Source organism: Amycolatopsis sp. MEPSY49 (genome assembly GCF_051337345.1).
Classification (GTDB): Bacteria; Actinomycetota; Actinomycetes; order Mycobacteriales; family Pseudonocardiaceae; genus Amycolatopsis.
Genome location: NZ_JBDLYJ010000001.1, coordinates 666,208 through 771,409, shown reverse-complemented (window position 1 = coordinate 771,409; position 105,202 = coordinate 666,208). Strand labels below are relative to the sequence as shown.

Sequence of the window (105,202 nt, the reverse complement as noted above, 5' to 3'; positions counted from 1 at the left end):
GGCGGGGCCCCGCCCCCCCCCCCCCCCCCGCGGGGCCCGGGCCCGCGCGGCCCGGGCCCCGCGGCGTCACTTGAGGCCGGTGGCTTCCGCGGCGGCGGGGTCGGAGTCGGCGAGGAACGTGCGGCAGCGGTCGTACTCCTCGGTCTCGCCGATCTTCCCGGCGGCCTTGCCGAGGACGGCGAGGGCGCGCAGGAACCCCTGGTTGGGGCGGTGGGACCACGGCACCGGGCCGAAGCCCTTCCAGCCGGCGCGGCGCAGCTGGTCGAGACCCCGGTGGTAGCCGGTGCGGGCGTACGCGTACGCGGCGACGGTCTCGCCCGCGTCCAGGGCCTTCTCGGCCAGCGAAGCCCACGCCTCGCTGTAGTCGGGGTGTTCGGCGGCGACGGCGGCCGGGTCGGTTCCGGCGTCGAGCGCGGCCTGGGCGGCGGTGTGCTCGGGCAGCAGCGTCGGCTCGGGGCCGAGCAGGTTGTGCGTCATGCCGCCCATTCTGCACGCGGGTCAGAAGAAGAGGCCCGCGAGAACCCCACCACCGGCCAGGACCAGAGCGCCGACCAGGACGGCGGCCACAACTCGTTTCGGCATCATGGCGCGACACCATGCCAACCGACGCACGCCGAAAGCAAGTCGTCCACCCTTAGGGGTGAATCCCGGGCGCGAAGCGCCTCCGTTGAGGGTGGCGGCGGGGAAGAAGGTAGGGGGAATCCCGATTTTCGCGTCTTTCGCCACGGTCCTGACCCGCTCGTGACCATGACCGGCCATGATGTCCGACATGGCCAAGGCAGTCGACGTCCCGGTGGACGTGATCCCGCGCAGCCCCATCGGCAAGACGCGGCTGTTCTTCACGCGGCACTGGCACCGCGGCGCCCCCGGGCAGCCGACCCCGGACTGGGTGCTCCGGTTCTGCTACGGGATGTGGCTGGCGGCGTTCGCGTTCAAGCTGCTGGGCTCGTCGTGGGACATGTCGTGGCACTTCATGTGGCTGCGCGACGACCTGGCGCCGCCGCACCTGATCAACACGGTCGGCACGGTGATCATCGTCGTGCTGGTGGCGATCCACAGTTACACGGGCCTGGGTGCCGACAAGACGTCCTTGCGCCTGATGCAGATCGGCCTGCTGGTGTTCCTGGTGGCGGCGCCGCTGGACGTGATCAACCACCGCGTCAACGGCCTGGACCTGACCGCGTGGAGCCCGTCCCACATGATGTTGTACCTGGGCACGGGCATCATGCAGGCGGGCGTGCTGCTGGGCTGGCTGCGGCTTTCGCCGCCGGGCCGTTTCCGCACGGGCGTGCTGCTGGCGCTGTGGGCGTTCTTCCTGGAGAACACGTTCTTCCCGAACGGCCAGCAGGAGTACGGAATCCTGGGCCTGCGGGCGTGGGAGCGCGGGACGCCGGAGGCCGAGCCGTCGCTGCTGGACTTCGCGGCGAACCAGATCGGGCACCCGGTCGACCGGACCGCGGTCATGCACTTCACGATGCCGATCCCGGAGTGGGTGTACCCGCTGTGGGGCATCGGGGTGATGGCGTTGATCTTGGCGCTGGCGCGCAAGACCTTGGGTTTCCGCTGGGCGGCTTCCGCGGTGGCTCTCGCGTACGTCGCCTATCGGTCGGTGATGTGGCCGTTGCTGCTCGGGCTGGGGTTCCCGGTCTCGACGGTGCCGTTCTACCTGCTGTTCGTGGGGCTGGCGGTGGACCTGGCGTTCGCCATGACTTCCGGCGTTCTCCGAGCCGGCGCGGGGGCGTTGCTGGTGACGGCGTTCGGGTACGGGGCGCTGTGGGTGCAGTCGCAGTTCCGGCCGTGGGTGCTGGGTGACGCGCACACGGAGTCGGCCCCGCCGGTGGCGTACTGGACGGCGTTGGTGGTGCTGGCCGGGGTGTTCGCGCTGTGGGCGGCGGCCGGCCCGGCTTCGCGCCGGTGGTCCGCTCGACGGCAGGTTGCCGAGACAGTCTGAACACGACGAAGGGGCGGCACTTTCACGTGAAAGTGCCGCCCCTCCGGACGTGACTACTTGACCTTCGTGCCTGCCGAGCCGAGCGCCTGGCAGGCCTCGACGACCCGCTGCGCCATCCCGGCTTCAGCGGCCTTCAGGTACGAGCGCGGGTCGTAAACCTTCTTGTTCCCGACCTCGCCGTCGATCTTCAGCACGCCGTCGTAGTTCTTGAAGAAGTGGTCCACGATCGGGCGGGTGAACGCGTACTGCGTGTCCGTGTCGACGTTCATCTTCACCACGCCGTACGACACCGCCTCGCGGATCTCCTCCGGCAGCGAACCCGAGCCGCCGTGGAAGACCAGCTCGAACGGCTTCGACCCCTCGGACAGGCCCAGCTTCTTCGCCGCCGCCTCCTGGCCGCCCTTCAGGACGTCCGGGCGGAGCTTCACGTTGCCCGGCTTGTACACGCCGTGGACGTTGCCGAACGTCGCCGCCAGGAGGTAGCGGCCGCGGTCGCCCGAGCCGAGCGCGTCGATCGTCTTCAGGAAGTCGCCTTCGGCCGTGTACAGCTTCTCGTTGATCTCCGCCTCGACGCCGTCCTCTTCGCCGCCGACGACGCCGATCTCGACCTCGAGGATGATCTTCGCGGCCGCCGTCTTGGCGAGCAGCTCCGCGGCGATCTCGAGGTTCTCGTCGAGGTCGATCGCCGAACCGTCCCACATGTGGGACTGGAACAGCGGGTTCTGGCCGTTCTTGACGCGCTCCGCCGAGATCTCGATCAGCGGGCGGACGAAGCCGTCCAGCTTGTCCTTCGGGCAGTGGTCGGTGTGCAGCGCGACGTTCACGTCGTACTTGGCCGCCACGACCTGGGCGAACTCCGCGAGCGCGGTCGCGCCGGTCACCATGTCCTTGACCTTCTGGCCCGACGCGAACTCCGCGCCGCCGGTGGAGAACTGGATGATGCCGTCGCTCTCCGCCTCGGCGAACCCGCGGATGGCGGCGTTCACGGTCTCGGACGAGGTCACGTTGATGGCCGGGTAGGCGAACTCGTTCGCCTTGGCCCGGTCGAGCATCTCCGCGTAGACCTCGGGGGTGGCGATGGGCATCGTTACTCCTCCTTGGCACAGGGTGGTCCCGACCGCATCGTACGAGGTGGACCGCCGCCGCACACCGGTCCCCGGGCAGAAACTTTTCCGCACGTGGGATCGGTTCAGAAGGGGGTGCGTCCGGCCGCCGGGCGCACCGGCGGCCGGACGGAGATCACAGCAGCTCGGCGGCCAGCGCGCGGTACGCCGGCCACGGGTCCTCGTTCAGCACCTGGACGATCACCTGGTCCGCCCCCGCCTCCAGGTGCGCCGACAGGCCGCGCGCGATCGTCGCCGCGTCGCCGTGCAGGGCCAGCGCGTCGACCAGGCGGTCGCTGCCCTCGCCTTCCAGATCGGAGTCCGTGAAGCCCAGTTTGCGCAGGTTGGCGACGTAGTTCGACAGCCCCAGGTAGTACTTGACGGTGTTGCGGCCGATCGCCCGCGCCTCCGCCGCGTCGGTCGACAAGACGACCTTGTGCTCCGGCGCCAGCAGCTTGCCCGCGCCGAGGATTTCGCGCGTCGAGCGGGTGTGCTCCGGCGTCGTCAAATACGGGTGCGCGCCGGCCGTGCGCTCACCCGACAACGCCACCACCTTCGGACCCAACGCCGCCAAGGCACGCCCGGCGACCGGGACACCCGCCGCGTCCAGGCCGTCCAGGTAGTCGACCAGCGCCGCGTACGGCTTCTTGTACTCCTTCGTCGCCTCGCGGTGACCCGCGCCGATGCCCAGCAGGAAGCGGTCCGGGTACTTCGCCGCGATGCGCTCGTAGACGCGGGCGATGTCCGCCGGCTCGTCCTGCCAGATGTTCACGATGCCGGTCGCGATGACCAGCGAGTCCGTCGCTTCCAGCATGCCGTCCACCGACGCGAGGTCGTCGCCGCCGGGTGAGCCGCCCAGCCAGATCGCCCCGTAGCCGAGCTTCTCCGCCTCCGCCGCGAACTTCGCATCGACGTTCGCGTGGTACCGCCAGATCCCGAGCTTGCCCAGTTCGATAGCCATGGAACACTCCAACGCGTGGGACGGCGATTTTCCTCCCGGGTCCGGCGAATTACTGTCGAAGACATGACCAAGCTGGGAAACACCGACCTCGACGTGTATGGGCTCAACCTCGGCGGCAACGTCTTCGGCTGGACGGCGGACGAGCCCCAGTCCTTCGCCGTGCTCGACGCCTACACCGCGGCCGGTGGCGACTTCGTGGACACCGCCGACCTCTACGGCGGCGGGGGCGGCTCCGAGGAGATCCTCGGCAACTGGCTGGCCGCGCGCGGCAACCGGGACGACGTCGTCGTCGCGACCAAGGTCGGCATGTGGGACGGCCGGCCGGGCCTCTCCGCGAAGAACATCCAGGCCGCGGCCGAGGACTCGTTGCGCCGTCTCCAGACCGACCACATCGACCTCTACTACGCGCACCGGGACGACCCGGACACCCCGCTCGAGGAGACGCTGACGGCGTTCGACGCCCTGGTCCGCGCCGGGAAGGTCCGCCACCTCGGCGCGTCCAACTACAGCGCCGACCGGCTCGCCGAGGCACTGTCCATTTCGGACCGGAACGGCCTCGCTCGATTCGCCGTGCTGCAGCCGCACTACAACCTCGTCGAGCGGGACTACGAGCGCGACCTCGCCCCGCTCGTCGAGCGCGAAGGCCTGGCCGCATTGCCGTACTTCGCCCTCGCGAAGGGCTTTCTGACGGGCAAGTACCGCACGAAGGGCACCGAGAGCGACAGCCCGCGCGCCGCCCGCGCCGAGTCCTATTTGGACGGTGACGGCGAGCGCATCCTGGCCAAGCTCGACGCGGTGGCGGCGGCACACAACACGTCGGTCGCCGCGGTCTCACTGGCCTGGCTCCGCCAGCAGCCGACGGTCGCCGCCCCGATCGCCAGCGCCCGGACAACCGAGCAGCTAACTGACCTGATCGCCTCAGTGACCCTCAACCTGACTACAGAAGAAGTAGCGTCACTTTCCCTATGAAAGATGCGTCGCGGGGGCCTGACGACGCATCTTTCTCGACGAAAGTGACACCTACTTCCGGGTAGCTTACTGCGGGTAAGGTGAGGTACGGTGCCCTCAAGTGACGTCTAGGAGGGCACCGTGGCCAACCCGTTTTCGCTGCTGAGCGGCACCAAGAAGGTCGACGGCAAGGTCGTCCTGATCACCGGCGCCGCCCGCGGCATCGGCGCCGGCCTGGCCGAACGGCTCGCCGCGCGCGGCGCGAAGGTCGCGCTCGTCGGCCTCGAAGCCGACGAGCAGAAGAAGGTCGCCGACCGCATCGGACCCAACGCGCACGCCTGGGAAGCCGACGTCACCAGCTGGGACGCGCTCGAGCAGGCCACCAAGGGCGTCGTCGAGCACTTCGGCGGCATCGACATCGTCATCGCCAACGCCGGCATCGCGACCGCGGGCTTCGTCCGCTCGGTCGACCGCGCCGCGTTCGAGAAGGTCATCGAGGTCGACCTGCTCGGCGTCTGGCGCACGTTCCGCGTCACGCTCCCGCACGTCATCGAGCGCAAGGGCTACCTGCTGGCCATCTCCAGCCTCGCCGCGATCACGCACGCGCCGGGCATGGCGAACTACGCCGCCGCCAAGGCCGGCGTCGAAGCCTTCTCCAACAGCCTCCGCGCCGAGGTCGCCCACCTGGGGGTCAAGGTCGGCGTCGCGCACCCGACGTGGATCCGCACCGACCTCGTCGAAAGCGCCGACGCGCACCCCGTGTTCGGCAAGCTCCGCGCGTCGATGCCCGGCCTGATCGGCAAGACCTACCCGCTCGACGTCGCCTTGGACGACCTCGAAGCCGGCATCCTCAAGCGCGCCCGGACCATCCACGTGCCGCGCTGGGTCGGCGGGCTCAAGCTGCTCCGCGCGTTCCTCCCGCCGATCATCGAAATCGGCTCCCGCAGCCGGGTACCTTCGGCGGACAAGGCCGCGCTCGCCGACATCGAGGCCCGCGGCGCGTTCGAGTCGGCGGTCACCGGCCACGGCGGCCGGGCCGCCACCAAGGGGTGAAGATGTCCCGTCGCGACCAGATCCGGATGACCGAGGACGAAGTGCGCGCGTACTTCGCCGAGCAGAAGGTCATCAACGTCGCCAGCGTCGGACCCAACGGCCGCCCGCACCTCGCGCCGCTCTGGTACTACCCGCACGAGGACGGCGTCGCGACCTGGACGTACGGCACCTCGCAGAAGGCGAAGAACCTCCGCCGCCTGCCGGAGGCGACCGTGCTCATCGAGGACGGCGACAGCTACGAGAAGCTCCGCGGCGTTTCCCTCGAGGCCGACGTCGAGATCATCGAGGACACCGAAGAAGTCACCCGGATGGGGATCACGCTCATGCAGCGGTACGCCGGCGCCAAGCCCGGCGACCCCGTTCCGGACGAACTCAAGGGATTCATCGCAGGACAGGCCCCGAAACGCGTCGGGCTGGTCTTCCGGCCGACGAAGATCGTCAGCTGGGACCACACCAAGCTCGGCGGGACGTACTAACCAGTAGGGAGTACTTCCAAGTAACTGTTACCTGAGGTAACGTCATCTGGGCAGCATCCTCGAAGCAGCGGAGGCCGACAGATGACCGAGCGGTTCAAGGTCGTGATCGTGGGCACCGGATTTTCCGGGCTCGGCCAGGCGATCCAGCTCGAAAAGGCCGGTATCCGGGACTACGTGATCCTGGAGAAGGCCGACGAGGTGGGTGGCACCTGGCGCGACAACTCCTACCCCGGGTGCGCGTGCGACGTGCAGTCGCACATGTACTCGTTCTCGTACGAGCAGAACCCGGACTGGTCGCGGTCGTTCTCGCCGCAGCCGGAGATCTTCGGCTACCTCAAGGGCGTCGCGGACAAGTACCGGCTGCGCGAGAAGATCCGGTTCGGCGTCGAGCTCACCGGCGCCCACTGGGACGAGGGCGAGCGCCGCTGGACGGCGACGACGAAGGACGGCCGCGAGTTCGTCGCGCAGTTCCTCGTCTCCGGCGTCGGCGGCCTGCACATCCCGCAGATCCCCGAGCTGCCCGGGATCGCGAAGTTCAAGGGCCAGACCTGGCACTCCGCGCGGTGGAACCACGAATACGACCTGCGCGGCAAGCGCGTCGCCGTGGTCGGGACCGGCGCCAGCGCCGTCCAGTTCGTCCCGAAGATCGCCCCCGACGTCGCCGAGCTGACGCTCTTCCAGCGCACGCCGCCGTGGATCATGCCGAAGCCCGACCACGCGATGCCGGGCTGGGCGCGGACGCTGTTCAAGCGCGTCCCCGGCACTCAGCGCCTCTACCGCAACGCGCTGTACTGGCTGCTCGAAGCGCGGGCCATCGGCTTCAACGGCCACCCGGCGATCATGAAGGCCGGCGAGCTGATCGCCAAGCGCAACATCGCGAAGGGCATCGAGGACCGCGCACTGCGCAAGAAGGTCACGCCGGACTACACGATGGGCTGCAAGCGCGTCCTGATCTCCAACGACTACTACCCGGCGCTGAACCGGCCGAACGTCGAGGTGAACACGGCCGGGATCAAGGAGGTCAAGGCGCACTCGATCGTCGACTCCGCCGGCGTCGAGCACGAGGTCGACGCGATCATCTACGGCACCGGGTTCAAGGTCACCGACGCGCTGGAGTACCTCGACATCACCGGCGTCGACGGCCGCAACCTCGCCAAGGAGTGGGCCACCGAAGGGATGCGGACGCACAAGGGCATCACCGTCTCCGGCTTCCCGAACCTGTTCTTCCTGCTCGGGCCGAACACCGCGCTGGGCCACAACTCCGTCGTGTTCATGATCGAGTCGCAGTCGCGGTACGTCGTCGACGCGATCAAGCTCGCCGACTCCCGCGACGCCGCCGCGCTCGACGTCCGGCCGGGCGTGCAGGACGAGTTCCAGCGGGAGATCCAGGACAAGCTGGTCAAGGGCGTCTGGACGCAGGGCGGCTGCAAGAGCTGGTACCTCGATGCCAAGGGCGTCAACCGGACGATCTGGCCCGGCTTCACCTGGCGCTACTGGCTCGAGACGCGGAAGGTCGACCCGGCGGACTACGAACTGTCCGGCCGTTCGTCATGACGTCCCCGGACGAGCAGCTCGTGCTGCACGCCCGCGACGTGAAGTTCGACTGGGCGGCGCTGCCGATGCACTGGATCCCCGGCGAACCGCAGGCCACGCACACCATCAACGTCCTGCACCTGGCCTTGCCCGAAGGCGAGCGCTGGTTCATCGAGGTGTTCAAGCAGGCGGTGCCGCTGATCCGCGACGAGCGGCTCAAGGCGGACGTCCTCGGGTTCATCGGCCAGGAGGCGGTGCACGCCGAGGCCCACGACGGCGCGGCGGCGCACCTCGAAGCCGCCGGCGTCCCGGTGCGGCCGTTCGTCGCGCAGATGGAGTGGCTGTTCCGGAAGCTGCTCGGCGACCGCGGCCTGACCGGGCGCGCAGCCGAGGAGTGGCTGGTCGAACGGCTCGGGATCGTCGCCGCGATCGAGCACTACACGGCGTTCCTCGGCCAGTGGGTGCTCGACGCACCCCTGGAGGACGCGGGCGCCGACCCGGTAATGCTCGACCTGCTGCGCTGGCACGGCGCCGAGGAGGTCGAGCACCGGTCGGTCGCGTTCGACTTGTTCATGCACCTCGACGGCCGGTACCCGCGCCGCGTGCGCAGCATGGCGGCGGTGACGCCGGTGCTGGCGTGGGTGTTCGCGCGCGGCACGCGATATCTGATGCATAACGATCCGACGCGCCCGGGACGCGCGTCGCTGCGGGGTTACCGCCGGGCCGCGAAGCGGGGGCTGCTGCCGAGCGGGCGTCAGCTGCTGCGGGAAATCCGGCCGTACTTCCGGAAGACGTACCACCCGACGGAGACGGGGAGCACCGAGCAGGCGGTGGCATACCTGGCGAGTTCCCCGGCCGCCCGGGCGGCCGGGTGACCAAGCCGGACCCCGCACTTTCACGTGAAAGTGCCCACCTGGGCCCCGCACTTTCACGTGAAAGTGCGGGGCTTGGCCGGCCCGCCCGGCTGGACGGCAGCGGCCGGACCGACCACCTGATGTCCACTTTGGTCGGTGTCGTGGGCGTTTACCGCCGGATGTCGCAGTTCAGCGGCCGCCGCCGGCCGCCCGTGCGCGAAGTCGACCGGAATCTGCCGCTGGTCGTCGAAGCCGTACGCCCCGAAGCCGAAGACGTCGTCAGCCTGCGGCTGGCGAACGGCGCGCCGCTGCCCACCTGGCGGCCGGGGGCGCACCTCGACCTGGTGCTGCCGTCCGGCCTGGTGCGGCAGTACTCGCTCTGCGGCGATCCGTCCGAAAAGGATCATTACCGCATCGCCGTGCGGAAGATCGGCACCGCGTCGGCCGAGGTCCACGCGCTCGAGCCGGGCACGCGGGTGACCGTCCGGGGCCCGCGGACCGCGTTCCCCTTCGTCGGCGAGGGACCGTTCCTGTTCATCGCCGGCGGCATCGGGATCACGCCGATCCTGCCGATGGTTCGCGCGGCCGCCGCGAGCGGCGCCGACTGGCGGCTGGTCTACACCGGTCGCAGCCGCGAATCGATGCCGTTCCTCGACGAGCTGCCGGACGACGACCGCGTCCGGATCCGGCCGGACACCGAGTACGGCGTCCCGGCGTCGGGCGCGGAACTGCTGGAAGACCTGTCCGAAGGGGCGGCGGTGTACTGCTGCGGCCCGGTGCCGATGATCACCGGCGTCCGTGTCGACCTGGCGCTGACCGGCGCGAAAAGCGTCCACTTCGAACGGTTCGCGCCGCCGCCGATCGTCGACGGCGAGCCGTTCGAGCTGACTTTGCGCAGGTCAGGGCAGGTACTGCGGGTCCCGCGCGACCGGACCGCCCTGGACGTCCTCCTCGAAGCACGGCCCGCGACGCCCTACTCGTGCCGCCAGGGTTTCTGTGGGACGTGCGCGGTGCCGACGGCCGGCGGCGGGTCGATGCGGATCTGCGTCGACCGCGGCACCACCGCGCTCGACCTATGACTCCGCGGGCAGCCAGGCGCCGATCACCGGCTTGAACTCGCGGACGCTGCGCTCGGCGACGACGCCCTCCAGGAAGTACGGGTCCCGGTCGATCGTCTCCTTGAGGTGCGCCTCGTCGTCGGCCTGGTAGAGCGTGAGGCCGCCGGTGCCGTCGCCGAGCGGGCCGGCGACCGCCACGCGGCCCTCTTCGGCGAGCTTCGAGAGGAACTCGCGGTGCCGCGGCCGGACCTCCGGCATCTTCTCCTGGACGTAGGTGATTTCGACGAGGAACCAGGCCATGGGGGCTCTCCGGGGTCGGGCGGGCGGTACCGGCCCGACGCTACCCGTGTCGCGGCGGGCGATCTGTGGCGACGGCAGGCCAACCCGATAGGCTGGGCGTGCGTCAGTACCTGTGTGAGCGCTGTGAATACCGCCGTGAACCTGCTGACGCGACACACCGTGCAAACCGGGGTCGAGGACAGGCAGGGGTTCATGCTCGAGGGCAATGCGGAACGCAGCGTCGAGGCGACCCTCGGCCACCTGCGGGTCATGGACGGTCCGGCCCCGGCGCAGACGGCCGCGCCGCTGACCCTCGAAGACCTCTACCGCCAGCACCGCATGCGGCTGGTCCGGCTGGCGATTCTGCTGGTCGACGAGCCCGCGACGGCGGAAGACGTCGTCCAGGAGGCCTTCACCGGCCTGCATCGCAACTGGGGGCGCCTCCGGGACGCCGCGGCCGCGGTCGGCTACCTGCGCACCGCCGTGGTCAACGGGTCGCGCAGCGTGCTGCGCCGCCGCAAGACCGCCCGCGAGTACGTGCCGCCGCACGCGGTCAACGCGCGGTCCGCCGAAAGCCTCGCGATGCTGTCCAGCGAGCACCAGGCGGTGGTCAGCGCGCTGTCCAAGCTGCCGCCCCGCCAGCGCGAAGTGCTGGTGCTGCGTTACTACGGTGGGCTGAGCGAAGCCGAAATCTCTGAGGCCGCAGGCATTTCCAAGGGTACCGTTAAGTCGACCGCCAGCCGGGCGCTCGAGGCACTCCAGAAGGCCATGCAGGCCCCACAGTGACCCGGGTGGACCATTCCGATCACTGAGTCGTATCACCATGCTTGGTCCAGACCAATATATGCTGGGGTGCGTGAGAGGCGCCGGAGATTTCGTGATCATGGGCGGCCGGGTCGCCGCCCCGGACCGTGTACTCGACGACGGCTGGGTAGCCGTCTCCGACGGGCGGATCGCCGGCGTGGGTTCCGGGACCCCGCCGTCGGGCGAGCACGTCGACGTCGGTGGGGCACTGGTCGTGCCCGGGTTCATCGACACCCACTGCCACGGCGGGGGAGGTGCCTCGTTCACCTCCCTCGATCCCGAAGAACTCCTGACGGCGGTGCGAGCGCACCGCCGTCACGGCACCACGACCATGCTCGCCAGCCTGGTGTCCGACCCGGTGGACATCCTGCGTGACCAGGTCGCGGCGCTGCGTGAGCTCGTCCAGGACGGCGAGGTCGCGGGCATCCACCTGGAGGGGCCGTTCATCTCGAAGGCCCGCTGCGGGGCGCACGACCCGGAGACGCTCCTGGAGCCGGACACCGGCACGGTCGACAAGCTCCTGCGCGCCGGCCAGGGCGCGATCCGGATGGTCACCATCGCCCCGGAGCTGCACGGCGGGATCAAGGCCGTCCGGCAGCTGGCCGAGTCGGGCGTCATCGCCGCCATCGGGCACACCGACGGCGTCGAGGAGCAGCTGCTGCCGGCCATCGACGCGGGCGCGACGGTCGCGACCCACCTGTTCAACGGCATGCGGCCGCTGCACCACCGCGAACCGGGCCCGGTCGGGGCACTGCTCGATGACGAGCGCATCACGATCGAGCTCATCTGCGACCTGGTCCACCTGCACCCGACTGTCGTGCGGCTGGCCGCGAAGCACGCGGGCCGCAACCGGACGGTGCTGATCACCGACGCGATGTCGGCCACCGACGCCGCCGACGGCCGCTACACGCTGGGCCGGCTCGAGGTCGACGTCCACGACGGCGTCGCCACCCTCGCCGACAACGGCTCGCTGGCCGGCAGCACCCTGACGATGGACACCGCCTTCCGCAATCTGGTCCGGGGTGCGAAACTCGGCATCCTCGACGCGGTGCACGCGACGTCGCAACGGCCCGCCGAGCTGCTCGGCATCGCCGACCGCACGGGGATGCTGTGCCCCGGGTACGTGGCCGACATCGTCGTCCTCGACCAGGACCTGCGGCCCGCGAAGGTGCTGCGCCGGGGTGAGTGGGTCGCCGAGGTGGGTACGGCTACCTTGAGTACGTAGGAACTTCGAGGAGACGGGCGGAGATGAGCGAGCCGAAGGACCCCGAGCAGTTGCTGGCGGACGCCCTTCGCGCGCAAGCCGTCTTCGCCCCTTCGGCGTCGCCGCCGCCGTCGCGGGAGAAGGAGACGGACGTCGTCCCGCCCAACGAGCTGCCGTCCGCGTACGGGCTCCTCTCGGGCGCCGGCGCGGACTCGCTGGAGCGCGAGCGGGCGGCGCTGGACCCGATCGCCGAGGCCCCGACGGCGTACTCGCCGCCACCGCCGCCTCCCCCGCCGCGCCAGTCGGCGCAGCTGCCTGCGTACTGGATCCTGCTGCTGGCGGTGCTGCTGGGTCTCGCCGCGGGGTCCGTGGTGGGGCTGCTGACGCTGGTCTGACCGGGTCTCAGTAACGACTCAGGGTGACCCTGTACCGTTTTTGGGGTGATTCTCGCCCAGAGCACGGTCAACACGATGTCGCTGCTGCCGTCATGGCTGGACCCGCAGCACCTGCTGAGCGGCCTGACGACGCCGGTCATCGCGGTGCTGTGCCTGATCATCTTCGTCGAGAGCAGCATCTTCCCGGTGCTGCCCGGTGACTCCCTGCTGTTCACAGCGGGCCTGTTCATCGCGAACGGCACCCTCGACGCGCCGTTGTGGCTGGTCTGCGTGCTGGTGACGGTCGCGGCGCTGCTCGGCAACGTGGTCGGCTACTACATCGGCTACTTCGTCGGGCCGAAGCTGTTCAGCCGCCCGGACTCGAAGTTCTTCAAGAAGGAGTACGTCGACAAGACGCACGAGTTCCTGGAGAAGCACGGCCCCAAGGCGGTGGTGCTGGCCCGGTTCGTGCCGTTCGTCCGGACGTTCATCACGTGGATCGCGGGCATCGGCCGCATGGACCCGAAGCGCTACTTCACGTACACGGTGATCGGCGGCATCCTGTGGGCCGCGGGCATCACGGTGCTCGGGTCACTGCTCGGCGGGGTGTCGTTCATCGCGAACAACGTCGACGCGATTTTCGTGCTCATCGTGCTCGTGTCGGTGGTGCCGATCGGGTTGGAGTACCTGAAGGCGCGGCGCGAGAAGAAGGCGGCTGTTCCGGCGGAGACCGATCCGGAAGTCACGCAGCGGATTCCGCGGGTGCGGGACTGAGGGTTGGTTTTGGAGGGCCCCACCGGTCGGCGGTGGGGCCCTTTTCCGTGCCCGGGGTGGCTGCTTCGGCCGGCTGCGATGACGTGAATGACTCATTCATGTCGCCTGGTGACATGAATGAGTCATTCACGTCGTTCGGCGAGGTGGAGGCACCAGAAACTGTCGGACCCCCGCGGTAACGTGAAAACAGGGGTCCCCCGGGCGGGGACCCCTGCGCGAGCGCCTCAGGTCATCGAGAACATCGACCCCGGGTTGAACAGGTTCCCCGGGTCCAGCGCCGCCTTGATCTGCCGGTGCACCCGCATCCCCACCGGGCCGATCTCCCGCTCCAGCCACTCGCGCTTGATCTTCCCGACCCCGTGCTCCCCGGTCACCGTCCCACCGAGGGACAGCCCGACCTCGAGGATCTCGTCGAACGCCCGCCGAGCCCGAGCGAACTCGTCGGCGTCATCAGGCTGGTAAACGATCGTCGGGTGCATGTTGCCGTCGCCCGCGTGCCCGACCACCGCGATCCGCAGCCCCACCTCGGCGCTGATCTTCTCGCACCCGCGGATCAGCTCGGCGATCCGCGTCCGCGGCACGCAAACGTCGTCGGTCAGCCACTGCCCATACGTCTCCAAAGCCGTCAGCACCACCCGACGCGCCTGCAGCAGCATCCGCCCCTCTTCGAGGTCCTCGGTCGTGTACGCCAGGTCCGCGCCGCAGTCCACGCAGATCTGCTCCAGTGCCGCCAGCTCCCGGCGCGCGACCTCGCCGCCCGCGTCCGACTGCCCCAGAAGCAACGCCTGGCAGTCCGAACCCGCGCCGAGGTCCGTCTTCAAGTACGTCTCGGACGCCTTGATCGACGACGCGTCCATGATCTCCAGCAGCGACGGCACCAGCCCCTCCCGCACGACCCGCGCCACGGCCTCGCCGGCGGCTTCGGTCGTCGAGAAGCCCGCGACCAGCGTCGCCGGGGCCTGGGGCAGGGGCTTCAGCTGGACCGTCGCCTGCGTGATCACGCCCAGCGTGCCCTCGCTGCCGACGAACAGCCGGGCCAGGTCGTAGCCCGCCACGCCCTTCACCGTCCGGCGGCCCGTCTTCAGCAGGGACCCGTCCGCCAGGACGACCTCCAGGCCCAGCACCGAGTCCGTCGTGACGCCGTACTTCACGCAGCACAAGCCGCCCGCGTTGGTCGACAGGTTGCCGCCGATCGTGCACCAGTCGTAGCTCGACGGGTCCGGCGGATAAAACAGTCCGTGCTTCTCCACCGCGTTGCGGAAGTCCAGGTTGACGACGCCCGGCTGCACGACCGCCAGCCGGTTGCCCGGGTCGATCTCGACGATCTCGTTCAGCTTGGTCAGCGACAGCGTCACGCAGCCGTCGATGGCGTTCGCCGCGCCGGACAGGCCGCTGCCCGCCCCGCGCGGCACGATCGGCACCCCCGCCTCGGCGCACGCCTTGACGACCGCCTGCACCTCCTCGACGTTCGCGGGCAGCACCACCGCCAGGGGCCGCCCCGAGGGCGCCAGCGGCATCATGTCGCGCGCGTAGGACGCCGTGACGTCGGTGTCGGTGAGCACCGCGCTCTTGCCGAGCAGGTCGCGCAGCCGGGTGACCAAAGCTTCGTCGCTCATGGCTTTCATGGTAAGCCCGGATACTCCGCACTGCGGAACTTCTATTTCAAAACCGCCCCTACCGGACCAGTCCCAGCAGCTTGTCCACGTGCACGCGGAGCAGGACCCGCTGGTCGCTGACCATCGCGGCGCGGTACTCGTCCCAGTCGGGGTGCTCGCCGGCCGCGCTGCGGTAGTAGTCGACGAGCGCTTCGACGGTCTCGTCGTCCGGCGACGCCGCCGGCGACGTGAGCGACGCCGTCCCCTCCGCGACGACGTAGCTCCAGCCGTCTTCGCTGCCCACGTGGTAGGTCACCCGCGGGTCGCGGCGCATGTTCTTCGTCTTCGCGCGGGTCTCGGTGATCGACGCGGTGATCGTGTTCGTCGCCGCGTCGTAGAGGTGCGTGATCGTGGACAGCTGGGGCCGTCCGTCGCGGCGGATCGTGGCCAGCACGCCGTGGCGGCGCGTGGCGAGGAAGTCCTTCAGCGCTGTGTCGTCCGTCATAGCTGTACCAACCGGGTGCCGCCGCGTTTGTTCCGAGGGTCGCCGGGAAACTGCTTGCGTGTGACAACTAAAGTGGGTTCCGACACATCGACCCGGCTCCCGCTTGCATAACCGGTGGTGAAGGCACATCCTTGCCTGAGGCAACTAGTTGCAGCCGCCAACCAACGCCGTGAAGGACTCCACCCATGGCACCGAACAACTCCGCCACCCGGCCCAAAGCCGAGCTGGACCTCGCCGACCAGCTCGGCCACGAGCTCGTGCGCCTGGTCCGCCTGATCAACAAGGCGAAGTCCCAGGTGTCCAAGCAGGGTCCCGACGGCATCGAGCGGGCGGCCTACGCGATCCTCTTCACCCTCATCCACGAGGGCCCGCAGCGCACCAGCCGGCTCGCCGAGTCGCTCCACTCCGAGATCTCCACGATCAGCAGGCAGTCGAGCTCGCTCGTCCAGCACGGCCTGGTCGAGCGCCAGGCCGATCCCGAAGACGGCCGGGCCTGCCTGCTCGCGCCCACCTCCGAGGGCATGCGGGTGTTCGAAGAGAACCGCAAGCAGCGCAACCAGTGGCTGGCCGAAGTGCTCGGGGACTGGACCGAAGGGGAGATCCAGACCCTGAACACGCTGTTCGGCCGGCTCAACACAGGTATCGAGAACCACTCTCCACAGCTGGCCGACGCGAGTGCGTCCGCCGCTGCACCGGCCAAGGGGGCCAACGCATGAGCACCACCACTGTCGAACAACCCGTGGCGAAGGAACCACCACGGCTGAGCCACCGCCAGATCGTCACGATCCTGAGCGGCCTGATGTGCGGCATGTTCCTCGCCGCGCTCGACCAGACGATCGTCGGCACGTCGATCGTCAAGATCGCCAACGACCTGCACGGCTTCGACCTGCAGGCCTGGGCGACCACGGCGTACCTGATCACCTCGACGATCGTCACGCCGATCTACGGCAAGCTCTCCGACATCTACGGCCGCAAGCCGTTCTACCTGGCCGCGATCACGATCTTCGTCGCCGGTTCGCTGGCCTCGACGTTCTCGCAGTCGATGTACGAGCTCGCCGCGTTCCGCGCGGTGCAGGGCCTCGGCGCCGGCGGTCTGATGTCGCTGGCCATGACCATCCTCGGCGACATCGTGCCGCCGCGTGAGCGGGCGAAGTACCAGGGCTACATCCTGGCCGTCTTCGGCCTCTCCACCGTGCTCGGCCCGGTGCTGGGCGGTCTGTTCGCCGGCTTCGACACCCTGGCCGGCATCTCCGGCTGGCGCTGGGTCTTCCTGATCAACGTCCCGATCGGCATCGTCGCGCTGTTCGTCGTGGCGCGGGTCCTGAACGTGCCGCACACCCCGCACAAGCACAAGATCGACTGGTGGGGCGCGCTGACGCTGGTCGTCGCGGTCGTGCCGTTCCTGGTCGTCGCCGAGCAGGGCCAGAAGTGGGGCTGGGGCGACCAGAAGGCCATCTGGTGCTACGTCATCGGCGGCGTCGGCGTGATCGCGTTCATCGTGGTCGAGAAGCTGATGAAGGACGCCGCGCTGATCCCGCTGCGGCTGTTCAAGAACTCGACGTTCACCGTGGCGATCATCGGCGGCATCATCGTCGGTGTCGCGATGTTCGGCGCGATCACGATGATCCCGCAGTTCATGCAGGTCGTGCAGGGCTACACGCCGACCGAGTCCGGGCTGCTGATGCTGCCGCTGATGGCGGGCATCATGACCAGCTCGATCGTGTCCGGCCGGCTCACCGGGAAGACCGGGCGCTACAAGATCTTCCCGATCATCGGCACCATCCTGATCGCCGGTGGCGCGTTCTTCTTCGCGCAGGTCAAGTACGACTCGCCGCTGTGGCACCCGCTGGTCGCGGCCGCCATCATCGGTCTCGGCCTCGGCCAGTGCATGCAGACGCTGATCATCGCGGTGCAGAACGCGGGCCCGCGCAGCGACATGGGCGTCTCGACCGCGTCGGCGACGTTCTTCCGCCAGATCGGTGGTACCGCCGGTGTCGCGATCTTCCTGACGGTCCTGTTCAACACCCTGCTGCCGAACATCACCAAGGCGTTCGGCGGGCAGCTCCCGGCCGGCGCCGGGGCGGGCATCGGCAACCTGTCGGAGAACACCAGCGGTATCCAGAACCTGCCCGAGGCGATCCGCACCCCGGTGCTGATCGGCTTCACCGAGTCGATCACCACGGTGTTCTACATCGCGGGCGGCGTGGCGCTGCTGGCCACCGTCGTGCTGCTGTTCATGAAGGAGATCCCGCTGACCAACGCGGCCCCGGCCGCGGCGGCCATGGAGGGCGGCGAGGCGCTGCTCGAGGAGGACAGCCTCGCGGACGCGCCGACCGAGATCGTCGAGCCGGTCAAGCCGGTCGACCGCGAGCCGGCACTGGTCGGCGGCGGGAAGCACGCGCTGAGCACCAACGGGCACGGTGACTACCAGGCCGTTTCGGGTGCGCTGCCGATGCCGATCACGAACTCCGTCGCGGACTCCGAGGTCGACACCCCGGTCGGCGCGGGTGGCGTGCCGGTGATCGGGCACGTGCGGCGGCAGGACGGCAGCCACGTCCCGGGTGCCGCGCTGACGCTGATCGACCAGCGCGGCCGCCAGGTCGCGCGGGCCACCGGCGCCGCGGACGGCAGCTACTCGGTGCCCAGCCAGGGCCCGGGCGCGTACGTCCTCATCGTGTCGGCCCACGGCCACCAGCCGCAGGCCTCCAGCGTCGTGATCAGCAACGGGCCGGCGACGGTCGACGTCACGCTCACCGGGTCCGGCGAGCTGACCGGCACCGTCCGGGCGGCCGCGACCGGCTCCCCGCTGGCGAACGTCACGGTCACGCTGACCGACGGCCGCGGCGAGGTGAACGGCGCGTTCATCACGACCACGGACGGCACCTACGCCTTCGTCGGGGTCGGCGCCGGGGCCTACACCCTGGTCGCCAGCGGCCCGGGCTACCGGCCCGTCGCGGTGACGCTGACCGTGCCCGACAGCGGCGTGCTGCGCCACGACGTCGAGCTGTCCAGCTCGGTGCAGCTGACCGGCGTCGCGCGGACCGAGGGCGACCGGGTCGTCCCGGACGCGCGGATCACCGTGCTCGACGCCGAGGGCAACGTCGCGGCCGTGGCGCGGACCGACGCCGAAGGCCGGTACCTGGTCAGCGACCTGCCCGCGGGCGCGTACACCGTGGTCGCGAGCGGCTACCCGCCGGCGACCAGCCAGGTGGAGCTGACCGGCGGCGAAGCGGGCCACGACGTCCGGCTGAGCTACGACCAGGCCCTCGACGAGCTGGTCGACCGGTCATGACCGGCCTGCGCGCGACCTTCCGCACGGCCGAGGGGTGGGCGGTGGAGCACGCGGTGCTCACCGTGACCGACCCGGCCGGGCGGCAGGTCGCCCGGCAGGCGGCCGACGTCCGCGGGGAGGTCGGCACCGACGCCCTCCCGGCGGGCACGTACACCGCCGTCGTCACGGCGGCCGGGTACACCCCGGTCGCCCGGATGGTCCAGATCGCCTCGGACGGCTCCGGCTCGCTCGGCGACGTCGTGCTGGCCCCGGTCGCCGAGGCGATCGACCTGCCGCCCGCCGGGCCGTGGGTGATCGACCCGATGCACTCGTCGGTGGTCGCGACCGCCCGGCACCTGGGCATCGCGAGCATCAAGGCGCGGTTCCCGGACGTGTCCGGCCGGATCGAGATCGGCCGCCCGGCCGAGCGGTCGTCGGTGCACGCCGAGATCAAGGCGGCGAGCATCGACACGAACATCCGGATGCGCGACGACCACCTGCGCTCGCCGGACTTCCTCGACGTCGACGTCCACCCGGTCATCACGTTCACGAGCACCGGGCTGCGCCAGCGCGGCGTCGACTCGTGGACGCTGGTGGGCGACCTGACGCTGCACGGCGAGCGCCGCGAGATCGAGCTGGAGCTGACGTACGGCGGCTGGGGCCCGGACCCGTGGGGCGGCGTGCGCGTGGCGTTCCACGCCGAGACGACGCTGCACCGGAACGACTTCGCGATCAACTACAGCGCGATGGTCCGCGCCGGTGTCGCGGCGGTCGGCACGACCGTGAAGGTCGAGCTGGACATCGAAGCGGTGCAGGGCGAGTCGCTGCCGCAGTTCTGAGGTTCGTTTCCGGGGAAGGCCCTCTCACCGCTGGTGAGGGGGCCTTCACCGTTCGTAGAACCTGAATATTTCGGACAGCTCGATTCGACCGTTCGCCGTGGGGTGTTCACCTCGGCCACGTAGGCTTCGGGTGTGAACGTCGTGAGCATCGAGGCCGCGGGCGTCGGCGTGAGCTGGCTGGACACCGCCGGGCCGCTGCTCGTCTGGGTGATCGTGCTGAGCTTCGTGCTGGTCGAATGCGCGCTGATCATCGGGTTGTTCCTGCCCGGTGATTCGCTGCTGTTCGGGGCCGGCGTGGTGCTGGCCCAGCACGGTTCGGACGCGAACGCGTGGTTCCTGTCGGGGGCCGCGCTGATCGTCGCCGTGCTCGGCAACCAGATCGGCTACTACATCGGCCGCACGAGCGGCACCAAACTGATCGCGAGGCGCGACGGCAAGGTGCTGAACCGGCAGGCGCTGGAGCGCGCGCAGCGGTTCCTGGACCGCAAGGGGTTCTTCGCGATCGTGGCGGCCCGGTGGATCCCGTGGATCCGCACGCTGGCCCCGCTGATCGCGGGCGCGGCCCGGATGGACCCGCGCCGCTTCATGGCGGCGACGGCGCTGGGCGGGTTGCTCTGGGTGCCGACGCTGGTGCTGCTCGGCTACTACGGCGCGGGCCTGCTGGACGCCCTGCCGTGGGTGAAAACGGCGGCGCTGTGGATCAGCATCGCGTTCTTCGTGGTCGGCACCGGGTACGGCGTGCTGCGCTACCGCCAGGAGATGCGCCGCCCGGTCGACGAACGCGACGACGCCCGCGCCTGAGTCACAGTTCCGGGTCGGCCCAGATTTCGAGCTGGATGCCGTCCGGATCGCGGAACACGACGACCTTCGACCCCTCGAACGTCCGCGACGGCGCGGCCGGCAGGTACGACACCCCGAACTCCGCGAGCCGGCACTCCCATTCGGCCAGCTCGGCGGTCGACCGCACCCGGAAGGCGACGTGGTCGAGCCCGGTTCTGCGCTCGTCGAACCCGCGTCTGCCGGTGTCCGCGTGCTGGACCAGCACCACGGAGAACTCGTCCCCGGCGGACCGGAGCACGACCTTGCGCAGCCCCGTGTCCGGCTCTTCGCGCCGGGTGACCTCCTCGAGGTCCAGGACACGCACGTACCACGGCACGCTGCGGTCCACGTCGGTCACGGTGAGCGCGAGGTGGTGCACGGACATGAGTTTTGCCATGGCTTCCGAAGCCGTCCTTTCGCGTGGCGGCTCCCCAGAGTTGCACAGCGCCCGGCGGCCGAAACCGAGGTGACCAAGTCCGCGTCCGATCGTGATCTCGCCGTCTCCGGGCGTCTCAGCAGGCGGACACCGGTGACCGAAGGTCATTCCGAATTATCAGAGCGTGCCTGATCGGTCACCGGCCGCCACCGACCTCCAGGACCGCGCCGGTCGTGAACGTCGAGGCGGGCGACAGCAGGAACAGGACCGCTTCCGCGATTTCGCCCGGCTCGCCAGGACGGCCGAGCGGGATCTGGGGCGCGAGGCGATCGAGCCGGTCCGGCAGCCCGGCGGCGTCGTGCAGGCCGGTCCGGATCATGCCCGGCCGGACCGAGTTGACCCGCACACCTTCGCCGCCGACCTCCTGGGCCAGCCCGAACGTCAGCGTGTCGACGGCGGCCTTCGACGCCGCGTAGTGCACCCACTCGCCGGCCGAGCCCGTGCGCGCGGCCGTCGAGGAGATGTTCACGATCGCGCCGCCCTCGCCGCCGTAGCGGGTCGACATGCGGCGGACCGCCTCGCGGCAGCACAGGAACACCCCGGTCACGTTGACGTCGAGCGTGCGCCGGACGACCTCGACGTCGTACGAGTCGAGCCGCCCGGGGGTGTTGCCGACGATCGCCGCGTTGTTGACCAGCGCGGTCACCGGGCCCAGCTCCGCGGCCGCGTCGAACAGCGCGCGGACGTCGTCCTCCACCGAGACGTCCGCGCGCACCGCCAGCGCCTGACGGCCGGAGGAACGCACCTCGTCGGCAACTTCCTCAGCGGGTCCGGGGTCGCCGGAGTAGTTCACGACGACGTCGTAGCCGCGCGAAGCCGCCAGCGTGCAGATGGCCGCGCCGATCCCGCGGCTGCCACCCGTGACGATGAGGGTCAAATCGCGAAGTTCGCCAGCGGCAGGTTCTCCAGCACCAGGTCCGCGCGGTCACGAGTCTGCGAGATCAGGTCCGCGTTGCGCTGGTCCGAACCCAGCGCGCGCCGGCGGGCCTCGACCAGGGACCGGCCGTAGCGGCGGTGGCGGGACACCAGCCGTTCGATCCGCTCGGGCTCGTCCGGCGCGAGGAACCACGCCTCGGTCAGCAGCGGCCGGATGCCGCTCCACGGGTCGTCCGGCAGCAGCAGGTAGTTGCCCTCCGTGATCACCAGCTGGACCTCCGGCGGCACGGCCACCGCGCCGGCGATCGGCTCCTCGATCTCGCGGCGGAACTCCGGCGCGTAGACCGTCTCGCGGCCTTCGGCGAGCCGCTTGATCATGTGGAAGTAGCCGGCCGCGTCGAACGTGTCGGGCGCGCCCTTGCGCTCGGTGCGCTCCAGCCGGCGCAGCTCGACCTGCGCGAGGTGGAAGCCGTCCATGCCGACCACCGCGGCGCGCGAGCCGAGCGCGTTGGCCAGCGCCCACGCGAGCGTGGTCTTGCCGGACGCGGGCGCGCCGATGATGCCCAGCACGTTGCGCTGCCCGCGCACGGTCAGGCCCTCGGCCCTGGCCAGCAAGTCGTCGAACGCCGTCATGTCCTGTTCCTTCCTGCGATCGCGGTCGTCCACGACCGCGGTCCCACATGCCGCACCCGTTCGGCGGCCACCTCGTTGGCGAAGCGGATCCGGTCCGTCACCGTCGGTTCGCGGGCCACGGCGACGGCGAAGGCGCCGTGCCAGACGTCGCCCGCACCTAGTGTGTCCCGCGCTTCCACGTCCGCGACAGGCACCTCACCCGAGCCGCCGTCCGCAGTGGACCACCGCACCGGCCCGGCGCCCGCGGTGGTGATGACGGTCGGGACGCCGCGCGCGTGCAGCCCCGGCTCCGGCGCGCTGAAGTGCGCGGAGCAGGCGGCGACGTCGACCAGCGGCAGCAGCTCGTCGAGCACGGGCTTCCAGCTCCCGGCGTCAAGCACGACCGGCGCTTCAGCTCCCCTCGCGACCGCCAGCGCCAGTTCCGGATAATGCCCGTCAAGCAAAATCACATCAGCCCCACTCACCTCAGGAGCCCCAAAAAACGGCACTTTCCCTATGAAAGTGCGGTCTTGGGCGTTGCGGGAGATGACGGTGCGTTCGCCGTCGTGGTCGCGGACTGCCACCGCGCTGACCGGGGGCGGGTCCGAAAGGGAGGGCGCCAGGTCGATCAGCCGGACGCCGTGCGCTTCGAGGTCGGCGTGGGCGAGCGCGGCCAGCGGGTGCGCACCGAGGACGGTCAGCAGGGTCGCCTCGGCGCCGAGGGCGGCGGCCGTCACCGCGGCGTTCGTCGCGGGCCCCCCGGCCGCGACGTCCACCCGCAGCGACTGGACCTTCTCGCCCGGCGCCGGGAGCTCGTCGACCCGCTGGACGACGTCCACGGTGCACAGTCCCGCCAGCAGCACTCTCACTGCAAGCCGGCCACGTGGGTCGCGGCGGCGGCTTCTTCCACTTCGCCGTTCTCGTTGAGCCGCAACGCGCCCGTGAGCAGGCCGACGACCTGGTTCATCGAGTGCGTCTTCGGCGAGACGACCGCGACGCGCTTGCCGAGGCGGTGCACGTGGATGCGGTCGGCGATGTCGAAGACGTGCGGCATGTTGTGGCTGATCAGCACCACCGGCAGGCCGCGGTCGCGGATCCGGCCGATGAGGTCGAGCACCTTGCCGGACTCGGCGACGCCGAGGGCGGCGGTGGGCTCGTCCATGATCACGGCCTTGGTGCCGAACGCGGCCGCGCGGGCCACGGCGACGCCTTGGCGTTGACCACCGGAAAGCGTCTCGACGGGCTGGCTGATCGACTTGATGTTGATGCCCAGCTCGTCGAGGATCCGCTGCGCCTCCGACCGCATGGTCGCGGTGTCGAGCTTGCGGAACAACCCGAGCGGCCCGCGCAGCCGTTTCTCCCGGCCCAGGAACATGTTCGACGCGATGTCGAGCGCGGGCGCGACGGCGAGGTCCTGGTAGACCGTCTCGATCCCGTAGTGGCGAGCGTCCAAAGGGGACTTGAAGTGGACAGTGCGACCGTCCACTTTGATCTCGCCCTCGTCCGGGATCACCGCGCCGGACAGGGCTTTGATGAGCGACGACTTCCCGGCGCCGTTGTCGCCGACCACGGCGAGCACTTCGCCGGGCAGGAGGTCGAAGTCGGCGCCGTCGATGGCGGTGACCCGGCCGTAGCGCTTGACCAGTCCGCGAGCCTGGAGGATGGGTTCACTCATGACTGCTGCTGCCTCCTCGCGATCCGGTCCACCACGACGGCGGCGATGAGCAGGGCGCCGGTGGCGAGGTCCTGGTAGTTGCCGTCGACGTTCATCTGCGTCAGCCCCGACCGCAGCACCGCCACGACCAGCGCGCCCATCAGCGTGCCGAGCACCGAGCCACGGCCGCCGAAGAGGCTCGTCCCGCCGAGGACGACAGCGGTGATCGAGTCGAGGTTGCCCAGCTGGAACTGGTTCGGGTCGGCGTTCGGCGTCCGGCCGAGCGCCTGCCAGGCCGCGATGCCGAACGTCAGCCCCGCAACGATGTACACCGACAGGACCGTGCGGTTGACCTTGATGCCGGACAGCCGCGCGGACTCCGGCGCGTTGCCGACGGCGTAGACGTGCTTGCCCCACGCGGTTTTCGTCAGCGCGTACCAGACGCCGAGGTACATCAGCAGCGCCAGCGTCATGCCGTAGGTGATCGGGATGCCGCCGAAGAGGTAGCGCTTGGTGCCGAGCCACTGCAGCAGCCCGTCGGTCACCGGGACGGCCTGGCCGCCGGCGATCAGCTTCGACACCGCGGTCAGCATGGTGAACGTGCCGAGCGTGATGATGAACGCCGGCAGCTTGATCCGCGTGGCGAGCCCGCCGATGAAGATGCCGACGATGATCGTCAGCACGACGCCGGCGAGCAGCGCGATGAACCCGTTCGTGCCGGCCGCGGCCAGCTTCGCCATGATCAGCGTCGCGACGACCATCGACGACGCGTTGGACAGGTCGATGCCCGCGATGAGGATGACGAGCGTCTGTCCTAACGCGAGTGTGCCGACGACCAGCGACTGCTGGACCACTGTGGACAGGTTGTCGAGGTCGAAGAACGTGTCCGTGGCCAGCGAGAACACCACGATCGCGACGACCAGCGCGAGCGCCGGGCCGACCGCCGGGGCACGGAGCAGGAAGTCGCCGAGGGATTCACGTTCCTTGGTTGCCACCGCCGTGGTCATTTCTGGCCTCCCCAGCAGTTCTGCAGGCCCCAGGCGGAGTCGTGGCTCTCGATGCCGGGCAGGGGCTTGTCGGTGATCACGGCGGACCCGGTGTTCACGAAGCCGGAGGGCTTCTTGCCGGTCTTGGCGTACTCGACGGCGGCGAGCACACCTTGCTCGGCCATCTTCTTCGGGAACTGCATGACGGTGGCGGCGAACTGGCCGTCCTTGACGTTCTGGACGCCTTCGCAGCCGCCGTCGATCGAGCCCATCACGATCTGGCCGGTCAGCCCGCGGGCCTTGAGCGCCGCGTACGCGCCGCGGCCCATCGGCTCGTTCATCGAGTAGACGGCGTTGATGTCGGTGCTGCGCTGCAGCAGGTTCTCCATGCCCTGCTGGGCGAGGCTCTGGTCGCCGTTGGCCGCGGTGTGGCCCTTGATCTCCGGCGAGGAGTCGGTGAGCCCGATGCCCTTGAGGAAACCGCCGTGGCGCTGGGTGTCGACCGAGCTGCCGGCGGTCCCGTCGACCATCAGCAGCTTGGGCGGGGTGCCGGCCAGCGCGGCCTTGACGTACGCGCCCTGCTGCTCGCCCGCCGCGAAGTTGTCGGTGGCGAAGGTGGCGTCGACGGCGTCGGCCGGTTCGGTCGCCGTGTCGAGGGCGATGACCAGGACACCGGCGTCACGCGCGTCCTTGATCGCCTTCAACACGCCGGTCGACGAGCTGGGCGTGATGAGGATGGTGTTCGCGCCCTGCTGCCGCAGGTTCTCGATGGCACGGACCTGGCCGTCGTTGTCGCCGTCGAACTGGCCGGCGAGCGCGCTGAAGTCGGCGCCGTTGGCCTGCGCGGCCGCTCTCGCGGCGTTGCGCAGTTCGACGAAGTAGGGGTTCGTGTCGGTCTTCGTGACGAGGCCGACCTTGGCCTTGCCGCTCCCGCCGGTGTTGGTGTTGCCGCCCCAGTGGCGTTCGACCGTGCACCCGGTCGTCGCGGCGAGGACGGCGGCCAGCACGACTGCGGTGAGACTTCGCTGTCTCATGGGTTCCCACCCTTTGTTCGTGTCGAAGCTTGCCGATGGTCGGGAAGGTAGACAGACTGCACCGTGGACGCAAGCGTTTGCGCAAACGCTTGCCGGAAAGGATTGGCATGCCCCAGCCGAGATCATCGCGGCCGACCCAGCGGGACATCGCCGAGCTCGCCGGCGTCTCGATCACGACCGTCTCGCACGTCGTCAACGGGACGCGGGCGGTCGCCGAGGACACCAAGGCGGCCGTCCTGCGGGCGATCGAGACGACCGGCTACACCGGCGACGCGATCGCCCGGTCGCTGGTCACCGGCGGGACGCGGTCGATCGGGATGGCGATCTCGCTGGTGGCCAACCCGTACTTCGCGAAGCTGATGCAGGCGATCGAGCGGGAGGCGTCGGCGCACGGGTACACCGTCCTGCTGGCCGACACGCACGACACCGCGGACACGGAGCGTGACACCGTGCGGGCGCTGCGCTCCCGTCGCGTCGACGGCCTGCTCATCACCCCGGCGCCCGGCGACGGCCCGGTGATCGGCGAGCTCGTGTCGCTGGACGTGCCGACGGTGCTGATCGACCGGCTGACCACCCGGACCGACGTCGACCAGGTGGGCACGGAGAACATCCAGGCGACCTCGGCGCTGACCGCGCACCTCGGGACGCTCGGGCACCGGCGGATCGGGATGATCAGCGGCGCGCCCGGGCTGTCGACGAGCGAGGAGCGCGTACTGGGCTACCGGCTGGGGCTCGGCCGGTCCGGGCTGACGTGGTCGTCCGAGCTCGTGGCCTGCGGGAACTCGTCGCACGAGGGTGGGTCGCTGGCGTTGAGCACGCTGCTGGCGCTGCCCGAGCCGCCGACGGCGCTGGTCGTCGGGAACGACAGCATGATGGTCGGGGTGCTGCACGAAGCCCGGCGGCGCGGGCTGCGCATCGGCCGCGACCTGCCGGTGGTGGTCTACGACGACGTCGAGTGGGCGGACCTGGTCGACCCGCCGCTGACGACGATGGCGCAGCCGATCGAGGAGATCGGCCGGCAGGCGGTCCGGCTGCTGCTGGCCCGCATCAACGACCCGGCGCGCAAGGCCGAGACGGTCCGGCTGCCACCCACTCTGCGTCATCGTGAGTCCTGCGGCTGCCCGTCGGTTCACTCACATCAGTGATTCTGCAGTTTTACCGGCACGGCGTGGACGTTCAGCGGATACGTTTCGGCTGAGCGTCTGCGAGGGCTTATGACCGCACTATCGCCGGAGCTCCGGTTGTGGGACCCCCCGGTCACCTACCGGATCGGCGTCGCGATGGGTACGAACGCGAACCCCTACTCGGGTGAGCTGCTGCGCTCGATCAGAGCAGCCGCGGCCCAGTCGGGCTGCGACGTCACGCTCGCCGACACCGGCGACACGGTCAGCGACGAGGCGGCGGTCGTCCGCGCCCTGCGGGCGGACCTCGTGGACGGCGTGCTGCTGGTGCCGTCGGCGGGTGCCGAAGCGGTGATCAACGGCCTGGTCCGGATGGGCGTCCCGACGGTGCTGGTCGACCGGGTGGCGGCCCGCAACGACGTCGACCAGGTCGGTACGGAGAACGTGCACGCGGTGGCGTCGCTGGTCCGCCACCTGACCGAGCGCCGGCACCGGAAGATCGGGTTCATCTCGGGCGACGAAGGCCTGGAGATCAGCCGCGAGCGCGTCCGCGGCTACCGGCTGGGGCTGGAGCAGGCGGGATTGCGGTTCAACCGCGAGCTGGTGGAGTGCGGCCTGTCGACGTCGGGCGGCGCGGCCCGCGCGACGGCGAAGCTCCTGGACGGCTGGCCCTCCCCGACGGCACTGGTCGTCGCGGACGAGTCGATGCTCGTCGGGGTCCAGTACGAAGCCCACCGGCGCGGGATCCGCATCGGCTCGGAGCTGGCGGTGGTCGGGTACGGGGACATGGAGTGGGCCCGCCGGGTGAGCCCGGCGGTGACGACGCTGGCCCAGCCGGTCGCGGACCTCGGGCGCCGGGCGGTGCAGCTGCTGCTGTCCCGCATGGCGGACCCGGACCGGCCACCGGAATCGGTGTCGCTGACCCCGCGGTTCCTGCACGGCGCCTCCTGCGGCTGCTGACCGGACACTGGCCACTTCCGGACGCCATGGAGTGACAATTGGCCTAAATACGTCACTTCGTTGCTACTCTCGGCGCGCTCGACAGCGGACGAATCGGAGAAGTGGCGAATGAGCGGTCAGTACATGAGCGGAAGCGTTTACTCGGCTTCCCTCTCGGCGGCGCTCAACGACTATTGGCAGGCGCTGGAACGCCGCTGGATCAGGGACGCCGGCCTGACCCTGCGCGGCGGCACGAGCCAGATCGACGCCGCGCCGGAGCCCGCCCGGTGGCAGGTTCCGGTCGAGTCCCGGGGCCACCTGACGACCTGCCCGATCGTCGCGTGGGCGGTCGACGACAGCACCCCGGCCAACCGGCCGTCCGCCGCGTGCGACGGGTGGAGCGTGCCCGACGCGAAGTACGTCGAATGCCGCGCGGCCGACGTCTTTTCCCAGGTCGGGGACTGGGCGTGGGCCAAGCGGGAACAGCTCGCGGCCGCGATCCCGGATCTCGCGGGCGGGCCGGAACTGTCGTCCCTCGAGGACGCGCAGAAAAGCCTCCTGAACGCCGACGGGACCCTGCGCCCGGAGGGCTCGATCGGCGCCTACACCCTGCCCGGCATGGTCGAGAAGCTGTCCGTCCGGGACGACGGCAACAACAACCGGGCGTGGCTGGCCGGGTGGACCGGGCTCGCGGCGAACAGCCTCAAAGGCGGCTTCCTTTCGACGGTCGGCCCGACGCTGAAGAACCAGAGTGTGCTCGTGCGGTGGCTGGCCAATTGCTACTCCTTGCGGGCCACGACGATCCACGCCACCCGGAACAACACCCTCCAGCTCATCGCCCAGGCCACCCGCGACCTTTTCGAGGCCGCGCAGCCGTCGGCAAACACCCCGCGGGAAAGGGTGGCGGTGAACGCCGCGAGCCAGGCGTGGGGAATCGTCTCGACGGTCGCCACGGCGTTGGGCGAAGAGGCGCCGGGCAGCATCGGCACGGCGCTGAGCCTGATCGACTTCGCGCTCAGCCTCCGCGAGGGGAAGCCGAACGAAGCGCTGAAGTTCCCGCAGCTGAGCAGCTTCTTCACCCACCTCGACGCCGCCGTCCGCGCCCTCCACGCGGACCTGACCGCGGCCGAAGCCGACTACCAGAAGGCCATCACGGGCATCCAGCAGCGGATCGCCGGGGCCGACCGCACGGTGCTGGAGCTCTACGACTTCACGAAGAGCAGTCCCGACGGCGACGACAGCGACCCGTCCGCGTCCGGCCGGTTCGCCGTCGATGTCGTCGTGGTCATGGAGATCGCCCAGCACTGCGTCGACGCCGCCGACATCTACTCCCGCGACGTGCTGACCAAGGTCGCCGCGGCTTCCTACGCCGACGGCCAGCTGGTGGGCCGCGGCGCCGTGGCCACCGCGGCGGACACGGCGTTGATCGCGTTGCGGGAAGACATCGAGTCGTTCTTCCAGAACACCACTGCGCGGTACCTCATGGCGGCCGATCGCATCAAGAAGGCCGCGGAGAAGTACGCGGCGAGCGACGCGGAGCAGAAAGCCCGGCTCAAGGCCGCTGTCGCCGATTGGCACGAAGCCGGAGAGGACGACAAACGCGCCAAGATCGACCTCGACCCGCGCAAGGAAGGCGTCCAGAACTGACGCGCCGGTAGCGGGAGAATGGCGAGGTGGTCAGACTCGCGCACACCGCCCAGCTGCCGGCCGCCGACCTGCTCGCCGTCCGGGCCCTGCTCGAAGGCGCGTTCGCGGACTTCGATCCACCGGGCTGGGAAAACACCCTCGGCGGCCTGCACGCCCTCGCCTTCGACGGCGACGAGCTGATCGGTCACGCCTCGCTCGTGCAACGCCGCCTGCTGCACGGCGACCGCGTGCTGAACACCGGCTACGTCGAGGGCGTCGCGGTGCACCCGGACCACCGGCGGCGCGGCGTCGCGAGCGCGTTGATGGCGGCGATGGAGGAGCTGCTGCCCGGGTACGAGGTGGGCGCGCTGAGCGCGACCAGGGCCGGGGCACCGCTGTACGCGGGACGCGGCTGGCAGCTGTGGCGCGGGCCCACGTTCGCGTTGACACCGTCCGGGGTCCAGCGCACCGAGGACGACGACGGCGGCGTCTACGTCTTCCCCGGCCGGGTCCCGCTCGACCTCGACGGGGAGCTAACCGCCGACTGGCGGGCCGGCGACGTCTGGTGACAGCGTCGCCGCGGCCTCCAGGAGCATCCAGCCGCCCACTTGCACCGACATGTCGCGTTCCGGGGCGTCCGCCGGCACCGGCCAGGGCACCGGGCGGTCCCAGTACGCGCTGAACACCGGCCCTTCGGCAGCTCCCGACCAGCACGCCTCCGCCGACTTCAGCACCAGCTCGCGGGCCGTGGCCGCCTCCGGGCCGGGCAACGACCGCGCCGCCAACGCCAGGTACCGCGCCAGGATCGCGCCGAACAAACCGCCGTCGCCGCCGCCCTGGCCGCGGATCACCCCGCCCGGCGCGCAGTGTTCCGCGACCGCCCGGACGGTCCGCGCCGCATTGTCCATTGAGGACAATGCGAGGCACGCGCCCAGGTAGACCCCTTGGCAGTACGTGTAAATGTGCTTCACCAGTTCGCCGGTGTCCGCGCGAATGCCGTCCCAGACGAGACCCGTCGCGGGATCGACCAGAGTGGACGTCAGCCAGTCCGCCATCTCACGAGCGCGGGAGAGATTCCCCGACCGCGCGTGGAAGATCGCCGCCGGGCCGTTGGCCGGGGCGTTCTTGAAGTCGTCGCCGCGGCGCCACCAGATGCCGCCGCCCGCCGCGGACGTCCAGCCCGACAGCAGCTGCGTGTCGATCGCCGCCACCGCCGGTCCGGTGTCGATACCCAGTGACGAAACCCGTTGCAGCGCAAGGCCGAGCCACGCGATGTCGTCGTAGTAGTCGTTGGTCCAGCGGCCGAAGTTGCGCAGCCGCACCGAACGCACGAACGACCGGATCAACGCCAAGCGCGCGGGCGTACCGGCCCGCAGCTGGGCGTCGACCAGCGTGTCCAGCAGGTGCGCCTGCCACCAGTAGTTCCAGTGCCAGTGCAGCCGCTGGCCGGGCGACGGCGGCCAGCCGCTGCGCCCGAGGACCGTGCCGGGCAGGCCCCACACCCGGCGCAGGTGCCGCGAAGTCACTGCGCGTTCGGCAGCCGAGACGTCCATGTCGCAATCGTGCCTTGCCCATCGACATACCGCTCGGTATGTTGGGCTGTCATGACGACGGCCCACGTGACCTGCCCGCTCTGCGAAGCCACCTGCGGCCTCGACGTGACGCTCGACGCGAACCAGCAGGTCACCCGCGTCACGGGCGACCAGAACGACGTCTTCTCGAAGGGCTACATCTGCCCGAAGGGCGCGTCGCTCGGGGCGCTCCACCACGACCCCGACCGGCTGACCGCGCCGCTGCTCAAGCGCGACGGCGAGTTCGTCGAGGTCAGCTGGCAGGAGGCCTACGACGAGATCGACCGCCGCCTCCCGCCGATCCTCGAGGAGCACGGCCGGGACGCCGTCGCCGTGTACGCGGGCAACCCCGGCGTGCACAACATCGCGCTGACGCTCTACGGCCGCGTGCTCTACAAAGCCTTGGGCACCAAGAACTTCTACAGCGCGACCTCGGTCGACCAGATGCCGAAGCACTTCTCGGCCGGCACCATGTTCGGCGACCCGCTCGCCATCCCCGTGCCCGACCTCGACCGCACGCGCCACCTGCTGATCCTCGGCGCCAACCCGCTCGTCTCCAACGGCAGCCTGATGACCGCGCCGGACATCCGCGGCCGGCTGCGCGGGATCCGCGAGCGCGGCGGCAAGATCGTCGTCGTCGACCCGCGGCGCACGCGCACTGCCGCGTTCGCCGACGAGCACCACGCCATCCGGCCCGGCACCGACGCGCTGCTGCTGTTCGCGCTGGTCAACGTCCTGTTCGCGGAGAACCGCGTCGCACCCGGGCGGCTGGCGGAGCACCTCCACGGCCTCGACGACGTCCGCGAGCTGGCCCGGCCGTTCACGCCCGAAGCCGTCGCCCCGCGCACCGGCATCGACGCCGCCGAGATCCGCCGGATGGCGCTCGAGCTGGCCACCGAGAACGCCGTCGTCTACGGCCGGATCGGCACCACCACGCAGACGTTCGGCACGGTCGCGAGCTGGCTCGTCGACGTCCTCAACGTGCTCACCGGCAACCTCGACGCGCCCGGCGGCGCGATGTTCCCGCTGGCCGCGTGCCAGCCGACCGGCAACCGGCGGCCGTTCGCGGTCGGGCGCTGGCGCAGCCGCGTGCGCGGCTACCCCGAGGTCGTCGGCGAACTGCCGGTCGCGACGCTCGCCGACGAGATCGAAACGCCGGGCGAGGGCCAGGTTCGCGCGCTGATCACGGTCAGCGGCAACCCGTGCCTGAGCACGCCGAACGCCGGGCGGCTGAGCGAAGCCCTGAAGAACCTCGACTTCATGATCTCCGTCGACGTCTACCTCAACGAGACGTCCCGCCGGGCCGACGTCATCCTGCCCGGCCCGTCACCGCTCGAGCGGCCGCACTTCGACCTGGCGTTCTACCAGCTCTCGGTGCGCAACGTCGCGAACTGGACGCCGGCGACGCTGCCGTCGGAGCTGCCGCAGGAATGGGAAACGATGCTGCGGCTCACCGGCATCGTCACCGGTCAGGGGCCCGAAGCGGACGTCGCGGCGCTGGACGACTTCGTCGCCGCCGAAACTGCGCGCCGGAACAAGCTCGAGGTGACCCACGACCGCACCGGGCCCGCGCGGCTGGTCGACCTGCTGCTGCGCGCCGGGCCGTACGACGTCACGCTCGCCGACCTCGAAGCCGCGCCGCACGGGATGGACTTCGGGCCGCTGCGGCCGCGGATTCCCGAGGTGCTGTGCACCGCGTCCGGCCGGATCGAGCTGGCGCCACCGGACGTCGTCGCCGATGTTCCGCGGCTGCGTGCCGAGCTGTCGAAGCCGGCCGACGAAGGTCTGGTGCTGATCGGCCGGCGCCACCTGAGCTCGAACAACTCGTGGATGCACAACCTCGCGCCGCTGGTCCGCGGCGGCAACCGCTGCACGGTCCTGGTCCACCCGGCCGACGCGACGCGCCTGGGTCTCACCGACGGCGCGCTGGCGTCGGTGACCTCGCGCGCCGGCAAGCTGGAGGTGCCGGTGGAGGTGACGGACGAGGTCCGGCCGGGCGTGGTCAGCATCCCGCACGGCTGGGGCCACGACGTCGACGGCGCGCGGACCCGCGTCGCGAGCGCGAACCCCGGCGTCAACTCGAACCTGGTCGCGGACGAGACGCTGCTCGACGTGCCGTCGGGGACCTCGGTGCTGAACGGCATCCCGGTCGAGGTCGCGCCGGCGTAGCTACCAGGCCGTCGACAGGTCGGCGTGCTGCCGGACCCAGGCGTGCATGACGATCCCCGCCGCGACGCCCGCGTTGATCGACCGGGTCGTCCCGAACTGGGCGATCGACACCGTCAGGGCCGCCGCTTCCCGCGTGGCCTCGGACAACCCCGGCCCCTCCTGGCCGAACACCAGCACGCACGACCGCGGCAGCGACGCCGTCTCGACCGGCTCGGACCCCGGCGTGTTGTCGACCGCGATCAGGGCGAGGCCGTTTTCCGCGGCGAACGACACCAGCCCGGAGACGTCGTCGTGGTGGCGGAGGTGCTGGTAGCGGTCGGTCACCATCGCGCCGCGGCGGTTCCAGCGGCGGCGGCCGACGATGTGCACCTCCGCCGCCGCGAAGGCGTTCGCCGTGCGGACCACCGTGCCGATGTTGTGGTCGTGCTGGAAGTTCTCGATCGCGACGTGGAACGGGTGCCGCCGGCGGTCCACATCGGACACGATCGCCTCGCGGCGCCAGTAGCGGTAGGCGTCGACGACGTTGCGGCGGTCGCCGTCGCGCAGCAGGTCCGGGTCGTACCGCTCGTCCGACGGCCACTCGCCCGGCCACGGGCCGACGCCGACCTCTTCGCGGCTCACCCACTCGGTGGGTCCGACGTCCGGGGAGGTACTCACCTCCCGATTGTCGCCTAGCCCAAGCGGACCCGGTGCGTCCGGGCGTCTTCGCTGTGGTCACGGTGGCGCCAGCGGTGGTAGACGCCGACGTAGGAGTAGACGACCACGGTGATCGCGACGACGCCGATCACCGGCAGCCACGACCTCGGGAACACCGTGTCGTAGAGGTAGTAGGCGTTGAACCCGCCGGGCAGGTCACCGAGGCCCTGCTGGTGCCGGAAGTAGTTCTCCAGCGCGGTGAACGGGCAGGGCACCGGCGCCACGTTGACCAGCACACCCCAGGCCACGCCCAGCAGGTGCACGAAGATCAGCTTGGGCCACCGCCAGGCGACGAAGCCGCCGAAACCGATGAGCAGCAGGGCCAGGATGTGTACCGCGACGGTCACGTCCGCCAGGAACTTCGCCACCACACGCCCCCTTCACCGAACCCCCTACCAGCGACTTTACTCTGCTGATCGGATTCGGCCGCCCCTAAGAGTGCCCGGCTGTGTGATGTTTAACCCAGCGGAGCAACCCGTTCACCTGGGCGGTGACGGAGGCGTTACGCCCGGTGGGAACTCCGGTGGGCGCTTCGCGGGGTACTGCGTCGGCTCTTCGCGCGGGTACGGGTGCGGCTTCTTCCACGGCGGCTGGTGCCCGGGCCGGTCCGGCGGCTCGTCGGGCTTCGACGGCTCTTCCACACCCTCGACGGTACGCCGGATCAGCTGACCCGGTCGGCCGGCGCGGGTGCCTCGTCACCGGGCAGGTGGACGTCGCTGACGTTGGTGTTCACCTGCTTCGTGACGAGGACCCACCCCGGAGACGGGAGTGGCTCACTGTGACGTGGGTCTCCCGAAGGCCGCGCCGTCGAGGTCGGTGACGACCAGCCGCAGCCGCGCGCCTTCCCACTCCGTGCCGGCCAGCACCGGACGCACCGCCGCCGCGGCCTGCTCCAGCAACGGTGGTAGCGGCAGCCGCGTGGCGATGAGGCGGATCTGGACGACGTCGGCCGAGAGGTCGACGGCTTGGCCGGCCCAGTCCACCGGCAGCCACGTCGTCTCGGGGGCGACCGGGGTCGCGGGGCGGAGACCGGCCACGGTTTCGACGGCGCCGACGATCTTCTCGACGGCTTCGGCGCCGGTCACCGGGGCTCGATGTCCATAATGGACACCGAAACCCCGTCGACGGCCAGGCCGGTCTGCTCGGTCACGAACCGGCCGACCGAGCGCTGCACCGCCCGGCCGACCGCCGCGGCCTGGTCGGCCGCCGACGTCACCAGGTCGACCTCGACGCTCACCCGGCCGTCGGTGGTGCGGACCCGGACGCCGTCCGCCGGCGCCGGGTCGAGCCCCTTCCAGCGCTGCCGGGCGGCCCGCGTCCACGCCGTCACCAGGCCGCGCAGGCCCGGCTCGAGCCGCACGACGCCGGGTGTCGTGATCGCCGCCCTGGCCGCCACGCCGGCGATCACCGGATCGGCGATGACGTACTCAACGCTCATTCCCCTGGCTCCCCATAAACGTCGTCCACCAGCAGGTCGAGCCGCGCGAGCGTCAGGCCCACCCGGGCCGCGGCCGCCGCGGTCACCCGCTCCCGCACCAACGCCAACGCTTCACCGCCGGTAGCGTTCCGGAGACTCACCGCGAGGGTGAGTTCGACTTCGACCCCGCCCTCGGCGAGCGGGCGGATCCGGCAGCGCCGCGCCCGGACGCCGTCGACCGTGTCCGCCGCGTACCGCAGCACGGCCGCGACGGCCTGCTCGCTGATCTCGACGAACCCGGGTTCCGGGGTCGGCAGCGCCACCATCGAGCCGCGCCGCACCTCGGCCCGCACGGCGGACATGATCCGGCCGAACAAGGCGGGCGGCACGTCGTCCTCGGCAGCCACCAGCTCCGACGTCGCTTCCCGCAGCGCCAGCAGGCTTTCCCGGGCCGCGCGGCAGTGCGGGCAGGTCAGCTCGTGCTCGTCGGCCAGCCCGGCGCCGACCGCGTCGAGCCGCTCCCACACCTGCTCGACGTCGCGTTCGCAGGGCAGTTCGTAGTCCGTCATCGCCATGGCTTCATCACCTCCGCCAGCTGGGCTCGGGCCCGCGCGATCCGGCCGCGCACCGCGGTCGCGGTCGCGCCGACGACTTCGCCGATCTCTTCGTAGGACCGGCCGTGCACTTCCCGGAGCAGCCAGCACGCGCGTTGCTCGGGCGTCAGCTGTTCCAGTGCGGCGTTCAACGCCGCGAGCTGCCCGCTCACCTGCGCGGCCCGCTCCGGCTGCAGGTCCGCCCGCGGCGACTCGGCGGTGTCGAGGTCGACGTCGGCCTGCGGCCTGCGCGCGCGGATGGCGTTGAGGCAGCGGTTCGTGGTGGCCCGGTAGAGCCAGCCGACGAAGGCGGCGTCCTCCCCGAGCTGCCCGAGTTTGCGCCAGGCGTTGAGGAACACCTCCTGCACGACGTCCTCGGCATCGCCGCGGTGCGCGAGCATCTTCACGGCGAGCCGGAACATCGGGCCCTGGTAGCGCAGCACGAGCTGTTCGTAGGCCCGGACATCGCCGTCCTTGGCGCGCCCGACGAGGGTCGCGTCGTCGAGCGGCGCAGCGGTTGTCGTCACGGCACCTCCTCGGGAGGAGGACACCGGCGGGCGGGAAACGTCACGGGTTCAGTGTGGGTGACCCGCGTCACCGCGGCGACTCAGCCGGGGCCGAGCTGAAGGTGCCCTTCAGTCCAGGCCGAGGTCGTCCTTGCCCAGGATGTACCGGTACTCCAGGCCTTCCTTCTCGATGGCCTCCCGCGCCCCGGTGTCGCGGTCGACCACCGTCGCCACGCCGATCACGTTCGCGCCCGCTTCGCGCAGGGCCTCGACCGCCGTCAGGACGCTGCCGCCCGTCGTCGACGTGTCCTCGACCGCCAGGACCCGCTGGCCGCGGACCTCCATGCCCTCGATGCGGCGCTGCATGCCGTGTTCCTTCACGGCCTTCCGGACGACGAACGCGTCCAGCACCACGCCGTCGGTCGCGGCGGAGTGCAGCATCGCCAGCGCCACCGGGTCGGCGCCGAGCGTCAGGCCGCCGGCCGCCACGTAGTCCCAGTCCGCCGTCAGCTGGCGCAGCAGCTTGCCGATCAGCGGCGCGGCCGCGTGGTGCAGCGTCGCGCGCCGGAGATCGATGTAGTAATCGGCTTCCTTGCCCGAGGCCAAGGTCACTTTTCCGTGCACCACGGAAAGATCGGTGACCAGCCTGGCCAGTTCGAGTTTCGCCGCTTGATCCAACCCGGGGTTCGCCACGGCCGAGAGTCTTACACACGCGCCTCCTCACTCCCCGATGGATGTGGCGTCGACCGCACGCCCGCGCGTCGCCGCCCAGGCCGGGACCAGGATCGCGACGAGCGAGAGCACCACGGCGATCGCGAGCACCACCAGGTAGATCGCCAGTGGCCCCGACGGCAGCGGCGATCCGCTGACCACCAGGCAGAACGGCACGATCGAGCCCGCCGCGACGAGCGTCCCGAGGAGCACCGCGATGGTCGCGATCAGCCCGCCTTCGACCCCGGCCATCCGCAGCACCTGGCCGCGGGTGAACCCGCTCAGCCGCTGCAGCCCGAACTCGCGCCGCCGCCGCGAGGTTGCCATCACCAGCGTGTTCACCACCGAGATCACCGTGTACGCGATGATCATCCCGACGAGCAGGTAGTTGACCCACGCGCCGACCTCGTTGCCCTTCGCGTGCGCCGCGATGAGCGCGTCCCGGTCACCGACGGAGACCGGCAATCCCGCTGTCGCCTCGCGAAGCCGCGAAGTCAACGTCGCCGAGTCGACGCCGTCGGCCGCGCGCACCAGCAGCTGCGGCGCGAGCCCGGCCGTCGTGTGCGGCGCGAGCAAGCCGGCGGGCAGCACGAGCTTCTCGAACCCGGCGCGCTGCTTCACGACGGAGGTCACGCGCACGTCCACCGGCGAGCCGTCGCCGAGCCGCAGCGACAGCGTGTCGCCGACGTGCCGGCCGAGCGTGTCCGGCACCTCGATCGCGTTCCCGGACAGCTCGCTGACGCCCAGCGCGGGCCAGCCGTCGTCGTCCTGGCCGGAGTCGAACGGCTTCTCGATGAACACCGTGCTCGTGACGTACTCCGAGGCACTCGCGACCCCCGGCGTCGCGCGCACGCGGCCCAGCACCGACGGGTCCAGGCCGCCCGGGCCGGCGACGACGGCGTCCGCGCGCAGGTCCTCGGTGTACGCCTGGTTCGAGACGGCTTCCTGGGTCGTCTGCAGGTAGATGTTGGCGGTCGCGATGCCGACCGCGAGCATGATCGGCGTGACCGCGCCCGCCGTCCGCACCGCGCCGACGCGGGTGTTGCGCAGGGCGACCCGGCCGGTGACGCCGCTCAGCGCCTGCACCGGCCAGCGCAGCAGCATCGCCGTCACCTTGGTGACGCCCGGGCTGAGCGCCGCCAGGCCGAACGCCCACAGCATCACCGCGGGGCCGGCCGTGCTGGCCGCGACCGGGCCGGTCATGACGGCGACCGTAACGATCGCCAGCGCCGTCCCGCCCGCGAAGCAGAGGATCGCGGTGATCAGCCGGATCGGCGTCAGCCAGCGCCGTTCCACGGCCGCCTCGGCGAGCGCTTCGGTCGGACGAACCTTCGAAGCCCGGCGCCCGGCGACGAAGGATGCGGCGAAGACGGCCAGCAGCGACGCGCCCGCGGCGACGATCGCCGGGATCCAGCCCTGCCCGAACCGCAGCACGTCCGGCACGACGTGGTTCGCCGCGAGCTGGTCGAACAGCCAGTTCCCGAGCACCGGCCCGAGCACGACCGCGACGGCGACCGCGAGCAGCCCGACGACGAGCGCCTCGCCAAGCACCATCCGGCGCAGCTGCCGCGGGGTCGTGCCGATCGCGCGCAGCAACGCGAGTTCGCGCTGGCGTTGCTGGGTCGACAGCGTGAGCGTGCCCGCGACGACGAACACCATGACCAGCGCCGACAACCCGCCGGAGACGGCGGCGAGCACGATCAGGTTCTCGCCGCTCTTGCCCACCTCGGGGAACTCCAGGGCACCGCGGTCGGCGCCGGTCAGCACGACCCCGGCGTCGCCGACGACCGCCGACACCGCGGCCGCGTCTCCACCGAAGACGCCGATCGCGTCGAACTGCCCGGGGTGGCCGAAGAGCCTTTCCGCGTCCGAAGCCGCGAAGAACAGCGCCGAGTCCCGCATGGACTGAGGCGCCTTCGCGACGCCGGAAACGCGGTACTGACCGACGGTGCCGTGCGCCGCGACGGGCAGAGTGGTCCCGACGGCGATCCCCATGTCGGCGTCAACGACCACTTCACCCGGCTTCGGCGCATCGCCGGTCAACGCGTACGGCGTCAGCGCGGCGGACTCCCACGCGTGCCCGAGCGCGCTCGCCGCGCCGAGCTGCACCGGGAAGCCGACCTCGCCGACCACGTTCGTGACACCCGGGACCGCGCGCAGGCGGTCGGCCAGCGCCGCGTCGACCCGGACGCGCTCGGGCAGCGTCGCGTTCTTGTACTTGTGCTTGTCCTCGGGGTCGAGGGTCGCCGGGTCGTCCTCGGGCACCGCAAGCGTTTGCTGCCCGCCGACGACGATCGGCGCCGCGGCCAGCCGCTGCACCGGCGTCTCGGACCGGATGCCCGTCTCCATCAGGCCACCGCACGCCGAGACGATCAGCGCGCCGAAGAACACGGCGACGAACGTCGCCAGGAAGCCGCCCTTGCGCAGGCGCAGCGTCCGGAGCGCGAGCGTGAACATCAGGCCGCCACCCGGCCCCACGCGCCCAGGTGGGTCATCCGCTCGGCGACGGCTTCCGCGGTCGGCCGGTCCAGGCGGCCGGCGATCCGGCCGTCGGCCAGGAAGACGACCTGGTCGGCGTAGGACGCGGCGACCGGGTCGTGCGTCACCATGATCACCGTCTGGCCGGACGAGCGGACGGAGTCGCGCAGCAGACCGAGCACGTCGGCGGCGGTGCGGGTGTCGAGCGCGCCGGTCGGCTCGTCGGCGAACAGCACGGCCGGGTCGGTGACCAGCGCTCGGGCGATCGCGACGCGCTGCGCCTGCCCGCCGGAGAGCTGCCCGGGCAGGTGCTTGCGGCGCCCGTCGAGCCCGACGTGCGCGAGGATCCGCGCGACCAGCCGCTTGTCCGGGCGCTTGCCGGCCAGCTGCAGCGGCAGCACGACGTTCTGCTCCACCGTCAGCGCCGGGAGCAGGTTGAACGCCTGGAAGACGAAGCCGACGCGGTCGCGCCGCAGCTTCGTCAGGTACGTCTCGTTCTTGCCGTCGAGGTCCTGGCCGTCGAGCACGACCCGGCCCGACGTCGGCCGGTCGAGCCCGGCCGCGCAGTGCAGGAAGGTGCTCTTGCCCGACCCGGACGGGCCCATCACCGCCGTGAACCCGCCCCGCGGGAACGAGATCGAAACCCCGTCCAGCGCGACCACGCCGCCGTACTCCTTGCGCACGGCCTCGAGCCGCACCGCCTCTGTCGTCATGGTCAAAACGCTATTGAGGCAGCCCCCGGATCACCCTGGTGCGCACGTGCGTCTCGGTGGTGGGGACAGCCCTACCGCGGCACTTTCACGTGAAAGTGCCGCGTCAGGTGCGACCCTTGCCGCCGAAGCCGCCGCTGATCCGGCGCAGCACCGCGCGCGGCAGCAGGCCGCCGATCGCGACGACGGCCTTGTACTGCAGGCTCGGCACCGAGATCACCTTGCCGCGGCGCAGGTCCGCGAGCGCCTCGCCGACCACCTGTTCGACACCCAGCCAGGCGATTTTCGGGCCCGGCTTCCCGATGCCGGCCCGCTGGTGGAACTCCGTCGCCGTGAAACCCGGGCAGAGCGCCATCATCCGGACGCCCTTCGGCAGCGACGCGGCGATGCCTTCGGTGAACGACGTGACCCAGTTCTTGCTGGCCGTGTACGTCGAGCCGCGGCCGCTGAAGAACCCCGCGACGCTGCTGACCTGGATGATGTCGCCGTGGCCGCGCTCGATCATGCCGGGCAGCACGGCCCGGGTCAGCCGCAGGACGGCGGTGACGTTGACGTCGAGCTGGCGCTGCAGCGCGTCCGGCGGGATGGTCCAGAAGTCGCCGTTGAGCCCGAACCCGGCGTTGTTGACCAGCAGGTCGACCGGCCCGGCGGCGAGCCGCTCCTCGACCGCCGCCCGGCCGTCCACTTCGGACAGATCGGCGGGGAGCACCTCGACGGCGACCCCGTGCTGTTCCCGCAGCTCAGCGGCGTAGGCCTCCAGCCGCGCGGTGTCGCGCGCGACGAGCACCAGGTCGTACTTCTCGGCGGCGAGCGTGCGCGCGAACTGCGCGCCGATGCCCGCGGTGGCTCCGGTGATCACAGCGGTGGTGGTCATGTGGGTGAACGATACCCACAGGTCAGAGCCTCCGGGTGCACCCGATTCGGCGCCGGGCTATCGTCCGCGCATGGGTAAGCACAGCAGGCGCAAGAGCGGCTACCTGCCCAAGGTCGCCGCGCCCGTGGCCCTCCTGTTCGCGTCTCCCGCGACGGCGTTCGCGTCCCCGGCCGACCTGACCCTGCCCCTCGACCACCGGCACACCACGACGCTCGACAACGACGGCGAAACGCTGTCGGCGAGCCGCCGCGACTTCGTCGGCAAGCAGCTCGGCGACGCCCGGCTCGCGTCCGACCTGACGGAGGCGGTCGCCACGCGGGGCGACCGTGCGGGTGCGGTCGAGCGGGCCCGCCAGGGCGTCTGGCTGGGCCACGGCGTCGACGTCCTGAGCGAGAACGCCGAGCAGCTCGACACGGGGCTGTTCACGGGAGATCTGACAGGCGGGCTCGCCGCCCGCCACTCGTCCGGGCAGGCCGTCGACCTCGGCCGCCTGGGCGCGGTCGGGACGACGTCCGAAGTGCATGCCATCGGCAGCTTCGCGGGCGACCTCGACGTCGGTCAGGCCCACGAGCTCGGCGGTCAGCTCGGACCGGCGTCCGGCCTGGTCAAGACGACGTCGGGGTCCTTCAGCGGCGACCTCGGCGTCGACCACGTGGTCCACGTCCAGGGCGGCGTGACGTCGTTGCGCGGCACGCTGGCCGCCAGTGTGCTCGACCAGCCGGTGCTCGGTTAGTCCTGCGGCTCCGCGGGCGGCGGGATCGGCGTCCCGGCGGCGGGGGTCGGCGGGTTGCCGCCGATGGACGGGATCGGCGCGCTCGCCTGGTGGCGGCCCGCGTCGTAGTCCTCGTCGAACGGGTCGACGATGTCCGCGATCTCGCCGAGGTCGCGCAGCAGCCGCTCGAGCCGCGACGGGCCGGCGGTCGGGACGACGCTGGCGAGCACCCATTCGTTCTCGAGCCACGCCACGCCGACGTCGCCGCCGAGCTGGTCCGCGGCGTCGACGAGTTCCTGGGTGATGACCACGCGGGCGCCGTCGGCGTCGTCCGCGAAGGCGTAGCGCGAGCCGATCGGGCCGAGCATCTCGGGCATGTCGGCGCGCTGGAACGGCACGCTGGACAGCCACATCTCGATGGGGATCCGGTGCTTCTTGTTGCAGCGCACGGCGACGACGACCGCGGGGATCTGGCCTTCGGACTCGATGTCGAAGATGAACACCGGGCGGCGGCCGTCGGAGGTGAAGGTCGACCCCGCGACGACGTTCACGGCGGCGTCCGCGCCGAAGTAGCCGATGGCCCCGCCGGACCACTGCTGCGGCAGCCGTTCGTCCTCTTCGACGAACTGCCAGCCGCGCAACTGGGCCCAGCGCATGCGCTCGCGGTTGCGCGAGCCCTCCTTCGCCCGGTCGGCAGCGAGCAGCCCGAGGCCCGCCACCAGGGCGACGGCCGCGATGACGAACCAGATCCACGCCGGAATACCCACGACGTGCAGGGTATCGCCTGCTACGCCGAAGAGATGATCGCCGGTCCCCGTGTCGCCGGGCCCGTTCGGACCAATTCCCGGCCGCAAGTCGACAAGTCTCTACTGTGGACGCCCGCGGAAAGCCGCGAAGGCCTCCCTCCCGGTCATAAAAGCCGGTAAGGAGGCCTTCACGGACTTCAGACGCGGGTGACCGTCAGCGAGTCACCGGCTTCCAGCTCCGGGATGTCGACGCGCACCGTGTCGCCGTCCCGGATGTCGCCCGACAGCAGCGCCTTCGCCAGCTTGTCGCCGATCGCCGACTGGACCAGCCGCCGCAGCGGGCGGGCGCCGTAGATCGGGTCGAAGCCGTTCAGCGCCAGCCACTCGCGGGCGCCGTCGGTGACGTCCAGGTTCAGCCGGCGCTGGGCCAGCCGCGCGGCCAGCCGCGCCACCTGGATGTCCACAATGGACGTCAGCTGCTCGGTGCCGAGCGAGTGGAACACGACGATGTCGTCGAGCCGGTTGAGGAACTCCGGCTTGAACTGCCGCTGCACCACCTGCAGCACCGCGTCCTTGCGCTGCCGCTCGTCGAGCGACGGGTCGGCGATCGCCTGCGAGCCGAGGTTCGACGTCAGGATCAGGATGGTGTTGCGGAAGTCCACCGTCCGGCCCTGGCCGTCGGTCAGCCGCCCGTCGTCGAGGACCTGCAGCAGCACGTCGAAGACGTCCGGGTGGGCCTTCTCCACCTCGTCGAGCAGCACCACCGAGTACGGGCGCCGCCGGACGGCCTCGGTCAGCTGGCCGCCCTGGTCGTAGCCGACGTACCCCGGCGGGGCCCCGACCAGGCGCGCCACCGAGTGCTTCTCGGCGTACTCGCTCATGTCGATGCGCTGCATCGCGCGCTCGTCGTCGAACAGGAACTCCGCCAGCGCCTTGGCCAGCTCGGTCTTGCCGACGCCGGTCGGGCCGAGGAACAGGAACGAGCCGGTCGGGCGGTCGGGGTCGGCGACGCCGGCCCGGCTGCGGCGCACCGCGTCCGCGACGACCTGCACGGCCTCGGCCTGCCCGATGACCCGCCGGGTCAGCTCCTCCTCCATCCGGAGCAGCTTGCCCGTCTCGCCCTCGAGCAGCCGGCCCGCCGGGATGCCGGTCCACGCGCTCACGACGTCGGCGACGTCGTCCGCGCCGACCTCCTCCTTGAGCATCACGTTCTGCTGGCTGACCTCGCTCGCCGCGGTGGCCGCTTCGAACTCCTTCTCCAGCGCCGGGATCCGGCCGTAGCGCAGCTCGGCGGCCTTGCCCAGGTCACCGTCGCGCTCGGCGCGCTCGGACTCGCCGCGCAGCTGCTCGAGCTGCTCCTTGAGCTCGCGAACCTTCTCGATCGAGCCCTTCTCGTTCTGCCAGCGCGCGGTCAACGCGGTCAGCGTCTCGCGCTTCTCCGCCAGCTCCGCGCGCAACGCGGTGAGCCGGTCCTTCGAGGCTGCGTCGCTCTCCTTCGCGAGCGCCATCTCCTCGATCTCCAGGCGCCGGACAGCGCGCTCGACCTCGTCGATCTCCACCGGCCGCGAGTCGATCTCCATGCGCAGCTTGGACGCGGCCTCGTCGACCAGGTCGATGGCCTTGTCCGGCAGGAAGCGCGCGGTGATGTAGCGGTCGGACAGCGTCGCGGCGGCGACCAGCGCGGCGTCCGTGATGCGGACACCGTGGTGCACCTCGTAGCGCTCCTTCAGCCCGCGCAGAATCGCGATGGTGTCCTCCGGCGACGGCTCGCCGACGAGCACCTGCTGGAAGCGCCGCTCCAGGGCGGCGTCCTTCTCGATGTGCTGGCGGTACTCGTCGAGGGTGGTCGCGCCGACCATCCGCAGCTCGCCGCGGGCGAGCATCGGCTTGATCATGTTGCCCGCGTCCATCGCGCCCTCGCCGGTCGCGCCGGCGCCGACGATGGTGTGCAGCTCGTCGATGAAGGTGATGACCTCGCCCGCGGAGTCGGTGATCTCCTTGAGCACGGCCTTCAGCCGCTCCTCGAACTCGCCGCGGAACTTCGCGCCGGCCACCATCGACCCGAGGTCGAGGGCGACGACGCGCTTGCCGCGCAGCGACTCGGGCACGTCCCCGGCGACGATGCGCTGGGCCAGGCCCTCGACGATGGCCGTCTTGCCGACGCCCGGCTCGCCGATCAGGACCGGGTTGTTCTTCGTGCGCCGCGACAGCACCTGCACGACGCGGCGGATCTCGGTGTCGCGCCCGATGACCGGGTCGAGCTCGCCGCCGCGGGCGCGCTCGGTCAGGTCGACGCCGTACTTCTCCAGCGCCTTGAACGTGCTCTCCGGGTCTTCGCTGGTGATCCGGGCCGAGCCGCGGACCTTGACGAACGCCTCCTGCAGCGCGTCCGGCGTCGCGCCGTGGCGCTTGAGCAGGTCGGCCACCTGGCCGCCCTCGGTGGCGAGCCCGACGAGCAGGTGCTCGGTCGAGACGTACTCGTCGCCCAGCTCGGTGGCCAGCTTCTGCGCGCGGGTCAGCGACTTGACGGCGAAGGTGTCGAACTGCGGGCTCGACACCGTCGCGCCGGTCGCGGACGGCAGCGCCGCGATGAGCGGCTCGAGCTCCTTGTGCACCACCCCCGGGTCGGCCCCGACCGCGGTCAGCAGCGGTGCGGTCAGCCCCTCACCCTGCGCCAGCAGGGCGCCCAGCAGGTGGGCGGCCGACACGTGCGGGTTGCCGGCCATGGTGGCCGCCTGCGCCGCGGACGAGATCGCCTGCTGGGTCTTCGTGGTCGGGTTGAAAGCGTCCATCCCTCACCTCATGCTCGGTACTTCAAAAGTCCAGGTGACAGGCTTGACCGAAGCCCGTCACTACCTCTAACGCACGAAAACTTGAGTCTGTTCCGCTCAACTCTGACCCGGGGCGACCGCGCCCGCCGGCAACCGGGAGCCCAGCATGCCGAGCCCGGCCACGGCGAGGCCGGCGCACGCCCCGACCAGCACCCAGGGTAACCAGTCCGCGACCGAGAACAACGCCACCACGGCGGGCGCGAGGACCTGCGCCACGGTGAACGCGTACTGGTACGCGGCCAGATAACGGCCGCGGGCCACCGGAGGTGCCGCGGCCTCGGCGAGCGCCCCCGAACGCGGGCCGAAGACCAGGTCGCCGGCGGCGAAGACAAGCGTCGAGACCAGCAGGTACGCCACCCGCCAGCCGTCCGGCACGAGCAGCACGCCGAGGGTGACCAGGCACCACGCGGCGAACAGCGCCGAGCCCGCGCGCATCGCCGCGATCCGGGTCAGCCGGGCGGTGAGCCGCAGCGCGAGCGTGCCGCCGACGCTGGTCAGCACGGTCAGCAGGGCGAGGATCGCGCCGGGCAGCCAGGCGGGACCGTGCAGCCGGTCGAGCACGAACACTGGCGTGCCGATGAGGAAGAAGTCGAGGGAGAGCCCGAAGAGCCCGCTGAAGAGGATCAAGGCGAGGTACGGCCGGTCGCGCAGCACCCGGGCCGACCGCTCGCCGGTGTGCTGGTGCGGCCGCGCGAGCCGGACGAACAGGGCGAGGATCGACGCGGCCACGAAGAACGTCACGGCGTCGAGGACGAGCGCGATCCGGTACCCGCCCGGCCCGAGCCAGGTCAGCAGCGCGCCCGCGACGAGCCCGCCGAGGCCGAAGCAACCGGCCCGCACCATCCCCACCTCGGCGAACGGCCGATCCTTCGGGACGTCGCCCGCGACGTCGGCGATGAGGACGAACAGGGAGCTGTAGAAGAGCTGCTGCCCGGTGGCGAGCAGCACCGCGGCGGCCACGACCGGGCCGGCGGCGTCGGCGAACAGGTACGCGCCCGCGCCGGCGGCCTGCAGGAGCTGCGCGCCGATGACGACGGTCCGCGGCCCGACGCGGTCGACGAGCCGGCCGGCCAGCGGCGGCACGACCAGCCCGCCGATGGTGCCGAGCGTGACGGCCGTGCCCGCCATCGCGAGCGGCACCCCGACCACTTGCGTCACGTAGACCAGCGCCAACGGGAGGAACAGACCTGAGCCGAAGTTGTCGATCCCCAGCGCGCACAGCAGTGCGACCCGGCTACGCGTCACCTACCGACGTTAACCCTGTGGCTTGCCGCCAAGTCAGGCCCGAACGGAGACTTTCCGGCGTGCGGAATGCCACTGCCGGTGCTGCTGCGCGAGCACTACGTCACTTGTTCGTGTCAGCCAGGCAGGCGGCACTGCCGAGGGCCCGCCGGAGGTCGGCGTTCATCTCGGCGAGCCGCCCGGTGAGGTCGGTGACGCGCTCGTCGTCCCAGCCGCCGAGCGCCTTTTCCATGAACTCGAGGTAGTTGGCCCGCCAGCGGACGAGCTCGGCCCGGCCCTTCTCGGAGACGCTGACCAGGGAGGCCCGACCGTCTTCGGGCGCGGGACGGCGGTCCACCAGCCCGGCGGCGGACAACTGCGTGATCTGCCTGCTGACCACGGACAGGTCGACGAACCGGCGCTTGGCCAGCTCGGACGGCCTGGCTTCGCCGTTCTTGGCGAGGTCCGACAGCAGCATCGCGGCCGCCGGGTGCAACCCCGGCTCGTCCTGCCAGGCCTGCATGATCCAGGCGTGCTGGAGCTGCGACGCGGTCTTCAGCTCACGCATGAGCTCGACCCGGACGTCGTCGTCGGTGTCGTCGAAGCCCATCTGGCCCCTCCCGCGCTGCTGCACCGGGGCTCCGCCCCGGGCCGGGGGCTCCGCCACCCGGAACCCCCGAAAGCTGTAATACTTGTGCAATACAAGTTTATGACCGGTCGCTTGCGCGAGCAAGGATCGGTCCGGTGAGGTCGCCCACGCCGTCACCGGCCGCAATACACCCGGTCGGAGCAACAATGCGGGCAAAAGGGCGCCCGGCGGTTACCCTGCGGACGGACCGCGCGCGCGGCGCGGACGAGTGACCGAGGTGCAAGCAGTGGCGATGGATCCAGGAGGCGGCCGCAACCCATGACCGCCGACTCGGTCAGCCCGTTCCCCAGGTCTTCGGCCCCGCGTGAAGCCCCCGCGGCCGTCACCGCGATGGTCCGGCTCATCCGGGACAGCTGGGCCAAGTCGGAGCCCTACATCGCCGAAATCTCCCAGTTCTTCTACGGGATGCTCTTCACCCTCGCGCCGACCACCCGCGACTTCTTCCCGATCAACATGGAGATCCAGCGCGGCCGGCTGGTGCGCGCGCTGGTGCACATCGTGCAGATGGTCGACCGGCCCGACGACCTCGCGCCGTTCCTGCGGCAGCTCGGGCGCGACCACCGCAAGTTCGGCGTGGTCCCGCGCCACTACGAAGCCGTCGGCACGGCGCTGCTCGCGTCGCTGAAGAACCACCTCGGCCGGGAGTGGACGCCCGAGGTCGAGCGCGCGTGGGCCGAGGCGTTCACCATCGCCGCGCGGGCCATGCAGGACGCCGCCGCGGCGGACACGAACCCGCCGTCGTGGTCGGCCACCGTCGTCGAACACCGGCGGCTGACCTGGGACCTCGCCCTGGTCCGGCTGGTGCCCGACCAGCCCGTGCCCTACCACCCGGGCCAGTACGTCAGCGTCGAAGTCCCGCAGCGGCCGCGACTGTGGCGCTACCTCTCCCCGGCGAACGCGCCGCGCGAGGACGGCGGCATCGAGTTCCACGTCCGCGCGATCGACGGCGGCTGGGTCTCCCGCGCCATCGTCAGCCACACCCAGCCCGGCGACGTCTGGCGGCTCGGTCCGCCACTCGGCCGGATGACGGTCGACCGCGAAGCGTCACGAGGCGTGCTGATGGTCGCGGGCGGGACGGGCGTCGCGCCGCTGCGGTCGATCCTCGACCACCTCGCGCTGTGGGGCGAGAACCCGAAGACGCATCTCTTCTACGGCGGGCCGGCCCGCGAGGACCTCTACGACCTCGATGAACTGCGCGCGCTCGCGTCGGTCAACCCCTGGCTGACCGTGACGCCGGTGGTGGAGCGCGGCGGCGACGTCCCGGGATTCGAGCAGGGCACGCTGGCCGAGGCGGTCACACGGTACGGCGCCTGGCCTCAGCACGACATCCTCGTCTCCGGCTCGCCGGCGATGATCCGCGCGACGGTGTCGCGCATGCTGGTCGCGGGCAGCGCGCTGGACCAGATCCAGTACGACCCGTTCACGATCGACTAGCACCACAATTGCCGAACACCGGTCCGGCACACAAATCGAACGAACGACGAGAATTGTTACGCGCCTCGCGTAAACCGTCCGGATGATCGTTTTTACGCTGCGCCAGACGGGGTTGACCGCACGTGGCGAAATTGCTCCGTTCGAGCGGGACCGCGCGGAATCACGCGCATCTGCACGGGAATTCGCCTACAGTCGGGAACCCTCGGGGGCGGCACCGCACGGCGACGCCGCACACACGGCACGAAAAAGCCTTTGCACGACTGGAGAATACCGTTCCCGATGAACGCTGAATCACTGAAGGTCTCCCCGTTGCCCCCGACCGTTCCCGTTTCGGCCGTGGAAGGCCGTGAACTGGCCCGGCTTATTCGTGAGAGTTTTGCGGAGATCGAACCGGAAGCCGACGAACTCGCGCAGTACTTCTACGGCGCGTTGTTCGTCATCGCGCCGGATTGCCGCGACCTGTTCCCGGTCACCATGGCGAACCAGCGGAGCCGGTTGCTGCGCGCGTTGGTGTACGTCGTGCAGATGGTCGACCGGCCCGACGACCTGACGACCTTTCTCGGCCAGCTGGGCCGCGACCACCGCAAGTTCGCCGTCGTCGCCCGCCACTACGACGCCGTCGGGGTCGCGCTGCTGGCCGCGTTGAAGCGGTTCCTCAAGCAGAAGTGGACGCACGAGGTCGAGTGCGCTTGGAGGACGGCGTACGGGCTCATCGCCAAGACCATGCGCGAGGCCGCGCAGGCCGAGACCGGGCCGGCGTCGTGGGCGGCGCGGGTGCTCGACCACCGCCGGCTGTCCCGGGACGTCGCGATGGTGCGGGTGCAGACCGAAGGGCTGCTGCCCTACCGGGCCGGCAGCTACGTGAGCGTGGAGGTGCCGCAGCGGCCGCGGATGTGGCGCTACCTCTCGCCGGCGAGCGCGCCGCGCGGCGACGGCCAGCTGACGTTCCACGTGCGCGCGGTGCCCGGCGGCTGGGTCAGCGGCACCATCGTCAACCACACCAAGCCGGGGGACGTCTGGCGGCTCGGGCCGGCGATGGGCGCGCTCAGCGTGCGCCCGACCGCGACGCGGAAGCCGCTGTTGATGATCGCCGGCGGCACCGGGGTCACCCCGTTCGTCTCGATCCTCGACGACCTCGCGCACTGGAAGCACAACCCGCCGGTGCACCTGTTCTTCGGCGGCCGAAGACCGGAGGACCTGTACGCGCTCGACGACCTCCGGCGGCTGACCGCGGTGTCGAAGTGGCTGACGGTCACGCCGGTCACCGAGGAGGGCGCGGTGCCCGGCGGCGACCGCGGCACGCTCGCCCACGCCGTGACGCAGCGCGGCGCGTGGAAAGACCACGACGTCCTCGTCGCCGGCTCGCCCGAGATGATCCGGGCGACGATCGCGAAGCTGCTGACCGCCGGCGTCGAGCTCGAACGCATCCGGTTCGACCCGTTCACCATGGACTGAGCGATCTCGGCGGGCCACGCGGATTCTCGCTATGTTCGCGGATATGGAGATGACTATTCCGGTTTCGGACGGCACGATCGGCGGCTACCTGGCGGAGCCCGCCGGCGCGGGACCGCACCCGGGTGTGGTGCTCATCCACGACGCGTTCGGGCTGAGCCAGGACACGAAGAACATCACCGACCGCTTCGCCGCGGAGGGCTACCTCGCGCTCAGCCCGGACCTGTACTCGCGCGGCGGGATGCGCCGCTGCGTGCGTCGCGTGTTCTCGGACATGTTCGCGAACCAGGGCCGGACGTTCGACGACATCGAGGCGTCGCGCGCGCTCCTGGCCGCCCGGCCGGACTCGTCGGGCCGGATCGGCATCGCCGGGTTCTGCATGGGCGGCGGCTTCGCGCTCGTCGCGGCGTCACGCGGCTTCAAGGCGTCGGCGCCCTACTACGGGCAGCTGCCGAAGAACCTGTCGGTCCTCGACGACGCGTGCCCGATCGTCGCGAGCTTCGGCAAGAAGGACTTCTCGCTGCGCGGCGCGGCGTCGAAGCTCGAGACGGCGCTGACCGAGCGTGGAATCCCGCACGACGTCAAGGAGTACGTCGGCGCGAGCCACGGGTTCGCCAACAAGATCGAGGTCGCGGCGCCGCTGAACCTCCTGCTCAAGGTCGTCGGGTTCACCTACCACCACGAGGCGTCCGAGGACGCGTGGCGCCGGGTGACGGCGTTCTTCGGCGAACACCTGCAGCAACCGGCGCGACCTTCGCACTGAGCCGAGCGGGCTAGCGATCTCGCCGAACGGCTGTAGTTGATTGACCGTTGTGCCCGAATCGACTTATGGTCTAGACCACATCTTCCCCGGATGTGCTCGTTCGTCCTCCCCATGGAACAACGCTGTTCCCCCTCGAGGAGCCGAAATGACCTGGAACAGAAAGCTTTTCGCGGCCGCTGCCGGTGTCCTGCTCGCCCCGGTGCTGGTCGTCGTCCTCCCCGCCACCACCGCGAGCGCCCACGGATACATCTCCGACCCGCCCAGCCGGCAGGCCAACTGCGCGGCCGGGAAGGTCCCGAACTGCGGTCAGATCGTCTACGAACCCCAGAGCGTCGAAGGGCCCAAGGGCCTGCGCAGCTGCAACGCCGGGCTGGGGCAGTTCGCCGAGCTGGCCGACGAGTCGAAGCCGTGGCCGGCCAAGTCGGTCGGCACGACGGTGACGTTCAACTGGGTGTTCACCGCCCGGCACGCCACCGCGAGCTACGAGTACTACATCGGCGGCACGCGCGTCGCGAACATCCCCGGCAACGGCCAGCAGCCACCGGCGACGGTGCAGCACACGGTGAACCTGTCCGGGTATTCGGGCCGGGTGAAGGTGCTGGCGATCTGGAACATCTCCGACACGGCCAACGCGTTCTACAGCTGCGTCGACCTCCAGATCGGCGGCGGCGGCCCCACCACGCCGCCCCCGACCACGACGACCCCGCCCCCGACCACGACCCGCCCGCCGACCACCACGCCGACTACGCCGCCGTCGAACGGTACGTGGGCGGCCGGGACGGCGTACAAGGTCGGTGACGTGGTCACCTACAACGGGGTGAGCTACCGCTGCATCCAGCCGCACACGGCGATCGCGGGCTGGGAGCCGCCGAACACCCCGGCGCTCTGGCAGCGCCAGTGAGGGTATGGCTCGCCGCTGTCGCGCTGCTGCTGACGGGTTGCAGCGCGACGGCGGCTCCACCCGCGTACAACGCGGCCGACGTGATGTTCCTGCAGATGCTGATCCCGCAGAACCAGCAGGGCATCGACATCGTCCGGCTGGCGGTGGACCGCCCGTTGCCGCCGGCGCTGAAGGAGCTGGCGGCGGCGATCGAGTCGACCCAGCAGACGGAGATCGTCGACATGCGGAACTGGCTTCGCGCCTGGTCCCAGCCGGAGACGATGGACCTGAACCCGGGGGCGCACGCGGGTCACGGCGGCATGAAGATGACCTCGCCGGACGTGGTGGGAGCGCTCCGCACGGCCCCGGCGAGCGAGTTCCCGCGCAAGTTCCTCGACGTGCTGACCGGCCAGCAGCAGGGGGCGGTCGAGCTGGCCCAGACGGAGAACTCGGCGAACGGCGGGATCAACGCCCAGGTCCGGGACCTGGCCCGGCGGGTGATCGAGTCGCGGACCGCCGAGGTGAAGCAGCTGCTGAACTTCAAGGTGTGACGTCCCCGCGGCGCGGACCGCGAGCAGCCTCCTGCCCGGCTGCTCGCGGTCGGTCGCGGTTGCGGGCTTGCCCGAGCCCGCTGCCCCGCCACGCCGCCAACTTCGCCCGCCTGCTCGCAGCCGCCACCGTGCCCGACCGCGCTACCGCCCCGCCGCGGTCGCCCCGCACCGGCCGCTTCGCCCCGCGCGGTCGCCCCGCACCCCCGCAGCGCCCCTGCCCCCTCCTTGCGCCGAAATTCGCTTGGCCGCATTCCCGCGCCGCACTAGCCTCGTGATCATGATGTTCTCCTTCGCCGTCTTCGCGAGGTTGCGCAACCGCCGCTAGCGGCGGCGCACTCTTTCCTGCCCGCCGTTCCGGCCATCGCCGGGCGGCCCCTCTTGTGCTGCCCGGCTCCCACCAGAGCTGCGGAGCATCCCTTGAACCCCCTTGCGACCGAACACGCCCACCTGCGCGCGGAAGGCGTCGGCGTCACGCTCGGCTCCCGCCGCGTCCTGCACGACGTGAGCGTCACCGTGTCGGCCCAGTCCCGGCTGGCGATCGTCGGCGAGAACGGGCGCGGCAAGACCACCCTGCTGCACGTCCTCGCCGGGCTGCGGGAACCTGACCACGGCACTGTCCACCGGACGGGCACGGTCGGCGTCGCCCGGCAGGCGCTGCCGTTCCGGTCCGGCGAAACCGTCGGCACGCTGACCACCGAAGCCCTGCGCGAGTCCCACGAAGCGTTGCAAGCGCTCGACGCGGCGGCTCTCGATTTCGACGAAGACCGTTACACCACGGCGCTCGAAGCGGCCACACGCCTCGACGCGTGGGACGCCGAACGCCGCGTCGACGTCGCCCTCGAAGCCCTCGCCGCCTGCACCGACCGGACCCGCGAACTGAGCACGCTTTCGGTCGGGCAGCGCTACCGCGTGCGCCTGGCCTGCCTGCTCGGCGCGCGGCACGACTTCCTGCTGCTCGACGAGCCCGGCAACCACCTCGACGCCGACGGCCTCGCCTTCCTCACTGCCCGCCTGCGCGCGCACGACGGCGGCGTCGCGCTGGTCAGCCACGACCGCGCGCTGCTCGCCGACGTCGCCGCGGAGTACCTCGACCTCGACCCCAGCCAGGACGGCCGCCCGCGCACGTATGCGGGCGGGTACCAGGCCTGGCAGGACGGCCGCCGCCGCGACCGCGAGCGCTGGCTGCAGGAGTTCGAGGAGCAGCAGGACACCCACCGGCAGCTCACGCTCGCGGTGACGCAGGCCCGCGACCGGCTCAGCACGGGCTGGCGGCCGGACAAGGGCACCGGACGCCACCAGCGCCAGTCGCGCGCACCCGGCGTGGTCCAGGCGCTGAACCGGGAACGGGCGGCACTGGAGGCGCACCGCGTGACGGTGCCGGAGCCGCCGTTGTCGTTGCGCTGGCCCGATTTCGGCGCGGGACCTCGCCGGTCTTTGGTCGACGTGCACGAGGTAGCGGTTGCCGGCCGCCTCAGCGGACCGGTCACGTTGACGATCGCCCGCGGCGACCGCCTGCTCGTGACGGGCCCCAACGGCACCGGCAAGTCGACGTTCCTGATGGCCTTGACCGGCGAGCTGGCCCCGACGAGCGGCATGGTCCGGCGGGCTCCCGACGCGCGGATCGCGTTGGTGGGCCAGGAAGTCCCGGCGTGGCCGGAGGAGTCGACGGCTCGCCGGCTGTTCGAGCGCGAGGGGGTTCCGTTCTCGGCGATGGGCCTGCTCGACGCGGAGGCGCTGCGGACGCCGGCGGGCCGGATGTCCCAGGGCCAGCAGCGCCGGTTGGATTTGGCGTTGCGCTTGGCGGGACGCCCGGACTTGCTGGTGTTCGACGAGCCGACCAACCACCTGTCGGCCACGCTGGTCGAGGAGCTGACGGAGGCGTTGCTGACGACCCCGGCCGCGGTGGTGGTGGCAACGCACGACCGCCGGATGCTGGCGGATTTGGCTGCGTGGCCCCGATTGGAGCTCTGAGGGCGCCAGGTGGCAAGGCGCCGATCGGCTGCCGGGCGGCAGGCGCGCCGCCCCGGCCGGACCGCAGACCGCCCGCCACCCAGGGTGGCGCCTTGCCGCAGGCCGGCGCCCGCCAAACCACCCCACGCAAAAGGGCCTCCCCGGTCGCCCGGGGAGGCCCTCTTCGTGCCAGCGGTCAGCGGCGCTTGGGCCGCCAGACCACCAGCGCGGTCTGCTGGTTGAGCGGGACCAGGTCCCGCCGGTAGGACGCGTGCGCCGCCGCCGCGGCCTGTTCCGCCGCCGCGTATGCCGCCGCCAGTTCCTCGGTGATCTCCGAAAGCCGGGCGCGCAGCGCGTCGACCTGGTTCTCCAGCTCGATGATGCGCTTGATGCCGGCCAGGTTCACCCCGTCCTCTTGCGACAGACGTTGCACCTCGCGCAGCAGCGCGATGTCCCGCATCGAGTAGCGCCGCCCGCCGCCGGCCGTGCGGCCCGGCGACACCAGGCCCTGCCGGTCGTACGTGCGCAGCGTCTGCGCGTGCATCCCCGCAAGCTGGGCCGCCACCGAGATGACGAACACCGGCGTCTCTTCGTCGCCCTCCTGCGGAATCCCGCCGAACACCACACTCACCTGCCTTCGAGCAGCTCAGTGATCTCGGGCCGGGGGTCGTGCCCGGCCATCGCCTCGGCGTACGCCTGCAGTGCCTCGCGCGCCTTGTCGTCCAGTTTGGCGGGGATCGCCGCCTGGAGGGTGACGAGCAGGTCACCTTGCGAACCGTCGCGCTTGGCGATGCCCTTGCCGCGCACGCGCAGCACCCGCCCGCTCGCGGTGCCCGGCGGCACCTTGAGCGAGACCTTGCCGTCCAGCGTCGGCACCGTGATCGTGGTGCCGAGCGTCAGCTCGGTGAAGTCCACCGGCACGGTGAGCGTCAGGTCGAGCGACTTCGGCTTGCGGCCGAACAGCGCGTGCGGGGCCACGTGCACCCGGACGTACAGGTCGCCCGCCTGCGCGCCACCCCGGCCCGGCTCGCCCTGGCCCGCCAGCCGGATCCGCTGGTCGTCGTCGACGCCCGGCGGGATCCGGACGGTCAGCGTGCGGGTCCGCGTACTGACGCCCTCGCCGCCGCACTCCGGGCACGGGTCGTCGATGATCTGCCCGCGGCCGCGGCAGTCGCGGCACGGCTCGGAGAAGGCGAACGCGCCCTGGCTGCGGCTGACCAGCCCCGACCCGGAACAGGTCGGGCAGGTCCGCGGCGACGTGCCCGGCTTCGCGCCGTTGCCGCCGCACGTCGAACAGGTCGCCGGGCTCGACAGCCGCAGCGGCAGGGTCGCGCCCTTGACCGCCTCGGTGAAGTCGATCCGCACGTCCGTCTCGACGTCGGCGCCGCGCTGCGGCCGGTTGGCCGTCGCACCCGCCGTCGTCCGGCCGCGGCCGAACAGGCCGCCCAGGATGTCGCCGAGCCCGCCGAAGCCGCCCTGCTGGCCGGCCCCGGCCTGGCCGAAGATGTCGCCCATGTCGAAGCCGCCGGTACCGCCGCCACCGGGGAAGTTGAACCCGCCCCCGCCGCCGAACAGGCGCCGCGCCTCGTCGTACTCCTTGCGCTTGCTCGCGTCGGAGAGCACGCCGTAGGCCTCGGAGACCGCCTTGAACTTCTGCTCCGCCTGCGCGTTGCCGGCGTTCGCGTCCGGGTGGTTCTCCTTGGCCAGCTTGCGGTAGGCCTTCTTGATCTCGTCCGCCGTGGCGTCGGAGGAGACGCCCAGCTCACGGTAGAAGTCCTTACCGATCCATTCCCGTGCGCTCATCGGGCGTCTCCTCCTCCCACTGTGTTCCTCTTACTGCTGCTGGTCATCGAGTCCGCCGTCGAGTGGCAGCTCGCCACCGACGGACGGGTCCACCGGGGCCGCACCGGGCTCGTGGTCGGTCACGCCGACCAGCGCCGCCCGCAGTACGCGGTCCCCGAAGCGGTAGCCGCGGCGCATGACCACGGTGACCGTCGGGCCCGCCACGTCCGGCGAGGTGTTGTGCTGCACGGCCTCGTGCACGCTCGGGTCGAAGGCCTCGCCCTCGGCGCCGAACGACTCGAGCCCCGCTCGCTGCAGGCCGCTGATCAGCTTGTCGCCGACGGCCTTGAACGCGCCGGTGAGGTCACCGTGCTGCTCGGCCCGCTCGAGGTCGTCGAGCAGCGGCAGCAGGTCGTTTACCACGGTCGCCTTCGCGCCGAGGACGACCGCCTCACGGTCGCGCTCGACCCGCTTGCGGTAGTTGGCGTACTCCGCCTGCAGCCGCTGGAGGTCGGCGGTGCGCTCGGCCAGCTCCTTCTCCACGTCGGAGACGACCGACACCGACTCGTCCACAATGGACTCACCCAGCGAGGGACCCGCGTGCTCCACGGGCGCCTCGTCGGGGTCCGGCGCGGCGTGGGCCGGACCGGGCGGGCGAACCTGCCCGGTCTGGGGGTCCACCCGACGACGGTCCCGCACGACCACCGGCTCCTCGGGGCCTCGGCCCTGGTTCTCGGATTCGTCGTAGCTGTGGGTCACTTCTTCTCGTCCTCTTCGACGATCTCGGCGTCCACCACGTCATCGGCCTTGGCCTGACCGCCGGCCGCACCGGCGTCGCCACCGGCCGCACCCGAAGCGCCGGCCGCACCGGCCGCCGCGTCGGCGTTCGCGTTGGCGTACAGAGCGGTGCCCAGCTCCTGCGAAGCGGCGTTCAGCTTCTCGATCGACTCGCGGATCTTGGTCGAGTCGGTGCCCTTGAGCGCCTCGTTCGACTCGTCGATCGCGGCCTTGACCTTGCCCTTGAGCTCCTCGGGCAGCTTGTCGTCGTTGTCCTTCAGGAACTTCTCGGTCTGGTAGACCAGCGTCTCGGCCTGGTTGCGCGTCTCGGCCTCTTCGCGCCGGGCCTTGTCCTCCTCGGCGTGCGCCTCGGCGTCCTTGACCATGCGCTCGATGTCGTCCTTCGGCAGCGCGGAGCCACCGGTGATCGTCATCGACTGCTCCTTGTTCGTGCCCAGGTCCTTCGCGGTCACGTGCACGATGCCGTTGGCGTCGATGTCGAAGGTGACCTCGATCTGCGGCACGCCACGCGGGGCCGGCGGGAGACCGGTCAGCTCGAACATGCCGAGCTTCTTGTTGTGCGCGGCGATCTCGCGCTCACCCTGGAACACCTGGATCTGCACCGACGGCTGGTTGTCGTCCGCGGTGGAGAAGATCTCCGAGCGCTTGGTCGGGATCGTGGTGTTGCGCTCGATGAGCTTGGTGAACACGCCGCCCTTGGTCTCGATGCCCAGCGACAGCGGGGTCACGTCCAGCAGCAGGACGTCCTTGACCTCGCCCTTCAGGACACCGGCCTGCAGCGCGGCGCCGACGGCGACGACCTCGTCCGGGTTCACGCCCTTGTTCGGCTCGCGGCCGCCGGTCAGCTCCTTGACCAGCTCGGCGACGGCCGGCATGCGGGTGGAACCACCGACGAGCACGACGTGGTCGATGTCGCCGACGGAGATGCCCGCGTCCCGGATGACATTGTTGAACGGCGCCTTGGTGCGGTCGAGCAGGTCCGACGTGATCTTCTGGAACTCGGCGCGCGAAAGCTGCTCGTCGAGGAACAGCGGGTTCTTGTCCGCGTCCACGGTGATGTACGGCAGGTTGATGCCGGCCGAGTTCGAGCTGGACAGCTCGATCTTCGCCTTCTCCGCCGCCTCGCGGATGCGCTGCAGCGCCATCTTGTCCTTGGTCAGGTCGATGCCGTTCGTGGCCTTGAACTTGTCGACCAGCCACTTGACGATGCGCTCGTCCCAGTCGTCACCACCGAGGTGGTTGTCACCGGAGGTCGCGCGGACCTCGACGACGCCCTCGCCGATCTCCAGCAGCGAGACGTCGAACGTGCCACCACCGAGGTCGAAGACCAGGATGGTCTGCTCCTTCTCGCCCTTGTCCAGGCCGTACGCCAGCGCGGCGGCGGTCGGCTCGTTGACGATGCGGAGCACGTTCAGGCCGGCGATCTGCCCGGCCTCCTTGGTGGCCTGCCGCTGCGCGTCCTCGAAGTACGCCGGGACGGTGATCACCGCGTCGGTGATGGTCTCGCCCAGGTACGCCTCGGCGTCACGCTTGAGCTTCATCAGCACCCGGGCGCTGATCTCCTGCGACGTGTAGTTCTTGCCGTCGATCTCGGTCTTCCAGTCGGTGCCGATGTGCCGCTTCACGGACCGGATCGTCCGGTCGACGTTCGTCACGGCCTGGTTCTTCGCCGGCTGACCGGTCAGCACTTCGCCGTTCTTGGCGAAGGCGACGATCGAAGGGGTGGTCCGGGAGCCTTCCGAGTTGGCGATGACCGTCGGCTCGCCGCCCTCAAGGACGGCGACGACCGAGTTGGTCGTGCCGAGGTCGATGCCGACCGCTCGCGCCATGGTGCTTTCCTCCTGTGTAAGCCTGCTATGTTCGTGACCTGCACGTTCGCCCCCACCTTGAGCGGGGCTCTGGCAAGTTCTATCCGGCCTTCACGCACCTCGTCAAGCTGGACTTGAGTCGACTGCGCTCAACCTTCGTACCCAGCCTAACGAGGCGGTCCGGGTTCTTGTTCCCGGGTTCACCGGCAGAGTTGGCGGGAACCGGGTGTGAGCCCGCTCACCAGGTAGTTCACCTCGGCTTCCCGGGCGCACGCGGAGTTGAACAGCCCCGTGTGACCGTCGTCCGTACGGGTGAGCAGGGCCGCGCCGTCGATGCTCGCCGCCAGGCCGCGGGCCCAGGACAGCGGCGTCGCCGGGTCGTGGGCGCCGCCCACCACCAGGATCGGCGGGGCACCGTGGACCGGATGCGGCTGGGGTGGGTTCTGCGCCGGGACCGGCCAGCCCGTGTAGCCGCTGGTGAAGTCCCAGAACTCGGAGTACCGCCAGCTGTGCGGCGCCACCGCGCGGAGCAGCCCGGCCATCGCGCCCAGGTCCGCCGGCCCGGTGAACGGCGACGGGAAGTCGTGGCAGCCGATCGCCCGGTACGCCCCGTAGATCGGCGACGAGAACTGGTTCCGCTCGGTCAGCCCGCGCGCGTCCGGGAACTCGCCGCCGGCCGCGGCCAGCGCCGTGCCCAGCGCCGGCCACTCGCCGCGGATATAGAGGTGGTTGTAGACGCCCGCCGAGACCTCGTCGGCCGTCGCGGAGCGACCCAGGTCGCTCGCCCACACCGCGCCGTGCGCCGCCCGGGCCACGACGTCGTCGTAGAAGCGGAGGACGTCCTGGCCGCGCAGGGCGCACTCGGCCGAGCCACGGCACCAGTCCGCGAACCGGACCAGCGCGTCCTCGGTCGCCGCGGCCTCCTCGAGGATCGCCCGACGCAGTGGCCGGGCGTGGTCGACGGCGCCGTCGAGCACCATCGCGCGCACCCGATCAGGGTGCTTCGACGCGTAGACCGCGCCCAGCTCGGTGCCGTACGACAGGCCCAGCCACGAGATCTTGGCCTCGCCGAGCGCCGCGCGGATCGTCTCGATGTCCTCGGCCGCGCTCTGCGTGTCCGCGTTCGCCAGCAACGGCCCGGTCCGGGCCAGGCAGTCCGCGCCCGCCGCGCGGTTGTGCGCGACCAGCGCGTCGAAGCCCTGGCGGGACGCGGGGAACCGGTCCAGTGCCGGGTCGAACAGCGTCCCGGGATCGCACGTGATGCGCGGCGTGCTGAACCAGTCGCCGCGCGGGTCGAAGCCCACGACGTCGAACCGCTGCCGCAGCCGCGCGAGGTCCGACGAGGCCAGCCCGCCGAACTGCACGAACCCGACGCCGGAGCCGCCCGGCCCGCCCGGGTTCACCAGCAGCGAGCCGATCCGGCGGGCTGGATCGGCCGCCGGCAACCGCGCCAGCGCCAGCCGCGCCGACCCCAGTTCCGGTCGCGAGCGGTCGATCGGCACGTCGACCGCCGCGCACTCCGCTGTCGGTTCCTGCGGTGTCGCGCACGGCCGCCAAGTCAGCGAAGACGCTGAAGCAACAGCCGGTACGACCCCCATGACCACGACCGCCGCGATGACCGCGACGACCCGGCGCACGTCCATGACTCGGTTCCTCCCCCTGCGCGCCGCCCTTCGGCGCACCCCATTCCTAACAGCGACCCCCGACAGTTCAGGAGCGGCGGCCGGTCCAGGAAGAAAGGAAGAAATCGGGATTTCCTTGCCGCACAACGACTTCTGCCGGGGTGCCGACCCAGGAAGTCACTCGATAGTGGGAATCCGCGGCGACCGGCACCCCCTGCGCCGGCGCCGCGGTCTCCTCCCCGCGCGTGAACCCCACTACGCCGAACATCGCGACAGCCCCCAGCAACGCGGCCGCCAGCACGCGCCGTTCGATCTTGCCCATGGTGAAAGTTCCCCCGTAGTAAGGAAGTCAGGCCGCGCGGACCATGACACTGCCGCTTTCGGTCGTGAGGTCAAGCGTGTTGGGCGCGGAGCCGTCGGTCGGGACGTCGATGCTGCGGTGCCCGCTGTCGCTGTCGCCGACGACCCGGTACGGCCCGCCCGGCACCTCGACGTCGACGCTGCCGCTGTCGGCCTTGATCTTGACGTTGTTCGCCTGCGCCAACGTGAAGTCGACGCTCCCGCTCGACGCCGTCACGTCGACCGGCCCGCGTACCCCGGTGCCCTTGATGCTGCCCGAGTCGGCGTGCACCTGGACCTCGCCGACGTCCGACAGGTCGATCCCGCCGCTCTCCAGCCGCAGTTTCACCAGGCCCGGCACGTCTTCGACGCGCGCGTGCCCGGAGTCCGACTGGACGTCCACGCTCGCCACCCCGGCGACGTCCAGGCCGCCCGAGTCCAGCCGCCCGGACACCGGCACCCCGGCGGGGACGACGACCTCGAAGTCGACCGAGCAGTTGTTCCCGCAGTCGGTGAGCACGAGCTGGTCGCCGTCGACGCGGTAGAACGTGTCACCGGGCTTGCTGCGCCAGTGGTAATTGACTTTTTCGCGCACCGTCGACGGTCCCGTGCCGGTGCGGATCTTCACCGACCCGGAGTCGCCTTCCAGCTTCACGCTGCGGATGGTCTCCGAAAGGGTCCTGCTGTTCTCGAAGTCCGATCCCCAGCCCCAGCCGAACGCGGTCGCCAGGCCGACGCCGATCAGGACGATGCCACCCAGAGCCAGAAGCGGGCGCGCCATGGTCGTTCCCCTCAGTTGTTTCCTCTGCGTGAGAAACGTTATGGCCGGGTGAGGGGCGCGCACATGGGGGTAACCCCCCGAAAGAACCCTGAGATCCGTCCCTGACACGCGGGGGCGGGCCGAGGGGCCTAACCTGGCGCCAGGCTCAGTTCCGTGATCAGGAGGATCCATGCCGCAAGCACCCGGCCCGTACGAATCCCTGCCCGACGTGCCGTCCTTCACCCTCCGCAGCAACGACGTCGCCGACGGCGAAACTCTCGCCACGCCCCACCTTTCCGGCATCTTCGGTGCCGGCGGCGAGGACCGTTCGCCGCAGCTGGCCTGGGAAGGCTTCCCGGCGGAGACGAAGAGCTTCGCGGTGACGTGCTACGACCCGGACGCCCCGACCGGCAGCGGCTTCTGGCACTGGGCCGTGTTCAACATCCCGGCATCGGTGACGGAGCTGGCCTCCGGCGCCGGCGACGGCTCGGGCCTGCCGGAAGGCGCGGTGACGCTCAAGGGCGACGGCGGCGTCAAGCAGTTCCTCGGCGCGGCACCCCCGCCCGGGCACGGCCCGCACCGCTACTACTTCGCGGTGCACGCGCTGGACGTCGACAAGCTGGACGTCCCGGAGGACGCGACCCCGGCGTTCCTGGGCTTCAACATGTTCGGGCACACGCTCGCCCGCGCGGTGATCACGCCGGTGTACGAGAACAAGGGCTGATTTTCGGACGGGCCCGGCGCTGTTGCGGATCGGCAACGGAGCCGGGCCCGTTTTTGTCGGTGGTCGATGACACACTGCGGTCATGTCACCACCGATAGCGACACCCCGGTCGAGAGCGCTGGGGTTCGGATTGCGGAAAGCACGCATGGCGCGCGCACGCGGCCTACGCGAACTGGCGCGGGCCACTGACGTGTACCCGGCGGAACTGTCCAATTGGGAACTCGGGCTGAGGGTGCCCAAGGTCGAGGAGGTCGCGCTCCTGCTCGGGCAGCTGCGGGTGGGGGCTGAGGAGCGACAGCGGTTGCTCGACCTGGCTGAGCACGCGCGGGATCCGAACTGGCTGGAGTCGACGATGCCGGGCGCACCGGCCGATGTGTCGGCTTATGTCGAGTACGAGCGCACGGCGAGCGCGATGCTCAGCTGGGAGCCGACCCTGGTGCCCGGCCTGCTGCAGACCCGCGAGTACGTGCGCCGGATCGTGACCGAGCCCGGCCGCGGCCCGGACGAGATCGACCGGCGGACCGAGATCCGCCTCGCGCGGCAGAAGCGCCTCCGCGGCCGCGATCCGCTGCACTACACGGTGCTCATCGGGGAAACCGCGATCCGGCAGGGGCTCGGCGGGCCGGCGGTGATGGCCGAGCAGCTGCGGCGGCTGCTCTTCGAGGCGGACCGCCCGAACATCGGTCTGCGGATCGTGCCCGCGACCGAGTTCGGTCACCCGGGCCTGCACGGATCCTTCACCGTTCTGGAGTTCATCGGCCTGCCGCCGATCGTTTTCCTGGAGCAGTACCGGGCCAGCGCCTACCTCTACGATGACGATCAGATCGCGGTTTACCGGGCTGCCGCGAAGACTTTGGCCTCCCTCGCGCTGAGCGAGCCCGACTCCGCGCAGCTCCTCCGGGAGGTGATCGGCGAACTGGAGGCCTGACATGCGGTGGCGGAAGTCCAGTCACAGCGGCGCGAACGAGAACTGCATGGAGGTTGCGCTCGCTCAGGTGGTGCGGATCCGCGACACCAAGGACCGCCCGGGCGGAACGCTCGAAATCTCCACCCGATCGTGGGACGCCTTCCTACGCCTCAGCGCAGCGACTCCGCGTTGACGCCCTCGCGCTCCAGGTAGCGGCCCTTGGTGTGCTCACCGAAGCCGAACTGCCGGTACAGCCCGTGCGCGTCGGCGGTGTGCAGCATCCAGCGGAACCCGGCACCGGGCCCGTTGTCGATCATCTCGCGCACGATCTCCTTGCCGAGCCCGCTGCCGCGCGCGGAGTCGACGACGAACACGTCGGCCAGGTACGCCGAAGACACCCCGTCGGAGAAGGCACGGGCGAACCCGACCATCGAGCCACCGCGGTAGGCGCCGACGACTCGCCACGACCCGTCGATGGCGGCCTCGACCTGCGCACGCGTCCGCCACCGGCCCCAGTAGGCCTCGGTGGAGAGGAACTTCCACACCACCTCGAGGTCCAGCCGCGCGCGATCGTCGTCCAGTTCGTACTCACCGAAGGTCCGCATGATCCGAAGCTAACGACCTCGTCAACGTGGTTTCAGCAGGTAGTCCACCACCGGACGCAGCTCTTCCGCGGACGGCGGCTCGTCGTCGATCAGGCCCTGGATCAGCAGCCCGTCGATGCCCGCGAGGAACACCCGGAAGGCCACTTCGTCGTCGTGGCGGACCATCGACGTCAGGACGTCCAGCCAGCGACGCGCGGCCGGCCGCAGCTCCGGCTTCCGCGCGGCCAGGAGGTACAGCTCGTACTCGGCCATCGTCCGCCCGCGCCGCGGCCCCAGCGCCTCCGCGAGCAGGCCCGCGACCTCCTCGGCGCCGCGCGAACCGCGTGACCGGGCCCGGTCGATCATCCAGTAGACCTCGGTCGCCATGTCGCGGGCGCACGAGATGAGCGTCGCCACGAGCAAGTCGTCGAGGGACGAGAAGTGGTACGTCGTGGACGTCGTCGGCACGCCGGCCTCGGCCGCGACCGTCCGGTGGGTGACGCCCGCGACGCCGTCGCGCTCGATCACCCGCAGCGTCGCCTCGATGATCTCCGCGCGCCGCTTGTCACCGCGGGCCTTGCGGCCGTCGACCTGCAGTTTCACGTCGATGCACTCCCGATTTCGATCAGCACGACACCGCCGATGACCAGGGCCAGCCCGGCGATCATCGCCGCGTTGACCGGCTCCTTCAAGAACACCACCCCGACGATCGCCACCAGCGCGACGCCGGCCGCGGCCCAGATCGCGTACACGACCCCGACCGCCAGCCCCATCTTCAGAACCCGCGCGAGCACGATGAACGCGACGGCGTACCCGAGCACGACGATGATCGACGGCCCGAGCTTGGAGAAGCCCTCGGAGAGCTTCAACGAGACCGTCGCGGAGACCTCGGCGGCGATCGCCAACGCGAGGAGAAGGTACGCACCCATAGGGTGAAAAGTACCTGAACGATCGTCCCAAAACAAAGAGCGACGTACACCACATCGGTGGGACTTAGGACCACTCAACGGGTTACTCATCAGTAAGGACGGTTAGTCTCCCGGCACCACCACAGTTTTTCCCGGACGAAAGGCACCCGAACGATGGGCGCTCTGCAACTGACGCTCGGCGGGATCTCCGTCGTGCTCGGCCTCGTCGCGTGGGGCATGTTCGCCGCGACGATCGCCCGTTTCGTGCGGGTGATCCGCCTCGGGCAGCCCGATTCGACGCGCAACGGGCCGTTCATGCCGCGCATGAAGACGCTGATCAAGGAGTTCGCCGCGCACACGCGGATGAACCGCAAGCGCAGCGTCGGCCCGGCCCACTGGCTCGTCATGTGGGGCTTCCTGCTCGGCTCGCTCGCCCTGTTCGAGGCCTACGGCGAGGTCTTCGTCCCGGCGTGGGGCTGGCCGATCCTCGACGACTTCCCGCCGTTCCAGCTGCTCATGGAGCTGCTCGGGCTCGGCACGATCGTCGGCATCCTGGTGCTGATGGCGATCCGCCAGCGCAACCACCCGCGCCGCGCCGACCGCCAGTCGCGCTTCGCCGGCTCGAACTTCAAGTGGGCGTACTTCATCGAGGCCGTCGTCCTGATCGAGGGCATCGGCATCATCGGCGTCCGCGCCGCGAAGTCCGCGCTGAACACGCACGAAGGGCCGCTGTGGGCGTCCTTCGTCTCGAACCCGATCGGCCAGCTGCTGCCGGCCAGCCCGAACCTGGTCACGGTCTTCGCGTTCGTCAAGCTGATGAGCGCCACGGTCTGGCTGATCGTCGTCGCCCGCACGATGACCATGGGCATCGCCTGGCACCGCTTCAGCGCGTTCTTCAACATCTACTTCAAGCGCGAGGCCGACGGCGGCGTCGCCCTGGGCGCGCTCAAGCCGATGATGAGCGGCGGCAAGGTCCTCGACCTCGAGGAAGCCGACCCGGACGAGGACACCTTCGGCGTCGGCAAGATCGAGGACTTCAGCTGGAAGGGCTGGCTGGACTTCTCGACGTGCACCGAGTGCGGCCGCTGCCAGGAGCAGTGCCCCGCGTGGAACACGGGCAAGCCGCTGTCGCCGAAGCTGGTCATCACGCAGCTGCGTGACCACGCCTACGCGAAGGCGCCGTACCTTATGGCCGGCGGCAAGCGGGACATGGCCGGCGACGAGATCGGCCTGTCCGGCGACAACATGTACGCGGGCATCGACGTCCTCGCGATCGCCGAGTCGCAGAAGGCCCTGATCGGCGACGACGGCGGCGTCATCGACCCGGACGTCCTCTGGTCCTGCACCAGCTGCGGCGCCTGCGTCGAGCAGTGCCCGGTCGACATCGAGCACGTCGACCACATCGTGGACATGCGCCGCTACCAGGTGATGATCGAGTCGTCGTTCCCCAGCGAGCTGAACGGCATGTTCAAGAACCTGGAGAACAAGGGCAACCCGTGGGGCCAGAACGCCAAGGACCGGCTGGCCTGGACCGAGGACCTCGACTTCGAGGTGCCGGTGTTCGACGGCGACCTCGGTGACACCGAGTACCTCTTCTGGGTCGGCTGCGCCGGCGCGTTCGAGGACCGCGCGAAGAAGACGACGCGCGCCGTCGCGGAGCTGCTGCACATGGCGGGCGTCAAGTACACCGTGCTCGGCTCGGAGGAGTCCTGCACCGGTGACCCGGCCCGCCGCGCGGGCAACGAGTTCCTGTTCCAGATGCTGGCGCAGCAGAACGTCGAGATCCTGAACTCGGTGTTCGAGGGACGTGAGCGCAAGGCGCGCAAGGTCGTCGTGACCTGCGCGCACTGCTTCAACACCCTCGCCAACGAGTACCCGGAGCTGGGCGGCCAGTTCGACGTCGTGCACCACACGCAGCTGCTGAACCGGCTGGTTCGCGAGAAGCAGCTGGTGCCGGTGGCGCCGGTCGCCGAGGACGTCACCTACCACGACCCGTGCTACCTCGGCCGTCACAACAAGGTGTACGAGGCGCCGCGCGAGCTCGTCGGCGCGACCGGCGCGCAGCTGCGCGAGATGCCGCGGCACGGCGACAAGTCGATGTGCTGCGGTGCCGGCGGCGCGCGGATGTGGATGGAAGAGAAGATCGGCAAGCGGATCAACGTCGAGCGCGTCGACGAGGCGCTCGGGACCGCGCCGTCGAAGATCGCGACCGGCTGCCCGTTCTGCAAGGTGATGCTGAACGACGGCCTCACGGCCCGCCAGGCCGACGGCAGCGCGAGCGAGAAGATCGAGATCGTCGACGTCGCGCAGATGCTGCTGGAAGCCGTCAAGCGCAAGCCGGAGCCGAAGCCGATCGCCCTCGGAGCGCCGTCGCTCGCGGAGGAGTGACAAACGTCGCAGAAACGCACGGCCCCGGTCAGGACATCCTGACCGGGGCCGTTTCTCATTCCGTGAAACACGGAAATCGATTACACGAATAACGTTCACAATATTCACCGCAATGGCCCATTAGGACAGAAACAAACGTTGGCCAAAAGCCTGTCCACCGGGCGTAGGCTGGGCTTTCCTCGCCGCCACCGCTGCCAGCGAGGCCACTTCGACGATCACGGAATCAGGGGGCAGCGCGGATGGGCGAGGACCTGCGGACCACGGGAACCGGGTTCGGGGAAACCACCGGCCGGCACGCCCTCCGCGAAATCCCGCCCGTCGACGAGTACCGCGTGGAGCCCTCCGGCCGGCTTCCCCTGCAGCGGACGCTCGTCCGGCCGTACGTCCTGACCCGCGGCCGCACGCAGTCGCGGCGGCACCTGGCGATCGAAGCCCTCGTCTCGACCCGGGCCGGCGCGCCCTGGAACGGCGCCCGGCTGACCGGCGAGTTCCGCTCGGTCCGCTCGCTGTGCCTCCACCCGCGCTCGGTCGCCGAGGTCGCGGCCCGGCTCAGCGTGCCGCTCGGCGTCGCCCGGGTGCTGCTCGACGACATGGCCGAGCAGGGCCTGATCACGATCCACGACACGCGCGTGAACACCGAAGGCCGCCCGGCGGTGGCGCTCATGGAACGCGTGCTGCACGGCCTGCGCCGCCTCTGACCATTACGCTCACCAGGGTGGCCGAGGAAAACGGGAACTCCGGTGGCGAAAGCACCCTGACCGTCCTGCTCGCGGGCGGCGTGAACCTGGCGATCGCCATCATGAAGCTGATCGCGGGCGTCATCACCGGTTCCGGCGCGATGCTGTCCGAAGCGGCGCACTCGGTGGCCGACACGTTCACCGAAGTCCTGCTGCTGACGGCGTTGAAACGTTCCGACCGGCCCGCCGACCGCGTGCACCCCTTCGGCTACGGCAAGGAGCGCTACTTCTGGTCGTTGCTGGCCGCGGTGTCGATCTTCGCGTCGGGCTCGATGTTCGCGCTCTACGAAGGCGTCTCGACACTGTTCGGCCACGGCGAGGCGCAGAGCACGTCGATCCTCAGCTACCTCGTGCTGGCGGGCGCCTTCCTGCTCGAAGGCACGTCGTGGGTGCAGGCGGTGCGCCAGACCCGCCGGGACTCCAAGGCCGACAACCGGTCGTTCTGGGCGTACCTGCGGCTGATCGACGACCCGGCGCCGAAGACCGTCCTGTTCGAGGACTCCGCCGCCCTGATCGGCCTGGTGGTGGCGTTCGCCGGCATCGGGCTGCACCAGCTCACCGGCTCGGAGGTGTGGGACGGCGTCGCGTCGATCGTCATCGGCGTGCTGCTCGCCTGCGTCGCCTACCTGCTCGGGCGGACGAACCGGGGCCTGCTCATCGGCCGCCAGGCCAACCCGGAGATCGTCCGCGGCGTCCGCGACCACCTGTCGTCCGCGCCGGAGATCGAGGCCGTCGTGGACCTGCAGACGATGCTGATGGGCACCGACCAGGTCCTCGTCTGCACCCGCGTCGACTTCGACGACTCCCTGAGCGCCGGCGACCTCGAACGCGCGTGCGTCCGGCTCGCGGGCGAGCTGACCGAGTCGTTCAACGACGTCACCGAGGTGTTCATCGAACCCGTGCCGCGGACGGACCCGGAACTGCGCGCGACCGTGCTGGCGCGCTACGGCGACATCGCGGAACGGTGGAGCAACCCCAGGTAGCTCAGTACCCGAAGTCCTGGACCCAGTAGTTGCCCGCCTTGGTGAACCCGACGCCGATCTTGGTGAGCGAGCAGTTCAGAATGTTCGCGCGGTGGCCCTCGGAGTTCATCCACGCGTCCATGACCTGCGCCGCGGACGTCTGCCCCTTCGCGATGTTCTCCGCGCCCGGCTTCGAATAGCCGGCGACCTTGATGCGCTGGTCGAACGTCACACCTTCGGGGTTGGTGTGGGAGAAGAAGTTTCGGGCCGACATGTCGTCGCTGTAGTCCTGCGCGGCCGTCGTGAGGTGCGATTCCTCGGTCAGCGGCTTGCAACCCGCCTGCGCGCGCTCGTCGTTGACCAGGGAGATGACCTGCGCGGTGGTCGACTGCGCCACGCGGGCCGCGGCCTTGGTGGTCGGCGGCGGGGCCGCTTCGGACGTGGTCGGCGGGGCCGTCGTGGTCTCGGTCGGGGCCGGTGCCTCGCTGGACGTCGTCGTCGGCGCGGGCGCTTCGGTCGTGGCCTGCTTCGGAGCCGGGGCCTTGCCGCCCGCGAGGTCGGTGCCGCTGCCGCCGCCGGCGCCGGCCGGCGCGTCGGGCAGGACCAGCGCCGCGGCGCCGAGCTCGGCGGTGTTTCCTTCGGCGGTCGCCATCCAGGTGCCTGCCGCGGCGGAAAAGACGCCGAGCAGCACACTGAGTGACACCATCACCACGCGAGCACGTTCACCAATGGGGGACACGGCGCGAGAACGTATCACGGAACGATTACAGCGAGAACCCTACGAACGCGCTGATCACATTCCCCGGTCCGAGCATTCGACGACCGACACGAATTTCGCGGCAATCGGCCGCTCCGGCGTTACTCCGTTCAGCCGCTTCGCACGACGAAGGTGGCGTCGCCGGACGCTTGGACGGGGCGGCCCGTCGGGTCCTGGCCGGTGACCGTCGCCTTGCTCGTGAAGCCCTGTTTCCCCGCGATCGTCGTGCAGGTGTAGGTGATTTCGGCGTCCACGGCCAGGTTCGCTGCGGTATGCGCGCACGACTTCGTGTGGTCGTCCACGACGGACACGGCGGTGAGCGGGACGTCGCCGGTGTTCTTGACCAGGATCGAGAACGTGACCGTCGCGCCTTCGCGGACTTCGTACGGCGTCGCGTCCTTCATCAACGCGATCTCCGGATGGACGACGTCGACTTTCGCTTCCGCCGTCGATTGCACGGAGCGATTGGCCGGGTCCATTCCGGTTACTTCGACGGTATCCGTGAAGTCGTCGTCCGGCGCTTTTCGGGTGCGGGTGTAGCTCCGCTTTTCCCCGGGCGCCAAAGTGCCGATTTCCTTCCTGTCCGTCTCCTTGTTCGTCGACACGCTGGTCAGCGGGACGTCACCGGTGTTCGTCACGGTGATCGTGAAGGTGACGTCGTCGCCCGCGCGGACCGTGCCGGGCTTCGCGTCCTCGGTGATCTTCACGGCCGGGTGGATGACGTCGAGTTCGTCGCTGTCCTCGGCGGTGACGGGTGGGCCGATCGGGGCGGCGGCCGTGGCCTTCGCGGTGCTCACGACGTCGTCCTGCGGTGCGGTCGTGGCGCAGTCGTACTTCTGCGCCTGCTTGGCTTCGAGGCGGTCGAAGGTCTTCGCGCACGGGTCGGCCTTGGCGTCGGTGAGGGGGACGTCGCCGGTGTTCGTGACGGTGATCGTGCGCGGCACGGTGTCGCCTGGGCGGAACGGGCCGCCGTGGATCTCCTGCGTGACGCTCAGCCTGGGGTGGATGACGGTGTAGGCCGCGTCGTCGGTGGCGCTGACCTGGCGGTTCGTCGGATCGGTTCCGTTTGCGGTGGCGGAGCTCACGAAATTGTCGGTGCCGGCGTTTACCGTGCAGGAGTGGTGCTGGAGAGCGCCGGGAGGGAGGGTGCCGATGGTCTGAGCGCACGCCGGAGTGCGACTGTCCGCAATGGACACCCCGGTCAGGGGAACGTCGCCGGTGTTCGTGACGACGAGGGTGAACGTGACGGTGTCGCCTTGCCGGACCTGTGCGGGCGTCGCGTCGTTCGTGATGGTGATCGCCGGGTGGATGACATGGACCGGTTGCCCGGCGGTGGCGGTCACGGGACGGTTCGTGGCGTCGGTACCGGTGACCTTCGCGGTGGCGGTGAAGTCGGCTTCGCCGGCGGTTTGCGTGCAGCTGTAGTTCTGCGTGGCTCGCGGTTCGAGTGAACCCAGGGATTTGGCGCATGCCGGTGCGCCCGGGTCGGCCACGGAGACGTCGTGCAGCACGCTGTCGCCGGTGTTGGTGACGGTGATCGCCGAGGTGACGGTGTCGCCGGGGCGCACGGTCTTCGGATCGGTGGACCGGGTGATCGCGACGGCCGGGTGGATCACGTCGATCGCGGCGGTGCCTTCCGCCGTGACCGGCGGGCCGACCGGTGCGGTGGCGGTGACCTGGATCTTGGCGGTGACGTCGTCGGCCGGGGCCGTCAGCGTGCAGCCGAAGGTCTTGGTGGCGCCGGGCTCGAGGGCGCCGTCGAGGACCTGGGCGCACCCGGTGGCTCGGGCCTGCGGTCCGGTGGCTCGCGTGTCTCGCTGGACGACTGGCGTCGACGAGTCCGTGACTCGCAGGCCGGTCAGGGGCACGTCGCCCGCGTTGCGCACCGTGATGCGCAGCGGCACCGCGTCGCCTTCGCGGAACGGCCCGCTCGCCGGCTGCACGGTGATCGCCACGGCCGGGTGCTGCACCACGAACGCGGCTTCCGCGCTCGCCGTCACCGGACGGGCGGTCGGGTCGAGACCCGTCACCGTCGGCTTGTTCGTGAGGCCGGTGGCGCCCGCGCGCGTCGTGCACGTGTACGTCTGCTTGCCCTGCGGCGGCAGCGTCCCGAGCGGCTTCGCGCACCCCGTGACCTGGTCGTCCGTGACCACCACGCCGGTCAGCGGCACGTCGCCGGTGTTCGTCGCGGTGATCGTCCACGTCACCGGGTCGCCTTCGCGGACGGCGGCGGGTGAAGCCTGCGCGGCGAGCGTCACTGCCGGGTGGATCACGTCGATCACGGCGTCGTCGGTGACCTTCACCGTGCGGCCGAGCTGGTCCTTCCCCGACGCGGCCGCCGTGTTGGTGAAGTCGTCCGGTGGGGCCGGCGCCGTGCAGGTGTACGTCTGCCTGCCCTGCGGCGGCAGCGCGCCGATCGCCTTGGCGCAGGCCGGGGTGCGGTCGTCGGTGACGGCGACGTCGGTCAGCGGCGCGTCGCCGGCGTTGGCGACCGTGATCGTGAACGTGACCGGGTCGCCGGCGCGCACGACGGCCGGTGACGCGTCCTTCGCGAGCGTCAGGGCCGGCGTGATCACCGTGACGGTCGCCGACGCGGTGGCGGCCACCGGCCGCCCCGACAAGTCGGTGCCGGTGGCGGTGACCTGCGACTTCGTCGTCGTGGAAGGGTTGGCCGTGCACGTGTACGTCTGCGTCGCGCCCGGGGCCAGGCCGTCGAACGCGCGCGAACACGACGTCGTCGTGTCGTCGGTGACCCGCACCGGTGCGAGCGGGCTGTCGCCGGTGTTCTTGACCACGACGGTGAACGTCACGGCGTCGCCCGCGTGGATCACCGGCGGGTCCGCGGTCTTGGTGACCTCGACGGCGGGCGCGATCGTCGGCGCGGGTGCGTCCGCGGTGGCCGTGACCTCCTTGCCGAGGTCGTCCTTGCCGAGGTCGTCGGTGGCGGTCGCGGTCGCGGTGTTGACGCCGTCGGCGATCGGGGCCTTGGCCGTGCACGTCGTCGTGCGGCTCTCGCCGGGCGCGAGGGCTCCGGTGAGGGCGCACGCCGGCGCCTTCGGGTCGGTGACCCGCAGGCCGGAAAGCCCGGTGTCGCCGGTGTTCGTGACCTTGATCGTAAAGGTCGCGGTGTCGCCGGCGCGGTAGGCGGGCTGGTCGGCGGTCTTCGTCATGCCCAAAGCCGGGTGCACGACGTCGACGGCCGCGCTGGCCGTGCCGTCGAGCGCGTCGCCGAGAGCGCTCGTGCCGGTCGCCCGCACGGTGTTCGTGAAGTCGTCGGCCGGGGCCGGGCCGGTGCAGTCGTAGGTGACGGTCTGGTGCGGGGCGAGCGTGCCGAGTGCCTTGGCGCACGCGGGAACGGCCTCGTCGGCGGCCTGAACGCCGTTCGCCGGGACGCTGCCCGGGTTGGTCACGGCGACGGCGAACGTCACCGGCTCGCCGGCGTGCGCCTTCGGCCGGGCCGGGCGCACGGCGACGTGGAGTTCGGGCACCGGCACGGAAAACGCCAGGTTCTGCGCGAGGTAGGTGTCGCCGCTGGTGACGAAGCCGAGCTTGGCGCTCGTCGCGCCGGCGGGGATGGTGTCGACGTCGAACGACTTGGCGTCCACGCTGAAGTTGTTCTTCACGCCCGGCGCGGCGGCGTTGTCCGCGTTGGAGATGAAGAAGTTCGACGTCCCGCCGCTCGCGGGCTCGGCGGCCGGGGTGCCGTCGACCAGGAACTGGTCGCCGGAACCACCCCAGTCGCCGTCGTAGGCGGTGACGCCGATGTGCGCGTCGGCGGCCGCCGCGCGGAAGCCGGTGATCGTCGTTTCGGTGGGGGCGTCGGCGGTCTGGCGGACGTGCCCGTCGTGGACGACGACCTTGCGCTTGTTCGGCGCGAAGTCCGGATTGCGCTGCGGGTACGCGTAGACCAGGGCGAGCGACCAGCCGCCGGCGCAGTCGAAACCCTTGGGGGCCCAGACGTTGCCGACGGTCACGTCGAGCGGGCTACCGGTCGGTGCGCCCGCGAACCGGCTGGTCACGTCGGCGTGCGCCGAATAGTACGGGCCGTCCTCGGCGAACGCGGAAGGGGCGACGTCGACGGATTTCGCGCTGCCCACCGAAAGCCGGACGTTCTGCGTGGCGGGGTTTCCGGGAGGCGGAATTGCAGGGACGCCTTCGCGGAAACCGCACGTCGTGCCGGTGGTGTTGCCCGCCCAGTTCAGCCGGGCGAAGACGATCCGGGCGCCGGGCGGGATGCGGACGGACGCACTCGCCGAGTCGAACGTGCCCGGGTCGGCGTCGACGTCCGCCCACTGCATGAAGAAGTCGTCGTTGACCAGGGTGTCCTTGCGGTCCGCGGTGTTCGCGCAGGCCGCGGGCGTGGCGACCGCGCCGGCGGTCGGCGCGTGGTCGGCGGCGACCGGGCAGCGGAGGACGCCGTTGCCCGCGTACAGGAAGTCGCCGTAGACGACGTCGTCGTAGCCCACCGCGAACGGCGGGGCGCCGGCCGCGCCGGCCGACGGCATGAGCGCCGAAACCGAAATGATCATTGCCAGAACGAGAACCAAGCGAAGCGGCCTATCGGGCAACCGCATTCCTCGCTACCTCCGGGGGCCGGGACGACCTTTCGGAGCCTGGCACGAAAGAGGGGTTTACGCGCCGGTTCTCACCCGTCCGTGGCGCCGGTCAGCTTCGCCGTCGACTCGTGGGTGATCTCCGTGGCCGCCTCGACGAAGCCGATCACCGTGCGGAGTTCGTCGTCGGTGTAGCGGTCACACAGCTCGTACATGCGCTTGACCAGGTTGTCCCACAGGTGCACGCCGCTCGCGATGGCCTGCTCGTCCAGCTCGATGAACACGCGGCGGCGATCGTCCGGGTGGGGGCGGCGGGCGACGATGCCCTTGCGCTCCAGCCGGTCGATCATCGCGGTCACCGACGCCGGCGCCAGGCCGGACAGCTTCGCCAGGTCCTTCGGCGTCTGCGGCCCGAACCGGGCGAGGTAGTCCAGGACCTTGGCGTCGACCGCCGACAGCCCCCGCGTCTCGGCGATCGCGGTGTGGAACATGACCGTCTCAGTCGACAGTTCCCGCGACCTGAACAGGACTTCTTCGACCAGCTGCGCTCGCTCGCTTGACACGGCCGCCAGCCTAGCCCACTCTTTAGTTCGACAGAACGAATTAGTTTCTAAGAGATTCGAGGGGACGAACGAGATGACCAAGGCGTTGATCGTCGGGGGCGGCATCGCGGGCACGATCACGGCCATCGCCCTGCACGAAGCCGGGCACGAACCGGTGCTGTTCGAGGCGTACGACCGGGGTGCCGAGGGCGTCGGCGCGTTCCTCACGCTGGCTGTGAACGGCTTGGACGCGCTGCTGCCGCTGGGCCTTAAGGACGTCGTCAAGAGCGCGGGCTTCGACTCCCCGCGCATGTCGATCGGCCTCGGCAACGGCACCCGGCTGGCGGAATTCCCCCTGGGCGGCACGCTGCCGGACGGCACGGTGAGCCAGACCGTGCTGCGCTCCAACCTCTACGTCGCCCTGCGCGACGAGGCCGCCCGGCGCGGGATCCACGCCGAGTACGGCAACCGCCTGATCGGCGCGAGCCAGACGTCCGGCCAGGTCAGAGCCGACTTCTCGGACGGCTCGCACGAAACCGGCGACCTGCTGATCGGCGCCGACGGGCTCCGGTCGCGCGTCCGCACGATCATCGACCCGGACGCGCCGGCGCCGCGGTACGTGCCGCTGCTCAACACCGGCGGGTTCGCCGAAGGCCTGACCCTGCCGGACGAGCCGGGCGTGCTGAACATGGTCTTCGGCAAACGGGTGTTCTTCTGCCACGTCGTCAGCCCGCGGGACGGCCGCGTCTGGTGGTTCGCGAACCCGCCGCGCAAGTCGGAGCCGACCGCGTCCGAACTGGCGACGCTGGCCGGCGAGAAGCTGCGCGCCGAGCTGCTGCACCTGGTGGCGCGCGACCGGACCCCGGCGACGGAGATCATCCGCGCCACCCGCGAGATCTACCCGGCGTGGCCGACGTTCGACTTCCCCACGGTCCCGGTCTGGCACCGCGGCCGCATGGTGATCATCGGCGACGCGGCGCACGCGACGTCACCGGCGGCCGGCCAGGGCGCGTCGATGGCCATCGAAGACGCCGTCACCCTGGGCAAATGCCTGCGCGACGTGCCCGACATCGAGCAGGCGCTGCGCACGTACGAGGGCCTGCGGCGCGAGCGCGTCGAGGCGGTGGTGGCGGCGGGCAAGCGCAACGGCGACGACAAGGTGCCCGGCCCGGTCGGGCGCGTGGTCCGCGACTTCTTCGTCAAGCGGGTGTTCTCGAAGCCGTTCAAGGAGGACCCGAACGCCTTCATGTGGAACCACCACATCGACTGGGACGAGAAGATCGCCGGTTAGCGCCAGGTGTCGACGCGGTGGAAGTTCTTGTACGCCCGGCTCGGGGTCGGGCCGCGCTGCCCCTGGTAGCGGGACCCGGCCTCGCTCGAGCCGTACGGGAACTCCGCCGAGCTGGAGAGCCGGAAGATGCAGAGCTGGCCGATCTTCATGCCCGGCCAGAGCGTGATCGGCAGGTTGGCGACGTTCGACAGCTCGAGCGTGATGTGCCCGGAGAAACCCGGGTCGATGAAGCCGGCGGTCGAGTGCGTCAGCAGCCCGAGGCGCCCGAGCGACGACTTGCCCTCGAGGCGGCCGGCGAGGTCGTCGGCCAGGGTGACGAGCTCGAACGTCGAGCCGAGGACGAACTCGCCCGGGTGCAGCACGAAGGGCTCGTCGCCCTCCTTCTCGACGAGCGAGGTCAGCTCGTCCTGCTGCAGCTGCGGGTCGATGTGCGTGTACTTGCTGTTGTCGAAGACCCGGAAGAACCGGTCGAGCCGGACGTCGATGCTGGACGGCTGGACCATGCCGGCATCGAAGGGGTCGATGCCGAGCCGGCCGGCGTCGAGCTCTTTGCGGAGGTCACGGTCACTGAGCAGCACGGCCGAAGCCTATCCGGTGGAGTCAGGCGACCCGCATGTGCTGCGCGTAGGAGGTGTCGGGCGCGAAGATCTTCTCGAGCCGCTTGACGTACCCGCGGCGCCCGGCCTCCCCGATCCGCTCCTGCAGCGCGGTGGCGCCGGGGATGAGCCGCCGCACGGTCTCGGCGGCGAAGTTGACCCCGGCGACGGCGACGATCGCGGCCTGCGCGACCGGGTCGTTCGGCAGCCCGAGGAAGTCGGCGTTGGTCTTCCCGAGCACGAGCCGGCTGATCGACGAGTGCACGGCGACGGACACGTGGGAAAGCACCTTCCCGACGGCGCCGCGCCCCTCACCGACGGCGGCGTTGGCGTCGATCAGCGCCTTGGCGAGCCGCTTCGAGTCGTCGTCCGGGATGAACTCGGTGGCGGCGAGCAGCCAGAGCAGGCGCCAGGCGTCCTCTTCGGAAGTGGGGAGCAGCTCGTCGTCGACGCCCATGAGCCAGCCGATGTACCGCCAAAGGTGCAGGATGTCGCCGCGTTCGCGCGCGGAGTAGCGCAGGCCGAGCAGCTGCGTGCCGAAGACGTAGACGAGGGAGAAGAGCAGCAGGGTGCCGGCGGTCTGCACTTGGTTGACGGGCCGGTCCCAGGCGGCGTAGTCCCAGTCGTCCCGCCGGTTCATGGCGGCGCGCACGTGGGCGTGCACGAGCCGGATCCGCAGGGCGGAGGCGTAGCCCTTTCCGCCGTGCTTGAGGGCGCCGGGGGTGGTGACGTCGATCCACCAGGCGGCGGTCTCGACGAGCCGCCGGGTGGCCTGGTATTCGATCTCCCCGGTCCCGACCAGCGATTTCGTGGCCCGGGACGCGAGGTAGCCACCCATCAGCGACATGTCCCCGAGCGGGAAGAGCCCGAGCAACCCGGCCCGGGTGATCGCACGCGCGCCGCGGTCGAGCCGTTCGTCGTCGACCCAGTAGGGCTTGGCGTCGACCTCGTCGAAGAAGTCCTTGAGCGGCCCTTCCGCGGTAGCGCCGTTCCTCAGCGCCTCTTCGAAGAGCCGCCGCCCTTCCCCTTTGGGCTGCTGCGCCATCCAAGCCACGACATCGTCGGCCCGCTGGTCCTGAACCTGCGCGAACTCCCGGATGCGCGCGACCTGCCGCTCGTCACCCCGGATGTCCCCGTCGATGAACAGCCGCTGGGCCAGCCGGAACCCACCTTCGCGGAACAGCTCGGGCTCATCCATGGCGCTCACCTCCGAGGTCGACAACAAGTGTTGTCACTTGAGCCGCGGACGTCAAGGAGGGAGGGGTCTGGACATGGGGATCACGGCGCCGTGTATGCTGGCGACGCACTGCGGATGTAGTTCAATGGTAGAACATCAGCTTCCCAAGCTGAATACGCGGGTTCGATTCCCGTCATCCGCTCTCACCGAAACCTCGGACATTTTCGTCCGAGGTTTCTTTTTGTATCCGGGCCCTCAAATGAGCCACGTGCGCATCCGGTAAACCGGTTTCCTCCGCACGCATCAACGCCTCGGCAGCCGCCGGGGAACCCAAGCGGTGCAACAACTCCGCCCGCGACGCGTGCCACCACGGGTAATCGGCCAACCCCGGCAACGCGTCCACCAAAGCCAAGCCCGCCGCGGGTCCGTCCCGTTCCGCCACCGCCGCCGCGCGGTTCAGGCGCACCACCGGCGTGTCCTGGATCGACAACAGCACGTCGTACCAGGAGATCACCGCGTCCCAGTTCGTCTCTTCGTAAGAGGGCGCCAGGTCGTGGCACGCCGCGATCGCCGCCTGGACCACGTACGGATTCGGCACCGACGGCGTCCGGCGCAACCCCGTCCCCACCAGCTCGACGCCCTCCTTGATCAGCGCGAAGTCCCACGCCGAACGGTCCTGATCGGCCAGCAGGACCGGCACCCCGTCGGAGAACCGCGCCGCGCGGCGGGCGTCCTGGAGCAACACCAGCGCCAGCAATCCCAGCGCCGTCGGCTCGTCCGGCATCAGCGACGCCAGCAAGCGAGCCAAGCGGACGCCCTCGGCCAGCAGCGACTCGCGGCCCGTGTAGCCCTCGTTGAAGATCAGGTACACCGTCGACGCCACGCCGGCCAGCCGCGCGGGCAGCTCCTCCGCCGATGGCACCCGGTACGGGATGCGTGCCTGAGCGATCTTCTGCTTCGCCCGCGTCAGGCGCTTCGCCATCGTCGCCTCGGGGACGAGCAACGCCCGCGCGACCTCCAACGTCGACAAACCGCCCAGCGTCCGGAGCGCCAACGCGACCTGCGCGTCCAGCGACAACGCCGGGTGGCAGCACGTGAAGACGAGCCGCAGCAGGTCGTCGCGGACGGAAACCGGGTCCGGGGACGGGTCGACGGCCGGCATCGCGTCCGCCTCCTTCCCGAGCCGCTTCGCTTCACGGCGGACGACGTCTACCGCGCGGCGGCGGGCCGCCACCAGGAGCCAGCCGCGCGGGTTGTCCGGGACGCCGTCGCGCGGCCACGTCTCCAGCGCGCGCACGACGGCGTCCTGAACCGCGTCCTCGGCCAGGTCGACGCTGCCGGTGACGCGGACCAGCGTGGCCAGTACCCGGGTGCCCTCGTCCCGGACCAGCCGCGCGACCGCGTCCCCGGCGCCGGTCACTTGCCGAAGTCGACGACCGGCCGGACCTCGATCGCGCCGTCCCAGGCACCCGGGATGCGCGAAGCGACCTTGACGGCTTCGTCGAGGTCGGCGCACTCGATCAGGTAGAAGCCGGTGAGGGCTTCCTTCGTCTCCGCGTACGGGCCATCAGTGGTGACGACGTCACCGCCCTTGCCACCGGTGACGCGCACGGTCGTCGCGGTCGCCGTCGGGTACAGCGCCGCGCCACCGCGGATCACCGCCGCCGCGCCCGCGCCGAACTCGTCGTAGTCCTTCATCATGTCCGCGGCCTCGGGCGTGGTCGGGTCGATGTCGGTGGCGTAGATGATCGCGGCGTACTTGGGCATGAGGGGCTCCTCGCAGGTCCTGACCGGCGCCGATCGCCGGCTTTCACTGTAAGGACGAACGGGCGAAGCCGCGCCGGGACACTTGCCGCCGGAAAAGTTTCGCGGGCAGGGTGGGAGGCATGGGAGAGCCCGCGCTGTTCGGTCCGGACTTCGATCGCGACCCCTCACCCGCGTACGCCTGGCTGCGCGAACGACCGCCGCACCGGCTCGCCTTCCCGACCGGCACCTGGGCCTGGCTGGTCACGCGGTACGACGACGCCGTGACCGCGCTCAACCACCCCGCCCTGGTCAAGAGCCCGTTCGCCGGCAACACCGAGTGGCAGCGCTCGGGCATGGGCCTGCCGCTGGACCACCGGCCGTCGCTTGCCTCGAACATGATCAACACCGACCCACCCGACCACGCCCGGTTGCGCCGCGCCTGCGCCGGCGCATTCGGCCCGCGCCGGATGGAGCACCTGCGGGAACGCGCTCAGCAGGTGACCGACGAGCTGGTCGCCGCGATCGAAGCGCGCGGGCGCGGCGATCTCGTCACCGACCTCGCCTACCCCCTGCCGATCGCGATCATCTGCGACCTGCTCGGCGTGCCGGAGCGGTATCGCGAGGACGTCCACAAGTGGTCGCTCGTCATCGACTCGGCCGACGACACCGACGGCTCGAAGGTCCGCGAAGCCACCGACGTGCTGGAACGGCTGGTCACCGAGGTCGTTGACGCCAAGCGCGCGACGTCGGGCGTCGACCTGATAAGCGACCTCGTCGCGCAAGAAGCCGCGGGAACGCTCTCCGCCGACGAGGTGACGTCGACCGCCTTCCTGATCCTCATCGGCGGCCACGAAACGACCGTCGGGCTGATTTCGACCGGTGCGCTCGCGCTGCTGACCCACCCGGACGAAGCCGCGAAGGCGCGCGTCGACCCGGCCCACCGCGCTGCCGTCATCGAGGAAACGCTGCGGCTGCACGCGCCCTTGCAGAACGCGACCTGGCGGTTCCCCACCGAAGACGTCGAAATCGGCGGGCGGCTCATGCGGCCCGGCGACCCGATCCTGGTCTCGGTGCTGGCCGCCAACCGCGACCCCGCGGCGTTCGACGACCCCGACGCGTTCCGGCCGGGACGGCGCTCGGCCGACCGGCGGCACATCGCGTTCGGCGCCGGGCCGCACCTCTGCATCGGCGCCGCGCTCGCCCGGCTGCAGGCCGACGTCGCGTTCGAGACCGTGCTTCGCCGGCTGCCGACCGCGCGGCTCGCCGAGCCCGAAGACGGACTCCTCTGGTGGCCGAGCCCGATCACGCGCGGGCTCTTCCACCTGCCGGTCGAGGTCTAACCCTCGACGAGCTCCCACTCCGACTCCGGGGTCGCGCGGTCGTACACCTGGCCGGGCGCGGCCTTCAGCACCGTGCGGACGTCCGGGTACAGGCCCGCGACGTGCTCCAGCTCCAGCCCTTCGACCTCGAAGTCCTCCGCCTCGGGGACCTCGAAGCCGACGAACAGCCACGTGCCGTCCTGCTCGCGGACCACTTGGCGAACCGCGCGGGCCGGGGCGTCCTGGCCGGTCGGGATCTCCGTCAGGCCGCTGCTGATCTGGGCCTCGTCGTCCGGGGAACCTTCGAACTTCCAGGCCTCGCGACGCTGGGTCAGCAGGCGGATGTCTTCGTCCTCGTCGTCGGAACCGGTCACCGACGACAGCAGCCACGTGCGGCGCTCCGGGTCCCAGTCGGCGGCCATGCCCGTCGGCATACCGGCGAGAGCGGTCAGCTGCGGCAGCAGTTCGACGGCTTCGCGCAGCGACATCTTCCGGAAGCTCTCGCGGTTGACCAGCACGTCGTCGGACAGCTCGGTGCCGTCGCTGATGAACCAGTCGTCCTCGTCGTCCAGCACGACGAAGCCCAGCGCGGCCGGGTCGTTCACCAGGGCCAGCGCGATGATGACCGGCCCTTCCGGGTCCTGGCGCAGCGGCCATTCGGTCGACATGCGCCATATCCCACCATCGGGCGATCCGGCTGCCGGAGCCGGGGTCACCGCTCGATTAATTCATCGCGCGTTGATATTATCGGCGTCATGGTGCTGCCCAAGGGACTCGCCCGCTTCAACCGCGTGGTGACCAACCGGATCAACAAGTACTTCGTGAACTGGGCTCCGGGTTTCGGCCTGCTCGTCCACAAAGGACGGAAGTCCGGCAAGGAGTACCGCACGCCGCTGAACGTCTTCCGCGGCGAAGACGGCTTCGTCGTCGCGCTCACCTATGGTCCCGACACCGACTGGGTGAAGAACGTGCTGGCCGCGGAGAGTTGCACCATCATCACCCAGCGGAAAAATTACCGCGTGCACTCGCCCGAGCTCGTGCATGATGAGTCCCGCCGAGCGATGCCGACGCCTGTGCGGCAGTTCCTCGGCCTGCTGAACGTCCACGACTTCCTGCTGCTGAAGCGGGACTAGGGGGAGAAATGCCGCTCGAGGGGGAGCTCGTCCGGTTGCGCGCGCTCGAACCGGAGGACGCCGACCGCATCCACCCGTGGCTGGGCGATCCCGAGGTCAGCCGGTGGATGACCAACGACCACCCGCTCTCGCTGGCCCAGGTGCGCAAACGCTGCGAAGACCGCGCGGTCAACACGTACGAAAAGGTCGTCCTCGGCATCGAGGCCAAGGCCGAGCGCAAGCTGATCGGCGTCATCGACCTCCGCGACGCCCAACCCGAGGTCGGGGAAGCCGAGCTGGACGTCTACATCGGCGACGCCGAGTACCGCCAGGGCGGCGGCTACGGCACCGAAGCGCTGCGCCTGATGTGCCGCTACGGCTTCAACAACATGCGCCTGCACCAGATCACGCTGTGGGTCGTCGCCGAGAACGAGGTCGCCCGGCACGTCTACCGGAAGGTCGGGTTCGTCGAGGAGGGCCGGCACCGCGAGTCCTTCGTCGGCGAGAACGGCGAGCGCCACGACATGATCCTGATGAGCATGCTCAAGGGCGAACTCACCTGGTGAGCCGGGCCGGCGCCGTCCGCCGCCACGCCTCTTCGAGCAGCTCGCGCAGCTGATCGACGTCGACCTTCTCCAGGTCGACGATGATCGAGCCGTGGCCGTCGTAGTGCGGAGTCGTGAAGAAGGCCGCGTCGCCGGAATCCAGCAACGCGGCCTTCTCGTCGAGCCCGCACATCACGACCAGGCCGCCCTCGGCCTCGGTGCGCAATCGCGCGAACCCCTTGCCCGCCACCTTCAGCGCGGGCGTGCGGTACCAGGTCGACGCCTCGACCTCGGGGAGTCCCGAGGCCAGGCGTACGACGTCTTCCCAAGTCGGCATGGGTCCATTCTCGACCCGCCGTCTTGGAAAAAGCGGACCTACGGCAGCCGGGTGATCCGGTCCGCCGCGGGCGGGGCCAGGTTCGGGTGGGCGCCCAGGTACGCGATGAACGCGTCCAGGTCCACCGGCCCGCCGGCCAGGTTCGTGCCCTTGGTGAACTCGGTGAAGCCGTCCCCGCCGGCGGCGAGGAAGTTGTTCACCGACACGCGGTACGCCGCCGCCGGGTCCACCGGCGTGCCGTTGATCGTGATGTCCGAAACCCGCGAGCCCTGCGGCGCGGACGCCGAGTAGCTGTAGTGCAGCGAGCTAGAGATCTGCAGGATGCGCGTGGTCGTGCCCTGCCACTGCTGCTCGAGGACGTTCTTCAGGTTCGCCCCGGTCAGCGTGATCGTCTGCATGATGTTCGCGAACGGCTGGACGGTGAACGCCTCGCCGTAGGTCACCACGCCGTCACCCTCGTTGTTCGCCGAGGACCTGTACGTCAGGTCGGCGCGGATGCCGCCCGGGTTGGTGATGGCGATGACCGCGTTGTTCGACTGCGTGCCAGCGAGCTGCGCGTCGGCGATGACGTCGCCGAGCGACGACTCACCGGCAGCGTTGCCCGCCGCCGGCAGGTCCGCGGTGATGGTGCCGACCTGCTTGTTCGCGATCGGCGCCGCCTTCGTCTTGGCGTCGGCGACCAGCGCCGCCACCGCCGGGTCCGGCGTGACCGTGCGGGTGACGATCTCGTTGTGCGCCTTGGTCTGCGTCCGGACGACATCGCGCGTCTTCAGGCTGATCTTCAGGTCGACGACCGAGAGCAGGCGGCCGAAGGACGAGCCCTGGATGACTGTGCGCGGCTGGCCGGCCGGGTCGTTGATCACGCAGTTGTACTGCTGGTGGCTGTGCCCGGTGAAGATCGCGTCGACCTTCGGGGTCACCGCCTTCGCGATCGCGGTGGCCGGGCCCGGCAGCGTCTTGCAGTCGTTCGGGCCGGTGGCCTCGGTGTTGTCGCCCTGGTGCAGGAGCACGACCTGGGACTTGACGCCGAAGAAGTCGAGGAGGTTCGCGGTGCGGTTGATCGCCTCGACCTCGTCACCGAACTTCAGGCCCTTGATCGCCTCCGGCGTGACGACCGTCGGCAGGTCCTTCAGCGTGGCGCCGATGACGCCGATCGGGACCCCGCCGGAGAACTTGACGGTGAACGGCAACAGCGCGGGCAGGCCGTTGGTGAAGTACACATTGGACCCGAGGAACGGGAAGTCCGCACCCTTGAAGGTCTTGTCGAACTGGCAGCCGTCCGTCGGGTGGCAGCCGCCGGACTGCATGCGCTGCAGTTCCCGATAGCCCTCGTCGAACTCGTGGTTGCCGACGACGGAGGCGCTCACGCCGAGCTGGTTGAGGAAGTCGATGGTCGGCTCGTCGTGGAACAGCGCCGAGATCACCGGCGACGCGCCGACGTTGTCCCCGGCGGAGAAGACGAGCGAGTTGCGCACCTGCGAACGCAGCTCCTTCACGTGCGTCGCCAGGTAAGCGGCGCCGCCGGCGTCCACAGTGGTCCCGTCGGACTGCGTGACGCGGCCGCTGGAGCCGGACGGCGGCTCGAGGTTCCCGTGGAAGTCGTTGAAGGTGATGATCCGGACGTCGGTGGTGGGGTCCGGGTGCTGACCGGCGAACGCGGGTGCGGTGGTCACCGCCGTCGTCGCCAGTGCGGCCGCGGCACACACCGCCAGCCGGGTTGAAAGCCTCATGCGTGTGATTCCTCCGATTCGCGCCCAAGGTCCCCGAACGGGCGCACGGCGGAGGATTCTGCCTCGCGAAGCAGTCAGCTACCAGGGTCAAAAGACGGACGTAAAGCGAATGTCACCTAACGGCTTCCGTCGAGCAGCACCCGCGCGACGAGTCCGGGGTCGTCGTTCATCGGCACGTGCCCGCAGCCCGGCAGCAGCCGGAACGTCCCGTTCGGCGCGACCTTCCGCAGGTCGGCGACGCGGGGACGGGCCAGGATCCGGTCGTGCTCGGCCCAGGCGATCGTCACCGGGACGCCGGTGACCGGGCCGGTGAAGCGGAAGTCGCCACGCGACTGGGCGGCGGTGGGCTCGAAGCCGGGCGCGGTCGCGAGCGCGTGGGCGTCCGCGACGACGTCGTCCGGGGTCAGCAGCGCCGGCCTCCCGACGATCATCCCGGTCAGTGCCTTGCGTCCGGCCGGGGTCGCGGCGATGCGGCGCACGACGTGCGGTGGCGTGCGTTGCGCGAGCGCGCGGTGGGCCTTGAGCGTGGCGATCGCGTATATCTTCTGCGTGCGGTTCCACAGTCCGGCCGGCGACAACGCCGTGACGCTGCGGACGAGGCCGGCCTGCCCGAGCGCGAGCGACAGCAGGCCGCCGAGCGAGTTCCCCGCGACGTGCGGCCGGTCGAGACCCAGCTCGGTGAACAGCTCCTTGAACATCACCAGCGCGGGCTCGACGCCGTACCCACCGGACGGCTCAGGTGACTCCCCGAAGCCCGGCAGGTCCACGGCGATGACCTCGCGATGCGGCGTGAGCAGCGGAAACACCGGCGCCCACGCCTGACGCCGGTGCCCGATGCCGTGGATCAGCACCAGCGGCTCGCCCCGGCCCGCGCGGTCGTAGACAACGTCGTCCATCACCCGAGAGTAAGGCGGCCATAGCGGAAAAAGCTACAACTGTCGGTAACAGTTACTCTGCGTCCGGGTGAACCCGCGACCCGCTGTCGGCCGACCGCTGGACGGCGTCGAGCACGCGGTGCACGCGCAGGGCGTGCGCGAAGTCCGGCAGGTCGCCCTTGAGGTGCCGCGCGTAGGCGTGCGCGACGTTGTACGACGGCTCGGAACTGCGCCCGGCCAGCTGCGGGAGCTCGTACCGGGCGGGCACGGTGAGCTTCTCGAGCGTGCCGGTCCGGCTGCCGCGCAGCGTCAGCTTCGCGATCCAGAACAGCGGGTCCGCGGCGGTGACGACCAGGGTGCCCTCGGTGCCGTTGATCTCCCAGTGGAAGTCCGTGGCGGGCGACGACCCGCCGCGCAGGTGCAGCGAGGCGACGGCCCCGCCGTTCAGGACACCGTTGACGGCGATCTGGTCGGGCGCGGTCATCGGGACCGAGTCGCCGGTGACCTCGTCACGCACCCGCGGCCGGACGGTCGCCATCGTCGCCGACAGCTCGGCGAACCGGCCGAGCACCATGTCGAACGCGTCGATCGTGTGCGCGAACGGGATCGTCAGCATGGTCGCCCCGCCTTCGGGGTGCAGCTGGTAGTCGCGTCCGGCCCGGACCGACGGCCCCCAGTTGCCCCCCGAGCCGATCAGCGACGTCGAAAGCACGCGGCCGACGTAGCCGTCCTTGATGAGGTCGCGCAGGTAGCGCAACGCGGGCGCGGACCGGCCCTGCAGGCCGACGGCGGTCTGCTTGTCCCGAGCGGTTTCGACCAGCGCCTCGGTCTCGGCGAGGCTCGCGCCGAGCGGCCACTCGCTGAGCACCTGCTTGCCCGCGGCCAGCGCGGGCTCGATCAGGGCCCGATGCTCGGACACCTTCACCGCGACGACGACCAGGTCGACCTCCGGGTGCCGCGCCAGCTCCCCGGCGTCGCCGAAGGTCAGCGGCACGCCGTACTTCTCCCCGGCCACCCGCGCCGACTCGGCGCTGCTCCCGCTGAGCGCGCGGAGTTCGTAGCCGTCCACGACGGCCAGCGCGGGCACGTGCGCGGTGGCGGCCCAGCCGCCGTTCGCGCTGAGCCCGACGATGCCGACCCGGACCGGTGCCATGAGCGTTCCCTTTCGTTGCCCCGCACAAGACTTCGACGTGCCGAGCGTCGTGGTCATTCCCGGGTGAGCGCAAGCAGCATCCGGTTATGCCTCGACATGACATCGATCACCGGTAACGGCCGCCCGGCCAGGGACGATGAGGCGGACACTACGACGTGTGGGGGACGAATGGGCATCGAGGTCGTACTCGTGGTGCTGGCCGTCGTCGTGCTGCTGATCGGCGGCACGGTGTTCAGCGCGTGGCGATCCGAACGCTCCGAGGACCGCGAAGACGACTGACCGATCGGCCCGGCGATGGTCGGCCGAGTGGCCGATGCGGTCGGGCTCTTCGACCGAAGTCCCGGCGGGGCAAGATCCATAACGTCGGTGGCATGACGAACGCACAGGTCACCGCCCTGCAGTACGGGTTCATCGGCTTCCTGGCGCTGTGGACCGTGGTCCTGGTGCCGCAGCTGATCACGCAGCTCGCGCGCTACGGCGGCCTGCGCGTCCGGAGTCTGTTGTCGACCGCCGCGGTGCTGTTGTACGGGTGCATGACGCTCGCGGTCGTCTTCCTGCCGCTGCCCGGGCCGGGCACGCGCCGGCTGAGCCAGACCGTGCAGCTGCACCCGTTCCAGTGGATCACCGACATCCACACGGAGATGCTCAAGCACGGATCGCAGTGGTTCATGACGCAGACGTTCCAGCAGGCGTGCCTGAACGTGCTGCTGTTCGTCCCGCTGGGAGTGTTCGCGCGAGTGCTGTGGCGCCGCGGCCTGATCGGGACGCTCCTGATCGGCTTCACGGCGTCGCTGCTGATCGAGATCACGCAGCTGACGGCGAACTTCGGGACGGCGCCGTACGTCTACCGCATCTTCGACGTGGACGACCTCATGAACAACGCCTCCGGCGCGGGCATCGGCTGGGTGTTCGGGGCGCTGCTGCTGGCGGTCCTGCGTTCACCGATCGGCGCGCAGCCGGCCCGGAGCGAGCGGGTCCACTTCGCCGAGACGCGCTAGCCGAGCCTTCCGCTGCAGAGCGGCCCGCTTGGCGGCGCGACGATCTTCGAGGACGACGACGAGGGCGGCTACCGCGATGACCAGCGCGACGAGGCCGAGGATGAGCGGAAGCTGCACGAAACCCTCCTCGGTACGGCGCTGTGCGGGAGATCACACAGGTTACGCAGGTACGTGGTGAATTCGCTACCCCCGGCTACCGGGGAGGGCGGTGAACCAGGTCCGGTCGGCGCTGAGCCACCGGTCGAAGGCCAGATCAGCCGACGTCAGGACGGTTTCGAGCTCGAGACGGCGGCAGGTGAACTCTTGGTCCCACCGCTTGCCACGCGCCGCATACCGGACGGTCGCCGACAGCAGATCCCCGTCCCGGACCACATCGGCCAGCGAAACCGAAACCTCCCCGAGCCACCCGCCCTGCCCGGACGCGACCGAGTCGAACCAAGAGGGCGGGTGCCACTCGACGATCAACCGCCCCGAAGGCCCGAGGTGCCGCCGCGCGGAGGCGAGCATCGCCCGGCGATCCGCGTCCACCGCCGTGTTGATCAGATGACTCCCCAGCAGCACCGCGTCGAACGTCCGCCCGAGGTCCAGCTCCCCGATCCGCGCACACACCGTCGAACCCCGGACGTGCGCGAGCATCGCCGGCGAATCGTCCACCGCGACCACCGGATGCCCCAGCGCCAGCAACGCGTGCGTCACCCGCCCCGCCCCGCACCCCAGCTCCAGGATCGACGCCCCCGGCGGCAAAGCCGCGTGCACGATCTCCGGCTCACCGGCAGCCGGCAACAACTCGTAGACCTCGACCGGACACCCGTCCGCGGTGACTTCCACCAGACGAGCATGCCGGAAACTGGGCACGTGAGACCCACCAAGGACCAGCTGGCCGCCGCGCACGGCACGACCATCCCGGACGTCATCGCGCCCGGCCTCGACGTCCTCTTCTGCGGCATCAACCCCGGCCTCTACTCCGGCGCGCTGAAACAGCACTTCGCCCGGCCCGGCAACCGCTTCTGGCCCGCGCTCCACAACGGCGGCTTCACGCCCCGCCTCTACAAACCCGCGGAACAAGACCGGCTGCTCGACCTCAAGCTCGGCATCACGAACGTCGTCGCGAGAACGACCGCACGCGCCGACGAGCTCACCGCCGACGAATACCGCGAAGGCGGCAAGCTCCTCCAAGCCAAGGTCGAGAAGTACCGGCCGCGGTGGCTCGCCGTCGTCGGGATCACCGCCTACCGGACCGCCTTCGGCTTCCCGAAGGCACATGTCGGACCACAAGAGCACCGGATCGGCGACACCCGCGTGTGGGTCCTGCCGAACCCGAGCGGGCTCAACGCGCACTGGACGCCGGCCGGGCTCGCCGCCGAGTTCGCGAAGCTGCGGGCCGCATCCGAAGTTCGTCGAAATCGTTGAATACGGGGCGAGCCACCCTTAGTAGTGCCAACCGCCCCATCGAGTCCTTCCTGGCCCGGCCGAACCGCCCTTTCAAGATCGTCTTCTACTCAAAGTTTGCTGTGACCGGCAGATTGGGCCATGAGGGGTAATTGGCGTCATGAGCTGCGCAATCGCGACTCGTACCAAGCAGGAGGAGTCACTTTTGGCCGGTCCCGGCAGGGGGGACCGGACGATGCCGGGAGGCGTCCCCAGGAGCGACGGCGCAGAGACGGAGGCACACGATGCACGGCATCGAGCCCACCCGCAGGCCCACCGGGCCGATCGGACCCGGTGGACGCAGTCTCGGCGTGGCGGTCGTCGATCCGGTCCCGATCTTCCGCGACGGCCTCGCCGCGCTCGTCCACCGCAGCCAGGGGCTGCACTGGGCGGGCCAGGCGGCCAGCCACCACGCCGCGCTGCAGCTGTGTGAGCAGGTCAAGCCGGACGTCGTCGTGCTCGATTCGGCACTCGACCCGAACTGCCACCTGACGAAGCTGCTCAACGCCGGCGACCCGGCGCTGATCCTGGTCACGCTCATCCGGGACACGAACCGCACGCAGCAGTACCTCGCGGCCGCGATCGCCGCGGGCACGCACGCGATCGTGCCGCGGTCGATCGACTCACGACGGCTCGCCGAAGCGATCCGGCGGGCCCACACCGAGCGCCGGTACATCGATCCGGCGCTGGCCGCGCTGACCGCCCGGCCGAAGCGGGCGACCGTGCCCAAGGGCGACCTCGCCCACGACAGCCCACCCGCGGCGCGCGGCGCGATGCCGCTGTCCCGGCGCGAGTACCAGGTGCTCCAGCTGGTTGCCGAAGGTCTCGAGAACTCGGCGATCGCGAAGCTGCTGTTCCTGTCCGTCGAAACGGTCCGGACCCACGTCAAGAGCATCCTGCGCAAGCTCTCCGCGCGGGACCGCACGCACGCCGTCACCATCGCCTTCCGCGGCGGGATACTCGTCGCTCGCGCGGAGGACGGCCACGTGCCGGTGACTGCCGACACAACGGCGCTCCCGGGCCAGCGCTGACCCCGGAAACCGCCCGGATTTCCCCACTCGGAAGTGCGGATCTGCTTGCTCCAGTTACCCGCAGGTAATATCCTGAAGTTACCGGCGAGTAAGGCGAACATGTGCCCGGCCGGGGAGCCGAACACATTGGAGTGACGACATGGGCCACTACAAGAGCAACGTCCGAGACCTGGAGTTCAACCTCTTCGAGGTCCTGGGCGTGCAGGAGCGCCTGGGCAAAGGTGTGCTCGCCGAGTCCGACGAGGAGACCGCCCGCGGGGTGCTGTCCGAGCTGAACAAGCTCGCGACCGGCCCGCTCGCCGAGTCCTTCGCCGACGCCGACCGCAACCCGCCCGTGTACGACCCGAAGACCTTCAGCGTCAAGATCCCCGAGTCGTTCAAGAAGAGCTACCAGCAGCTCCTGGACGGCGAGTGGTGGCGCCTCGGGCTGACCAACGACCTCGGCGGCTTCGGCCTGCCCCCGACCGTCCAGTGGGCGGCGTCCGAGCTCATCCTCGGCGCGAACGCCCCGCTGTTCATGTACATGGCGGGCCCGAACTTCGCGATGATCGTGAACAAGAACGGCACCGAAGAGCAGAAGCACTGGGCCCAGCTCATGATCGACCGGGCCTGGGGCGCCACGATGGTGCTGACCGAGCCGGACGCCGGCTCCGACGTCGGCGCGGGCCGCACCAAGGCCACCAAGCAGGAGGACGGCTCCTGGCACATCGACGGCGTGAAGCGGTTCATCACCTCGGCCGAGCACGACATGAGCGAAAACATCATGCACCTGGTGCTCGCTCGCCCCGAGGGCCCCGGCATCGAGACCAAGCCGGGCACCAAGGGCCTGTCGCTGTTCCTCGTGCCGAAGTTCCACTTCGACTCGAAGACCGGTGAGCTGGGCGAGCGCAACGGCGCCTTCGTCACCAACGTAGAGCACAAGATGGGCATCAAGGCCTCGACGACGTGCGAGCTGACCTTCGGCCAGCACGGCACCCCGGCCAAGGGCTGGCTGCTCGGCGAGGTGCACGACGGCATCGCGCAGATGTTCCAGGTCATCGAGTACGCCCGGATGATGGTCGGCACGAAGGCCATCGCGACGCTGTCGACGGGTTACCTCAACGCGCTCGAGTACGCCAAGGAGCGCGTCCAGGGCGCCGACCTGCCGAACATGCTGAACAAGACCGCGCCGCGCGTCACCATCACCCACCACCCGGACGTCCGCCGCTCGCTGATGCTCCAGAAGGCGTACGCCGAGGGCCTCCGCGCGGTCTACCTGTACACCGCGTCCTTCCAGGACCAGCTGTGGACCGGCGAAGGCGACCAGAAGATCGCGCACGGCGTCAACGACCTGCTGCTGCCGATCGTCAAGGGCGTCGGCTCCGAGCGCGCCACCGAGCAGCTCGTGCAGTCGCTGCAGACACTGGGCGGTTCCGGCTTCCTGCAGGACTACCCGATCGAGCAGTACATCCGCGACGCCAAGATCGACTCGCTGTACGAGGGCACCACGGCGATCCAGTCGCTGGACTTCTTCTTCCGCAAGATCGTCCGCGACAAGGGCGCGTCCCTGGCCTTCGTCGCCGGCGAGATCACGAAGTTCATCGAGTCCGAGGCGGGCAACGGCCGGCTCAAGAACGAGCGCGGGCTGCTCAAGCAGGCCCTCGAGGACACCCAGGGCATGCTGGGCTCGCTGATCGGCTACCTGACGGCGTCGCAGGAGGACCCGCAGAGCATCAACAAGGTCGGCCAGCACACGGTCCGCCTGCTGATGTCGGTCGGCGACCTGCTCATCGGCTGGCAGCTGCTCAAGCACGCCGAGGTCGCGATCGGCAAGCTCGACGCGGGCGCGTCCGCCAAGGACGTCCCGTTCTACGAGGGCAAGATCGCCGTGGCGTCGTTCTTCGCGAAGCAGGTGCTGCCGGAGCTGACCTCCCGCCGCGCCATCGTGGAGGCCGCCGACAACGCGCTGATGGAGCTCGACGAAGCCGCGTTCTGAGAATCTTGTTCTGGTTAGGCCGGCGCTACGACCGTCAGCCAGTCGCCTGAGGTGACGGTTGCGCCGGTCGACGGCTGAACAAGGTTCTCCATGGTCACGAATAGGGCTCTCCCCGGGTGGGGAGGGCCCTGTTCGTGTTTCAGGGCCGGGCGGCGCGGGCATTCCGCTCACCGAGTCCGACGGACCCGAGTGGCCGGGTTCGCGGATCCTTGAGAGGAGAAAGTGATGACTGTCGCCGGCATCGTCAGCGCCATCATCGTCGGGCTGATCATCGGCGTTCTGGGCCGGCTGGTCGCACCCGGCAAGCAGAGCATCCCGATCTGGCTGACCATTCTGATCGGTATCATCGCCGCGTTCATCGGCACGGCCATCGCGCGTGGTCTCGGGTACGCCGACACCAACGGCATCGACTGGCTGGAAATCCTGACCCAGGTCGTCCTCGCCGCCATCGGCGTGAGCATCGCCGCCGGCGCGTACGGACGCCGAGGCGTAACCAGGTAGCTGTTACTTCGGAAGACCCGGCCCGGTCCGGTCCGCTCGTCGGGGGCGGATCGGGCCGGGTCTTTTCGTGTCACCTCATCGGGGGTCAGCGCGCGCGGGACGGCGGGATCGGTGCCACCGTGGCGCTTATTGCGCTATCCGAGGAGGCAGCTGTGCTCGGCGGACTTTGGGGCATCATCTCGACGATCATCGTGGGCCTGATCCTGGGCGTGCTGGGCAGGCTGTTCGCGCCCGGCGACCAGAAGATCCCGATCTGGCTGACGATCGTCGTCGGCATCGTCGCCGCGTTCATCGGCAACTGGCTCGCCGGGGTGTTCGGCGTCCGCGACACCGCCGGCATCGACTGGATCCGGCACGTCTTCCAGGTCGTGGCCGCCGTCGTCGGCGTCATCGCGGCTTCCGCGATCTACGCCAAGGTCAAGGGCGGCAGCCGCACTACCGCTTGAGCGACAGGCCTGCGCCGACGAGCAGCAGCGCGGCGGCGCAGGTCATCGCCGTGGTGAGGGCGGTCGCGGACGACGTCACGGCCAGGGTCAGGAACAGGCTGCCGAACGTGGCCACGCCGACGACCTGGCCCAGCTGCAGCGTGGTGGTCAGCAGGCCGCTGACGTCCGCCGCGCGCTCGAGCGGGACGTGCGTCAGCGCGTTCACCATCAGGGAGCCGAACGCGGGTCCCATCGACAGCCCGAACAGCAGCAGGGCCACGAAGAACAGGGTCCCGCCGTCGCGGCCCAGCCCGAGCAGCGCGTACGCGACCGCGGACCCGACGTAGCCGCACGGGGTCAGCCAGGCGTGCACCCGCTTCGGCAGCCGGTTCCAGAAGAACCCGCAGAGGCCGAAGACGACGCCGCCCGGCGCCATCGCCAAGCCGGCGGCCATCGCCGTCTTGCCGAGGCCCGACTGCAGGTGCAGCGACACGCAGAAGAGGAAGCCGCCGTAGGACGCGACTCCCGCCGCGAGCGTCGCCAGGCCGGGTGCGACCCCTCGGACCTTCAGGACGGCCAGGTCGACGAGCGGGTCGGCCACCCGGCGTTCGACGACCACGAACAGCACGGCCAGCAGCGCGCCCACCGCGATCGAGGCGAAGGTCCACGCGGGCCAGCCGGTTTCGTGCCCGAGCACCAGCGGCAGCACGACGAGCACCACGGCCGGGACGGCGGTCGCGAGCCCGGCGAGGTCGAGGCGGCGGCCCGCCTTCACCGTGCCGCCGGGCACCAGCTTGGCGGCGAAGACGGCCACGAGCACGCCGAGCGGCACGTTGACCAGGAAGATCGGCCGCCAGCCCGTGCCGAACAGGTCCGCGCCGACGAGCACGCCGCCGAGCACCTGGCCGGCCACGAACGCGACCGAGATGACGGCGGTGTACGCGCTGAGCGCCTTCGCCCGGGCCGCCCCGCTGAACTGCGCCTGGATGAGGCTGATGACCTGCGGCATCATCAGCGCGGCACCGGCGCCCTGGGCGATCCGCGCGACGATGAGGACCTTTTCGTCCGGCGCCAGGCCGCAGAGCGCGGAGCAGACGGTGAAGGCGATCGTGCCGGTGACGAACAGCCGTCGGCGGCCGTACAGCTCGCCGAGACGAGCACCGGTGATGAGCAGCATCGCGTAGCCCACGGTGTAGCCGGCGACGACGAGCTGCAGCGCGGCGCCGGACGCGTGGAGGTCGGTGCGGATGTCGGTCATGGCGACGTTCACGACGGTGACGTCGAGCAGCGCCATGAACTGGCCGAGCAGCAGGACGGCCAGCATGAACCACGGCCGCCGGTCCGGCCGGGCTTCCCGGTCCGTGGCCGGGGCAGGAGTGGTCAGAGTCATGCCTCCGACCTTGGGGTTCTTCGATTGTTTTCGGAGAGAGCCTGCGGATGCTGGTGCTGGGAGTACCTCCTTCGCCGGCTGAGCCAGCCAAACTGTCGTACCCCTCGGGCACCATGTGCGCATGACCCAGACACCGGTCCACACCAGCCGCCGAGAGGAACTCGGCCAGTTCCTCAAGGCGTGCCGCGCGCGGATCGGCCCGGAGGAGGTCGGGCTCGCGCCCGGCCCCCGTCGCCGGCTCAGCGGGCTGCGCCGCGAGGAGGTGGCGCTGCTCGCCGGCGTCGGCGTCACCTGGTACACGTGGCTGGAACAGGGGCGGCCGATCAACGCGAGCTCGCAGGTGCTCGACGCCGTGGCGCGCACGCTGCGGATGGAACCCCCGGAGCGGGAGCACCTGTACCGGCTGGCGGAGCTGACGCCGTCGCGGCTGCCGTCGATGGTGGAAACGGTGCCGGACACGGTGCACGAGGTCCTGCGTGCGCTCGACCCGCTGCCCGCCACGCTGGTCAACGGCCGGTTCGACATCCTGGAGTCGAACGCGGCCCACCAGGAGCTGTTCTGGGAGTGGCACAGCCTGCCGTGCCTGCACCAGAACCTGCTGTGGTGCTGCGTGACCGAGCCGAACGCGCGGCGGTTCTTCCTGAACTACGACGAGGAGGTGCCCTACATGGTCGCGCGGATGCGGGCCGAGTACGGCAGGCACGTCGGCGACCCGTCGTGGGAAGAGGACATCCGCCGGTTGTCGGCGCTGAGCCCGGAGTTCGCCGAGCTGTGGGCCCGGCACGAGGTCGCCGAACCGCAGGCCCGGCTGCGGCGGATCGACCACCCGCAGGCCGGCCGGATGGACCTCCGGCTGACCGAGCTGGCGGTGTCCGAGGCGCCGGGGCTGCGGATCCAGGTGTCCACTCCGGACGACCCGCGCAGCTGGGCGTTGCTGCCCCGGACGAGGCGGCCGTCATGACGTCCGTCGAACTGAGCGGGCAGGGGCTGACTTCGGTGCCTTCGCTGCCACCGGGGGTGACCCGGCTCGATCTGTACCAGAACTCGCTCACGGCGGTGCCTCCTTCGTTGTGGACGCACACCGGTCTGGAAGTGCTCAACCTGGCGGCGAACCGGCTTTCTTCGCTGCCGCCGGGGATCTCGGCGCTGACGTCGTTGCACACGCTGGATCTGGGGCACAACGAGTTCGACGCGCTGCCGGACGAGCTGGGCGACCTGGCCGGGCTCACCGAGTACCTGTACGTCAGCGACAACCGGCTGACGTCGTTCCCGGCGGCTTGGTGCCGCTTGGGCCGGTTGCGGTACCTGGGCTGCACGGACAACCGGATTTCCGCGCTCCCGCCGGACCTCTCCGGGCTGGCTTCGCTGCGGGAACTCAGGCTGTACCGCAACTCGCTGGCTTCGCTGCCGGAGTCGATCGGTGCGCTCAGCACGTTGCGGGAGCTGCACTTGCGCGGCAACCGGTTGACGGCGTTGCCTTCGTCGATCGGGGCGCTCGGCGAGCTGCGCCAGCTCGACCTGCGGGAGAACCTCCTGGAGACCCTGCCCGCGTCGATCACTCAGCTGTCCAAATTGGACAAGCTGGATCTGCGGTGGAACAAGCGCTTCCGGGAACCGGCTTGGCTGCGCGACTTCGAGGAGGCTGGTTGCATGGTCCTTCGCTGACAACTCAACAGAGGACGGTCGGACGCGGACCGTAGGTCGCCGTGTGCGACGTCCGGCGGATCTCGGCGCCGGTGGCGACGTCGTAGAGCACGCGCGTGTCGGTGACGCTGAAGCCGGGCGTACCGATCGACGGCCGGCACGGGGTGGTGCCGCCGAACTGGACCGGCGGGGGATCTCCGGGGATCTGCGCGCCGGTCTGGCTCTCGACGCGGTAGTGGCGGGTGCCCCAGATCCGGACGGTCACGGAGTCGCCGGAAACCGTGGCCTGGATGGCGATCCCGGTCGGCGAGTCGTTGGTCAGCTTGAGCTCGACCGGGCTGCCGTCGGCGTTGACGGCCTTGGCGTCGCGGCCGGCGGGGTAGCGGTCGAGGTAGTGGTCGTGCTCGAGGTGACCACCGTCGGCGAGGCCCGCGAGGTAGCCCGCATTGTACAAAGTGGACGCGAGCTGGGAGACGCCACCACCGACGACTTCGGCACCGGTGCCGTCTTCGTCGGCCGGCGCGGGCACGTAGCCGGCGTCGGCGGTGCGCGGACCGGAGCGGGCGCCGAGGCTGAACGTCTCGCCGGGCTTGACGATCGTGCCGGACACGCGGGCGGCGAGCGTCCGGTTGTTCGTCGCGGCCGGGCCGGCCAGGCCGCCGGTGGTGAACTGGCCGATGACCTCCTTGATGCCGAGCGCGCCGGCGGCGTCGGTGGTCACGCTGGGGCTCGACGCGCTGTAGACGACGGGCAGGTCGCGGCCGCCGGTCTTCTTGAGGACGTCGATGAGCGGGAGGAAGGTCTTCTCCCAGTTGACCTTCCGGGCGTCCTCGGACGGCTCGACGGCGGGCTGGTCGCCGGTGAAGACGATCTGGGCGTCCTTGCCGTCGGTCTCGGTGCCGGCGAGGGGGTCCTTGAGCGCGGCCTGCAGCTTGCCCTGGTCGATGCGGACCTCGACGGCCCCGCCTTCGACGGCGGCGAACTGGAAGGCCGACGCGATGGTGGCGGGCGTGAGCGGCACGTCCTTGCCCTGGCCGCGCACGACGACCGGCTGCGCCACGGCGGGCACGACGACCTGCTGGTAGGCAGCCTGCACGCCGGCGGCGGTGGCCTTCACGGGCGTGATGGCCATGCCGAGCTTGACGCCACCGGGGTCGAGCCAGTGGTCGGTGACGGTCCGCACGGCACCGCCGAGGTCGGTCAGCTGCTGCCCCTGCCGCGGCAGGATCGGGTAGGGGTTGACGCGGCCGTCGCTGCCCTCGACCGCGACGAACCCGACCGAGCCTTCGGTGGCCGGGTGGTTCAGCCTGCCCTCGGCGAGCCGGCGCACGGCCTGGCTGATCTGGTCCGGATCGGTCCGCGTGGCGACGCCGACCTCGCGGCTGGTGAAGAAGGACATGATCCGCGTGATCGGACTGAGCGGCTGGTGCCCGGCGAGCCCGAGGGTGTTCGGCCAGTCGAGCCCGAGCCCGGACTTCGAGGGCACGAGCTCGGCCTGGACATCCCCGGCGTGGATGACGACGGGCTTGGTCAGCCGGGGTTCGAGTTCCTTGCGCAGCTTGGCTTCGGCTTCGGCGTGGGTAAGGCCCCCGACATCGATCCCGGCCACGGTGACCCCGCGAGGGACATCGCCGGCGCTGACGAGGAGGTCGATGGCGTAGAGGATGACGAACAGCCCGAGCGCGATGCCGATGGACATCATGGTCCGGGCAACGCCCTTCCGAAGCTTGCGAGCCGGAGTCTCGGGCGCGGGCGGCGGAGCGGGGGTTTCGAGCAGTTCGCCGAGGAGATCATCGGAGAAGAGATCAGCGGTGACGGCGGCTTCATCCACGGCCGGGGCCGGCACAGCGGTGGCGGACGCGGTGGGTTCGGCAGCGACCTCGACCGCGGACGGCTCCGCGGCGGCGGGCTTCGAGGGCTCGACGGTCGCCACCGTTTCCTCGATCGCGGGCAACTCCGCGGCGGGCTCGGCTTCGGTGGGAGTTTCCCCCGAGGGCGAATCAGCGGCTTCGGGCGCGGCGGGCGGCTCGCCGGCGAGCGCGACCGGCTCGGCTGGAACCTCGGCCGGCTCCTCCACCCCAGGCTCGGCCAGGGCAGACCCCGGACTTCCCGGCTCGCGCTCGCGCTTGTCGTCGTCTGCCACGCTCCTGCCCCTCCGCGGGAGCCGACCTACAGGTAGAGCCCCGTGCCGTGCTCGGTCCGCTCCGTTGCCGTCGCGTGGATGTCGCGTTCGCGCATCACCAGGTGCCCTTCGCCCTGGATCTCGACCTCGAGCTGGTCGTCCGGGTTGAAGAGCACGCGGTCGCCGGTCTTGACGTTCCGCACACTGTTGCCGACGCCCAGTACATCACCCCACGCGAGCCGCCGCGCGACCTGCGCCGTCGCGGGGATCACGATGCCGCCGCTGCTGCGGCGCTCGCCCTCTTCCGGCGACACCCGCACGAGCACCCGGTCGTGCAGCATCTGGATCTCGAGTTTCGGCCCGTCAGACACGGTTCGCATGCTACTCGGCGGGCTCACCCGCCATGACCAGGCTCAGCTCACGCGCCCCGTCCGCGGCCAAGCGCACCGGCACGCCCCAGTCCTGCCGCGTGATCCGGCACGCCGGGTGCTCGCCACCGTCGTCGCAGCTCGCCGCCTGCGCGACGACCTGCAGCACGCCCTCGGTCACGCCGTCGGCGAGCCGGATCGTGCGCTTGAGGTCGGTGCCCGTACCGCCGCCTTCAGTCAGCAGCGACGGTGGCGACGCGCTGATCTCCAGCCGCGTCGACGGGCCGAAGCGGTCGTCGAGCTTCTCGCCCGGCGGCGCGCTGAAGACGACCGAAAAGTCGATCTCGCCCGGCGCGAGCACGGTCGGCGGCCGGCGGACGGCGTGCGCGTCGCCCGACACGACCGTCGGCGCTGAGGACGAGTCCAGCGGGCCGATGCGGTTGCCCGCCGACTCGACGACCAGCAGCTCGCCCTCGTGCAGCAACAACCCCTGCGGCTCCGAAAGCCCGGTGGCGATCGTCGTCACTTGGCGGGTGAAGACGTCGAAGCGGCGTACGGCGCCGTTGTAGGTGTCGGCGATCGCGATCTTGTCGCCGGGCAGCACCGCCAGGCCGAGCGGGTGCTGCAGCAGCGCCTGGTCGGCCGGGCCGTCGGCGTGGCCGAACGAAAACAGGTCGACGCCGATCGCCGTGTGGACGGTGAACGACTCGCCGTCGGGTTCGATCCAGCGCAGCGCCGACGTCTCGGCGTCGGCGAGCCACAGTTTGTCGCCGTCCACGGCGAGGCCCGACGTCTGCGCGAAGAACGCTTCACCGACGTCGCCGTCTCGCAGGCCTTCGACGGTCGTCCCCGCGAAGCGGCGGATGGTGCCGGAGACCGGGTCGAACACGCTCAGCGTGTGGTTGCCCGCCATCGCGACGACGATCCCGCCGGCCGGGCCGTACCAGGCGACGTCCCACGGGCTCGTCAGGTCGACCTCGGCGCCCTTGCCCGAGTCCGACCCGCTGCGCCACTGCGCGCCGGTGCCGGCGACCGTCGTCACCTCGCCGGTGATCAGGTCGAGGCCGCGCAGCCGGTGACCGGCCGTGTCGGCGACGACGGCGTGGTAGCCGGCGCGCTCGGCGACGTCGTACGGCAGCAGCGCGATGCCCGACGGCTCGGCGAAGGTCGCGACGTCGAACGGGCCGTCCTGGCCGCCGCGTTCGCCGCTGCCGAAGCGCCGGATGACGGTCTCGCCGTCGGAGGCGAACTCGACGATCGCGTGGTGCCCGGTATCGGCGACGAGGATGCGTCCCTCGGCCGTCGCGACGGCCTTGCTCGGGAACCGCAGCTCGCTGATCTGCTCCTCGACCGGCACGTACGGGCTGCCGCCGCGGCGGAGCGTCCCCTTCGCTTCGTGCTTCGTGACGAGGTCCGCGATGACGCGGCGAAGCGCCTCTTCGTGCCCTTCGCCCGCGGCGACGTGCACGACGTACCCCTCGGGGTCGACGACCGCCAGCGTCGGCCACGCGCGGACCGCGTACTGCGACCACAGCTCCATCTTCGGGTCGTTGACCACGGGGTGGTGCACCTCGTAGCGCCGGACCGCGGCTTCGATCGACGCGCGCTCGCCTTCGTGCAGGAACTTCGGCGAGTGGACGCCGATCGTGACGAGCACGTCCGCGAACTCGGCTTCGAGCGGACGCAGCTCGTCGAGGACGTGGAGACAGTTGATGCAGCCGCTGGTCCAGAAGTCCAGCAGGACGACGCGTCCGCGCAGCTCGGCGAGGGTCAGCGGGCGGCCGCCGGTGTTCAGCCAGACGTCGCCGCGCAGCTCGGGAGCGCGCACGCGGGCCTGCGGTCGGGGTGAAGTCACGGCAAGAGTGAACTACACACGCTCACGCTCTGTTCCGGAGTTCAGCCGATGAGAGAACAAACTCACCCCACCGGGGTGCCCCGGGAAAACGGCGGAAAAGGACGCGCGGCGCGGTGAGCCGCCGCTTAGGCTCGGCACATGACCCCCGTCCAGCCGGCCGGCGCCCTCACCATCGAGGAGGCACGGCACCTGCAGGAGAACCTCCGGGAACCGGTGCGTCCCGGGCTGACCGAACCCGAGCTCGACGACATCGAGCGCCGGTTCGGCTTCCGCTTCGCCGCGGACCACCGCACGTTCCTCTCCGCCGGCGTCCCGATCGGCGACCGCTGGCCGGACTGGCGCTGCGGCAATCCCGAGCAGCTGCGCAAACGTTTGGCTTGGCCGGTTGACGGCGTCCTCTACGACGTAGAGCACAACGGCTTCTGGCTCCCCGACTGGGGCACGCGCCCGGTCGGCCCGGAGGACGCGGTCCGCGAGGCCCGCCGTCGCCTGGCGGGCGTGCCGCAGCTGGTGCCGGTCTGCGGGCACCGGTACCTGCCGGGGATACCCGGCACCGCGGGCTACCCGGTGCTGTCGGTGTACCAGACGGACATCATCGTGTACGGCTGTGACCTGCGGGATTACCTGCACCGCGAGTTCGCGACGGGCGGCATCAGCACGGCCCCGCCGGACGGGCCGAGGTACATCGAGTTCTGGTCCCGCTTCATCGACTAACGGACTCTGGCGTTGTCTAGCGCCGACACTAGAAAGCCGGAGAGAGGTCAATTCTCCCGGCGCAGCATCCGGCTCACCCCGGCCGCCACGGTCGTCGCCAAGATCCAGCCGGACGCCGTGAAGCCCGCCGCCACCCAGTTGTCCGTTCCGTGCATGTACCAGCGGGACTTGTTCCCGAAGTCCACGATCGGCACCAGCAGGTCCGCCGTGTAGATCACCGGGTTCCACTGCAGCCCCGTGTCCTGCTGGTTGACCACGCACCGCGGGCCGTTCGCGATGATCTGGTGCGTCTCGTCGGACTTCCAGGTGATGCAGTCGTCCGTGCCCAGGCCGAACCACAGGCTGCCCAGCACCAGCAACGTGAACAGCCACCCCAGCGCGCGGACCGGCCGGTAGCCGTACCCCACCATCGACCGCTGCAGCCAGCTCCACAGCCGGACCCCCGGGCCGAAGAACTTGAAGCCGCGCGCCAGTGCCTCGTACCTGAACTGCTGTTTGCGCAACGCCACCGTCGACGCGTGCTCTTCGTTTCCCGCCGCGCGGAGCATGTGCGCGAGCTGGTCGTACGGGCCCGGACGATAGCCGCGCATTGCCTGGCGGAGCAGCTCGATGCGGCGGTCGAGGGCCTTGTCGTCGTCGAGCGGAATGCCGCGGCCCAGTGCGTCGTAGCGGAAGTCCTCCAGCTCGATGCCGCCCGTTGCCGCCCAGAACTCGTCGTTGTCCGTCAACGTCCCGCAGTGCGCGCGGCGCAGGACCACCCGGCCGGCCGGGGGCAGGTTCGGCGTCAGCGTGAACTCGTCCGCCGCGACGTCGCCCGCGTCCAGGGCCACGCTGAACGGCGGCAGCGACCTCAGCTCCGAACCCCGCAGGTCCACGCGGCGGGCGACCTGCGCGCCGTCGAGGTTGATGCCGCCCTCCGCGACGAACGGGCGGCTGTTGTTGTCGCGCAGCGTCAGGTCGCGGCCGATCCGGCCCGTTCGGACGTCCAGCGAAAAACTGCTGGTCGCGCGCAAGCCCGGCTCGGTCAAGCGCGTGCCGGCCAGGTTGATCGAGCCGCCGACTTCCACGCCCTGCAGGCGCAGCGTGCCGTGGATCGTCGCGTCCGTGAGCTGGAAGTTGCCCGCGATCTTCGAGCGGCGCGCCGAGAACACGTCCCGGCCCGGGTGGCGGAACATCGAGTTCCAGGCCAGGAAGTTGCCGCCGACCGTGACGTCGGCCAGGCGCAGCTGGCCGGTCGGGACGCGCAGGCTCGTCGCCTCGATGTCGCCGCCGATCTCGGTGCCGTCCAGGTGCAGCGCGCGGTCGTAGTACGGCTGGGACTTGCCGCGCACCACGCTGACCTCGGCGCCGGCCAGCCGCAGCGAGCCGCCGATCCGGGCGTTGACCATGCGCAGCGTGCCGAGCGCCTGCAGACCGTCGGACAGCTCGACGTTGCCGTCCACGCGCATCCGGTCGGCCACCAGCGCGGGCCGCGGGTCGAGGTACGGGTCGTTGGACTTCCACGCGTCGACGGCGATCGGGCCCTGCTGGGACACCGTCAGCTTGGCCTCGCGCAGCACGATGTCACTGTCCACCGTGGCACTGGGCAGGTACATGATCCCGGTGGCGGAGAAGCGCTTCCGCTGGCTGGCCGGCCCGTAGTTGTCGACCTCGCACAGCAGGCTGCCGCCGATGTGCAGGCCGTTGCCGTTGAGCGCGAAGCCGTCCGGGTTGTTCAGCGTGGCGCCCGAAAAGTTGACGTTACCGCCGGTCCGCAGGCCGGGGAGGCGGACTTCGCCGTTGGCGACCATCCGGTAGGCCAGCAGCGCGCCGGTCAGCACGAGCCGGTCGGCCTGGATCGCCTTGCCGTGCGGGTGCGAGATCACCGTGCGGGTCAGCACCATCGAGCCTTCGATGACGGCGTCGGTGAGGTTGACCGCGGCGTTCGGCATCCCGCGTTCGCGGTCGTCGCCGCGCTGGACGGTCGTCTCCTCGATCTCGCGGTCGGCGCCGTCGACCTGGACGACGCTGCGGATCAGCCGGACGTCGTTGCGGCTGCGCATGTTGCGGGCCTTGAGCCCGGGCAGCCAGCACTTGCGGAACACCAGCCCGAGCAGGTTCGCCTCGCGCACGTCCGGCGGGTGCTCGAACCGGCAGCGCTCGAACCGGAACAGGTACTTCAGGTCCGCGGCGCGCAGGTCGAGCGTGCCGGTGATGTAGGCGTCCTCGACGTAGACGATCGGCGCGTTGGTGGCCGTCCGGCGCCAGCGGAGAAGGCCGCCGTTGCCGGGTTTCAGCAGGTCGGAGGCCTTGACTTCGTACCGGCGGTCCGGGATGCCCGCGAAGGGGTCGAGGGGTGGCAGCGCGCTTTCGGTCGTCACGGACTGCCCCCTCCCTCACCCACCTTCAAAGTAGCGAACGCGAACGGAATTCGCAGGCGTTTCAGTCGTCGAGGCTGTGCGTCGGATCGAGGACCCGCTTCAGGAACGACTTCGTGCGTTCGTGCTGGGGGTCGCCGATCACCTGGCTCGGCGGGCCCTGCTCGACGACGACGCCGCCGTCCATGAACAGCACGCTGTCGGCCACCTCGCGGGCGAACTGCATCTCGTGCGTCACGACCAGCATCGTCATGCCCTCTTCGGCCAGCTGCCGCATGACGGCGAGCACGTCGCCGACCAGCTCCGGGTCCAGCGCGGACGTCGGCTCGTCGAACAGCATGACGTCCGGGTTCATCGACAGCGCCCGCGCGATCGCGACGCGCTGCTGCTGCCCGCCGGAGAGCTGGCCCGGCAGCGACGTCTCCTTCTCGCTCAGGCCGACCTTCTCGAGGTTCTCGCGCGCGACGCGCTCGGCCTCTTCCTTGCCGCGCTTGAGGACCTTGCGCTGCGCGACGGTCAGGTTGTCCAGGACCGTCAGGTGCGCGAAGAGGTTGAAGCCCTGGAAGACCATGCCGATCCTGCGCCGGGCGCCGTCGATGTCGACGTCCTCGTCGGTGATCTCGTTGCCGTTCACGACGATCTTGCCCTGCTGCGGCTCCTCGAGGAGGTTCACGCAGCGCAGCAAGGTGGACTTGCCCGATCCGGACGGCCCGATGATGCAGACGACCTGGCCGCGTTCGACCTGCAGGTCGATGCCCTTGAGCACCTCGAGCGAGCCGAACGCCTTGTGCAGGCCGGAAATTTCGACGATCACGTCGCTCACTTGGTACCCCCGGCCACTCCGGCCCCGTATTTCTTCTCCAGCCGCTGCTGCAGGATCGACAGCGGGATGGTGATCACCAGGTAGCAGAGGCCCGCGACGACGATCGGCGTCAGGCCCTTCGCCTCCAGCAGCGCCTGGCGGCTGAACTGCGCGAGCTCCTGCTGCGCCGGCGTCGTCCCGAGCAGGAACGCCAGCGACGAGTCCTTCGTCAGCATGATCAGCTCGTTGGCCAGCGGCGGCAGCACGATCCGGAACGCCTGCGGGATGACGATGGTGATCATCGACCGCGCCGGCGACATGCCGAGCGAGCGGGCGGCCTCGACCTGCCCGCGCGGAACGGCCTGGATACCGGCCCGGATCGTCTCGGCCATGTAGGCCGACGAAACGATGCCGAGCGCGATCATGATGGAGATGTTGCGCGGCAGGTGGGTGTCCGGGAAGGCGATCGGGACGCCGACGCCGACCGCCAGGAAGATGAGCAGCGCGGGCAGGCCACGGAAGAACTCGATGTAGCCGCGCGCGAACCACCGGTACGGCCCCACCGAGGACAGCCGCATCAGGGCCAGCACGAGGCCCAGGCCCAGACCCAGCGCGAAGCCGAGCGCGGTGAAGACGACGGTGTTCTTCAGCGCCACCGTGACGACGTCGGGGAACTGCTTCGCCGCGACGTCGAGGTCGAAGAACGCCCGGCCGATCTGGCCCCAGTTGGCCAGGAGGGCGAGCACGACGACGATGACGAGCAACAGGACGTACTGCGCACCCCGGAACGCCGATCGTCGCTGGCGTCGGCTCAGTGCCATTTCACTCCTCGAGCAAGCCCGGAACGGGCATCGGAAACGCCACTGTGGCCGGTGCCGAAGCACCGGCCACAGGCGGGGGTCTTACTGGGTCGGGTTACCCGGCAGCCAGGTCGGCGCCTT

105 protein-coding genes and 1 tRNA gene (1 of these 106 cut by a window edge) are annotated in these 105,202 nt (G+C 70.5%); 47 read left to right on the top strand and 59 right to left on the bottom strand.

Annotated features, from left to right (window positions below):
• Positions 1-66 precede the first annotated feature (66 nt).
• On the bottom strand, positions 67-477 hold the full coding sequence (locus ABFJ78_RS03820) for a DUF3151 domain-containing protein (RefSeq protein ID WP_400896908.1): 411 nt from the start codon (positions 475-477) through the stop codon (positions 67-69).
• Between the two features lie 292 nt (positions 478-769).
• Here ABFJ78_RS03820 and ABFJ78_RS03815 point away from each other — a divergent pair, with 292 nt between their 5' ends.
• Positions 770-1,951 (top strand): hypothetical protein, encoded by a 1,182-nt coding sequence (locus tag ABFJ78_RS03815; protein WP_436384227.1) that lies wholly within the window; start codon positions 770-772, stop codon positions 1,949-1,951.
• A 53-nt stretch (positions 1,952-2,004) separates the two neighbouring features.
• On the opposite strand, the gene fbaA is transcribed toward ABFJ78_RS03815, so the two are convergent.
• Both fbaA and ABFJ78_RS03805 read right to left on the bottom strand, forming a co-directional pair.
• Positions 2,005-3,036, bottom strand: a complete 1,032-nt coding sequence (gene fbaA / locus ABFJ78_RS03810; RefSeq protein ID WP_436384226.1) for a class II fructose-bisphosphate aldolase — start codon at positions 3,034-3,036, stop codon at positions 2,005-2,007.
• 154 nt (positions 3,037-3,190) lie between these two features.
• The gene (locus ABFJ78_RS03805; protein WP_436384225.1) at positions 3,191-4,015 is read right to left on the bottom strand and encodes an LLM class F420-dependent oxidoreductase; all 825 of its coding nucleotides are present in this window, start codon (positions 4,013-4,015) and stop codon (positions 3,191-3,193) included.
• A 63-nt stretch (positions 4,016-4,078) separates the two neighbouring features.
• Between ABFJ78_RS03805 and ABFJ78_RS03800 the strand changes: the two genes are divergently transcribed.
• The 6 genes from ABFJ78_RS03800 (at position 4,079) to ABFJ78_RS03775 (ending at position 9,958) form a co-directional block, all read left to right on the top strand.
• Complete coding sequence (locus tag ABFJ78_RS03800; protein ID WP_436384224.1) at positions 4,079-4,984, top strand: aldo/keto reductase; 906 nt, start codon at positions 4,079-4,081, stop codon at positions 4,982-4,984.
• A gap of 120 nt (positions 4,985-5,104) precedes the next feature.
• Entirely contained in the window at positions 5,105-6,016 is a 912-nt protein-coding gene (locus ABFJ78_RS03795) for an SDR family oxidoreductase (protein ID WP_436384223.1), read from the top strand.
• Positions 6,017-6,018: 2 nt separating this feature from the next.
• Positions 6,019-6,492: a pyridoxamine 5'-phosphate oxidase family protein gene (locus ABFJ78_RS03790; protein WP_436384222.1), complete on the top strand. Its 474-nt coding sequence runs from the start codon at positions 6,019-6,021 to the stop codon at positions 6,490-6,492.
• An 81-nt stretch (positions 6,493-6,573) separates the two neighbouring features.
• Positions 6,574-8,046 carry a flavin-containing monooxygenase gene (locus ABFJ78_RS03785; RefSeq protein ID WP_436384220.1) on the top strand — a complete coding sequence of 491 codons (1,473 nt, stop codon included), beginning with the start codon at positions 6,574-6,576 and terminating at the stop codon, positions 8,044-8,046.
• Complete coding sequence (locus ABFJ78_RS03780) at positions 8,043-8,900, top strand: metal-dependent hydrolase (protein WP_436384219.1); 858 nt, start codon at positions 8,043-8,045, stop codon at positions 8,898-8,900. The genes ABFJ78_RS03785 and ABFJ78_RS03780 overlap by 4 nt, the downstream gene beginning before the upstream one ends.
• A gap of 119 nt (positions 8,901-9,019) precedes the next feature.
• The gene (locus ABFJ78_RS03775) at positions 9,020-9,958 is read left to right on the top strand and encodes a PDR/VanB family oxidoreductase (RefSeq protein ID WP_436385375.1); all 939 of its coding nucleotides are present in this window, start codon (positions 9,020-9,022) and stop codon (positions 9,956-9,958) included.
• Here ABFJ78_RS03775 and ABFJ78_RS03770 read toward each other — a convergent pair.
• A complete protein-coding gene (locus ABFJ78_RS03770; RefSeq protein WP_436384218.1) occupies positions 9,953-10,237 on the bottom strand; it encodes a YciI family protein in 285 nt (94 codons plus the stop codon). The genes ABFJ78_RS03775 and ABFJ78_RS03770 overlap by 6 nt on opposite strands.
• 192 nt (positions 10,238-10,429) lie before the next feature.
• Here ABFJ78_RS03770 and ABFJ78_RS03765 point away from each other — a divergent pair, with 192 nt between their 5' ends.
• The 4 genes from ABFJ78_RS03765 to ABFJ78_RS03750 all read left to right on the top strand — a co-directional run bounded on the left by ABFJ78_RS03765 (position 10,430) and on the right by ABFJ78_RS03750 (position 13,372).
• Positions 10,430-11,002: an RNA polymerase sigma factor gene (locus tag ABFJ78_RS03765; protein WP_163046624.1), complete on the top strand. Its 573-nt coding sequence runs from the start codon at positions 10,430-10,432 to the stop codon at positions 11,000-11,002.
• Positions 11,003-11,093: 91 nt separating this feature from the next.
• Positions 11,094-12,245: an N-acetylglucosamine-6-phosphate deacetylase gene (gene nagA / locus ABFJ78_RS03760; protein WP_364448701.1), complete on the top strand. Its 1,152-nt coding sequence runs from the start codon at positions 11,094-11,096 to the stop codon at positions 12,243-12,245.
• 23 nt (positions 12,246-12,268) lie between these two features.
• On the top strand, positions 12,269-12,619 hold the full coding sequence (locus tag ABFJ78_RS03755; protein WP_436384217.1) for a hypothetical protein: 351 nt from the start codon (positions 12,269-12,271) through the stop codon (positions 12,617-12,619).
• A gap of 45 nt (positions 12,620-12,664) precedes the next feature.
• Positions 12,665-13,372 carry a DedA family protein gene (locus ABFJ78_RS03750; RefSeq protein ID WP_436384216.1) on the top strand — a complete coding sequence of 236 codons (708 nt, stop codon included), beginning with the start codon at positions 12,665-12,667 and terminating at the stop codon, positions 13,370-13,372.
• Between the two features lie 224 nt (positions 13,373-13,596).
• Here ABFJ78_RS03750 and ABFJ78_RS03745 read toward each other — a convergent pair whose 3' ends face one another.
• Together ABFJ78_RS03745 and ABFJ78_RS03740 are read right to left on the bottom strand one after the other, a co-directional pair.
• On the bottom strand, positions 13,597-14,988 hold the full coding sequence (locus tag ABFJ78_RS03745) for an FAD-binding oxidoreductase (protein ID WP_436384215.1): 1,392 nt from the start codon (positions 14,986-14,988) through the stop codon (positions 13,597-13,599).
• 58 nt (positions 14,989-15,046) lie between these two features.
• A complete protein-coding gene (locus ABFJ78_RS03740) occupies positions 15,047-15,472 on the bottom strand; it encodes a PPOX class F420-dependent oxidoreductase (RefSeq protein WP_436384214.1) in 426 nt (141 codons plus the stop codon).
• Positions 15,473-15,657: 185 nt separating this feature from the next.
• Between ABFJ78_RS03740 and ABFJ78_RS03735 the strand changes: the two genes are divergently transcribed.
• The 4 genes from ABFJ78_RS03735 to ABFJ78_RS03720 all read left to right on the top strand — a co-directional run bounded on the left by ABFJ78_RS03735 (position 15,658) and on the right by ABFJ78_RS03720 (position 20,383).
• Positions 15,658-16,188 carry a MarR family winged helix-turn-helix transcriptional regulator gene (locus tag ABFJ78_RS03735; protein WP_436384213.1) on the top strand — a complete coding sequence of 177 codons (531 nt, stop codon included), beginning with the start codon at positions 15,658-15,660 and terminating at the stop codon, positions 16,186-16,188.
• On the top strand, positions 16,185-18,764 hold the full coding sequence (locus ABFJ78_RS03730) for an MFS transporter (protein WP_436384211.1): 2,580 nt from the start codon (positions 16,185-16,187) through the stop codon (positions 18,762-18,764). Before ABFJ78_RS03735 ends, ABFJ78_RS03730 begins: the two co-directional genes overlap by 4 nt.
• Complete coding sequence (locus ABFJ78_RS03725) at positions 18,761-19,582, top strand: YceI family protein (RefSeq protein WP_436384210.1); 822 nt, start codon at positions 18,761-18,763, stop codon at positions 19,580-19,582. Before ABFJ78_RS03730 ends, ABFJ78_RS03725 begins: the two co-directional genes overlap by 4 nt.
• A 132-nt stretch (positions 19,583-19,714) precedes the next feature.
• A complete protein-coding gene (locus ABFJ78_RS03720; RefSeq protein WP_436384209.1) occupies positions 19,715-20,383 on the top strand; it encodes a DedA family protein in 669 nt (222 codons plus the stop codon).
• Position 20,384: 1 nt separating this feature from the next.
• Here ABFJ78_RS03720 and ABFJ78_RS03715 read toward each other — a convergent pair whose 3' ends face one another.
• The 7 genes from ABFJ78_RS03715 to ABFJ78_RS03685 all read right to left on the bottom strand — a co-directional run bounded on the left by ABFJ78_RS03715 (position 20,385) and on the right by ABFJ78_RS03685 (position 25,999).
• Complete coding sequence (locus ABFJ78_RS03715; RefSeq protein WP_284749866.1) at positions 20,385-20,798, bottom strand: VOC family protein; 414 nt, start codon at positions 20,796-20,798, stop codon at positions 20,385-20,387.
• 175 nt (positions 20,799-20,973) lie between these two features.
• Complete coding sequence (locus ABFJ78_RS03710; RefSeq protein ID WP_436384207.1) at positions 20,974-21,714, bottom strand: SDR family oxidoreductase; 741 nt, start codon at positions 21,712-21,714, stop codon at positions 20,974-20,976.
• Positions 21,711-22,346 carry a nucleoside/nucleotide kinase family protein gene (locus ABFJ78_RS03705; RefSeq protein WP_086862402.1) on the bottom strand — a complete coding sequence of 212 codons (636 nt, stop codon included), beginning with the start codon at positions 22,344-22,346 and terminating at the stop codon, positions 21,711-21,713. The genes ABFJ78_RS03710 and ABFJ78_RS03705 overlap by 4 nt, the downstream gene beginning before the upstream one ends.
• Positions 22,343-23,188, bottom strand: a complete 846-nt coding sequence (locus ABFJ78_RS03700; protein ID WP_436385374.1) for a PfkB family carbohydrate kinase — start codon at positions 23,186-23,188, stop codon at positions 22,343-22,345. The genes ABFJ78_RS03705 and ABFJ78_RS03700 overlap by 4 nt, the downstream gene beginning before the upstream one ends.
• 2 nt (positions 23,189-23,190) lie before the next feature.
• The gene (locus ABFJ78_RS03695) at positions 23,191-24,000 is read right to left on the bottom strand and encodes an ATP-binding cassette domain-containing protein (protein ID WP_436384205.1); all 810 of its coding nucleotides are present in this window, start codon (positions 23,998-24,000) and stop codon (positions 23,191-23,193) included.
• Positions 23,997-24,986: an ABC transporter permease gene (locus tag ABFJ78_RS03690; RefSeq protein WP_436384204.1), complete on the bottom strand. Its 990-nt coding sequence runs from the start codon at positions 24,984-24,986 to the stop codon at positions 23,997-23,999. The genes ABFJ78_RS03695 and ABFJ78_RS03690 overlap by 4 nt, the downstream gene beginning before the upstream one ends.
• Positions 24,983-25,999 carry a substrate-binding domain-containing protein gene (locus ABFJ78_RS03685; RefSeq protein ID WP_436384203.1) on the bottom strand — a complete coding sequence of 339 codons (1,017 nt, stop codon included), beginning with the start codon at positions 25,997-25,999 and terminating at the stop codon, positions 24,983-24,985. The genes ABFJ78_RS03690 and ABFJ78_RS03685 overlap by 4 nt, the downstream gene beginning before the upstream one ends.
• Positions 26,000-26,106: 107 nt before the next feature.
• Between ABFJ78_RS03685 and ABFJ78_RS03680 the strand changes: the two genes are divergently transcribed.
• From ABFJ78_RS03680 to ABFJ78_RS03665, 4 genes are all read left to right on the top strand, one after another.
• Entirely contained in the window at positions 26,107-27,144 is a 1,038-nt protein-coding gene (locus ABFJ78_RS03680; protein ID WP_436384201.1) for a LacI family DNA-binding transcriptional regulator, read from the top strand.
• A gap of 69 nt (positions 27,145-27,213) precedes the next feature.
• Positions 27,214-28,080, top strand: a complete 867-nt coding sequence (locus ABFJ78_RS03675) for a LacI family DNA-binding transcriptional regulator (RefSeq protein ID WP_436384199.1) — start codon at positions 27,214-27,216, stop codon at positions 28,078-28,080.
• A gap of 123 nt (positions 28,081-28,203) precedes the next feature.
• Positions 28,204-29,706 (top strand): hypothetical protein, encoded by a 1,503-nt coding sequence (locus tag ABFJ78_RS03670; protein ID WP_436384198.1) that lies wholly within the window; start codon positions 28,204-28,206, stop codon positions 29,704-29,706.
• 26 nt (positions 29,707-29,732) lie between these two features.
• Positions 29,733-30,254 carry a GNAT family N-acetyltransferase gene (locus ABFJ78_RS03665; RefSeq protein WP_436384196.1) on the top strand — a complete coding sequence of 174 codons (522 nt, stop codon included), beginning with the start codon at positions 29,733-29,735 and terminating at the stop codon, positions 30,252-30,254.
• Here ABFJ78_RS03665 and ABFJ78_RS03660 read toward each other — a convergent pair.
• A complete protein-coding gene (locus ABFJ78_RS03660) occupies positions 30,219-31,238 on the bottom strand; it encodes a glycoside hydrolase family 76 protein (RefSeq protein WP_436384195.1) in 1,020 nt (339 codons plus the stop codon). The genes ABFJ78_RS03665 and ABFJ78_RS03660 overlap by 36 nt on opposite strands.
• 51 nt (positions 31,239-31,289) lie before the next feature.
• Here ABFJ78_RS03660 and ABFJ78_RS03655 point away from each other — a divergent pair, with 51 nt between their 5' ends.
• Positions 31,290-33,425 carry a molybdopterin-dependent oxidoreductase gene (locus ABFJ78_RS03655; RefSeq protein ID WP_436384194.1) on the top strand — a complete coding sequence of 712 codons (2,136 nt, stop codon included), beginning with the start codon at positions 31,290-31,292 and terminating at the stop codon, positions 33,423-33,425.
• On the opposite strand, the gene ABFJ78_RS03650 is transcribed toward ABFJ78_RS03655, so the two are convergent.
• The 10 genes from ABFJ78_RS03650 to ABFJ78_RS03605 form a co-directional block, all read right to left on the bottom strand.
• Entirely contained in the window at positions 33,426-34,082 is a 657-nt protein-coding gene (locus tag ABFJ78_RS03650) for a TrmH family RNA methyltransferase (RefSeq protein ID WP_436384192.1), read from the bottom strand. It abuts the gene before it with no gap.
• A 14-nt stretch (positions 34,083-34,096) separates the two neighbouring features.
• Entirely contained in the window at positions 34,097-34,489 is a 393-nt protein-coding gene (locus ABFJ78_RS03645; protein ID WP_436384190.1) for a DUF2784 domain-containing protein, read from the bottom strand.
• Positions 34,490-34,894: 405 nt separating this feature from the next.
• Positions 34,895-35,206, bottom strand: a complete 312-nt coding sequence (locus ABFJ78_RS03640; RefSeq protein ID WP_436384189.1) for a hypothetical protein — start codon at positions 35,204-35,206, stop codon at positions 34,895-34,897.
• Positions 35,203-35,559 carry an Asp23/Gls24 family envelope stress response protein gene (locus tag ABFJ78_RS03635; protein ID WP_436384188.1) on the bottom strand — a complete coding sequence of 119 codons (357 nt, stop codon included), beginning with the start codon at positions 35,557-35,559 and terminating at the stop codon, positions 35,203-35,205. Before ABFJ78_RS03635 ends, ABFJ78_RS03640 begins: the two co-directional genes overlap by 4 nt.
• Positions 35,556-36,113, bottom strand: a complete 558-nt coding sequence (locus tag ABFJ78_RS03630; RefSeq protein ID WP_436384187.1) for an Asp23/Gls24 family envelope stress response protein — start codon at positions 36,111-36,113, stop codon at positions 35,556-35,558. Before ABFJ78_RS03630 ends, ABFJ78_RS03635 begins: the two co-directional genes overlap by 4 nt.
• Positions 36,104-36,658, bottom strand: a complete 555-nt coding sequence (locus ABFJ78_RS03625) for an RNA polymerase sigma factor (protein ID WP_436384185.1) — start codon at positions 36,656-36,658, stop codon at positions 36,104-36,106. The genes ABFJ78_RS03630 and ABFJ78_RS03625 overlap by 10 nt, the downstream gene beginning before the upstream one ends.
• Before the next feature lie 108 nt (positions 36,659-36,766).
• Complete coding sequence (gene pyrE / locus ABFJ78_RS03620; RefSeq protein ID WP_436384184.1) at positions 36,767-37,330, bottom strand: orotate phosphoribosyltransferase; 564 nt, start codon at positions 37,328-37,330, stop codon at positions 36,767-36,769.
• Between the two features lie 27 nt (positions 37,331-37,357).
• Positions 37,358-39,805 carry an ABC transporter permease gene (locus ABFJ78_RS03615; protein WP_436384183.1) on the bottom strand — a complete coding sequence of 816 codons (2,448 nt, stop codon included), beginning with the start codon at positions 39,803-39,805 and terminating at the stop codon, positions 37,358-37,360.
• Positions 39,805-40,539: an ABC transporter ATP-binding protein gene (locus ABFJ78_RS03610; protein ID WP_436384182.1), complete on the bottom strand. Its 735-nt coding sequence runs from the start codon at positions 40,537-40,539 to the stop codon at positions 39,805-39,807. Before ABFJ78_RS03610 ends, ABFJ78_RS03615 begins: the two co-directional genes overlap by 1 nt.
• 103 nt (positions 40,540-40,642) lie before the next feature.
• Positions 40,643-41,410, bottom strand: coding sequence for an SDR family NAD(P)-dependent oxidoreductase (locus ABFJ78_RS03605; RefSeq protein ID WP_436384181.1), 768 nt, complete (start codon positions 41,408-41,410; stop codon positions 40,643-40,645).
• A gap of 70 nt (positions 41,411-41,480) precedes the next feature.
• Here ABFJ78_RS03605 and ABFJ78_RS03600 point away from each other — a divergent pair, with 70 nt between their 5' ends.
• Positions 41,481-42,143: a hypothetical protein gene (locus tag ABFJ78_RS03600; protein WP_436384179.1), complete on the top strand. Its 663-nt coding sequence runs from the start codon at positions 41,481-41,483 to the stop codon at positions 42,141-42,143.
• Here the strand turns inward: ABFJ78_RS03600 and ABFJ78_RS03595 are convergent.
• The 4 genes from ABFJ78_RS03595 to ABFJ78_RS03580 all read right to left on the bottom strand — a co-directional run bounded on the left by ABFJ78_RS03595 (position 42,140) and on the right by ABFJ78_RS03580 (position 47,530).
• Positions 42,140-42,889: a hypothetical protein gene (locus tag ABFJ78_RS03595; protein WP_436384178.1), complete on the bottom strand. Its 750-nt coding sequence runs from the start codon at positions 42,887-42,889 to the stop codon at positions 42,140-42,142. The genes ABFJ78_RS03600 and ABFJ78_RS03595 overlap by 4 nt on opposite strands.
• A 176-nt stretch (positions 42,890-43,065) precedes the next feature.
• Positions 43,066-45,660, bottom strand: coding sequence for an ATP-dependent chaperone ClpB (gene clpB / locus ABFJ78_RS03590; RefSeq protein WP_436384177.1), 2,595 nt, complete (start codon positions 45,658-45,660; stop codon positions 43,066-43,068).
• A gap of 96 nt (positions 45,661-45,756) precedes the next feature.
• Complete coding sequence (locus ABFJ78_RS03585; RefSeq protein WP_436384176.1) at positions 45,757-46,944, bottom strand: MFS transporter; 1,188 nt, start codon at positions 46,942-46,944, stop codon at positions 45,757-45,759.
• 100 nt (positions 46,945-47,044) lie between these two features.
• A complete protein-coding gene (locus tag ABFJ78_RS03580) occupies positions 47,045-47,530 on the bottom strand; it encodes a MarR family winged helix-turn-helix transcriptional regulator (protein ID WP_436384175.1) in 486 nt (161 codons plus the stop codon).
• A gap of 297 nt (positions 47,531-47,827) precedes the next feature.
• Between ABFJ78_RS03580 and ABFJ78_RS03575 the strand changes: the two genes are divergently transcribed.
• The 6 genes from ABFJ78_RS03575 (at position 47,828) to ABFJ78_RS03550 (ending at position 54,620) form a co-directional block, all read left to right on the top strand.
• A complete protein-coding gene (locus ABFJ78_RS03575; protein ID WP_436384174.1) occupies positions 47,828-49,003 on the top strand; it encodes a globin domain-containing protein in 1,176 nt (391 codons plus the stop codon).
• A 351-nt stretch (positions 49,004-49,354) separates the two neighbouring features.
• The gene (locus tag ABFJ78_RS03570; RefSeq protein ID WP_436385373.1) at positions 49,355-50,458 is read left to right on the top strand and encodes a globin domain-containing protein; all 1,104 of its coding nucleotides are present in this window, start codon (positions 49,355-49,357) and stop codon (positions 50,456-50,458) included.
• 43 nt (positions 50,459-50,501) lie between these two features.
• Complete coding sequence (locus tag ABFJ78_RS03565) at positions 50,502-51,218, top strand: dienelactone hydrolase family protein (protein WP_436384172.1); 717 nt, start codon at positions 50,502-50,504, stop codon at positions 51,216-51,218.
• Between the two features lie 145 nt (positions 51,219-51,363).
• Complete coding sequence (locus ABFJ78_RS03560) at positions 51,364-52,119, top strand: lytic polysaccharide monooxygenase (protein ID WP_436384170.1); 756 nt, start codon at positions 51,364-51,366, stop codon at positions 52,117-52,119.
• The gene (locus ABFJ78_RS03555) at positions 52,116-52,649 is read left to right on the top strand and encodes a DUF305 domain-containing protein (protein WP_436384169.1); all 534 of its coding nucleotides are present in this window, start codon (positions 52,116-52,118) and stop codon (positions 52,647-52,649) included. Before ABFJ78_RS03560 ends, ABFJ78_RS03555 begins: the two co-directional genes overlap by 4 nt.
• A 417-nt stretch (positions 52,650-53,066) precedes the next feature.
• Complete coding sequence (locus ABFJ78_RS03550) at positions 53,067-54,620, top strand: ATP-binding cassette domain-containing protein (RefSeq protein WP_436384168.1); 1,554 nt, start codon at positions 53,067-53,069, stop codon at positions 54,618-54,620.
• A gap of 175 nt (positions 54,621-54,795) precedes the next feature.
• Here the strand turns inward: ABFJ78_RS03550 and ABFJ78_RS03545 are convergent, their stop codons facing one another.
• From ABFJ78_RS03545 to ABFJ78_RS03515, 7 genes are all read right to left on the bottom strand, one after another.
• Complete coding sequence (locus tag ABFJ78_RS03545; RefSeq protein ID WP_372667885.1) at positions 54,796-55,221, bottom strand: heat shock protein transcriptional repressor HspR; 426 nt, start codon at positions 55,219-55,221, stop codon at positions 54,796-54,798.
• Positions 55,222-55,226: 5 nt separating this feature from the next.
• On the bottom strand, positions 55,227-56,402 hold the full coding sequence (gene dnaJ / locus ABFJ78_RS03540) for a molecular chaperone DnaJ (RefSeq protein ID WP_436384167.1): 1,176 nt from the start codon (positions 56,400-56,402) through the stop codon (positions 55,227-55,229).
• A gap of 30 nt (positions 56,403-56,432) precedes the next feature.
• Positions 56,433-57,140, bottom strand: coding sequence for a nucleotide exchange factor GrpE (gene grpE, locus ABFJ78_RS03535; protein WP_436384165.1), 708 nt, complete (start codon positions 57,138-57,140; stop codon positions 56,433-56,435).
• The gene (gene dnaK / locus ABFJ78_RS03530) at positions 57,137-59,008 is read right to left on the bottom strand and encodes a molecular chaperone DnaK (RefSeq protein ID WP_436384164.1); all 1,872 of its coding nucleotides are present in this window, start codon (positions 59,006-59,008) and stop codon (positions 57,137-57,139) included. The genes grpE and dnaK overlap by 4 nt, the downstream gene beginning before the upstream one ends.
• Before the next feature lie 179 nt (positions 59,009-59,187).
• Complete coding sequence (locus ABFJ78_RS03525) at positions 59,188-60,630, bottom strand: alpha/beta hydrolase (protein ID WP_436384162.1); 1,443 nt, start codon at positions 60,628-60,630, stop codon at positions 59,188-59,190.
• Positions 60,631-60,697: 67 nt separating this feature from the next.
• Entirely contained in the window at positions 60,698-60,931 is a 234-nt protein-coding gene (locus ABFJ78_RS03520; RefSeq protein WP_436384161.1) for a hypothetical protein, read from the bottom strand.
• A gap of 27 nt (positions 60,932-60,958) precedes the next feature.
• Positions 60,959-61,729, bottom strand: a complete 771-nt coding sequence (locus ABFJ78_RS03515; protein WP_436384159.1) for a DUF4097 family beta strand repeat-containing protein — start codon at positions 61,727-61,729, stop codon at positions 60,959-60,961.
• A gap of 169 nt (positions 61,730-61,898) precedes the next feature.
• Here ABFJ78_RS03515 and ABFJ78_RS03510 point away from each other — a divergent pair, with 169 nt between their 5' ends.
• The 3 genes from ABFJ78_RS03510 (at position 61,899) to ABFJ78_RS03500 (ending at position 63,532) form a co-directional block, all read left to right on the top strand.
• On the top strand, positions 61,899-62,432 hold the full coding sequence (locus ABFJ78_RS03510; RefSeq protein ID WP_364510442.1) for a YbhB/YbcL family Raf kinase inhibitor-like protein: 534 nt from the start codon (positions 61,899-61,901) through the stop codon (positions 62,430-62,432).
• Positions 62,433-62,577: 145 nt separating this feature from the next.
• Complete coding sequence (locus ABFJ78_RS03505) at positions 62,578-63,360, top strand: DUF5753 domain-containing protein (protein WP_436384157.1); 783 nt, start codon at positions 62,578-62,580, stop codon at positions 63,358-63,360.
• 1 nt (position 63,361) lies between these two features.
• The gene (locus ABFJ78_RS03500; protein ID WP_436384155.1) at positions 63,362-63,532 is read left to right on the top strand and encodes a DUF397 domain-containing protein; all 171 of its coding nucleotides are present in this window, start codon (positions 63,362-63,364) and stop codon (positions 63,530-63,532) included.
• Here the strand turns inward: ABFJ78_RS03500 and ABFJ78_RS03495 are convergent.
• The 3 genes from ABFJ78_RS03495 to ABFJ78_RS03485 are packed head-to-tail and all read right to left on the bottom strand — an operon-like array spanning position 63,510 to position 64,852.
• Positions 63,510-63,944 (bottom strand): GNAT family N-acetyltransferase, encoded by a 435-nt coding sequence (locus tag ABFJ78_RS03495; protein WP_436384153.1) that lies wholly within the window; start codon positions 63,942-63,944, stop codon positions 63,510-63,512. The two genes, ABFJ78_RS03500 and ABFJ78_RS03495, sit on opposite strands and share 23 nt — an antisense overlap.
• Positions 63,945-63,965: 21 nt before the next feature.
• A complete protein-coding gene (locus ABFJ78_RS03490) occupies positions 63,966-64,526 on the bottom strand; it encodes a TetR/AcrR family transcriptional regulator (RefSeq protein ID WP_364448116.1) in 561 nt (186 codons plus the stop codon).
• On the bottom strand, positions 64,523-64,852 hold the full coding sequence (locus ABFJ78_RS03485) for a DMT family transporter (RefSeq protein WP_410666955.1): 330 nt from the start codon (positions 64,850-64,852) through the stop codon (positions 64,523-64,525). Before ABFJ78_RS03485 ends, ABFJ78_RS03490 begins: the two co-directional genes overlap by 4 nt.
• A gap of 153 nt (positions 64,853-65,005) precedes the next feature.
• Here ABFJ78_RS03485 and ABFJ78_RS03480 point away from each other — a divergent pair, with 153 nt between their 5' ends.
• The 3 genes from ABFJ78_RS03480 (at position 65,006) to ABFJ78_RS03470 (ending at position 68,939) form a co-directional block, all read left to right on the top strand.
• Positions 65,006-67,219, top strand: coding sequence for a (Fe-S)-binding protein (locus ABFJ78_RS03480; protein WP_436384151.1), 2,214 nt, complete (start codon positions 65,006-65,008; stop codon positions 67,217-67,219).
• A 239-nt stretch (positions 67,220-67,458) separates the two neighbouring features.
• Positions 67,459-67,917 (top strand): DUF742 domain-containing protein, encoded by a 459-nt coding sequence (locus ABFJ78_RS03475; protein WP_436384150.1) that lies wholly within the window; start codon positions 67,459-67,461, stop codon positions 67,915-67,917.
• A 17-nt stretch (positions 67,918-67,934) separates the two neighbouring features.
• Entirely contained in the window at positions 67,935-68,939 is a 1,005-nt protein-coding gene (locus tag ABFJ78_RS03470) for a cation diffusion facilitator family transporter (RefSeq protein ID WP_436384149.1), read from the top strand.
• Position 68,940: 1 nt separating this feature from the next.
• Here ABFJ78_RS03470 and ABFJ78_RS03465 read toward each other — a convergent pair whose 3' ends face one another.
• The 3 genes from ABFJ78_RS03465 to ABFJ78_RS03455 form a co-directional block, all read right to left on the bottom strand.
• Positions 68,941-69,630, bottom strand: coding sequence for a CAP domain-containing protein (locus ABFJ78_RS03465; protein WP_436384148.1), 690 nt, complete (start codon positions 69,628-69,630; stop codon positions 68,941-68,943).
• Between the two features lie 155 nt (positions 69,631-69,785).
• Complete coding sequence (locus ABFJ78_RS03460; RefSeq protein WP_436384147.1) at positions 69,786-74,204, bottom strand: DUF7507 domain-containing protein; 4,419 nt, start codon at positions 74,202-74,204, stop codon at positions 69,786-69,788.
• A 116-nt stretch (positions 74,205-74,320) separates the two neighbouring features.
• A complete protein-coding gene (locus ABFJ78_RS03455; RefSeq protein ID WP_436384145.1) occupies positions 74,321-74,791 on the bottom strand; it encodes a DNA glycosylase AlkZ-like family protein in 471 nt (156 codons plus the stop codon).
• 73 nt (positions 74,792-74,864) lie between these two features.
• Between ABFJ78_RS03455 and ABFJ78_RS03450 the strand changes: the two genes are divergently transcribed.
• A complete protein-coding gene (locus ABFJ78_RS03450; RefSeq protein WP_436384144.1) occupies positions 74,865-76,061 on the top strand; it encodes an FAD-dependent oxidoreductase in 1,197 nt (398 codons plus the stop codon).
• On the opposite strand, the gene dcd is transcribed toward ABFJ78_RS03450, so the two are convergent.
• Positions 76,058-76,639 (bottom strand): dCTP deaminase, encoded by a 582-nt coding sequence (gene dcd / locus ABFJ78_RS03445; protein WP_086671086.1) that lies wholly within the window; start codon positions 76,637-76,639, stop codon positions 76,058-76,060. The two genes, ABFJ78_RS03450 and dcd, sit on opposite strands and share 4 nt — an antisense overlap.
• 22 nt (positions 76,640-76,661) lie before the next feature.
• Positions 76,662-77,855: an oxygenase MpaB family protein gene (locus tag ABFJ78_RS03440; RefSeq protein ID WP_436384143.1), complete on the bottom strand. Its 1,194-nt coding sequence runs from the start codon at positions 77,853-77,855 to the stop codon at positions 76,662-76,664.
• 110 nt (positions 77,856-77,965) lie between these two features.
• On the opposite strand from ABFJ78_RS03440, the gene ABFJ78_RS03435 reads away from it, so the two are divergent.
• A tRNA-Gly gene (locus ABFJ78_RS03435) sits at positions 77,966-78,036 on the top strand.
• Here the strand turns inward: ABFJ78_RS03435 and ABFJ78_RS03430 are convergent.
• Complete coding sequence (locus ABFJ78_RS03430; protein WP_436384141.1) at positions 78,028-79,254, bottom strand: RNA polymerase sigma factor; 1,227 nt, start codon at positions 79,252-79,254, stop codon at positions 78,028-78,030. The genes ABFJ78_RS03435 and ABFJ78_RS03430 overlap by 9 nt on opposite strands.
• A complete protein-coding gene (locus ABFJ78_RS03425; RefSeq protein ID WP_436384140.1) occupies positions 79,251-79,601 on the bottom strand; it encodes a YciI family protein in 351 nt (116 codons plus the stop codon). The genes ABFJ78_RS03430 and ABFJ78_RS03425 overlap by 4 nt, the downstream gene beginning before the upstream one ends.
• A 119-nt stretch (positions 79,602-79,720) precedes the next feature.
• On the opposite strand from ABFJ78_RS03425, the gene ABFJ78_RS03420 reads away from it, so the two are divergent.
• Positions 79,721-80,920 (top strand): cytochrome P450 family protein, encoded by a 1,200-nt coding sequence (locus ABFJ78_RS03420; RefSeq protein ID WP_436384139.1) that lies wholly within the window; start codon positions 79,721-79,723, stop codon positions 80,918-80,920.
• Here the strand turns inward: ABFJ78_RS03420 and ABFJ78_RS03415 are convergent.
• Positions 80,917-81,567 (bottom strand): hypothetical protein, encoded by a 651-nt coding sequence (locus ABFJ78_RS03415; RefSeq protein WP_436384138.1) that lies wholly within the window; start codon positions 81,565-81,567, stop codon positions 80,917-80,919. The genes ABFJ78_RS03420 and ABFJ78_RS03415 overlap by 4 nt on opposite strands.
• An 87-nt stretch (positions 81,568-81,654) precedes the next feature.
• Here ABFJ78_RS03415 and ABFJ78_RS03410 point away from each other — a divergent pair, with 87 nt between their 5' ends.
• Both ABFJ78_RS03410 and ABFJ78_RS03405 read left to right on the top strand, forming a co-directional pair.
• A complete protein-coding gene (locus ABFJ78_RS03410) occupies positions 81,655-82,032 on the top strand; it encodes a nitroreductase family deazaflavin-dependent oxidoreductase (RefSeq protein ID WP_436384136.1) in 378 nt (125 codons plus the stop codon).
• A gap of 8 nt (positions 82,033-82,040) precedes the next feature.
• On the top strand, positions 82,041-82,577 hold the full coding sequence (locus ABFJ78_RS03405) for a GNAT family N-acetyltransferase (RefSeq protein WP_436384135.1): 537 nt from the start codon (positions 82,041-82,043) through the stop codon (positions 82,575-82,577).
• On the opposite strand, the gene ABFJ78_RS03400 is transcribed toward ABFJ78_RS03405, so the two are convergent.
• The 4 genes from ABFJ78_RS03400 to ABFJ78_RS03385 all read right to left on the bottom strand — a co-directional run bounded on the left by ABFJ78_RS03400 (position 82,567) and on the right by ABFJ78_RS03385 (position 86,651).
• The gene (locus tag ABFJ78_RS03400) at positions 82,567-82,893 is read right to left on the bottom strand and encodes an MmcQ/YjbR family DNA-binding protein (RefSeq protein ID WP_436384134.1); all 327 of its coding nucleotides are present in this window, start codon (positions 82,891-82,893) and stop codon (positions 82,567-82,569) included. The two genes, ABFJ78_RS03405 and ABFJ78_RS03400, sit on opposite strands and share 11 nt — an antisense overlap.
• A 38-nt stretch (positions 82,894-82,931) precedes the next feature.
• Positions 82,932-84,623, bottom strand: coding sequence for a bifunctional metallophosphatase/5'-nucleotidase (locus ABFJ78_RS03395; RefSeq protein WP_436384133.1), 1,692 nt, complete (start codon positions 84,621-84,623; stop codon positions 82,932-82,934).
• Between the two features lie 116 nt (positions 84,624-84,739).
• On the bottom strand, positions 84,740-85,519 hold the full coding sequence (locus ABFJ78_RS03390) for an alpha/beta fold hydrolase (RefSeq protein ID WP_436384132.1): 780 nt from the start codon (positions 85,517-85,519) through the stop codon (positions 84,740-84,742).
• Positions 85,520-85,571: 52 nt separating this feature from the next.
• Positions 85,572-86,651 carry a Gfo/Idh/MocA family protein gene (locus ABFJ78_RS03385; RefSeq protein WP_436384131.1) on the bottom strand — a complete coding sequence of 360 codons (1,080 nt, stop codon included), beginning with the start codon at positions 86,649-86,651 and terminating at the stop codon, positions 85,572-85,574.
• Positions 86,652-87,022: 371 nt separating this feature from the next.
• Between ABFJ78_RS03385 and ABFJ78_RS03380 the strand changes: the two genes are divergently transcribed.
• Positions 87,023-87,649: a VanZ family protein gene (locus ABFJ78_RS03380; protein WP_436384130.1), complete on the top strand. Its 627-nt coding sequence runs from the start codon at positions 87,023-87,025 to the stop codon at positions 87,647-87,649.
• A 183-nt stretch (positions 87,650-87,832) separates the two neighbouring features.
• On the opposite strand, the gene ABFJ78_RS03375 is transcribed toward ABFJ78_RS03380, so the two are convergent.
• On the bottom strand, positions 87,833-88,477 hold the full coding sequence (locus ABFJ78_RS03375; protein ID WP_436384129.1) for a class I SAM-dependent methyltransferase: 645 nt from the start codon (positions 88,475-88,477) through the stop codon (positions 87,833-87,835).
• 27 nt (positions 88,478-88,504) lie between these two features.
• On the opposite strand from ABFJ78_RS03375, the gene mug reads away from it, so the two are divergent.
• From mug to ABFJ78_RS03350, 5 genes are all read left to right on the top strand, one after another.
• Positions 88,505-89,059 carry a G/U mismatch-specific DNA glycosylase gene (gene mug / locus ABFJ78_RS03370; protein ID WP_436384128.1) on the top strand — a complete coding sequence of 185 codons (555 nt, stop codon included), beginning with the start codon at positions 88,505-88,507 and terminating at the stop codon, positions 89,057-89,059.
• 263 nt (positions 89,060-89,322) lie between these two features.
• Entirely contained in the window at positions 89,323-90,108 is a 786-nt protein-coding gene (locus ABFJ78_RS03365; protein ID WP_436384127.1) for a response regulator transcription factor, read from the top strand.
• 139 nt (positions 90,109-90,247) lie between these two features.
• Entirely contained in the window at positions 90,248-92,083 is a 1,836-nt protein-coding gene (locus ABFJ78_RS03360; protein ID WP_436384126.1) for an acyl-CoA dehydrogenase, read from the top strand.
• Between the two features lie 225 nt (positions 92,084-92,308).
• Complete coding sequence (locus ABFJ78_RS03355) at positions 92,309-92,584, top strand: GlsB/YeaQ/YmgE family stress response membrane protein (protein WP_410666995.1); 276 nt, start codon at positions 92,309-92,311, stop codon at positions 92,582-92,584.
• Between the two features lie 152 nt (positions 92,585-92,736).
• On the top strand, positions 92,737-93,030 hold the full coding sequence (locus ABFJ78_RS03350; RefSeq protein ID WP_436384125.1) for a GlsB/YeaQ/YmgE family stress response membrane protein: 294 nt from the start codon (positions 92,737-92,739) through the stop codon (positions 93,028-93,030).
• Here the strand turns inward: ABFJ78_RS03350 and ABFJ78_RS03345 are convergent.
• The gene (locus tag ABFJ78_RS03345; RefSeq protein ID WP_436384123.1) at positions 93,020-94,399 is read right to left on the bottom strand and encodes an MFS transporter; all 1,380 of its coding nucleotides are present in this window, start codon (positions 94,397-94,399) and stop codon (positions 93,020-93,022) included. The genes ABFJ78_RS03350 and ABFJ78_RS03345 overlap by 11 nt on opposite strands.
• Positions 94,400-94,520: 121 nt before the next feature.
• Between ABFJ78_RS03345 and ABFJ78_RS03340 the strand changes: the two genes are divergently transcribed.
• A complete protein-coding gene (locus ABFJ78_RS03340) occupies positions 94,521-95,360 on the top strand; it encodes a helix-turn-helix transcriptional regulator (RefSeq protein ID WP_436384121.1) in 840 nt (279 codons plus the stop codon).
• Positions 95,357-96,064, top strand: a complete 708-nt coding sequence (locus tag ABFJ78_RS03335; protein ID WP_436384120.1) for a leucine-rich repeat domain-containing protein — start codon at positions 95,357-95,359, stop codon at positions 96,062-96,064. The genes ABFJ78_RS03340 and ABFJ78_RS03335 overlap by 4 nt, the downstream gene beginning before the upstream one ends.
• A gap of 4 nt (positions 96,065-96,068) precedes the next feature.
• Here the strand turns inward: ABFJ78_RS03335 and ABFJ78_RS03330 are convergent, their stop codons facing one another.
• Genes ABFJ78_RS03330 through ABFJ78_RS03320 form a run of 3 tightly spaced genes read right to left on the bottom strand, consistent with a single transcriptional unit; the run spans position 96,069 to position 100,361 of the window.
• Entirely contained in the window at positions 96,069-98,186 is a 2,118-nt protein-coding gene (locus ABFJ78_RS03330; protein WP_436384118.1) for a VanW family protein, read from the bottom strand.
• Positions 98,187-98,212: 26 nt separating this feature from the next.
• Positions 98,213-98,545, bottom strand: a complete 333-nt coding sequence (locus tag ABFJ78_RS03325) for a GroES family chaperonin (protein ID WP_436384117.1) — start codon at positions 98,543-98,545, stop codon at positions 98,213-98,215.
• A 1-nt stretch (position 98,546) separates the two neighbouring features.
• On the bottom strand, positions 98,547-100,361 hold the full coding sequence (locus ABFJ78_RS03320; protein WP_436385372.1) for an NHL domain-containing thioredoxin family protein: 1,815 nt from the start codon (positions 100,359-100,361) through the stop codon (positions 98,547-98,549).
• Between the two features lie 165 nt (positions 100,362-100,526).
• Between ABFJ78_RS03320 and ABFJ78_RS03315 the strand changes: the two genes are divergently transcribed.
• Entirely contained in the window at positions 100,527-101,102 is a 576-nt protein-coding gene (locus tag ABFJ78_RS03315) for a hypothetical protein (RefSeq protein ID WP_436384115.1), read from the top strand.
• A gap of 47 nt (positions 101,103-101,149) precedes the next feature.
• On the opposite strand, the gene ABFJ78_RS03310 is transcribed toward ABFJ78_RS03315, so the two are convergent.
• The 4 genes from ABFJ78_RS03310 to ABFJ78_RS03295 form a co-directional block, all read right to left on the bottom strand.
• A complete protein-coding gene (locus ABFJ78_RS03310) occupies positions 101,150-103,462 on the bottom strand; it encodes an oxidoreductase (protein ID WP_436384114.1) in 2,313 nt (770 codons plus the stop codon).
• Positions 103,463-103,523: 61 nt separating this feature from the next.
• Entirely contained in the window at positions 103,524-104,282 is a 759-nt protein-coding gene (locus ABFJ78_RS03305; RefSeq protein WP_436384113.1) for an amino acid ABC transporter ATP-binding protein, read from the bottom strand.
• Positions 104,279-105,082, bottom strand: coding sequence for an amino acid ABC transporter permease (locus ABFJ78_RS03300; RefSeq protein ID WP_436384112.1), 804 nt, complete (start codon positions 105,080-105,082; stop codon positions 104,279-104,281). Before ABFJ78_RS03300 ends, ABFJ78_RS03305 begins: the two co-directional genes overlap by 4 nt.
• A gap of 81 nt (positions 105,083-105,163) precedes the next feature.
• On the bottom strand, positions 105,164-105,202 hold the end of the coding sequence (locus ABFJ78_RS03295; protein ID WP_436384111.1) for a transporter substrate-binding domain-containing protein. 786 nt of this gene lie beyond the right edge of the window; the window shows 39 of its 825 coding nt (coding positions 787-825); its start codon lies off the right edge, out of view; its stop codon occupies positions 105,164-105,166.

What these genes read in the sequence shown, in the direction of transcription:
- ABFJ78_RS03775 (WP_436385375.1), top strand. Translation starts at nt 9,020, where the DNA reads ATGTCCACTTTGGTCGGTGTCGTGGGCGTTTACCGCCGGATGTCGCAG.
- dnaJ (WP_436384167.1), bottom strand. Translation starts at nt 56,402, where the DNA reads ATGAGCGCACGGGAATGGATCGGTAAGGACTTCTACCGTGAGCTGGGC.
- ABFJ78_RS03805 (WP_436384225.1), bottom strand. Translation starts at nt 4,015, where the DNA reads ATGGCTATCGAACTGGGCAAGCTCGGGATCTGGCGGTACCACGCGAAC.
- ABFJ78_RS03690 (WP_436384204.1), bottom strand. Translation starts at nt 24,986, where the DNA reads ATGACCACGGCGGTGGCAACCAAGGAACGTGAATCCCTCGGCGACTTC.
- ABFJ78_RS03615 (WP_436384183.1), bottom strand. Translation starts at nt 39,805, where the DNA reads ATGTTCACGCTCGCGCTCCGGACGCTGCGCCTGCGCAAGGGCGGCTTC.
- dnaK (WP_436384164.1), bottom strand. Translation starts at nt 59,008, where the DNA reads ATGGCGCGAGCGGTCGGCATCGACCTCGGCACGACCAACTCGGTCGTC.
- ABFJ78_RS03520 (WP_436384161.1), bottom strand. Translation starts at nt 60,931, where the DNA reads ATGGGCAAGATCGAACGGCGCGTGCTGGCGGCCGCGTTGCTGGGGGCT.
- ABFJ78_RS03335 (WP_436384120.1), top strand. Translation starts at nt 95,357, where the DNA reads ATGACGTCCGTCGAACTGAGCGGGCAGGGGCTGACTTCGGTGCCTTCG.
- ABFJ78_RS03735 (WP_436384213.1), top strand. Translation starts at nt 15,658, where the DNA reads ATGGCACCGAACAACTCCGCCACCCGGCCCAAAGCCGAGCTGGACCTC.
- ABFJ78_RS03560 (WP_436384170.1), top strand. Translation starts at nt 51,364, where the DNA reads ATGACCTGGAACAGAAAGCTTTTCGCGGCCGCTGCCGGTGTCCTGCTC.
- ABFJ78_RS03725 (WP_436384210.1), top strand. Translation starts at nt 18,761, where the DNA reads ATGACCGGCCTGCGCGCGACCTTCCGCACGGCCGAGGGGTGGGCGGTG.
- ABFJ78_RS03800 (WP_436384224.1), top strand. Translation starts at nt 4,079, where the DNA reads ATGACCAAGCTGGGAAACACCGACCTCGACGTGTATGGGCTCAACCTC.
- clpB (WP_436384177.1), bottom strand. Translation starts at nt 45,660, where the DNA reads ATGGACGCTTTCAACCCGACCACGAAGACCCAGCAGGCGATCTCGTCC.
- ABFJ78_RS03655 (WP_436384194.1), top strand. Translation starts at nt 31,290, where the DNA reads ATGACGACGGCCCACGTGACCTGCCCGCTCTGCGAAGCCACCTGCGGC.
- ABFJ78_RS03705 (WP_086862402.1), bottom strand. Translation starts at nt 22,346, where the DNA reads ATGACGGCGTTCGACGACTTGCTGGCCAGGGCCGAGGGCCTGACCGTG.
- ABFJ78_RS03740 (WP_436384214.1), bottom strand. Translation starts at nt 15,472, where the DNA reads ATGACGGACGACACAGCGCTGAAGGACTTCCTCGCCACGCGCCGCCAC.
- ABFJ78_RS03365 (WP_436384127.1), top strand. Translation starts at nt 89,323, where the DNA reads ATGCACGGCATCGAGCCCACCCGCAGGCCCACCGGGCCGATCGGACCC.
- ABFJ78_RS03495 (WP_436384153.1), bottom strand. Translation starts at nt 63,944, where the DNA reads ATGCGGACCTTCGGTGAGTACGAACTGGACGACGATCGCGCGCGGCTG.
- ABFJ78_RS03695 (WP_436384205.1), bottom strand. Translation starts at nt 24,000, where the DNA reads ATGAGTGAACCCATCCTCCAGGCTCGCGGACTGGTCAAGCGCTACGGC.
- ABFJ78_RS03600 (WP_436384179.1), top strand. Translation starts at nt 41,481, where the DNA reads ATGGGTAAGCACAGCAGGCGCAAGAGCGGCTACCTGCCCAAGGTCGCC.
- ABFJ78_RS03380 (WP_436384130.1), top strand. Translation starts at nt 87,023, where the DNA reads ATGACGAACGCACAGGTCACCGCCCTGCAGTACGGGTTCATCGGCTTC.
- ABFJ78_RS03395 (WP_436384133.1), bottom strand. Translation starts at nt 84,623, where the DNA reads ATGAGGCTTTCAACCCGGCTGGCGGTGTGTGCCGCGGCCGCACTGGCG.
- ABFJ78_RS03680 (WP_436384201.1), top strand. Translation starts at nt 26,107, where the DNA reads ATGCCCCAGCCGAGATCATCGCGGCCGACCCAGCGGGACATCGCCGAG.
- ABFJ78_RS03420 (WP_436384139.1), top strand. Translation starts at nt 79,721, where the DNA reads ATGGGAGAGCCCGCGCTGTTCGGTCCGGACTTCGATCGCGACCCCTCA.
- ABFJ78_RS03785 (WP_436384220.1), top strand. Translation starts at nt 6,574, where the DNA reads ATGACCGAGCGGTTCAAGGTCGTGATCGTGGGCACCGGATTTTCCGGG.
- ABFJ78_RS03325 (WP_436384117.1), bottom strand. Translation starts at nt 98,545, where the DNA reads ATGCGAACCGTGTCTGACGGGCCGAAACTCGAGATCCAGATGCTGCAC.
- ABFJ78_RS03485 (WP_410666955.1), bottom strand. Translation starts at nt 64,852, where the DNA reads ATGGGTGCGTACCTTCTCCTCGCGTTGGCGATCGCCGCCGAGGTCTCC.
- ABFJ78_RS03780 (WP_436384219.1), top strand. Translation starts at nt 8,043, where the DNA reads ATGACGTCCCCGGACGAGCAGCTCGTGCTGCACGCCCGCGACGTGAAG.
- ABFJ78_RS03360 (WP_436384126.1), top strand. Translation starts at nt 90,248, where the DNA reads ATGGGCCACTACAAGAGCAACGTCCGAGACCTGGAGTTCAACCTCTTC.
- ABFJ78_RS03575 (WP_436384174.1), top strand. Translation starts at nt 47,828, where the DNA reads ATGACCGCCGACTCGGTCAGCCCGTTCCCCAGGTCTTCGGCCCCGCGT.
- ABFJ78_RS03770 (WP_436384218.1), bottom strand. Translation starts at nt 10,237, where the DNA reads ATGGCCTGGTTCCTCGTCGAAATCACCTACGTCCAGGAGAAGATGCCG.
- ABFJ78_RS03440 (WP_436384143.1), bottom strand. Translation starts at nt 77,855, where the DNA reads ATGGATGAGCCCGAGCTGTTCCGCGAAGGTGGGTTCCGGCTGGCCCAG.
- ABFJ78_RS03630 (WP_436384187.1), bottom strand. Translation starts at nt 36,113, where the DNA reads ATGGCGATGACGGACTACGAACTGCCCTGCGAACGCGACGTCGAGCAG.
- ABFJ78_RS03505 (WP_436384157.1), top strand. Translation starts at nt 62,578, where the DNA reads ATGGCGCGCGCACGCGGCCTACGCGAACTGGCGCGGGCCACTGACGTG.
- ABFJ78_RS03670 (WP_436384198.1), top strand. Translation starts at nt 28,204, where the DNA reads ATGAGCGGAAGCGTTTACTCGGCTTCCCTCTCGGCGGCGCTCAACGAC.
- ABFJ78_RS03460 (WP_436384147.1), bottom strand. Translation starts at nt 74,204, where the DNA reads ATGATCATTTCGGTTTCGGCGCTCATGCCGTCGGCCGGCGCGGCCGGC.
- ABFJ78_RS03315 (WP_436384115.1), top strand. Translation starts at nt 100,527, where the DNA reads ATGACCCCCGTCCAGCCGGCCGGCGCCCTCACCATCGAGGAGGCACGG.
- ABFJ78_RS03605 (WP_436384181.1), bottom strand. Translation starts at nt 41,410, where the DNA reads ATGACCACCACCGCTGTGATCACCGGAGCCACCGCGGGCATCGGCGCG.
- ABFJ78_RS03635 (WP_436384188.1), bottom strand. Translation starts at nt 35,559, where the DNA reads ATGAGCGTTGAGTACGTCATCGCCGATCCGGTGATCGCCGGCGTGGCG.
- ABFJ78_RS03515 (WP_436384159.1), bottom strand. Translation starts at nt 61,729, where the DNA reads ATGGCGCGCCCGCTTCTGGCTCTGGGTGGCATCGTCCTGATCGGCGTC.
- ABFJ78_RS03755 (WP_436384217.1), top strand. Translation starts at nt 12,269, where the DNA reads ATGAGCGAGCCGAAGGACCCCGAGCAGTTGCTGGCGGACGCCCTTCGC.
- ABFJ78_RS03730 (WP_436384211.1), top strand. Translation starts at nt 16,185, where the DNA reads ATGAGCACCACCACTGTCGAACAACCCGTGGCGAAGGAACCACCACGG.
- ABFJ78_RS03400 (WP_436384134.1), bottom strand. Translation starts at nt 82,893, where the DNA reads ATGCCGACTTGGGAAGACGTCGTACGCCTGGCCTCGGGACTCCCCGAG.
- ABFJ78_RS03685 (WP_436384203.1), bottom strand. Translation starts at nt 25,999, where the DNA reads ATGAGACAGCGAAGTCTCACCGCAGTCGTGCTGGCCGCCGTCCTCGCC.
- ABFJ78_RS03580 (WP_436384175.1), bottom strand. Translation starts at nt 47,530, where the DNA reads ATGGGCTTCGACGACACCGACGACGACGTCCGGGTCGAGCTCATGCGT.
- ABFJ78_RS03480 (WP_436384151.1), top strand. Translation starts at nt 65,006, where the DNA reads ATGGGCGCTCTGCAACTGACGCTCGGCGGGATCTCCGTCGTGCTCGGC.
- fbaA (WP_436384226.1), bottom strand. Translation starts at nt 3,036, where the DNA reads ATGCCCATCGCCACCCCCGAGGTCTACGCGGAGATGCTCGACCGGGCC.
- ABFJ78_RS03510 (WP_364510442.1), top strand. Translation starts at nt 61,899, where the DNA reads ATGCCGCAAGCACCCGGCCCGTACGAATCCCTGCCCGACGTGCCGTCC.
- ABFJ78_RS03610 (WP_436384182.1), bottom strand. Translation starts at nt 40,539, where the DNA reads ATGACGACAGAGGCGGTGCGGCTCGAGGCCGTGCGCAAGGAGTACGGC.
- ABFJ78_RS03660 (WP_436384195.1), bottom strand. Translation starts at nt 31,238, where the DNA reads ATGGACGTCTCGGCTGCCGAACGCGCAGTGACTTCGCGGCACCTGCGC.
- ABFJ78_RS03405 (WP_436384135.1), top strand. Translation starts at nt 82,041, where the DNA reads ATGCCGCTCGAGGGGGAGCTCGTCCGGTTGCGCGCGCTCGAACCGGAG.
- ABFJ78_RS03500 (WP_436384155.1), top strand. Translation starts at nt 63,362, where the DNA reads ATGCGGTGGCGGAAGTCCAGTCACAGCGGCGCGAACGAGAACTGCATG.
- ABFJ78_RS03345 (WP_436384123.1), bottom strand. Translation starts at nt 94,399, where the DNA reads ATGACTCTGACCACTCCTGCCCCGGCCACGGACCGGGAAGCCCGGCCG.
- ABFJ78_RS03425 (WP_436384140.1), bottom strand. Translation starts at nt 79,601, where the DNA reads ATGCCCAAGTACGCCGCGATCATCTACGCCACCGACATCGACCCGACC.
- ABFJ78_RS03450 (WP_436384144.1), top strand. Translation starts at nt 74,865, where the DNA reads ATGACCAAGGCGTTGATCGTCGGGGGCGGCATCGCGGGCACGATCACG.
- ABFJ78_RS03355 (WP_410666995.1), top strand. Translation starts at nt 92,309, where the DNA reads ATGACTGTCGCCGGCATCGTCAGCGCCATCATCGTCGGGCTGATCATC.
- ABFJ78_RS03815 (WP_436384227.1), top strand. Translation starts at nt 770, where the DNA reads ATGGCCAAGGCAGTCGACGTCCCGGTGGACGTGATCCCGCGCAGCCCC.
- ABFJ78_RS03790 (WP_436384222.1), top strand. Translation starts at nt 6,019, where the DNA reads ATGTCCCGTCGCGACCAGATCCGGATGACCGAGGACGAAGTGCGCGCG.
- ABFJ78_RS03390 (WP_436384132.1), bottom strand. Translation starts at nt 85,519, where the DNA reads ATGGACGACGTTGTCTACGACCGCGCGGGCCGGGGCGAGCCGCTGGTG.
- ABFJ78_RS03410 (WP_436384136.1), top strand. Translation starts at nt 81,655, where the DNA reads ATGGTGCTGCCCAAGGGACTCGCCCGCTTCAACCGCGTGGTGACCAAC.
- ABFJ78_RS03385 (WP_436384131.1), bottom strand. Translation starts at nt 86,651, where the DNA reads ATGGCACCGGTCCGGGTCGGCATCGTCGGGCTCAGCGCGAACGGCGGC.
- ABFJ78_RS03525 (WP_436384162.1), bottom strand. Translation starts at nt 60,630, where the DNA reads ATGGACGTGCGCCGGGTCGTCGCGGTCATCGCGGCGGTCGTGGTCATG.
- ABFJ78_RS03415 (WP_436384138.1), bottom strand. Translation starts at nt 81,567, where the DNA reads ATGTCGACCGAATGGCCGCTGCGCCAGGACCCGGAAGGGCCGGTCATC.
- ABFJ78_RS03765 (WP_163046624.1), top strand. Translation starts at nt 10,430, where the DNA reads ATGCTCGAGGGCAATGCGGAACGCAGCGTCGAGGCGACCCTCGGCCAC.
- ABFJ78_RS03820 (WP_400896908.1), bottom strand. Translation starts at nt 477, where the DNA reads ATGACGCACAACCTGCTCGGCCCCGAGCCGACGCTGCTGCCCGAGCAC.
- ABFJ78_RS03475 (WP_436384150.1), top strand. Translation starts at nt 67,459, where the DNA reads ATGGGCGAGGACCTGCGGACCACGGGAACCGGGTTCGGGGAAACCACC.
- ABFJ78_RS03715 (WP_284749866.1), bottom strand. Translation starts at nt 20,798, where the DNA reads ATGGCAAAACTCATGTCCGTGCACCACCTCGCGCTCACCGTGACCGAC.
- ABFJ78_RS03300 (WP_436384112.1), bottom strand. Translation starts at nt 105,082, where the DNA reads ATGGCACTGAGCCGACGCCAGCGACGATCGGCGTTCCGGGGTGCGCAG.
- ABFJ78_RS03565 (WP_436384172.1), top strand. Translation starts at nt 50,502, where the DNA reads ATGGAGATGACTATTCCGGTTTCGGACGGCACGATCGGCGGCTACCTG.
- ABFJ78_RS03675 (WP_436384199.1), top strand. Translation starts at nt 27,214, where the DNA reads ATGACCGCACTATCGCCGGAGCTCCGGTTGTGGGACCCCCCGGTCACC.
- ABFJ78_RS03745 (WP_436384215.1), bottom strand. Translation starts at nt 14,988, where the DNA reads ATGAGCGACGAAGCTTTGGTCACCCGGCTGCGCGACCTGCTCGGCAAG.
- ABFJ78_RS03340 (WP_436384121.1), top strand. Translation starts at nt 94,521, where the DNA reads ATGACCCAGACACCGGTCCACACCAGCCGCCGAGAGGAACTCGGCCAG.